The organism is Pedobacter sp. GQ55 (assembly GCF_059758925.1).
On the sequence record NZ_JCAXEI010000009.1, the window covers coordinates 57672 to 173014 of the forward strand.

Annotated in this window: 96 protein-coding genes (2 of these 96 cut by a window edge); 34 read left to right on the forward strand and 62 right to left on the reverse strand. The window is 39.4% G+C overall.

Annotation, left to right across the window (positions count from 1 at the left end):
- The 5 genes in view from AC6CH7_RS20530 to AC6CH7_RS20550 are tightly spaced (at most 40 nt apart) and all read left to right on the forward strand, a layout consistent with a single transcriptional unit that may run on beyond the window.
- On the forward strand, positions 1-3322 hold the 3' portion of the coding sequence (locus AC6CH7_RS20530) for an FtsW/RodA/SpoVE family cell cycle protein (protein WP_498264502.1). Its footprint begins 725 nt before the window's first position; the window shows 3322 of its 4047 coding nt (coding positions 726-4047); its start codon lies beyond the left edge, outside the window; the stop codon is at positions 3320-3322.
- A gap of 21 nt (positions 3323-3343) precedes the next feature.
- Positions 3344-4132, forward strand: coding sequence for an FHA domain-containing protein (locus AC6CH7_RS20535; protein WP_498264503.1), 789 nt, complete (start codon positions 3344-3346; stop codon positions 4130-4132).
- Positions 4133-4142: 10 nt separating this feature from the next.
- Complete coding sequence (locus AC6CH7_RS20540; RefSeq protein WP_498264504.1) at positions 4143-5435, forward strand: serine/threonine protein kinase; 1293 nt, start codon at positions 4143-4145, stop codon at positions 5433-5435.
- Positions 5436-5453: 18 nt separating this feature from the next.
- On the forward strand, positions 5454-6995 hold the full coding sequence (locus AC6CH7_RS20545) for a serine/threonine protein kinase (protein WP_498264505.1): 1542 nt from the start codon (positions 5454-5456) through the stop codon (positions 6993-6995).
- A gap of 40 nt (positions 6996-7035) precedes the next feature.
- Positions 7036-7593, forward strand: a complete 558-nt coding sequence (locus AC6CH7_RS20550) for a hypothetical protein (RefSeq protein ID WP_498264506.1) — start codon at positions 7036-7038, stop codon at positions 7591-7593.
- A gap of 73 nt (positions 7594-7666) precedes the next feature.
- Here the strand turns inward: AC6CH7_RS20550 and AC6CH7_RS20555 are convergent, their stop codons facing one another.
- From AC6CH7_RS20555 to eat, 17 genes are all read right to left on the reverse strand, one after another.
- On the reverse strand, positions 7667-8479 hold the full coding sequence (locus AC6CH7_RS20555) for a DUF4249 domain-containing protein (protein ID WP_498264507.1): 813 nt from the start codon (positions 8477-8479) through the stop codon (positions 7667-7669).
- A 5-nt stretch (positions 8480-8484) separates the two neighbouring features.
- Positions 8485-10812 (reverse strand): TonB-dependent receptor, encoded by a 2328-nt coding sequence (locus tag AC6CH7_RS20560; RefSeq protein ID WP_498264508.1) that lies wholly within the window; start codon positions 10810-10812, stop codon positions 8485-8487.
- Positions 10813-10976: 164 nt separating this feature from the next.
- On the reverse strand, positions 10977-11849 hold the full coding sequence (locus tag AC6CH7_RS20565; protein WP_498264509.1) for a pirin family protein: 873 nt from the start codon (positions 11847-11849) through the stop codon (positions 10977-10979).
- Between the two features lie 87 nt (positions 11850-11936).
- Complete coding sequence (locus AC6CH7_RS20570) at positions 11937-12386, reverse strand: DoxX family protein (RefSeq protein WP_498264510.1); 450 nt, start codon at positions 12384-12386, stop codon at positions 11937-11939.
- Between the two features lie 62 nt (positions 12387-12448).
- Positions 12449-13033 (reverse strand): Crp/Fnr family transcriptional regulator, encoded by a 585-nt coding sequence (locus tag AC6CH7_RS20575; RefSeq protein WP_498264511.1) that lies wholly within the window; start codon positions 13031-13033, stop codon positions 12449-12451.
- Between the two features lie 14 nt (positions 13034-13047).
- Positions 13048-13644, reverse strand: coding sequence for an RbsD/FucU domain-containing protein (locus AC6CH7_RS20580; RefSeq protein ID WP_498264512.1), 597 nt, complete (start codon positions 13642-13644; stop codon positions 13048-13050).
- An 11-nt stretch (positions 13645-13655) separates the two neighbouring features.
- On the reverse strand, positions 13656-16376 hold the full coding sequence (locus AC6CH7_RS20585; protein WP_498264513.1) for a GH116 family glycosyl hydrolase: 2721 nt from the start codon (positions 16374-16376) through the stop codon (positions 13656-13658).
- A gap of 78 nt (positions 16377-16454) precedes the next feature.
- Complete coding sequence (locus AC6CH7_RS20590) at positions 16455-16694, reverse strand: hypothetical protein (RefSeq protein ID WP_498264514.1); 240 nt, start codon at positions 16692-16694, stop codon at positions 16455-16457.
- A gap of 25 nt (positions 16695-16719) precedes the next feature.
- Positions 16720-17376, reverse strand: coding sequence for a hypothetical protein (locus AC6CH7_RS20595; RefSeq protein ID WP_498264515.1), 657 nt, complete (start codon positions 17374-17376; stop codon positions 16720-16722).
- Between the two features lie 29 nt (positions 17377-17405).
- A complete protein-coding gene (locus AC6CH7_RS20600) occupies positions 17406-19637 on the reverse strand; it encodes a TonB-dependent receptor (protein WP_498264516.1) in 2232 nt (743 codons plus the stop codon).
- A gap of 74 nt (positions 19638-19711) precedes the next feature.
- Positions 19712-20416 carry a LytR/AlgR family response regulator transcription factor gene (locus AC6CH7_RS20605; RefSeq protein ID WP_498264517.1) on the reverse strand — a complete coding sequence of 235 codons (705 nt, stop codon included), beginning with the start codon at positions 20414-20416 and terminating at the stop codon, positions 19712-19714.
- Positions 20413-21438 carry a sensor histidine kinase gene (locus tag AC6CH7_RS20610; RefSeq protein ID WP_498264518.1) on the reverse strand — a complete coding sequence of 342 codons (1026 nt, stop codon included), beginning with the start codon at positions 21436-21438 and terminating at the stop codon, positions 20413-20415. The genes AC6CH7_RS20605 and AC6CH7_RS20610 overlap by 4 nt, the downstream gene beginning before the upstream one ends.
- Positions 21439-21544: 106 nt before the next feature.
- Entirely contained in the window at positions 21545-22909 is a 1365-nt protein-coding gene (locus AC6CH7_RS20615; protein ID WP_498264519.1) for an aldehyde dehydrogenase family protein, read from the reverse strand.
- On the reverse strand, positions 22906-23622 hold the full coding sequence (locus AC6CH7_RS20620; RefSeq protein ID WP_498264520.1) for a gamma-glutamyl-gamma-aminobutyrate hydrolase family protein: 717 nt from the start codon (positions 23620-23622) through the stop codon (positions 22906-22908). Before AC6CH7_RS20620 ends, AC6CH7_RS20615 begins: the two co-directional genes overlap by 4 nt.
- Positions 23623-23632: 10 nt before the next feature.
- Positions 23633-24781 (reverse strand): iron-containing alcohol dehydrogenase, encoded by a 1149-nt coding sequence (locus AC6CH7_RS20625; RefSeq protein ID WP_498264521.1) that lies wholly within the window; start codon positions 24779-24781, stop codon positions 23633-23635.
- Between the two features lie 36 nt (positions 24782-24817).
- On the reverse strand, positions 24818-26176 hold the full coding sequence (locus AC6CH7_RS20630) for a glutamine synthetase family protein (RefSeq protein WP_498264522.1): 1359 nt from the start codon (positions 26174-26176) through the stop codon (positions 24818-24820).
- Positions 26173-27489, reverse strand: a complete 1317-nt coding sequence (eat, locus tag AC6CH7_RS20635; protein ID WP_498264523.1) for an ethanolamine permease — start codon at positions 27487-27489, stop codon at positions 26173-26175. The genes AC6CH7_RS20630 and eat overlap by 4 nt, the downstream gene beginning before the upstream one ends.
- A 354-nt stretch (positions 27490-27843) precedes the next feature.
- Here eat and AC6CH7_RS20640 point away from each other — a divergent pair, with 354 nt between their 5' ends.
- The 5 genes from AC6CH7_RS20640 to AC6CH7_RS20660 all read left to right on the forward strand — a co-directional run bounded on the left by AC6CH7_RS20640 (position 27844) and on the right by AC6CH7_RS20660 (position 34841).
- On the forward strand, positions 27844-28458 hold the full coding sequence (locus AC6CH7_RS20640; protein WP_498264524.1) for a TetR/AcrR family transcriptional regulator: 615 nt from the start codon (positions 27844-27846) through the stop codon (positions 28456-28458).
- Positions 28459-28589: 131 nt separating this feature from the next.
- Positions 28590-29939, forward strand: coding sequence for a TolC family protein (locus tag AC6CH7_RS20645; protein ID WP_498264525.1), 1350 nt, complete (start codon positions 28590-28592; stop codon positions 29937-29939).
- Positions 29940-29960: 21 nt separating this feature from the next.
- A complete protein-coding gene (locus tag AC6CH7_RS20650; RefSeq protein WP_498264526.1) occupies positions 29961-30995 on the forward strand; it encodes an efflux RND transporter periplasmic adaptor subunit in 1035 nt (344 codons plus the stop codon).
- 16 nt (positions 30996-31011) lie between these two features.
- A complete protein-coding gene (locus AC6CH7_RS20655; protein WP_498264527.1) occupies positions 31012-34062 on the forward strand; it encodes an efflux RND transporter permease subunit in 3051 nt (1016 codons plus the stop codon).
- A gap of 107 nt (positions 34063-34169) precedes the next feature.
- Entirely contained in the window at positions 34170-34841 is a 672-nt protein-coding gene (locus AC6CH7_RS20660; protein WP_498264528.1) for a hypothetical protein, read from the forward strand.
- A 127-nt stretch (positions 34842-34968) separates the two neighbouring features.
- Here AC6CH7_RS20660 and AC6CH7_RS20665 read toward each other — a convergent pair whose 3' ends face one another.
- Positions 34969-36420 carry an APC family permease gene (locus AC6CH7_RS20665; protein ID WP_498264529.1) on the reverse strand — a complete coding sequence of 484 codons (1452 nt, stop codon included), beginning with the start codon at positions 36418-36420 and terminating at the stop codon, positions 34969-34971.
- 451 nt (positions 36421-36871) lie between these two features.
- On the opposite strand from AC6CH7_RS20665, the gene AC6CH7_RS20670 reads away from it, so the two are divergent.
- From AC6CH7_RS20670 to AC6CH7_RS20680, 3 genes are all read left to right on the forward strand, one after another.
- On the forward strand, positions 36872-39238 hold the full coding sequence (locus AC6CH7_RS20670; RefSeq protein WP_498264530.1) for a sodium-translocating pyrophosphatase: 2367 nt from the start codon (positions 36872-36874) through the stop codon (positions 39236-39238).
- Positions 39239-39370: 132 nt separating this feature from the next.
- Positions 39371-41068: an amino acid permease gene (locus AC6CH7_RS20675; RefSeq protein ID WP_498264531.1), complete on the forward strand. Its 1698-nt coding sequence runs from the start codon at positions 39371-39373 to the stop codon at positions 41066-41068.
- Positions 41069-41166: 98 nt separating this feature from the next.
- On the forward strand, positions 41167-41736 hold the full coding sequence (locus tag AC6CH7_RS20680) for a MarC family protein (protein WP_048907221.1): 570 nt from the start codon (positions 41167-41169) through the stop codon (positions 41734-41736).
- A 159-nt stretch (positions 41737-41895) separates the two neighbouring features.
- Here AC6CH7_RS20680 and AC6CH7_RS20685 read toward each other — a convergent pair whose 3' ends face one another.
- From AC6CH7_RS20685 to AC6CH7_RS20705, 5 genes are all read right to left on the reverse strand, one after another.
- A complete protein-coding gene (locus AC6CH7_RS20685; RefSeq protein WP_498264532.1) occupies positions 41896-43059 on the reverse strand; it encodes an RsmB/NOP family class I SAM-dependent RNA methyltransferase in 1164 nt (387 codons plus the stop codon).
- Positions 43056-44288 carry an ABC transporter substrate-binding protein gene (locus AC6CH7_RS20690; protein ID WP_498264533.1) on the reverse strand — a complete coding sequence of 411 codons (1233 nt, stop codon included), beginning with the start codon at positions 44286-44288 and terminating at the stop codon, positions 43056-43058. The genes AC6CH7_RS20685 and AC6CH7_RS20690 overlap by 4 nt, the downstream gene beginning before the upstream one ends.
- Entirely contained in the window at positions 44245-45774 is a 1530-nt protein-coding gene (gene guaA / locus AC6CH7_RS20695) for a glutamine-hydrolyzing GMP synthase (RefSeq protein WP_048907224.1), read from the reverse strand. The genes AC6CH7_RS20690 and guaA overlap by 44 nt, the downstream gene beginning before the upstream one ends.
- Positions 45775-45782: 8 nt before the next feature.
- On the reverse strand, positions 45783-46232 hold the full coding sequence (locus tag AC6CH7_RS20700) for a deoxycytidylate deaminase (protein WP_498264534.1): 450 nt from the start codon (positions 46230-46232) through the stop codon (positions 45783-45785).
- A gap of 99 nt (positions 46233-46331) precedes the next feature.
- Entirely contained in the window at positions 46332-47765 is a 1434-nt protein-coding gene (locus AC6CH7_RS20705; protein ID WP_498264535.1) for an MFS transporter, read from the reverse strand.
- A gap of 167 nt (positions 47766-47932) precedes the next feature.
- Here AC6CH7_RS20705 and AC6CH7_RS20710 point away from each other — a divergent pair, with 167 nt between their 5' ends.
- Positions 47933-48559 (forward strand): LysE family translocator, encoded by a 627-nt coding sequence (locus AC6CH7_RS20710; protein WP_498264536.1) that lies wholly within the window; start codon positions 47933-47935, stop codon positions 48557-48559.
- 69 nt (positions 48560-48628) lie between these two features.
- On the opposite strand, the gene AC6CH7_RS20715 is transcribed toward AC6CH7_RS20710, so the two are convergent.
- From AC6CH7_RS20715 to ubiE, 14 genes are all read right to left on the reverse strand, one after another.
- Positions 48629-50530, reverse strand: coding sequence for an amidophosphoribosyltransferase (locus AC6CH7_RS20715; RefSeq protein WP_498264537.1), 1902 nt, complete (start codon positions 50528-50530; stop codon positions 48629-48631).
- 75 nt (positions 50531-50605) lie between these two features.
- Positions 50606-51445 (reverse strand): glutamate racemase, encoded by an 840-nt coding sequence (murI, locus tag AC6CH7_RS20720; RefSeq protein WP_498264538.1) that lies wholly within the window; start codon positions 51443-51445, stop codon positions 50606-50608.
- Positions 51446-51551: 106 nt separating this feature from the next.
- On the reverse strand, positions 51552-52115 hold the full coding sequence (locus AC6CH7_RS20725) for an OmpH/Skp family outer membrane protein (RefSeq protein WP_498264539.1): 564 nt from the start codon (positions 52113-52115) through the stop codon (positions 51552-51554).
- Between the two features lie 45 nt (positions 52116-52160).
- Positions 52161-52691 (reverse strand): OmpH/Skp family outer membrane protein, encoded by a 531-nt coding sequence (locus AC6CH7_RS20730; protein WP_498264540.1) that lies wholly within the window; start codon positions 52689-52691, stop codon positions 52161-52163.
- Positions 52692-52711: 20 nt separating this feature from the next.
- Positions 52712-55252 (reverse strand): outer membrane protein assembly factor BamA, encoded by a 2541-nt coding sequence (gene bamA / locus AC6CH7_RS20735; RefSeq protein ID WP_498264541.1) that lies wholly within the window; start codon positions 55250-55252, stop codon positions 52712-52714.
- A 63-nt stretch (positions 55253-55315) separates the two neighbouring features.
- Positions 55316-56056 carry an undecaprenyl pyrophosphate synthase gene (gene uppS / locus AC6CH7_RS20740; protein WP_048907231.1) on the reverse strand — a complete coding sequence of 247 codons (741 nt, stop codon included), beginning with the start codon at positions 56054-56056 and terminating at the stop codon, positions 55316-55318.
- A 19-nt stretch (positions 56057-56075) separates the two neighbouring features.
- The gene (gene porG / locus AC6CH7_RS20745; protein WP_498264542.1) at positions 56076-56894 is read right to left on the reverse strand and encodes a type IX secretion system protein PorG; all 819 of its coding nucleotides are present in this window, start codon (positions 56892-56894) and stop codon (positions 56076-56078) included.
- 1 nt (position 56895) lies between these two features.
- A complete protein-coding gene (locus AC6CH7_RS20750) occupies positions 56896-57777 on the reverse strand; it encodes an NAD kinase (protein ID WP_172661187.1) in 882 nt (293 codons plus the stop codon).
- Between the two features lie 45 nt (positions 57778-57822).
- Positions 57823-58485: a CBS domain-containing protein gene (locus tag AC6CH7_RS20755; protein ID WP_498264543.1), complete on the reverse strand. Its 663-nt coding sequence runs from the start codon at positions 58483-58485 to the stop codon at positions 57823-57825.
- Positions 58485-59249: an alpha/beta fold hydrolase gene (locus tag AC6CH7_RS20760; protein WP_498264544.1), complete on the reverse strand. Its 765-nt coding sequence runs from the start codon at positions 59247-59249 to the stop codon at positions 58485-58487. The genes AC6CH7_RS20755 and AC6CH7_RS20760 overlap by 1 nt, the downstream gene beginning before the upstream one ends.
- 110 nt (positions 59250-59359) lie before the next feature.
- A complete protein-coding gene (locus AC6CH7_RS20765; protein ID WP_498264545.1) occupies positions 59360-59806 on the reverse strand; it encodes a GatB/YqeY domain-containing protein in 447 nt (148 codons plus the stop codon).
- A 19-nt stretch (positions 59807-59825) separates the two neighbouring features.
- Positions 59826-60584 carry an SDR family NAD(P)-dependent oxidoreductase gene (locus AC6CH7_RS20770; RefSeq protein WP_498264546.1) on the reverse strand — a complete coding sequence of 253 codons (759 nt, stop codon included), beginning with the start codon at positions 60582-60584 and terminating at the stop codon, positions 59826-59828.
- Positions 60585-60635: 51 nt separating this feature from the next.
- Positions 60636-61367 (reverse strand): type IX secretion/gliding motility protein PorT/SprT, encoded by a 732-nt coding sequence (gene porT, locus AC6CH7_RS20775; protein WP_498264547.1) that lies wholly within the window; start codon positions 61365-61367, stop codon positions 60636-60638.
- Positions 61364-62095 carry a bifunctional demethylmenaquinone methyltransferase/2-methoxy-6-polyprenyl-1,4-benzoquinol methylase UbiE gene (ubiE, locus tag AC6CH7_RS20780; protein WP_498264548.1) on the reverse strand — a complete coding sequence of 244 codons (732 nt, stop codon included), beginning with the start codon at positions 62093-62095 and terminating at the stop codon, positions 61364-61366. Before ubiE ends, porT begins: the two co-directional genes overlap by 4 nt.
- Positions 62096-62147: 52 nt before the next feature.
- On the opposite strand from ubiE, the gene yihA reads away from it, so the two are divergent.
- From yihA to AC6CH7_RS20815, 7 genes are all read left to right on the forward strand, one after another.
- A complete protein-coding gene (gene yihA, locus AC6CH7_RS20785; protein ID WP_498264549.1) occupies positions 62148-62777 on the forward strand; it encodes a ribosome biogenesis GTP-binding protein YihA/YsxC in 630 nt (209 codons plus the stop codon).
- A gap of 9 nt (positions 62778-62786) precedes the next feature.
- Positions 62787-63653, forward strand: a complete 867-nt coding sequence (locus tag AC6CH7_RS20790) for a UbiA-like polyprenyltransferase (RefSeq protein WP_498264550.1) — start codon at positions 62787-62789, stop codon at positions 63651-63653.
- A gap of 2 nt (positions 63654-63655) precedes the next feature.
- Positions 63656-65371: a M3 family oligoendopeptidase gene (locus tag AC6CH7_RS20795; RefSeq protein ID WP_498264551.1), complete on the forward strand. Its 1716-nt coding sequence runs from the start codon at positions 63656-63658 to the stop codon at positions 65369-65371.
- Positions 65372-65426: 55 nt separating this feature from the next.
- Positions 65427-67382 (forward strand): amino acid permease, encoded by a 1956-nt coding sequence (locus AC6CH7_RS20800; RefSeq protein WP_498264552.1) that lies wholly within the window; start codon positions 65427-65429, stop codon positions 67380-67382.
- Positions 67383-67918: 536 nt separating this feature from the next.
- The gene (locus AC6CH7_RS20805) at positions 67919-68221 is read left to right on the forward strand and encodes a helix-turn-helix domain-containing protein (protein ID WP_498264553.1); all 303 of its coding nucleotides are present in this window, start codon (positions 67919-67921) and stop codon (positions 68219-68221) included.
- 280 nt (positions 68222-68501) lie between these two features.
- The gene (locus AC6CH7_RS20810) at positions 68502-72341 is read left to right on the forward strand and encodes an SIR2 family protein (protein ID WP_498264554.1); all 3840 of its coding nucleotides are present in this window, start codon (positions 68502-68504) and stop codon (positions 72339-72341) included.
- A 735-nt stretch (positions 72342-73076) separates the two neighbouring features.
- Complete coding sequence (locus tag AC6CH7_RS20815) at positions 73077-73964, forward strand: nucleotidyl transferase AbiEii/AbiGii toxin family protein (protein ID WP_498264555.1); 888 nt, start codon at positions 73077-73079, stop codon at positions 73962-73964.
- Positions 73965-73981: 17 nt separating this feature from the next.
- Here the strand turns inward: AC6CH7_RS20815 and AC6CH7_RS20820 are convergent, their stop codons facing one another.
- From AC6CH7_RS20820 to AC6CH7_RS20935, 24 genes are all read right to left on the reverse strand, one after another.
- Entirely contained in the window at positions 73982-74866 is an 885-nt protein-coding gene (locus AC6CH7_RS20820) for a type IV toxin-antitoxin system AbiEi family antitoxin domain-containing protein (protein WP_498264556.1), read from the reverse strand.
- A gap of 539 nt (positions 74867-75405) precedes the next feature.
- On the reverse strand, positions 75406-77148 hold the full coding sequence (locus AC6CH7_RS20825) for a hypothetical protein (RefSeq protein WP_498264557.1): 1743 nt from the start codon (positions 77146-77148) through the stop codon (positions 75406-75408).
- A gap of 190 nt (positions 77149-77338) precedes the next feature.
- Positions 77339-78193, reverse strand: coding sequence for a hypothetical protein (locus AC6CH7_RS20830; RefSeq protein ID WP_498264558.1), 855 nt, complete (start codon positions 78191-78193; stop codon positions 77339-77341).
- A gap of 10 nt (positions 78194-78203) precedes the next feature.
- Positions 78204-79199, reverse strand: a complete 996-nt coding sequence (locus AC6CH7_RS20835) for an adenylate/guanylate cyclase domain-containing protein (RefSeq protein ID WP_498264559.1) — start codon at positions 79197-79199, stop codon at positions 78204-78206.
- The gene (locus tag AC6CH7_RS20840) at positions 79199-79984 is read right to left on the reverse strand and encodes an adenylate/guanylate cyclase domain-containing protein (protein ID WP_498264560.1); all 786 of its coding nucleotides are present in this window, start codon (positions 79982-79984) and stop codon (positions 79199-79201) included. The genes AC6CH7_RS20835 and AC6CH7_RS20840 overlap by 1 nt, the downstream gene beginning before the upstream one ends.
- On the reverse strand, positions 79977-80594 hold the full coding sequence (locus AC6CH7_RS20845; protein WP_498264561.1) for a Pycsar system effector family protein: 618 nt from the start codon (positions 80592-80594) through the stop codon (positions 79977-79979). Before AC6CH7_RS20845 ends, AC6CH7_RS20840 begins: the two co-directional genes overlap by 8 nt.
- A gap of 248 nt (positions 80595-80842) precedes the next feature.
- Complete coding sequence (locus tag AC6CH7_RS20850) at positions 80843-81121, reverse strand: CHC2 zinc finger domain-containing protein (protein ID WP_498264562.1); 279 nt, start codon at positions 81119-81121, stop codon at positions 80843-80845.
- Positions 81122-81189: 68 nt separating this feature from the next.
- A complete protein-coding gene (locus AC6CH7_RS20855) occupies positions 81190-81504 on the reverse strand; it encodes a helix-turn-helix domain-containing protein (RefSeq protein WP_498264563.1) in 315 nt (104 codons plus the stop codon).
- A 153-nt stretch (positions 81505-81657) separates the two neighbouring features.
- A complete protein-coding gene (locus AC6CH7_RS20860) occupies positions 81658-82029 on the reverse strand; it encodes a hypothetical protein (protein WP_498264564.1) in 372 nt (123 codons plus the stop codon).
- Between the two features lie 15 nt (positions 82030-82044).
- The gene (locus tag AC6CH7_RS20865; protein ID WP_498264565.1) at positions 82045-82878 is read right to left on the reverse strand and encodes a hypothetical protein; all 834 of its coding nucleotides are present in this window, start codon (positions 82876-82878) and stop codon (positions 82045-82047) included.
- Positions 82879-83049: 171 nt separating this feature from the next.
- Positions 83050-84807, reverse strand: a complete 1758-nt coding sequence (locus AC6CH7_RS20870) for a TetR/AcrR family transcriptional regulator (RefSeq protein WP_498264566.1) — start codon at positions 84805-84807, stop codon at positions 83050-83052.
- Between the two features lie 6 nt (positions 84808-84813).
- The gene (locus AC6CH7_RS20875) at positions 84814-86076 is read right to left on the reverse strand and encodes an aminotransferase class I/II-fold pyridoxal phosphate-dependent enzyme (protein WP_498264567.1); all 1263 of its coding nucleotides are present in this window, start codon (positions 86074-86076) and stop codon (positions 84814-84816) included.
- 180 nt (positions 86077-86256) lie between these two features.
- On the reverse strand, positions 86257-86646 hold the full coding sequence (locus AC6CH7_RS20880) for a helix-turn-helix domain-containing protein (RefSeq protein WP_498264568.1): 390 nt from the start codon (positions 86644-86646) through the stop codon (positions 86257-86259).
- A 10-nt stretch (positions 86647-86656) separates the two neighbouring features.
- Entirely contained in the window at positions 86657-87748 is a 1092-nt protein-coding gene (locus AC6CH7_RS20885) for an aldose epimerase family protein (protein ID WP_498264569.1), read from the reverse strand.
- A 77-nt stretch (positions 87749-87825) separates the two neighbouring features.
- Positions 87826-90198 (reverse strand): glycoside hydrolase family 2 protein, encoded by a 2373-nt coding sequence (locus AC6CH7_RS20890; RefSeq protein ID WP_498264570.1) that lies wholly within the window; start codon positions 90196-90198, stop codon positions 87826-87828.
- Positions 90199-90238: 40 nt separating this feature from the next.
- On the reverse strand, positions 90239-90757 hold the full coding sequence (locus AC6CH7_RS20895; RefSeq protein ID WP_498264571.1) for a hypothetical protein: 519 nt from the start codon (positions 90755-90757) through the stop codon (positions 90239-90241).
- A gap of 20 nt (positions 90758-90777) precedes the next feature.
- A complete protein-coding gene (locus AC6CH7_RS20900) occupies positions 90778-91827 on the reverse strand; it encodes a thioredoxin family protein (RefSeq protein WP_498264572.1) in 1050 nt (349 codons plus the stop codon).
- On the reverse strand, positions 91824-94439 hold the full coding sequence (locus tag AC6CH7_RS20905; protein ID WP_498264573.1) for a glycoside hydrolase family 2 protein: 2616 nt from the start codon (positions 94437-94439) through the stop codon (positions 91824-91826). The genes AC6CH7_RS20900 and AC6CH7_RS20905 overlap by 4 nt, the downstream gene beginning before the upstream one ends.
- A 23-nt stretch (positions 94440-94462) precedes the next feature.
- Positions 94463-97105 carry an alpha/beta hydrolase family protein gene (locus AC6CH7_RS20910; protein ID WP_498264574.1) on the reverse strand — a complete coding sequence of 881 codons (2643 nt, stop codon included), beginning with the start codon at positions 97103-97105 and terminating at the stop codon, positions 94463-94465.
- Positions 97106-97174: 69 nt separating this feature from the next.
- On the reverse strand, positions 97175-98635 hold the full coding sequence (locus tag AC6CH7_RS20915; protein WP_498264575.1) for a RagB/SusD family nutrient uptake outer membrane protein: 1461 nt from the start codon (positions 98633-98635) through the stop codon (positions 97175-97177).
- A gap of 9 nt (positions 98636-98644) precedes the next feature.
- On the reverse strand, positions 98645-101983 hold the full coding sequence (locus AC6CH7_RS20920) for a SusC/RagA family TonB-linked outer membrane protein (protein ID WP_498264576.1): 3339 nt from the start codon (positions 101981-101983) through the stop codon (positions 98645-98647).
- A 219-nt stretch (positions 101984-102202) separates the two neighbouring features.
- Entirely contained in the window at positions 102203-103363 is a 1161-nt protein-coding gene (locus tag AC6CH7_RS20925; protein WP_498264577.1) for a FecR family protein, read from the reverse strand.
- Between the two features lie 101 nt (positions 103364-103464).
- Entirely contained in the window at positions 103465-104064 is a 600-nt protein-coding gene (locus tag AC6CH7_RS20930) for an RNA polymerase sigma factor (RefSeq protein ID WP_498264578.1), read from the reverse strand.
- An 88-nt stretch (positions 104065-104152) separates the two neighbouring features.
- Positions 104153-104536: a hypothetical protein gene (locus AC6CH7_RS20935; RefSeq protein WP_498264579.1), complete on the reverse strand. Its 384-nt coding sequence runs from the start codon at positions 104534-104536 to the stop codon at positions 104153-104155.
- Between the two features lie 160 nt (positions 104537-104696).
- Between AC6CH7_RS20935 and AC6CH7_RS20940 the strand changes: the two genes are divergently transcribed.
- From AC6CH7_RS20940 to AC6CH7_RS20980, 9 genes are all read left to right on the forward strand, one after another.
- The gene (locus AC6CH7_RS20940; RefSeq protein ID WP_498264580.1) at positions 104697-105059 is read left to right on the forward strand and encodes a hypothetical protein; all 363 of its coding nucleotides are present in this window, start codon (positions 104697-104699) and stop codon (positions 105057-105059) included.
- Positions 105060-105783: 724 nt separating this feature from the next.
- Positions 105784-106851: a hypothetical protein gene (locus tag AC6CH7_RS20945; protein WP_498264581.1), complete on the forward strand. Its 1068-nt coding sequence runs from the start codon at positions 105784-105786 to the stop codon at positions 106849-106851.
- Positions 106852-107125: 274 nt separating this feature from the next.
- Complete coding sequence (locus AC6CH7_RS20950; RefSeq protein WP_498264582.1) at positions 107126-108055, forward strand: DUF8464 domain-containing protein; 930 nt, start codon at positions 107126-107128, stop codon at positions 108053-108055.
- A gap of 242 nt (positions 108056-108297) precedes the next feature.
- Positions 108298-108711: a plasmid mobilization protein gene (locus AC6CH7_RS20955; RefSeq protein WP_498264583.1), complete on the forward strand. Its 414-nt coding sequence runs from the start codon at positions 108298-108300 to the stop codon at positions 108709-108711.
- 128 nt (positions 108712-108839) lie between these two features.
- Positions 108840-109139, forward strand: coding sequence for a hypothetical protein (locus AC6CH7_RS20960; protein WP_498264584.1), 300 nt, complete (start codon positions 108840-108842; stop codon positions 109137-109139).
- On the forward strand, positions 109102-110283 hold the full coding sequence (locus tag AC6CH7_RS20965; protein WP_498264585.1) for a relaxase/mobilization nuclease domain-containing protein: 1182 nt from the start codon (positions 109102-109104) through the stop codon (positions 110281-110283). The genes AC6CH7_RS20960 and AC6CH7_RS20965 overlap by 38 nt, the downstream gene beginning before the upstream one ends.
- Positions 110284-110300: 17 nt before the next feature.
- A complete protein-coding gene (locus tag AC6CH7_RS20970; RefSeq protein ID WP_498264586.1) occupies positions 110301-110978 on the forward strand; it encodes a ParA family protein in 678 nt (225 codons plus the stop codon).
- Entirely contained in the window at positions 110965-111324 is a 360-nt protein-coding gene (locus AC6CH7_RS20975; protein WP_498264587.1) for a hypothetical protein, read from the forward strand. Before AC6CH7_RS20970 ends, AC6CH7_RS20975 begins: the two co-directional genes overlap by 14 nt.
- Positions 111321-111629: a hypothetical protein gene (locus AC6CH7_RS20980; protein ID WP_498264588.1), complete on the forward strand. Its 309-nt coding sequence runs from the start codon at positions 111321-111323 to the stop codon at positions 111627-111629. The genes AC6CH7_RS20975 and AC6CH7_RS20980 overlap by 4 nt, the downstream gene beginning before the upstream one ends.
- Here the strand turns inward: AC6CH7_RS20980 and AC6CH7_RS20985 are convergent.
- Complete coding sequence (locus tag AC6CH7_RS20985) at positions 111619-112221, reverse strand: energy transducer TonB (protein WP_498264589.1); 603 nt, start codon at positions 112219-112221, stop codon at positions 111619-111621. The two genes, AC6CH7_RS20980 and AC6CH7_RS20985, sit on opposite strands and share 11 nt — an antisense overlap.
- Positions 112222-112359: 138 nt before the next feature.
- Here AC6CH7_RS20985 and AC6CH7_RS20990 point away from each other — a divergent pair, with 138 nt between their 5' ends.
- The 4 genes from AC6CH7_RS20990 to AC6CH7_RS21005 form a co-directional block, all read left to right on the forward strand.
- Positions 112360-112662, forward strand: a complete 303-nt coding sequence (locus AC6CH7_RS20990; protein WP_498264590.1) for a DUF4134 family protein — start codon at positions 112360-112362, stop codon at positions 112660-112662.
- A 63-nt stretch (positions 112663-112725) separates the two neighbouring features.
- On the forward strand, positions 112726-113031 hold the full coding sequence (locus AC6CH7_RS20995; protein WP_498264591.1) for a DUF4134 domain-containing protein: 306 nt from the start codon (positions 112726-112728) through the stop codon (positions 113029-113031).
- 1 nt (position 113032) lies between these two features.
- Complete coding sequence (locus AC6CH7_RS21000) at positions 113033-113359, forward strand: plasmid transfer protein (protein ID WP_498264592.1); 327 nt, start codon at positions 113033-113035, stop codon at positions 113357-113359.
- Positions 113316-115343, forward strand: the 5' portion of a protein-coding gene (locus AC6CH7_RS21005; RefSeq protein ID WP_498264593.1) for a TraG family conjugative transposon ATPase. 462 nt of this gene lie beyond the right edge of the window; the window shows 2028 of its 2490 coding nt (coding positions 1-2028); it begins with the start codon at positions 113316-113318; its stop codon lies beyond the right edge, outside the window. Before AC6CH7_RS21000 ends, AC6CH7_RS21005 begins: the two co-directional genes overlap by 44 nt.

A 115343-nucleotide genomic window follows, 5' to 3' on the forward strand; every position in this document is an offset into this window, starting at 1 on the left:
ATTCGGAAGATCTCAGGGCATACAGGAGCTTCAAAAAGATGCTTCATTTACCTTTAAACAAACGCAACATACCATTAGGCTTTTCTCGGCAAGAGACTTTAAAATTCTAAAGAAAGAAAAATCGTTAATAGTACGTACTCCAGATGAATTTAATAAGTGGTTCGGGATCATTACTGGAAGTTTTTTTGCAGGATTTTTCCTGTTGCATTTCCTCTTAAGTGTCAAGTTTCCGCAGGCAGACCAGCTTATTTTACCCATAATTATGCTAATGACGGGGTTCTCATTTATAGCCTTACTCAGCTTACAAGATCCACTAAGAGATCGTTTTTTAGCAAAAGATACCCTTGTTTTTTTTGGCATGGGCGTTTTTGCTATCATTATATTAATGCTCATTAAATTCCGGAAGTTTAATGTCGACTCCAGATTTTACCGGATGCTTGTACTTAATAAAAACTCAGGAAAAGCAAACGGATGGCAATGGGCCGGACTAGCACTGGGACTACTGGCCTTAACCATCGTTTTCGGAAATGGCCCCGAGGGCAGCGGTGTAAAAGTAAACCTATTTGGTGTACAACCCAGTGAGATCGTAAAATATGCCATCATTTTATTTCTTGCTGGCTTTTTTGCAAGTAACGAACGTTTTATTACCGAATACCGCAGCTGGCAAAAAAGATGGTATTTTTTCTCATTTGCACTTGTGGCAATGGGCATTGCTATCCTGATGTACCTGGTTTTGGGAGATCTGGGCCCTGCAATGGTCGTGTGTTTTACATTTATCATACTGTTTTCTTTCTCACGTGGTGATTTCATGATGATGCTCATTGCCATCATTACCTACACATTAACAGTTTGGTTTTTGAACATCTGGATAGCCAGTTTGGTTACCGTAGTATTGATGGGCTTAGCCATGCTGCTTAATAAAAAGCAAACCAGCGAATCGGCAATAATGGTGATCATGATCATAGCAGGTTTCTTATTGATAGATCAGGTTCCTTATCTCGACAAACTCATCCCCGGCCCTGTTAACCGACTTACAGAACGTAAATCTATATGGCAAGACCCATGGAATAACGAAGTTTATGGTGGAGACCAGGTAGCAAACGGCATTTGGGCTATGTCTGGTGGTGGAATAACCGGTCAAGGTGTAGGAGAAGGTTTTGCTAAAACAATACCAGAGGCACACACCGATATGATATTGCCAGCAATAGGCGAAGAATTCGGGTGGACAGGTATCGTGAGCATATTCGTGTTATTCCTCATTTTCCTCAACAGGTCAATAATTATAGGGCGGCAAACCGGTACTCCATTTCTATTTTATCTCTGCGCAGGTATTGGGATAAGTATGTTTGTGCAATTCCTGCTCATTGCAGGTGGATCCATAGGTGCCCTGCCCCTATCAGGCGTTGCTTTACCTTTTATTAGCTATGGAGGATCATCACTGGTAGCAAACATGATGGCAGCCGGCATTTTGCTTTCGGTTTCTTTAATTAGAGGAACAAATGTACAGATGGCCTTTATTACTAAGCAACAGGATAAGAATCTGGTGCCGGCACTTTTATCTGCCAGTATTGCCGTTCTTCTTTTAACTATCACCATATCAAGATATATTGCTAACAATAAGAAGTGGGTAGTACAACCATCACTTGTGGCCGATAGAAGCGGCTTACGCATGTTTAGCTACAACCCCCGCATCGCAATTTTAATGAACAAACTAGAAGCGGGCCAGTTATACGACAGAAAGGGAAGGGTTCTTGCAACAAGCAATCCTGACTTTGTCAGGAAACAGGCAGACACGTTAAGAACATCAGGCATTAGCTATAATCTCGATTCAGCTATGCATAAACGGGTCGACAGGTATTATCCTTTTGAAGAACAAACCTTTTTCTGGATAGGCGATGCAAACACGGGAGTATTTAACGGTAGCACCAATGGTTATTTTGCAGAGTATGAACACGCGGCAGAGCTTAGAGGTTTCCATACACCCGTTACCTCTTTCAATACAAAAGCGAATAAATACCGGGAAGACCGCTTTCTCCCGAGAGGTGTAAAAGAGATGACGGTAAGCAAAAGAGATTATGCGGCCTTGGCACCTTTACTACTGGCAGGAATCAACAGCAATGAAGTTGAATCTTTCAAAAAAAGAAACAGAGATGTTAAGCTCACCATAGATGCACGTTTACAATCAACCATCCAGCATTCTGTTGGTTTGGATACTTCACTGAGAAAAAGCAGAGTATCCGTCGTAATCATGGAAGATTCAACCGGAGACGTACTGGCTTCCTCAGTTTACCCCTTACCTCCTATTAAGGATTGGGAGCTTTTAACCATGACTACCAACGAACAGAACAAGTTATCTGGCTGGTATAGCAATGCAGATCTTGGCTTCACTTATGCGACGCAGCCGGGTTCTACAGCTAAGGTTTTAACGGCAATGGCCGCGTTTAATAAATTAGGCATAAATGCAGCCAAAAGATCCTTTACAGTAAGTTCTTATGAACGGATTAGAACCAAAGGTATAGAACCCGATGAAACAGGAAACATTACTCTGGAGCGTGCAATTGTAAACTCAAACAATGTTTATTTTATTAAATTAGCTAATGAAGAGCATTTACAGGAAAACATGGCAGCTTTATATATGAAAACCGGAATGTTCCTTAGAGGCGTTGGCGGATATTACTTTGATAAGGATACCAGTAATGCAAAACAAGAGAATAAGTGGATGGATCTTTGGCGCAAAACTGAGTTTAATACTAAACCGAGATATGATCCTTCAAATATCCGTCGCACCAGAGCTAAAGGTATTTCCGGTATGGCCTGGGGTCAGGGCGAGTTAATTGCTACTCCAGCATCTATTGCGAGGCTAATATCTGGAGTGGCTAATAAGGGAACATTAGTTGCTAATCGTTATGTTTTAAAGATCAGCGATTCTACAACTAAGGTTAAACCAGGTATTAAACTGGCCAACGACCCCCAATATGCCGCTTTGCTTACAGATTATATGCTTAAACAGAGCGTCAATAAGCGATATACTTTGGGCATTACTGTGGCAGGTAAGACAGGAACACCAGAAAGGATCTGGAAAAAAGAGCGGATTAATGACGGCTGGTATGTATTTTTTGCACCTAAAAAATCAGGTCCCGGTCACGTGGTCGTTTGTATTCGTATAGAATCTACCAGGGGCTCAAGTAAAGCTGTACAACTTGCTGGAAAACACGTTGTACCTGCATTATTGGATCTGGGATATATAAAAGATTTTAAACCGCCAATTGCTAGGCCCGTAATAAAAAAGGCCATAGTAGTAAAAAAAGACAGCATCAACTAGTTTAAAGAAAGGATATAAAACATGTTTAACCTATTTAGTAAAAATACCTCCGAAAAACCACAGGATGTTAAAGCCATCAGAGAGGCAATACTTGTTTTCATTAAGCAGGAACTACAAAAAATGGAGGGTGGAGAAGGAAAACACATTAAAGGTTTCCAGCTCTATATAGCTTGCACCCCTGTAGAAAAATACATGTATGAATCGGCAGTTTTTGCCGAAGAAGAGGATCATTTCAAAAATGAGGTACAAAGAATAGCTGATGATTTTGCAATAGATCTACCCAAAACATGGACAATGGAAACCGTTTTTGTTGATGAGCTCCCCCAGCTAGCTATAAGAATGTCTAATCTGGAAGTAGCCCTGTATATAAAAACACCTGAACATGCGGCAGTACAAAAATCAGGAACGGCATACATAAGAATTTTAAGTGGTGAGGCCGAGAAAGTTGAATACACCCTCACTTCTTCTGATGGCAAGATCAATATTGGCAGGGAAAAACAGGCGCAGGATAGCGACGGCTTTATCAGGGTTAATAACATAGCCTTTCCAGATTCGAGCACAAACGAGTGCAACAAATACATAAGCAGGCAACATGCCCATATAGAATGGAATAATGATGCTGCTGCTTTTATGCTTTTTGCTGATGATGGTGGTGTACCTCCACGCAATAAAGTAAAAATAAGGTCTGTTAAGGAGCATAATTCTGTAAAGCTTACCTTCACAGAATTGGGGCATGCACTTCACGAAGGAGATCAGATAATTTTAGGAGAATCAGCTGTTTTAGAATTCAGTTATCATTCTAATCAGTAATTATAAACAAATGGCAAAAGTATTCACTATAACAGAAGGATTGGAAAATATGGGTGCATTACGCACCGGCGGACAAGGATCTGTATATAAGGGTAAGAGAATGGGTGCCATTCTTTCGGCTGTAAAACTATTGCCTACACCTATCCATGCCGAAAACGCAGAGGATAAGAATTTCAGGGATTTCCAGAACGAAGTAGAAAAATTAAAGAAAGTTAACGAAGATCCAAGTCCCAATGTTGTCAAAATATTAAACTCAGGTCTTACAGAAAGCGGCTCTCTTCCCTTTATAGAAATGGAATACATAGAGGGCCCTGATCTGGAAGATCTGCTAAAACCACCACATAGTCCGATATTTACCATAAGAGAAACCATAAAACTGGCAGACCACCTGGCCAATGCCCTTGCGCATTGCCATAAAGTAGGTGTTAAACATGGTGATATTAAAAGTAACAATATCAAATTCAATATTGATACAGGTAACTACATACTGCTTGATTTTGGTTTGGCCGTAATGTCTGATGAACAGCGTCGTTCCAGTTTACGCCATGCGGGTGCCGTAGAGTTTATGGCTCCTGAACAGCATGATGGTAAAATGCTTTTCCAGTCCGATATTTATAGTTACGGTATTGTTCTTTATGAACTTTTAGCCGGCACGGTTCCCTTCCCGCTCATTAATAAAACAGAAACATCTCGAAATATGGTCATGCTTTCACATATTGAAAAGCAGATCCCTGATTTGATGGAGCTTCGTAAAAATCGCTTACCGGTAGAATGGTCTGAAGAAAAGAAAGCTCATGAAATGATGGCTCCGGCCTGGCTGCTTCAGGTTATTGAAAAATGCCTCGAGAAAGATCCAGAGAAAAGATTTCACGACGGTGTTGGTTTGTACGAGGCGGTTAGCAATAGTAACCAGGACATTCTTAACAACGAACAGGTTACAACGGTAATAAATGAACTGAAAGCCGAGAACGAACGATTAACAAATTTGGTTGAGAAGTACGAAAAAGGGGGGAAAGCAAAAGCATTTATCATTGCCGGAATTATATTATTTATTTGTTTAGCTACATTTGGAATAAATTTGATCTTGAATCACCGTAAGGGTATTGAAACAGATAGCACTAACGTTGTAACTAAACCAATACGGCCAGTAAAAAGTAGTTCAAAAACTGAACCTAAAAAGAAAGTTACACCAGCGAATCCGGATACCTTACAAACTGTTCCGGCGGCTAAAAAGGATACGATCAAACGAAAAAAGACTAAAAAAACAAAGGACGGATTGATTAATGATGTTCCTGAATTTTAATAAAATAACAAAGACACTATGAGCAAAGTATTTACCATAACAGAAGGATTAGAGAACATGGGTGCCCTGCGTACAGGTGGGCAGGGTTCTGTTTACAAGGGTAAAAGAATGGGAGCTATTATTACTGCGGTAAAGATATTGCCAACTCCTATTCACACTGAAAATACGGACGATAGAAATTTTAGGAATTTTAAGAATGAGGTTGAAAAACTAAAAAAGGTAAATGAGGTACCTAACCCAAATGTAGTTAAGATCCTTAATTCGGGCTTAACTGAAAGTGGCTCTTTTCCATTTATTGAAATGGAATACATTGAAGGGCCAGATTTGGAAGAACTGCTTAAATCACCACACAACCCAATATTTACCATAAGAGAAACCATTAAACTTGCTGAACAGCTGGCAAATGCCCTTACGCATTGCCATAGGGTTGGAGTTAAGCATGGCGACATAAAGAGCAACAATGTAAAATTCAATACGGATACGGGTAATTACATCCTGCTGGACTTTGGTTTGGCAATCATGTCAGACGAGCAGCGCCGCAGCAGTGTAAGACATGCAGGTGCAGTTGAGTTTATGGCACCAGAACAACATGATGGCGAAATGTTCTTTCAAACTGACGTGTATAGCTACGGTGTAATACTTTATGAGCTTCTGGCAGGTACAGTTCCTTTTCCATTGATCAACAAAGGAGAAACAGCGCGTAACTCGGTAATGCTTGCCCACATGGAAAAACAGGTGCCCGACATATTAGCACTGCGGAAGGCTCAATTACCAGAAAACTGGTCTGACGATGTGAAGGTACGAGAAATGAATGTACCGGCCTGGTTATTTGATGTGATCAGGAAATGTTTGGAGAAGCGCCCTGAAAACAGATTTTCTAATGGAATGGAATTGCAAGATGCCGTATTGCACCATAGCCACAGTAATATACCTGCCACTGCTCCAAAACCGGCAGTCACAGTAGCAAGCACAATTACTGCAGCACCCTCATCAGGAGTTCGTGTTGCAAAGCCCGTATTTGTTTTAATGATCATGGCCATTTTAATGTTGGGTATTCTTTCAGCATACGCTTTGTTTTTTAAAAATCTTGAACCGAAAAAAGAGTTGGCTACCGATTCTACGAGTATCGTTCATCAAGATACTGCCTATCAGGCCGAAGAAATAACTCCTGACACTACTGAGGAAATCAAACCTATTATTTTGGATACCACAGCACAACAAACCGATCAAGATAGCTTAAAAAAGGAGTTTGACCGCCAAACTGCTGCAAATACACCTAAACCTACGTCACCTCCTGTTACTCAGCCTAAAGAAGGTCCGCAGGAACCTGTCATATTTAGTGAAGGTAAAAAATACAGGATTCCTAAAGCCACAATTTATTTCCATGAATCGCCCAATAATAACGCAGTCGTACAGCCTGTCTTCGGGCTATGGGTTAAATCAAAATTCGAGGTAATTGATGAACAGGGCAACTTTATCTATGTTACACTTACCGATAGTGATGGGCAAGTTACAAAGGGTTGGTTAAAAAAATCAGACCTGAAGGAAGTTCCGCAATAAATGCTTAAATTTCATTACCAAATATTAAGCATACTGTTGTATGGCAAGAACTACACCGCTTTCCGTCAATTATATTGTACTAAAGAGTGCGCTGGATCAACGTTTCCTTATACTGAACTCATCTGTTAATAAAATAATATTTATTAGCCTGATTACCGTAATCAGCTTGCTTTTCATGTACACCTTTGTGCCTTTTAATATCAATAGATGGTATGAGGGTGTAAGCAAATTTGACTTGTTCAAAATCTTTAGCATCTTTTCATTTGCCGGAACTTTTACCCTCCTACTCACTCAGTTTGGATTACGGAAATGGTTGCACCTGGGGTACCTTACTTATGGACAGTATTTCTTCTGGTTTCTTGGCGAAATACTGATTTCGACCTTCGGCATAATGGGTTGCGATTGGTTGCTCAACAATCATCCCTACCTGTCGGTAAGCACTTACCTTGATACATTCAATTATACCATCCTTATTGCCATCCCTCCCTATGTAATTTCATTGCTGATTTTGTGTGGCGCACAGCAATACAAATTGACACACAAATTTTCACTGGAAAACGGCACCTGTTTTCCGAAGAAATCCCATCCCAGTCCTTAATCTGCCTTGATGCAGTCGAAGCCCGGGTACTAGCATGTACATATTGAGTACCATACAAAAGGAGCTAAGCTCCTTACTTCACTACCATTTCTTTTTTGCTAACCGTATGTGTACTGAAATAACCCAGGGCATTATTGCTAATATTGGAAGGTGGATTACCTGGGGTTACCCCGCCACCCGGGCCATTTTGCGATTGCTGACTTAATGTATTCCAGTAAGTAAATACATTTTTATCTATACACTGCATTTCAATTTCTACGTTATCGCCTGTTTTTAGCTCGTTATCATCATCATTCTTCCCTGTAAAAAACAGAACACTTGGAACATTGTTTCCATCGGTGAACCGGTCATTCTCGGCATAAACATTCCTCGATTGAAAACCATTAACTTTTAGCACAAACCGGTATTGATTGGCAACTCCCGCAGGGTCTTTATAATGTACCTGTGCCTGCTTCTGTTTTTCATTACCAAAATTAAACACCTTAACATCCAGCGAATCAATACCTACCGAATCTGGCATGGTTGAAGAAGCTGTGTAAAGCACATTATCTATATTTACTTTAAGGCTATATGTGCGTCCCGGTTCTCCTTTGAATGGACCAAAAGTATAACTGCCGGGTGTGCTTTCGGTAAAGATCCAGGAACTGCCCTGATCATCGGTTACATTTACTACGGCACCTTTAACCGCGGGGAAATCGTTAGGTTCTGTGTAAGCAACCGATTGGCTTATTTTAATGGTTTGCAGCCCCAATTGATTGGTAATACTACCTTCTATCACCAACTGATCTGGAGAAGTATTTAGCTCAACATCTATCACTTTTTCACATGAGCATATGCTAAAGGATACGGCAAGTAACAGACTTAAATATTTGATTTTTCTTAGCATCACTATTAAAATTTAAAGTTGTAAGTTACCGAAGGAATAATGCCAAAAAGGCTGGTTTGCACTGCTTCGGTACGTGTTGGATCATTTTCTTTATCGCGGAACTGGATAGAATAAGGGTTTTTACGGTTCAATGCATTGTATACACTAAATGTCCAGCTTGAACGGAACTTCTTAGTCTCTTTGCCTTTTAATGTAGCTCCTAAATCCAAACGAGAGGTGTATGGCATTCTGTTGGCATTTCTGTCGGTATAATAATAAGTGGTAAGACCGCCTACATTATACTTTCCGGCCGGATAGGTTACGGCATTACCTGTACTATAAACATAATTAGCCGACACCGTCCAACGGCGGCTAAGGGTGTACATTGCAACCAGGGCCAGATCATGTGTACGATCTTGCTTTGCATTAAAATATTTGCCTTTATTGATTTCGTCAAACTGCCTTTCGGTTTTTGAAAGTGTGTAACTTAACCAACCGGTAAGTTTACCCTTGGTTTTTTTACCGTAAAGCTCAAGTCCGTATGCCCTGCCATTGCCATATAGCAATTCAGATTCAACGTCTTTATTGGCAGTTAATTCCGCAGCATCTCTATAATCTATCTGGTTCTGTAACCATTTATAATACACCTCTGCAGAAAATTCGTACGCATTGCTTTCGCTATTTTTGAAAAACCCTAGAGCTACCTGATCTGCAATCTCGGGCTTAATGTTATTGCTGCTCATTACATATTGATCTGTCGGAGAGCTGGCGCCTGAATTGCTAAGGATATGAATATTTTGGGTATTGCGGTTGTATGATGCCTTTATGGAGTTTTTCTCATTTAAGGTATAACTTGCCGAAAGACGTGGTTCCAGGTTGAAGTAATTTTTAACAAATTCACCGCTTTTATAGGTCGATGAGGAACTCACTTCTCCTGAACTGTCATATGTATTTATTATGCCCGGGCCCAAAAGTGAAAACTGGCTTAACCTTAATCCATATAATAAATTAAATTTATCACCAATAGTCCATTCGTCTGATGCGTAAACAGCTAATTCCAAGCCATAGCGATTCTCTATGGAAAGTGGATTGAAGCTTGAACCGGCCGATGTAGTAATATCAGAAGGGGCAATTCTATGGTGCGTGGCGTGCAATCCGAATCTTAGAATATGATTATTACTATAATACTGCAGGTCTTCTTTAAAATTAAAATCTCTGATCAGGGATTTTACCTTAGCACTGCTATTTTCATCCAGCAGCTCGATAGCATAGTTATACTTGTTATAGATCAAAGATGTGTTTGAAAACAACCTGTTGTTAAATACATGGTTCCAACGGATAGTAGCCGTTGTATTGCCCCAATCGTTTGCGAAAAGGTCTTTGATACCAATATTATCCTGCCCAAAATAGCCCGAAAGAAACAGCGTATTCTTATCATCAAACTTGTAGTTTACTTTGGCATTAATGTCGTAAAAGTTTAACGTATTGTTCTTTAATGCCGAATCACCCGAGGCTTTAAGCAAAAGATCTATATAAGTACGTCTGGCACTGATCATAAAAGAACTTTTATTCTTAACGATTGGTCCCTCTGCTTTTATACGTGAGGCGATGAGCCCTAATCCACCTTCAAAGCCATATTCTTTATCATTACCATCCTGCATTTTAACATCAAGCACTGATGACAATCTGCCACCATATTGCGATGGCATACCACCTTTGTACAAGCTTACGTCTTTTATCGCATCTGCATTAAAGGTTGAAAAGAAACCCAACAGGTGAGATGAATTGTACACTGTGGCCTCATCTAAAAGGATCAGGTTTTGGTCGGCTGCTCCTCCGCGTACAAAAAAACCGGTATTACCTTCTCCTCCTGCCTTTACTCCCGGCAAAAGCTGTATGGTTTTCAAAACGTCCTTTTCGCCAAATAGAATAGGCACATTGTCAAGATCTGACATATTGATCTTGTTAAGTCCCATTTGGGGGCTCTTTACATTTTCATTCTTCCTTTCACTTGCACTTATTACTACTTCTTGCAAATCTGAAACAGCAGCAAGTTCTATATTTATTTTTAAGGCCTTGTTTAAGGTAATTTTTTGGGTATTGCTCTGGTAGCCACTGTAGCTTACTATAAGGCTATACTCGCCTTCATTCGCTGTTAGGGAATAAAATCCATATGCATTTGTAGCAATACCTGAATTTTGGGTAGCACTTTGCAATCTAACCGTTGCTCCAATCAAGGTTTCTCCGGTTGAAGCATCCCTTACCGTACCACTAATGGCAAAACGCTGCTGTGCAGATAAAAAGAATGGTGCTGATGTAATGGAAAATAAGAGGAAAAAGAGATATACTTTCATAGTGTTTGGGTAATTAACCGCAAAATTATCGTATTAGTATACCATCACCCCAAAAAAACTGACGAAACGGACAAAATAAGTAATGAAGTGTTCAAAAACTCCTTTGAATTGTAGAAAATAGCAATGACGGCGTGCTATCGCACGCCGTCATCTCGAATTTATTTCTAATCCTCCAATACGCCAAATTTCCCCATATTGAAATCAGCAATCGCTTCTCTGATTTCAGCTTCAGTATTCATTACAAATGGTCCGTAGCTTACAATAGGTTCATTCAAAGGCTCCCCACTTAACAACAAAACAACACTTTGCTGATTTGCTTTAATGTGAATATCTTCGCCTTTGTTTTCAAATAAAACAAAACTATGTTTTCCAACTATTTCGTCGTTCACCTGAACACTTCCATTTACAACTAATAAAGCGGTATTGTGGCCGGCGGGAATACTAGTGGTAGTTTCGGCACCTTCATTCAATTTGATATCAAATAGATTTACCGGACTGTACGTTTCAGCAGGACCTGCAACACCATTAAAGCTTCCGGCAATTACATTCACCTCTCCACCATTGTCTGCAAGCCGCACCTTACCCATGCCATCTTTGGTCAACTCCTGATAATGCGGAGCTGTTGATTTGTCCTTTTTAGGAAGATTAACCCATAACTGGACCATTTCAAAAGGTCCCCCTTTTTTAGAGAAAGCCTCTTCATGATATTCTTTATGCAAGATTCCGTTACCGGCAGTCATCCATTGTACGTCACCAGCATTGATTATTCCGCTACTTCCGGTGCTATCATGATGTGCTACACTTCCGTTATAGGCAATGGTTACGGTCTCGAAACCTTTATGTGGGTGAACACCAACACCCCTAAGGTGATCTGAAGGTCCAAAGTCATACTCAGGGTTAAAGTCCAATAGTAAAAACGGACTTATTCTTTCCTGCGAAATGCCAGCACCAGGTATATAGTTAAATACCCTGAACCCATCGCCAACCATATGCGGGCGATCAGAATTAATCACGATTTTTTCAATTAACTTTTTCATTTTTGGTTCTCCTTTTTAATAGTTTAGTACAAAGTTATACCAAATAAACAGGCTGTTAATTGATCTAGGATAAGAAGTAGGACCTGGTTATTTGGCAGAAAAGTACCACAGCCAACCTATAAAAAACAACTGAAGCGGAATGCGTTGCCACAAATAAGACATACCTTTCCCATCAAACTTTGCTGTTTCATAGTTTATGTTATGCATTGAAGCATATATGTTTGCAGGCAAAAGAAGTACGAAGAAAATGATTAGGAAGTACCCTGCATAAGGCCTAACTGCCGGGAACAACAGGGCTATTCCCAAAACAAGTTCCATAATTCCGGTTAAAAAAACAATGGAATCTTTAAATGGAATTACGGGTGGTATCATTAGCGCCATTCCTTTTGCATAAATGAAATGCCCTATTGCAGTGAAGCAGAGCATGACCAGCATTGCCAGATTGCCCCCGAATGTCAAGTTCCAGTTTCCTGTTATAAGCCTCGAGATAATCGAATACAATAAAAAAGTTGTTAATAATATAAATAAGGGCTTCATTGTTCTTTGTCTTAATGTTCAACAAAGTTGCAGAATGATAGGTACGGAAAAAATGACATATGTTAGTTTCGCACTTGAAGCTTACGGATCCGGCTAAGGCTTTCGGGCTGAATCCCTAAATAGGACGACAAATGTTTAACAGAAATATTCTGTATCAACCCAGGATTTCTACTTAAAAGTAATGCGTATCGCTCTTCAGCAGTAAAAGCAAGGAGGTCCATTTCCTTTCGCAAGCGTTTTACGTATTGAAATTCAGCCATTAGGCGGCCAACTCTTTCTCCTTCATGATCTTTTTTATAGAATTCCTGTAAGTGTCTATAAGGAATAGCAACTACTTCAGCGTCTTCTAAAAGCTCAATAAAAATAGGGCTTGGTTCTCTGCTAATTAAAGAAAGATAAGCAGTTACAAAATCGCCTTCGAATTGGAAATCTACTGTATAATCCCGGCCATCTTTCAAAAAGTAATTTCGGGTTGCACCTGCATTCAAAAAATAGATATAATTTTCGGTCTGTCCCTCCCTGATCAGATAATCGCCCTTTTTGAATGTTTTTAAAAGTAAACCGGAAGAAAAGGCAATCCACTTTTCATCAGTAAGTGTTACAAACCCAGCAATTGCCGACTTTATTTTATCGAAATTACAATTCATAACTATAAAGATAGCTATTGAGTATTTAATGCATCCCGCAACCGCTTTTCTTTATCAGCATTCCAGTACGCACAATCCAACTGTAAAAAGACCGAAGTATAAGGAATGGTCTCATTTGTTTTAATGACCAGAACTTTGAACAGTTTCGATTCCGTATCCAATTTCCTGAATACTGAATCGTGAAGCATCGTTTGAACAGTTTGATCGCCAAAGATCGTTTTTGATTCCTGTACAAACTGATTAACACCTTTGGCCTGATTTTCTGTAATAAAAACTAACTCCTTATCCTGATAGATAATTGGTTTAACATGGCCAGACAAATTGATTTGCGTAAGTACCTGCTTTAACACAGGCAACAGCCCTTCATTAACATAAATGTATTCCATTCCCGGAGCATTTTGCTCTGGGAATGCCTTATCTACAACAAGAATCCAATTCCTGTGGCCCAGCAAAGGCAATTTCTGGTTAAGCTGTTCTTTCCAGTTCTGATCTTTATCCAGAGCATCTCGATTTGTTTTGCTTGCAGGTTCCTGGCAACCAAACAAGGTTACTGAGGTAATAAACACTAAAACTGCCAGCATTTTTTTTAGCATATCAACTAATTTTCTCATGCTATATATGTTTACGAAAAGGTAATATTTAAATGCTCATTTGTTTTAACACTGATCTTCTTGTTACTAGTAATACGCAATTCGGCACCATTCTGTTTTAATTGAACAGTAATATTTTGAGTGTCAAGCATTACTGAAACCGACTTTACACTGCCTGAACCTATTTTATTAAATGCCAATTCCTGTAACTCCAACTCGCCATATTTTAAATTTATGGTGTGCAACTGTTTAGCACCCGTTTTTTTCTGTGTATAACTGCCCCATCCATTAGCTGAAGTAAAGGGAGCTTTAAAATTTTCTGCATTCCAGACCGGCGCGAATTTGATATAACCTTTGGGGCCATGGTACTCAAAACCACATGCATTAATAAAGGTTCCATAGCTTGCCATAGCTCTGGCATAATGATCGCTGCACTCAATCTCATTAAATGGATTTCTTTTGGCTGCGTGATACCTATCATGAATAAATCGGGTAAGGATCAGACTTTCTTCAACCATTCCTTCGGCCATCAGGTGCGCTGCAACCTGATGTTCAAATCCACTCATACATTCGTGAAAGTACCCAAGTTGCCAGGTTACATTCTCTCCAAATGGTTTCGGTTCGTTATGCGGATTGGTGTTCATTACCATTCCCCCCTCTCCTGGCAAAGCATATGGCCTGCCACCCACGTGGGTTTTAATGTATGGACCAACATCGGCAGTAAAGTTATATTTCCATAACGCTTTTAGGGCAGCAATGGCTTTATCTTTACTCAACACCCTTGGTAGTCCTACCTGAAATGCCCAGCTTTGACCGTATACCTGATCAATATGGCAGGTATTATAAGAGCCCAGATTTTTACGCCCCTGAACCTTATCTGGCCGATGAATAAAGTATTCGCCATTAAACAGTTTCTGTTCCATGTTCTTGCGACCATTGGTTACATAGGTTTGGCAGGTTTGGGCAAATGCAGTGTCGTTCATTTCCTCCGCCATGGCCTGACCCGCTCTTGCCGCAGCAATGCAAAGGCCTACAATCCATGCAATTTCACCTTCCCATACCGCATCCAGAGTGTTCTCCATTGGTGTATCCGTCATACCGTCGCCATTCTTATCCTGGTCCAGCATGAACTGGGTTGCCTTTTTGATTTTGGGCCAATTGGTTTGCAAAAAAGTATCGTCTCCACTCATTTGATGCTCACGGTAAAACCTAAGTATGGTACCTGCTTGTCCGTCAATGGCCGGCCTGCTTTCATTCTCTGCACGGAATATGATGGCGCCACTATCTTCCTTAAATCCAACACCTAAATCTACACGCTGTCTAAGGTCGCGCTCCAGTTCAGGAAATATTCTGGCAACCGCTTGTGCATATTGCCATACGTGCGTACAGGTTCCTGCACAGGCACCCACGCCTTCCCAGCTCCAGAAACGACCGTCAGCAAAACGATAAGTATTTGCTGTTGCCAGTGTATCAATATTAATAAAGGTACGCTCCAGGAACCAGTGTGGAAGCGTAGCGTCATTCCATGTTGTACTCCACAACTCCGTTGTGCTTGTTAGCTTTTCAAAATTTGATTGCAAGTAAGCGCTCACTGCACTGGCATCCTTAAATCTGGTGGCGTAATGGAACCCCTGTTCTGCATCCTTAACTATTTTCTTGAGGTTAACATTTGCATTGTTGAAATGCCAGCTGATTGAATAATCGGCATTAATTGATTTTCCCGGATTAAGGTCTGCAGCAACTTCAATTCCACCTACCAGTTTAGCAGGGGCATCTGCAGATGCTGAACTGGTAACCGCAGCATTAAAATGCTTGCCCGTAACCGGCCAGGGCTCAATAGCAGCATGTGTTTTGCCTTTTGCTTTATGTAGGGTAAAACACATGGTTCCACTGTCTTGTGCATTTTTTAAATCATTACTGGCAGTTTCAAACGAAGAGTAGATGCTGCTAAAGTTTTCAGAAGTTACAACCTCATTTTTCCTTTTTCCGGTATTTAGCTTCCCGCTTAACTTATTAACTCCGTTTTCCATCCACCCCAGTACTGAAACCTTTATATTACTGTTGGTGGTATTCTTTATTTCTATTCGTAAAATGGTTGCAGGCAAGGCTGAATTCTGTGCATCTAATGGAATAAATGGCGAATACACCTTAAGGTATACTGCAACAGGGAAGTCTTTACTGCTGTATTTTATGGTAGCTATTGGATAGGCCGGTTTAAATTCGATCTCATCCCAATGCTCTTCACTTAATTCTTTAATAAAGGTTTTGCCATTCACAACGGCTTTTACGGCAAAACCCTGTTCTAATACCCGTTTATTGTTGGCAATGGCCGGTTCAATGTAAGCCGAGCCGTCTCTGGCACGGATCTTTCTTACGTCTGTTCCATCATTCCAGTTCACGGTTTTAGGTTCTATCCCTTCCTGTGCACCTTCAAATGTTTCATTGTAGATTTGCCATAACCAGAGTCGCCCATCGCCACCAATATATAAGGTTCCGGCATGAAGGCCACCCACAGGCATGCCTATATATTTGAATTCATTTTTACTTTTAAAATAAGCCGTCTCTTCACCCCTGTTGTAAAGCGATTTGACCCATTGTGGGTTTAAGCCCTTACTTTCGGGTATGTTGTGAAGAGGATAGTCTAACGCAAATATACTTTTACCCCATACCGGGAACTCTACCGTTGCCAGACTAGCCGTAAGCAGGCCGGCTTTTTTAATAAAATCTCTTCTATTGGATGGTTTATTGTGCATACTGATTTATCTGGTTCAATTAATTAAAACTAAACAGTTTATACCAGATAATTTTGAAATTGCCAAAATCGCTTAATACTATGACAATTTCATTTTATGTTCCGTACACTGCCAACCACCATTGGCATGCCTGCTGAATGCAAAACGCATCAATAATCCATTTGCCGCAATGAACAATATAATTGCCAGTATGGCGGCAACTTTTGTTAGTGAAACAAGGGTTGGTTTTTTTGAAAACCCACCAAAAATATAACCGATAATAAATACCATACAAACACCAAACAGTATTCGTATGAACATGATAATTGCGAATCCCATGATCTTAAATTTTAATTGTTAATGATTATTTGTTTTTGCCTAATAATTCTTGGTTCTCTGTTTTGCCCCAGTGTGGTTGAATACCAGATTGTTCATTTTGGAGCAAAGCAAGGCTCTTGGTTGCCAACTGCTTGCCAGCCTCTTTATCGCCTCCCCACATTTTTGGGGTCTTATACATTTCCCAGGCTTTTACATAGATTGCTCTGGGGTTTTCAGGATTGAGTTCCTGTGCTTTTACCCGGTACTGCTGAGAAAGAACTCCGTATTTTCTTCCATATGTCATTGGGTTGATGAACACCTTTGTGCGGTAAACCATACTGAGCACAGTATACAGCTCTGAAAGTTCCTTTTTTTGCTGTACAGTATCGAGCAGTGACTTGGCCATTTGCACCTGCTCTTCTCCTCGGTTGCTAAATGGCTCTATACTTTCGCCATCGTCCTGATTGATGAAACCAACCTTTGCATTGCAAAATGCTGCATAATAATACTGTAGCCAGTCTTTTTGCTGTTGGGCTGCAATCTGTAAAAATTCTTTCTCGAGCAGTTCAAAATCTTCGGCTTTAGCTGCCTGATCTAATTTAGTTACCGCATTTTGTAATGCATTTGGTTTTCCTTGTTCCTGTGCTGCTGAAGTAAAATAGAATGATACCAGGGCCAGAATAGCTAATATTAACTTTTTCATACTAATTATTTTTAATGGTTAAAAAATATTTATAGATTTTTGTCGAGGAAATCGCTGGTGCGATCTATACCGAAACTCATGAATATGCCTGCATAGAAAAATCGGGTGGCAGGGAGTGTTATGGGTACTTTATTGGTACCATCCAGACTATAATTATATCCGAATACCTGCTTAGTGGCCAATATATTATTTACGCCAATACTAAACCCGGAAACAGGCCTTTGCTTCCAGCTGCTGAAGATTGAAAAAAGATGGGCAATCTGTAAATTCATTACACTGTATGCTTTTGTTTTTCCCTGATCAAAGATCTTGTATGCATTATCACCAATACTATATCTGATATCATAATATGGCCTTCCTGTAGCAATTGCATAGGATACATTCAAATAGGTATTGATGTCCTGGAAATTCTTTTTAATTGCAACTGTTGCCGTATGAGGGGTAGCAAAAGCAGGTTGCAAAGCAAATGGGTAATTGAGGTAATTGCGCTTGGTATCCAGATAGGTATAAGTAACCCAGTAATCAAGGTTTTTAATCGTTTTTTTATCCCTGAAAAACAATTCTACACCCTGTGCATATCCGCTTCCTTCACTATTAATAACAGGGTTTGTTTTTACCAGGTCATTGTACTGCTTACGATAAGCCTCTATTCTGAGGAAACGGTTGTTTGCTTTTTTGGTATAGTTTAGCACGTAATGTGTTGCCCTTGAAAATTTCAGATCAGTACTCCGGTACAAGATTTCGTTCAATGGCTCCTGGTAAAAAATGCCATAAGCCAGATTGAATTGTCCGCCCTCTTTTAAACGATATGCCAAACTTGCACGCGGTGCTATAACAGCCTTGTTTAGCAGAGAAGAGTACTCTATACGGGTTCCAATTTTTGCAGCCAGATTCTTTGCCAGATATATATCGCCTTCAACAAAAGCTGCCGATAGGTGATCGGTAATGGCTAAGGTACTGTCGTTGGAAAACCCCCTGTCCCGGTTATAAAAGTGCTCTGCTCCGAAACGCACTGCCTGGTTGTTTGAAAGTGTATTGGTAAATACTATTCTGGCCTGCGCAAAGTTAGATCGGATTAGCCGTTGGGCATTCTTATGGCTCAATGCATCATCTTCAGGATTTATCGACTGCCCGTTGGTGTTTAAAAGACCATTAATGGTATGATCTTCATTATAACTATAGGCTAAACCTGCATCAACCTGCCAATTATCTGCTAAATAATCTTTATAACTAAGGTTATTATAGATACTCTTTCCTTTTACCTGATAGCTGGATCTGAGTGTGGCACTATCAATATCAGCATTACGCATACCAACATCACTGATGTTCCAGTTGGTATAAAACTTGAACATACCGGTTTTCCCTGTTTTTATCCTAAAATTTGCATCCCCTTCAATGTATTCCGGACCACTAAAATAATCGGGTTTTTGCTTAACAATAGAATTATAAAATGTTGCATTACTATAGCGCAACGTAACGCCATAGCTACTTTTCTTATTGCGCGATAACTGTTGTATACCCGCATTGGAACTTGGTGGAAAAATAGCAAAATAGGCCGATGATTTTTCTGGGAGCTCATTGCTCTCGAGGATCAGGGCACTGCTCATTGCCTGGCCATATAATGCTGAATAACCTCCGGTACTAAAAAGTATGCCTTTAAACAGAATTGGATTAACGCGGGCATACTGCTGCACACCCGGCACCTTTGGATAGTTCGGATTCTTGAGCAGGGTACCATCTATAAACTGCCTAGTTTCGTCGCCTGTTCCACCGCGGACAAACAAGCCATCCAGATCGCCGACTTGTTGGGCGCCCGGCAAGGACCGCAGGGCTAACGATAAATCAGCCATGCTTCCTGCAACAGTAAAGGCATCCATTGCGGTAAGCGACGCCCCTTTCGCCTTATCACTTGCCTCAAAAGAACCTGCGCTAATGGTCACTTCGTTAAGCGTTCTGGTATGTGGCTTTAAAACAATGTCCAGATAAAGGGATGAATCTAAGTTGATGTCTTTTTTGAATAGTTTATAACCTATTGAGGATACAGACAGCATCTGTTTCCCTTTTAAACCTTCAATACTGAATTTACCTGTGCTATCTGTTTTAATCCCTTTATTTGAAGGGCTTAATAAAACACTTGCAAGTGGAATAGCCTTTCCTTTATCACTTTTTACCATTCCGGAAATCCGATATTGACCAAAGGCAAAAGAGGAGGCCAATACCAACAAAATTATGGTTATGTATGTTACGAAATTTGTTTTCATTGCCTGCGGGTTTTGTATAACTTACAAGCAAACTTATATTGAAAATTGATACCGTTTTTGGAGAGTAGACTACATCAGTAATTGTGTAGACGAGACCGGAGATTGTCTTTATAAAACTCACTCACTGGAATTTCTTTATTGCCAATACAGACAAAATCCCTTTTAACGGCGGTTATCTTTTGCACAACCACAAGAAAGGATTTGTGGGTTCTTACAAAGGCATTTGCCGGAAGCTTTTCTCCCATTGCCTTCATGGTCATACGAGTAAGCACGGGCTTATCGGCGGTTGACAAATGAATCTTGATGTAATCTTTTAACCCCTCTATATATTCAATATCTGCAACTACAATTTTAACCAGTGTGTATTCTACGTTTACAAAGAACTCCTGAATTTCATTTACCTCCTCATTCTGATTGTTCTGCAAACGGAATAACTCATTGGCGCGGTTACACGCCTTTAAAAACCGTTCGAAACTGAAGGGCTTTAACAGATAATCTACTACCTGCTGATTGAACCCTTCCAACGCATATTGCTCATAGGCTGTTACCAGGATCACCATTGGTGGGTGCGGTAAAGATTGCAGGAACTGCAGTCCGCTTAACCCCGGCATTTGTATGTCCAGAAAAATGAGATCTACCTGTTCGGTTTGTAAAACTTCATACGCTTCAAGCGCATTTTTACAAGTTTTAATCAACTCTAAAAATGGCAGCTGCCGGATGTTATCTTCCAAAAGATCCCGAACCAACTTTTCGTCATCAATGGCAATACATTTGATCATTTAAGCATTAAAGTTAAGGTAATATGGAATAAGTTGTTTTCCGTTTTAATTTTTAAGTTGTGCTTGCCTTTATAAAGTAAATCGAGTCGGGATTTAACATTGGCCAGTCCAATGCCTGAGTCTTCATCTTTACTGGAGTTGGGTTGATCATCAATCTGGTTTTCTACTTCAAATAGCAGCACATCATTTTTTACGGATGTACTTATTCTTATTTTAGGTTGCCCCTGATGGGCGACACCATGTTTAAAAGCATTTTCGACAAAAGGGATGAGCAGCATTGGCTCAATAGTATAATCTCCCTTTTCTATGCCAGGATCTACTTCATACTTAATTTCAACATCATTGCCAAAACGCAGTTTCTGTAACGCTATATAGTTATTAAGATAAGAAACTTCTTTGCCCAGCGCTACCTTTTTGCCTTGTGTATCGTACAACATGTAACGCATGAGCTGTGAAAGCATGATCAGAGAAGGTTCCATTTGATCTGATTTCTTTCTGGCCAGCGATACAAGGTTGGTAAGCACATTGAACAGGAAATGTGGACTGATCTGAGAGCGGAGAAACTTTAATTCGGTCGACAGCTGTTCTGCTTCGATCTTTTGCTGTTTCCTGTCGGATATGATCTTATCGACTACCTTACGGTAAACAATGCTAATTATAAATATTCCGATAGAAGGTGCAAAGACAAATTTATAAGCAGACATGTCGTTTAGCACATCGGGGAACCACCATAAAAGCAGGTGGTATTTTAACTGAAAGGAACTTATTATAAGAATTGCCGATGCAATAATGTATAACCACCACCATTGCCGGTTTAGTAGCCAGGGTATCAGATAAAAGGCATTAAAATAAAATATAAAAAGATGAATAAAACCCGCAAGGGTAAAGAAATGCCCTGGTATAGGCCCTATCTTATAATCATGTTCTGCAGAGGAAACAAAATAAGGTAATAACAGGATCATTCCCCAGACAAATACATGAAGGGCAATACCAATGTGTTGGAATTTAACAGATATTTTCATTAGCCTCAAATAACACACTACAAAGCTACTTATTCATACATGTAATGAAACAAAGAGTAGACAAAGCAGGCAATTGTAGCGACAACAGCCTGCTTTTATTGTGTTACTAGCTTCTCAAATGCCAGGCTTTAGGCTTGGTAAAAGCACGCAAACCCTGGTGGGATAAGGTAGCGCCTATACCCGAATGTTTTCTACCACTCCATGGCACGCCGGCACTTACCCTGTCGCAACAATTCCAATATCCGGTACCGGAATCAATTTGCGAAAGAATGTGTTCTGCCCTATCTCTGTTATCAGAATAAACCGAAGCCGTAAGCCCATAGGTCGTATCCTTCATCATCTCCAATGCTTTATCATCATCTGCCACTTTCATAATTCCAATGATAGGGCCAAAACTTTCCTCCTGCATCACTTTCATATCATTAGTTACATCGGTCAAAACTGTAGGTTCAAAATAATGCCCAGTATTGCCTTTGCGTTTACCGCCCTGTAATAAAGTGGCTCCCTTTTCTAATGCATCTTCAACCTGATGCTTCAGTACACCAATCTGTTCTTTTCTGGTTAAGGCACCTATATAAACCCCATCTTCTGTGGGTAGGCCTGACTTCCAGGATTTCACTTCTTTTACAAAAGCGACTACATATTCGTCGTATACATTTTCATGCACATAGATGCGCTCTACTGCACAACAACTTTGTCCGTTGTTGTAAAAGGCACCATCGGCAGTGCCCGCAGCTACTGCAACAATATCTTTTACATCATCTGCAACATATAATGGATCTTTACCGCCGAGCTCCAGATGGCAGGGAACCATCTTTTTTGCTACCCTTTCGTAAATGTGTTTTCCTGTTTTATAAGAACCGGTAAAGAAATAGCCATCGAAATCCATATCTAACAAATGTTCTCCTGTTTCTTTAGCTCCAATAGCGATCTGAAAAACATTTTCAGGTACACCAGCTTTTTTAAGTAAGCGCTCAATTTCCAATCCTGTTAAAGAAGCATATTCCGAAGGTTTATACATTACCGCATTTCCGGCAAGCAAGGCAGGTATAAATACATTTACCCCTACCAGATAAGGATAGTTCCAGGCCGATATGTTGCAAACTACACCTAGCGGATCATAAGAGATCTTCTCTTTCAGCTCATCGGTATCAGTAACCCACTCATCTGAAAGATATTTCTCTGCATTGCTAATCATCCATTGAATTCTTGTTCTGGCCCCGTTAAGTTCATTGTGCGATTGCTGTAAGGGCTTGCCTACCTCGGAAGTAAGTATTGCGGCAAGTTTTTCTTTTTCAAGATCCAACAAGTCGTAAAACCTATGGATAACAGCAATACGTCCTTTTAATGATTGTTTTGCCCAATGTTTTTGAGCAGCTTTAAGCAGGTTGTATTTATTATTTAACGACGCTCTGTCGTTTTCTATTAATATTGTAATAATTTCTTCTGTAGCCGGATTTACAACATTCATCTTTTATGATTTTTTACTGCTTCTATAAACTGTTCTTTAACTTTTTGAGAGAGTGGATTCGATTCCTTCTCTTTCATCCTTTCAGGATGCCATTGTACTCCTAGCATAAACGCTTTATCGGTTTTATCTTTAAATTCCAGGGCTTCAATGATACGGTCATCAGTATCTGAATAGGCACTAACCATTAAATTATCACCAAGATAATCCGGATTAATTCCCTGATGGTGGGCACTGTTTACTTCTCCTTTTTCTACGCTGGTTATGCTATACAGCAAGCTCTCCTTTTTAACATTTACGCCATGGATTTTGTCTTCAGCACCTTTTTTGTGGATCTGATTCACCTGTTCACCATTGTCTTCAAATACTTTCCCACCCTCAAGGATATTAACATATTGCATGCCCCGGCAGATTCCCAGAACAGGTACTTTGTGATCTTGTGAATAGGTATAAATCTGTAATTCAAACTGATCTCTTTCGGGTAAAAATATATCCGGCTTATGCGGATAATCCTGGGCACCACCATACAATTCAGGTACTACGTCTATTCCTCCGGTTAAAACAAAGCCATCACATAACTGAAAATCGTAGACGTTATCTTTTTGAAAAGAAAGCTCCATAAGTTCAATTTCATCTCCCAATTCCTGTGGGGTAAACCAATTCCAATAGTTCTGAAAATTGGTTTCGGTATAGCTTATTCCAATCTTTTTCTTCATTAGAATATCATTAAAGCGCCTTTAAATACAGTTGTTTAAAATCTTCGCGGCTAACCGGTTTAGGATTATTAGGATGTGCAAAATCCGCAAGGGCCAAATCTGCGAGTGTTTCTATATGCTCTGGTTTTACACCAATGTCTCTTAAATGATGAGGTATATTTACTTTAGTGTTCAGTTCAAAAAGGTATTTTACCACTGCTTCACCAGTTTCTTCTTCTAATTCAAGAGTCCTGGCTATCCTGCGGAATTTATCTTCAAAGCCGGCAATATTAAATTCCATTCCGTAAGGGATACTTACTGCATTGGCCAGGCCATGATGCGTATCAAGCAAGGAAGAAAGTGGATGTGCAAGTGAATGTACCACACCAAGTCCTTTTTGAAAAGCAATTGCACCCATCATAGAGGCCATCAGCATTTTACTTCTGCTTTCCAGATCAGGTTTGTTTGTTGCTTTCTCGAGTGCATCTTTTATTAACGAAATACCCTCCAGTGCTATACCATCGCATAGCGGGTGTGGATTTTTTGCCAGAAATGCCTCCATATTATGAGTAAGTGCATCCATACCTGTTGCCGCGGTAATAAATGGTGGTAAATCCATGGTAAGTGCGGGATCGGCAAATACAATTTGTGCCATTAATTTTGGAGAGAACAAAATCTTTTTCTGATGTGTTTCATCATCAGCAATAATAGCACTTCTGCCTACTTCACTTCCGGTTCCAGAGGTGGTTGGGATGGTGATAAAATGAGGAACATCGTTGGTAACGTAAACATCACCACCAATCAGGTCATCGTACTTAAAAAGATCCTCGCGATGATTTACCCTTAACACAATTGCTCTGGCTACATCCAATGCTGCACCGCCACCAATACCAATAATGCTGTCTCTGGAAGTATTATCCCACACATCACCCCCTTTGTATACATCACTTTTTACAGGGTTTTTGTGAATGTCGTTAAATACTTCTACAGAAATGTTGTGTATCTGCAGATCGGTAACAATAGCTTTAAAAAAAGGCAATGAAGCTATGGTTGGGTCTGTAACAATCATTGGCCGCTTTAATCCATTCTTTTGCAAATAGGCTGGCAATTCCTTTATAGCCCCTGCTCCAAAGCGAATGGTGGTTGGGAAATTATACTGATATACTTTATCAAATGTCATATGTATGGTTACTATTAATCAAATTAATGCCTGATGTTAAATAATTTCAAAGTAGCGCTTAAGCTCCCAATCTGTTACTGCTTTGGCGTACTGCTTCCATTCCCACTCTCTTGTTAACGTAAAATGCTCAACAAAGTGATCGCCAAACAGTTCTTTTGCCACTGCCGATTGCTTCATTTTTTGGGTAGCTTCATAAAGGTTGGCCGGCAATACTCCGTTTGAAAGATCCCTGTAACCATTTCCTTCAGTAGCCTCCTTCTTCAGTTTCATTTTGTTTTTAACTCCATACAAACCCGCAGCCAGACAAGCCGCCAGGGCCAAATACGGGTTAGTATCGGAACCTACTACCCTTGTTTCTAGACGTGTTGCTTTTGCGTTGCAAGGCAGTGCCCTTAAGGCAACCGTTCTGTTGTCGATGCCCCAGGTTAAGGTAGTAGGAGCCCAGGCTCCTTCAACCAATCGTTTATAACTGTTAATAGTTGGCGCAATCATTGGCAGTATTTGCGGCAAACAATGTAATTGCCCTGCTATATAGCTTTTCATCAGATCACTCATTTTATGCGGTTCCTTTTCGTCGTAAAACAGGTTATGCTTCGAATCCTTATCCCACAAACTTTGATGTACATGTCCACTGCAACCGGGTAGGTTCTCAGTGATCTTTGCCATAAAAGTAGCCATAACACCATGCTTATAGGCAATCTCTTTTACCGCAGTTTTAAACAACACCGCCTGATCTGCTGCCTGCAAAATCGGTGCATACTTAATGGCTGCCTCATAAACCCCCGGTCCGGTTTCTGTATGCAGCCCCTCTATAGGTATTCCGAATTTGCTGAGCAGGTCAAAAAGATCAGTCATGTATTCATTTTTCAGAGTACTGCGTAAAATGGAGTACCCAAACATTCCCGGAGTTAAGGGTGTAAGATTTTGATAGCCTTTTTGGTGTGCTGTTTCTGGTGTTTCTGCAAAATTGAACCATTCAAATTCCTGAGAGAAATAGGGCGAAAAGCCACGTTGTTCTGTATCCGCTAATACCTTGCGCAGTAACTGCCGCGGACAAGTATATCCCGGTTTTTCATTATCATCAATAAAGTCGCCCAGGAAAAAAGGAACATCATTTTCCCATGGTATTTTTCGGAACGTGCTTAAGTCAAGCTTTACCTGTGCATCCGGATAGCCGGTATGCCAGCCTGTAAATTTCACATTATCGTAAGCTACATCCCCCATATCCCACCCAAAAGTAACATCACAAAACCCTAATCTTCCTTCTGCTAAAGAAGTAAACTTTTCGGCAGAGATGTACTTACCTCTTAAAACGCCATCAATATCGGCAACGGCGAGCTTTACTTTTCCTGATGGATGCTGTTTTACATATGCTAATATTTCTTGTGTTGTCATGCATTGGATGGTTTAAAGATTCTGTACAGCAAAAAGGTTACTATCAATATGGAGAAATAAATAAGTCCAAGTTTAAAATTGAAAATGAACATTGCAATAATGGAAACTGTTGCAATGATGAGTGAGATGACTGGAAATGCCGGATAAAATGGGGCCCGGAAAGGTCTTGGCAGATCAGGTTCCCGCTTTCTCAGGATTACGATAGAGATCATGGAAATGATATACAGCGTAAGCGCTCCAAAAACGGAGACAATGATGATCTCTGATGTTTTACCGGAAAGCAATGCCAGAATACCAATTACCATATTTCCTATCAATGCATTTGCAGGCGTATGGAAACGCGGAGATATTTTGCCCAGAAATGATGGGATGTTGTGTACTCTGCCCATTTCGTATGTTGATCTTCCGGCAGCAAGTATGAGCCCATGAAAAGAAGCTACCAGTCCGAATAAACCAACAGTAATTAGCAGATGGTACATAAGATGATTACTGCCTGTTATTTTTGCAAGGGCTAAAGGAAGCGGGGAATCTGATGTTTCTCCGCTTATTCCATTTTTATAAACTATTGCTTCCCATCCGGCGATGCCGGTAGCTGCAATAAATATTAGTACGCACAGTATTGCCAGTGTAAAGATGGCCCATCCAAATCCCTTGCTGATGTCTTTCTGCGGGTTCTTGGTTTCTTCGGCCACATTGGCGATGCCCTCGATACCCAAAAAGAACCAGATGGCAAAAGGAATGGCCGCAAAAACCCCTCCCCATCCATTGGGCATTGCATTATGGATAAGATTTGCTGCCTCGAACTTCGGCAATGCAATACCTGAAAACAAAAGCAGCTCTCCTACTGCAAGTACTGTAATGATGACCTCAAAAGATGCCGCTGCCTTTACACCATACACGTTAAGCCCTGTAAACATAAAGTAAATGGCTATGGCACTGGTTAGTATGGGCACTTGCGGGAAAAATGCATTGAAATACGCACCAATTGCAAATGCAATGGCTGGTGGAGCAAGTATAAACTCTACAATTTGGGCAATACCGGCAATAAAGCCAATATTTTTGCCCATCGCTTTGTTTGCATAATCAAATACCCCCCCTGCCTTGGGGATGGCACATGCAAGCTCCGCATAGCTGAATGTAAAGGTTACATACATCACCATGATCACTATAGTAGCTATAGCCATTCCCCCTGTACCGCCTTTTTCGAGACCTAGGTTCCATCCAAAATACATACCCGAAATGACATACCCTACTCCAAGTCCCCAGATCATAAACGGGGTGAGTGTTTTTTTTAAACCTTTGTGTTCTGTCATTTGATGATTATCGGTTACATAACTATAAATATAGGAAACCTTAGGCACTGAAATTTACTAAAAATAAATTTTCTGCGCGCTAAAACCAAGGGATAACCCATTGAATAGGAATTATTTAAAATTTATTTTCAAATAAAGAAACTTTTTGACAATATCATACGTTATAGTAGTGGTTTGTTTGGTTTAGGTTGATCTGTGGTGGATCAACCATCTTAAAACAGGGATAGCTTCATTGCTCATCCCTGTTCCTATTTTAGGGGATACCCGTTTAATTCAGCGCTATCAACAATATTTTTTTCTTTTTTGCATTTACTGAACAGTGTTTATTATATTCGCATCAGTTAGAATTTTATTATGTCAATAAAAGATAGAAAAGAGAGAGATAAGCTGGATAGGAGAAAGTTGATTATTGAATCGGCTACCAAACTCTTTTTGGAACAGGGTTATGAAAAAACTTCTATCCGTAATATTGCCGACGATATTGAATACAGCCCTGCAACGATCTATCTTTATTTCAAAGAGAAAGATGAAATCTTCTACGTAATCCACGAACAGGGATTCGACCTGTTAAACAAGGAATTCATAAACCATAACCAGATAATTGATCCATTTGAAAGGCTGGCTGAGCTAGGAAAAATATATCTGAATTTTGCGCTGACAAATCCAGACTATTATGATCTCATGTTTATAATGAGAGCTCCTTTGAGTGAAATTAAATGCCATAGCAAGTGGGAAGCTGGAGAGAATAGCTTCCAATACCTGCTTAATACGGTTACAGAATGCCTGGATAAAAAGCTAATTGTTGATGGTGATCCCCTTATCGTTTCAATGTCCATATGGTCCTATGTGCATGGCCTTATTTCCTTATTTATAAGAGAGCGGCTGCAGTCGGTAAATATTGAAGGTGAACAAAATCCTAATCTTTTAGCCCAATCATTAGACTATTTTCTGAAAACACTTAAAGTGTAAAAAAAAATTTACCTCAACATAAACAGTGTTTAGTAAATAACCAACGATTATTTTTTTTTCAGAAACAATGTAACAAATCAAAAAATGTCAATTCTAATAAACAGTGTTCATTTTATAAACAACGATACGCGATGAATAGAAAAACAACCTTAAAATCGTTATTATTAATCCTGGGGTGCTGGCTCCCCTTTGGTGCCTTCTCTCAAAGTCCTCTTCAGGGTTATTTAGACGAGGCACTCAAAAACAATCTTGGCATACAAAAACAAGATTTCGCTTTACAGCGAAGCCTCTATGCATTAAAAGAAGCAAAAGGACTATTCCTTCCCGATGTGGAACTGAACACCTCCTATCTGACATCCGGAGGTGGACGCAAAATTGAAATTCCAATTGGTGACCTCCTAAATCCTGTATATAGTACCTTAAACAGCTTAACAGGTTCGGGTAAATTTCCACAGGTTGATAATGTGAGTCAGACTTTTAATCCTAACAATTATTACGATGCCAAAGTGCATACCACCTTGCCTTTATATAATGCGGAAATTATTTACAACAGTCGCATCAAAAAAGAGCAGATCACTATGCAGCAGATAGAGTTAAGGTTGTATAAACGTGAACTTATAAAGCAGGTCAAGCTTGCTTATTATGGATATGAACAATCGCTGCAGGCCATAAAAATTTTTGAAAACGGGATTGCATTGGCAAAAGAAAACCTGCGGATAAATCAATCAATGGTTAAAAATGGAAAAGCAATAAGAACTGTGGTGGCCCGTTCAGAAAATGAACTTACAGGTATTGAAACTCAACTCGAAAACGCCAAAACTGAGTCTCTGAACGCTGCAGCTTATTTCAATTTCCTGCTCAATAAGCCGCTCAACAGTACCATTGAAATTAGTGAAAACGAGAATACGATTATTGGACCAGATTCCTCTTCTCATTCCGGAAAAAGAGAAGAACTTGCTTCGCTCGAATCTTTAAATCAAATAAATACCCTCTCTGTAAAATTAACCCGAGCTGCTGTACTTCCAAAGCTATCCACGTTTGTTGATGTAGGTGCTCAGGGTGATTTTTTAAAAGTTAACAAGGATGCGCCCTATTATCTTTTCGGAGTAACACTATCATGGCAAATATTTAACGGCAACAGAAATAAAAACAAAACTCATCAGGCGCTTCTAGATTTAAAGTCAACCGAAACACAAACAGAACTCGCATCGCAGCAATTGGAACTTGAGGTTATTACCGCTCAAAATAAATTGAATGCGGCCTTACAGGCTTTTAAAGCTTCGGTTAGCCAATCATCATTATCTCTTCAATATTATAAAGACGAGCAACGCCTTTACAAAGAAGGCCAGGCACTTTACCTGGAGTTATTGGATGCACAGACAAGATTGATAAATGATCAACTAAAACAAAGTATTGCCTATTTGACATTGCTAACCAGAACAACCGAATTGGAAAGAGCAAAAGCAAGCTATATTCTTTAACCAGCGTTAATTTAAAACAAAATGAAACATATAAATACACTCCCAGTCTTCATATTTTTTGGCATTGCCATAATTGGTTGCAGTGAGCCGAAACCGGTACAAAAAACCGACAATTCAATTCCAGTAAAGGTTATTTCTTCAAATGCCCTTAATGAAAATGAACCGGTGGAAACTTCTGGTTTACTATCGTCAGAACAACAGAGTAACCTATCTTTTAAAACCAGCGGAATCATAAACCGCATTTTTGTTAAAGAAGGTGATCATGTAAACAATGGACAAGTACTTGCCTCGCTAAACATGACAGAAGTAAACGCTCAGCTTAACCAGGCCGAAGAGGGATTTAATAAAGCAAAGCGGGATGCCCAAAGGACTGCCAATTTGTTTAAGGACAGCGTAAGTACCAGAGAGCAATTGGAAAATACTCAAACTGCGTTGACAATTGCCAAAAAAAGTCTGGACATAGCTCGGTTCAACGCTGTTCAATCAACCATAAGGGCAAACACAACTGGCGTTATTCTTAAAAAACTGGCAAATGAAGGAGAGCAGGTAGCCGGAGGGACCCCCATACTTTACATAGGTGGTGTTTCAAATAAAGACTGGATAGTTAAATGTGGTATTACTGATAAAGACAGATCAAGGATTAGCGGAGATGAGAAAGTTGAGTTAAACTTTGATGTCTTCCCTCAAACGTTAACAGGAGTAGTGAAGTCTCTTGCGCAAGGCAGTGATGCAGGCTCGGGTTTATACCAGGCTGAAATAAGGCTCAATCCTACCGATGCCAAATTGATCTCAGGGCTTTTTGCCAAAGTAAAAATATATCCTTTTGGCAAAACAGATCTTTTGTCGGTTCCGGTAGATGCTTTAGTGGAAGGCAAAAACGACAGTGCTTATGTATTTACCTCTGTGAACAACAGAGCTATAAAAAAAGCGGTGAAGGTCGCTTACCTAAAAGGTGACAAGGCCTTTATCTCTTCTGGCATAGTAGCCACCGATCAGATAATAAGAGAAGGATCAGCCTATCTTACTAACGGTTCTTCAGTTAAAATAATCAGATAAGCTAAATTATTTCAAAATGAAATTACCTGAATTTGCAGTAAAAAATTATCAGTTCACACTGATCGTTTTCGTAGCAGTGCTGGCTCTGGGGATATATTCCTTATTCACCATGCCAAGAAGTGAAGATCCTGAAACCCATCCTCCCCAATTTACGGTAGTCGTGGTATATCCGGGAACTAACCCGAAGGATATGGAGCAGCTGGTTGTTGACCCAATGGAAAAAAAGATCCACGAACTTGATGATATAAAACATATAACCACAGACATAAGCGATGGTCTTGCAGTTATGCAGATCATTTATAAATATAGCTCAAACCCCGATGATAAGTATCAGGAAGTAGTAAGAGAAATTAACAGCTTAAGAAGTGAATTACCACCTGATATCGCAGATATACGGATCAATAAACAGATTCCTTCAGATGTTAGCATCTACCAGTTTGCTTTAGTGAGCGAAAACACCTCGAATGCCACGCTTAAAAAATATTCAAAAGAGCTAAAGGAAAGGCTCGAAAAAATACAGGCTCTAAAAAGAGTTACCTACGCCGGTGTTCCTGAACATCAGGTAAATGTAAAGCTTAACATCCAAAAAATAGCGCATGAAAAACTCACTCAGAACAATGTTATTACGGCATTACAAAGCGAGAATGTTAACATTCCGGGTGGTAACATTAGCATGGGAAACAGGAAGCTGAATATTAAAACCAGCGGCAATTTTTCGAGCATAGACGAGGTTAAGAATACGGTAATCTATAGCGCCCAAGGAAAAGTTGTTTACCTGAAAGACATTGCCGATGTTTCATTAGGCTATGAAGATGAAACGCATATTACCCGCTTAAACGGCTATAGAAGTAGTTTTATAAACGCGAGTTTAAAAGACGGAGAGAACATTATTTCGGTGCAGGAAAAAGTTGAACCATTGTTAATGGCTTTTAAAAAGGATTTACCACCGGGCATTGACCTCGTAAAAGTTTTTGATCAGGCTAAAAGCGTTGATGTCAGGCTTTCGCATTTTACCAGAGATTTTGGTATCGCAATTCTTTTGGTGCTGGTCACCTTACTCCCTCTGGGCACGAGGGCCTCAGTTGTTGTTATGATCTCGATTCCGCTATCTCTTGCCATCGGGCTTACCCTGATGAATGCAATGGGTTACAACATCAATCAGCTAAGCATTGTAGGGATGATTGTAGCCCTGGGTATTCTGGTTGATGATAGTATTGTAGTGGTTGAAAATATTGAGCGGTACCTGCGCATGGGTTACAGCAGAATAGAAGCCTCTATAAAGGCCACTTCTCAAATCGGCATTGCCGTTATCGGCTGTACCATACTGCTTATATTTGCCTTTTTACCAATTGTTTTCTTACCTGAAGGTGCAGGGGATTTTATTAGAAGTTTACCACTTTCTGTAATCACTACAATTTTTGCTTCTATGTTGGTGTCACTAACAGTAGTCCCTTTTTTAGCAAGTATCATTTTGAAACCGCACGCTAGTGAGGAGGGTAATTTTCTGCTCAGGGCAATGAAAAAAGGAATTCATACAACTTATGGAGCGGTACTTAACAAAGCGCTAAAGAGGCCAGTTGTTACACTTGTCGTTATTGGAGGAATCTTTATTGCCTCTCTTGGATTAGTTCCGGTTATAGGAAGCAGCCTGTTTCCAAAATCTGAGAAGCCGATGTTTCTGATAGATATAGAAACCCCAGAGGGAACCAATATAAATACCACAAATAAAGTAACAAGATATGTGGAATCTATATTGAAAAAAGTACCTGAAATAAGTTCATTTTCCAGTAATGTTGGTAAAGGAAATCCAAGGATTTATTACAATGTGATACCTCACAATGAAAGCGAAAATTATGCACAGATCTTTGTTCAGGTAGAAGGATTGGAAACCCGCGAAAAAGTTGCGGTAATTGAAAAGGTTAGAAAAGAGCTTAATGGTTATCCGGGTGCAAACATTAAGGTTAAGGACTTTGAACAAGGCCCGCCTGTTGATGCTCCCCTTGCCTATCGCATTTATGCCGATGATCTTGATGGCCTGCGCAAAACAGCATTCGATATTGCCTCATTAATCAGTAAAATAGACGGCACCATTTACGTTAACAATCCTTTGCTGGTAAAACCTACAGATCTTAAGGTTACAATAAATAAAGAAAAGGCGGCTTTACTGGGTGTTGCTTCTGCTGATATTGACCGCACAGTTCGATTGGGATCTGCCGGATTAAATGTAGCAACGTACAGGGAAGACTCGGGAAAAGCAGATAATTATAATGTGAACATTTCTATTCCGAGAAATAACGACATTCAGGATATCAGTATGTTCGACAGGCTATATGTCCCATCTTCCGCTGGGATAAATATCCCTCTGAAAAACGTGGTATCTATTGGTTTCGAGAGTTCACCAAACCAGATCAGACACTATGATAAAGACAGATACGTAACTATTTCTGCTTTTGTTAAACCAGGTTATAATGTACAGCGCCTGGACCAGGAGATCACTGATAAATTGAACAAGTTTAAATTCCCCGAAGGGTTCTCTTTTAAAGTTGCAGGTGAGAAAGAAAGTAAAGAAGAAAGCTTTGGCAACCTTGGTCTTATCCTTATTGTTACGGTTTTTGGTTTTCTGGGTGTGTTAATACTCGAGTTCAAAACCTTTAAAAGTATATTGATTGTATTGTCGGTTATTCCACTTGGAATAGTTGGAGGATTGATCATGCTGTTCTTTGCAGGTGAAACGCTCTCCTTTACAGCCACAATAGGTTTTATTGCATTAGTAGGGATAGAGGTTAAAAACTCACTATTGGTTGTAGATTTTACAAATCAGTTAAGGGCACAGGGAAAAAGTATTGAAGAGGCGATTATTGAAGCCGGGGAAATTAGATTTGTACCCATACTTTTGACGTCTTTAACAGCTATTGGCGGATTACTGCCTCTTGTGATCGAATATAGTGAATTGTATTCTCCACTTGCCTTGGTGCTTATTGGTGGTTTAATTAGCTCGACATTACTATCAAGACTAGTAACACCAGTGATGTATAAACTTCTACCACCAAAAATTGCTGTTGATTAAAATATAAGAAACGTTTACCCTTAAAAAAATACCCACTAATGGGTATTTTTTTAAGGGTTTTATAGGGTTTAATTTGTGGTGGATAATCTTCACAAATTAACTTTATTATGAAATTAAAATCTTTATTAACAGCCTCACTGTTTTTAATTGCACCTTTTGCAATTAAAGCTCAAACCGTCCAAATTTCAGCTTCAGAATCTGATGCAAAAATTGTTGTAGACGGGCAAATTTTAGGTACAGGTAATGCAAAAATCAAAGTCCCCAAAAACTCTTGCGTAAATGTAAAAGTCCAAAAAGCCGGGTTCTTAAGGTATGAGCAAACTTTCTGCAATAAGAAGGGAATGGCCGAACCGCCAAAGAAGCAGTTTTTTGACATGAAGAAGGATGATGCAGAAGAAGCTTCAATAAAAACTGACCAGGCAAACATCGACTTTTCTATTGAAATCAATAAAAAGCAAGATGTAGGTGAGGTTTGGAAACGCGCTAATCAAATCGTAACGGATTACTTTGATGCCATAGAAGTTGCCGACAAAGAAACATCTTATTTAAGAACTTCATGGAGTATTCAAAGTTTCCAGCAAAACACTATCAGAACGCGTTTAATCATTAAGCTATCTAAAAGTGACCCGCTTACCTATAAGGTTAAACTTGTAAGTGAATTTTCTGGTGCTCCTTTAACAAGCGTAAAAGCTGATGAACAGTTTCACGATTGGGATCGTGTATTGAGAAAATACCAAAATGTTATTTCTGATTTCACCACACGTTTAGGAAACCAGTAAATTAATACGCCTCGTAACACTATCTTTTGGGAGTGTCCAAAAAAGTAAGGTCGTCATTCTAATGACATCATGTTAAAGCTCACCTCGTCTCCTTTGGTTAACCAAAGGAGACGAGGTGAGCTTTTTATTACTCAGTTGCTTCAACTTTTTTAGTCAAATAGTAAACCGGTATCCCTATCAGCATAATCAACACCCCCCACCCACAGGTATCTGTTTTGTAGATTAAAAGTGCAACACTAAGTGCTGATGCCACTATGATATATAACATTGGCAGAACCGGATAACCAAAAGCCCGATATGGACGCTCTGCATCAGGCATTTTTCTTCTTAAAATGAATATTCCATAGATAGTAAGGATATAGAATATTAAAACAATGATCACTACAAAATCCAGAAGAGCTCCGTATCTACCCGTCAAACACAACGCAGACGCCCATGCTCCTTGCACCCATAAAGCCCAGCCTGGTACATCTGCTTTGTTTAAAATGGCCGCCTTTTTAAAGAACAACCCATCCTTTGCCATAGTGTAATATACCCTTGCACCCGCCATAATCAAACCATTATTACAGGCAAACGTAGAGATCATAATCATTACAGCAATAATTATAGTCCCCGCTTGTCCAAAAATATATTGCGCAGCAACAACTGCTACCCTATCAGATTTCGCTGTGGTAATCTGGTCCAGAGGTAATACTGCAACATACATCAGATTTGCAAGAATATAAATTATGCTTACAATTAAAGTTCCCAGAAACAAACTCAGACCAACATTACGCTGAGGATTTTTAATCTCTCCGGCAATAAAGGTAACCCCTGCCCAGGCATCACTCGAAAACAATGAACCAACCATCGCTGCAGAAATCCCCGAAAGCAACAGGCTTCCGCTAATAGGAGCCCAAGTCATTGTTTCTAAACTAAAAGAACGTGTTTCCCAGGCATTTGACCAGTTTGCATCCCAAACCTCAGCTTTTGCGGCAAGTGTAAATCCGAAAATGATTAAGCCAAAAAGTGATAGAATCTTTATAATTGTTAAAACAGTTTGCAGAATTTTACTATCCTTAACACCACGGCTATTTACAAACGTCAGAAAAACGATGGTTACAATAGATACCAACTGAGCTGCACTGATTGCGTAATGCTCAGGAATACCCTTATCACTAACTCCCGTTTGAATTTGCCATAGGATATTATTTTCACTAAAAGGTTCATAGAGGTAGGCAGCAAACTTAGAAAACGCTACCCCTACGGCCGCAATAGTACCTGTTTGTATTACTGCAAACAGACTCCATCCATATAAAAATGCAATCAGTTTATTATAAGCTTCCTTTAAATAAACGTATTGCCCACCGGCTTTTGGGAACATTGCACTTAACTCTCCGTAACTAACAGCGGCAATAATGGTAATTATTGCGGTAACAACCCAGATGAGAATGAGCCAACCGGCAGAACCGACTTGCCGGGCTATGTCAGCACTTACAATAAATATACCCGACCCAATCATTGAGCCTACTACGAGCATGGTACCATCTAACAGTCCTAGTTCTCTCTTAAAAGAACCGTCTTGATTTTCTTTATCCATATGGTTTGGTTGGTTGGTTTTAGCATAAATCCAATACAAGAGCTTTATAAGTTATGTATCAACTGCCCTGCTAATATATTAAAAATACAGAACGTTCACACCTCCTTCACGCCAAACACTGTTTGTGGATTTGGTGTGAAGGAGGTGTGTGGAATGTCTGAGTTATGTGAGGACTTCAACTTTCCGACTAATAAACCCAATTAAAAGCAACCAATGGCATAAATTCCCGGTTCATAAAAAAGGTTAGTAATCAATTCATTAAAAATTTGGTAATTTCAGAAACACGCTTATTTTTGTAAAGCCCGGTCTTGCTAATTAAATGACTTAAGTGCTTTAAGGTAATGGCGAAAAAGGGCAATCTGCCAGCTACAAACAAATGGCTTTGGCCTTTTTTTGGAGGCAGCTAAAGTCGACAACTAAACCAAAAATAAACTAAACAAGAGATCAAAGTATGGAGTTTTTACAGAACAATTTAATCTATTTTATTCCCGCATTGGGTTTAATTGGCATCATTGTGATGGCAATTAAAAGCGCATGGGTAAACAAACAGGATGCAGGGGATAAAAACATGCAGGAACTGGCTGGCTATATTGCTGACGGTGCAATGGCCTTTTTAAAAGCTGAATGGAAAGTACTTAGCATTTTTGTTGTGTTTACGGCTGCATTGCTTGCCTATTCAGGAACGGTACATGAAGTTAACGGCGTACAATTACACTCCAGCTGGATCATATCTATTGCTTTTATTATTGGAGCTGTGTTTTCTGCAACAGCAGGGTACATTGGCATGAAAGCGGCAACAAAAGCGAATGTTCGTACTACACAGGCTGCGAGAACTAGTTTAAAACAAGCGCTAAAGGTTTCTTTTACCGGCGGTACGGTAATGGGACTGGGTGTAGCAGGCTTAGCTATTTTAGGTTTAGGCGGTTTATTTATTGTTTTCCTTAACATTTTTAATGTTGTTCAACCAAACAGCACAGAATTAAAAACAGCAATAGAGGTACTAACCGGATTTTCATTAGGAGCCGAATCTATTGCGCTTTTTGCACGTGTGGGCGGTGGTATTTACACCAAAGCTGCCGATGTTGGTGCCGACTTAGTTGGTAAAGTTGAAGCTGGAATTCCTGAAGATGATGTGCGTAACCCGGCAACCATTGCAGATAACGTTGGCGACAATGTTGGTGATGTGGCCGGTATGGGAGCAGATTTATTCGGATCTTATGTGGCAACCATACTAGCTACAATGGTATTAGGGCAGGAAATTGTTGCCGCAGATAATTTTGGAGGTATGTCTCCGATACTATTGCCGATGGTGATCTGCGGACTGGGGATCCTCTTTTCAATAGTAGGAACCTGGTTTGTACGTATCAAGGGCGAGGATTCTAACGTACAAACAGCATTGAACCTGGGTAACTGGGGATCAATCGTAATTACTGCCATTGCATCTTATTTCATTGTGATGTGGATGCTGCCTTCAAACCTGCATTTGCGCGGTGTTGATTTTACCAGCATTGATGTATTTTTTGCAATCATAGTAGGTCTGGTTGTGGGTACTTTAATGAGTATCATAACTGAATATTATACTGCGATGGGAAAAGGCCCTGTTAATTCAATTATCCAGCAATCTGGCACAGGTCACGCAACAAACATTATCGGTGGTTTATCGGTAGGTATGAAATCTACTGTTGCTCCTATCCTGGTTTTAGCCGGAGGCATCATTTTCTCTTATGCTTTTGCAGGATTATACGGTGTAGCGATTGCCGCCGCAGGTATGATGGCTACTACAGCAATGCAGTTAGCAATTGATGCATTCGGTCCTATTGCTGATAATGCCGGTGGTATCGCTGAAATGAGTCAACTACCACCTGAAGTACGTGAACGTACCGACAATCTGGATGCTGTTGGTAATACAACTGCAGCTACCGGTAAAGGATTTGCAATTGCATCGGCAGCATTAACTTCTCTTGCTTTATTTGCGGCATTTGTTGGTGTAGCGGGTATATCGGCCATCGACATTTATAAAGCTCCTGTTTTGGCTGGGCTGTTTGTAGGTGCGATGATTCCTTTTATATTTTCTGCATTATGTATTGCAGCAGTTGGTAAGGCCGCAATGGATATGGTACAGGAAGTTCGTCGCCAGTTTCGCGAAATTCCAGGAATTATGGATTACAAAGCAAAGCCGGAATACGAAAAATGTGTTGCCATTTCAACCAAGGCTTCGATCCGCGAAATGATGTTGCCAGGTGCTATCGCACTTTTAGTTCCAATTATAGTGGGTTTTGGTTTCAAAGGTGTTTTCCCATCGGTAAGTTCTGCTGAAATATTAGGCGGTCTGTTGGCCGGTGTTACGGTATCAGGAGTACTTATGGGAATTTTTCAGAGTAATGCAGGCGGTGCCTGGGATAATGCTAAAAAATCATTTGAAAAAGGTGTAGAGATCAATGGCGAGATGCATTACAAAAAATCTGAGCCTCATAAAGCATCTGTTACAGGTGATACCGTTGGCGATCCTTTTAAAGATACTTCGGGTCCATCAATGAACATCCTTATTAAACTAATGTCTATTGTTTCTTTGGTTATTGCCCCTTATATCGCTGTTAGTCCAGGCGAGAATACCGCCTCAAAAACAGAAATCACGAATTCAATTCAGGTTTCTGCTAAAATTTCAGCATTAACACAAGAAAAAGCTAAAAACGTAAAATCTTTACCTGAGGAAAGACCTGAAAGCATCCAATTAGCTCAAAACAAAATGAGCAGTACACTAAAAACAGAGGAGAAACAGCCAAGAAGATCGATTGACAACGCTAAAGCTCAACCTTAAACTTCATTAGGATAAAAATAAAAGGGATTTCGTAAAAGAATCCCTTTTATTTTTAGATATATTTTATTTAGGTTTGGCACATATAATATAAACTAGACGAGTTATAGATACACTTTAACTAAACTTTAAACTATGAATTTTAGAAAGTCAATTGACTTACTTACACAAGAAGCTGCTGAAAGTGGTGAAGGAACCCTGAAACGGACCCTTGGCCCCGTCAATTTGGTGGCTTTGGGTATTGGTGCAATTATCGGTGCCGGGCTGTTTTCCATAACAGGATCTGCAGCTGCCAATAACGCAGGGCCAGCCATTACCATCTCATTTGTCATTGCAGCTCTCGGTTGCGCTTTTGCAGGCTTATGTTATGCCGAATTTGCTTCAATGATCCCGGTAGCAGGTAGTGCTTATACCTATTCTTATGCTACAATGGGCGAATTTATAGCCTGGATAATCGGTTGGGATCTGGTATTGGAATATGCTTTAGGTGCCGCAACGGTATCCATTAGCTGGAGTAGGTATCTGGTCAAGTTTCTAGCGTATTACGATGTCCATCTGCCCGCGCAGGTAACCATGTCGCCTTTTGAAACGGCGACCCTCTTAGATGGCACCGTAGTTTCTGGTATGTTTAACCTACCTGCCGTATTTATTATCGTCTTAATGTCCTTTGTATTGATCAGAGGAACCAGCGAATCCGCATTTATTAATGGGCTTATTGTAGCTATTAAAGTGGTAATTGTATTCATTTTTATCCTTTTAGGATGGAAATATATTAACGCCGACAACTATTCACCTTATTTTATTCCTGCTGATAAGCCAGGTCACGAAAGTATGTTTACGCACGGATGGGGAGGTGTAATACGAGCCGCCGGAATTGTTTTCTTTGCCTATATCGGTTTTGATGCGGTTTCTACAGCTGCTCAGGAGGCAAAAAATCCCAAGAAAGATATGCCTATCGGTATCCTTGTTTCTTTGTTTATTTGTACAATTCTATATATTCTATTTGCACACGTAATGACCGGGGTAGCTAATTTTGACATGTTTAAAGGTCAGGATGGTATTGCTCCCGTTGCGGTTGCTATTGACAATATGGGTGTTAAAAATGCCGCAGGTGTTGTTGTTCCGTCTTATCCATGGTTAAATAAATTGATTATACTTGCCATTCTGGGTGGTTATGCCTCAGTTATCCTGGTGATGCTATTAGGCCAATCGCGGGTATTCTTCTCGATGAGTAAAGATGGTTTATTACCAAAGGTATTCTCGAAAGTTCATCCTAAATATAGTACTCCTGCAAAAAGCAACTTATTATTTATGTTTTTTGTAAGCTTATTCGCGGCATTTGTTCCGGCCACTGTAGTGGGCGAAATGACAAGCATAGGTACTCTTTTGGCATTTATTCTTGTTTGCATCGGAATAGTTATCCTAAGAAATAGAATGCCTGATTTGCCTCGCGCATTTAAAGTGCCTTTGGTACCGCTTATTCCGATACTGGGCGTAGCGGTTTGCTTAGGTATGATGGTGTTCCTGCCTCTTGATACATGGGTTCGTTTAATAGTGTGGATGATTATTGGTATTAACGTGTACCTTTTCTATGGTATGAAAAACAGTTTATTATCTGATAATTTGCAAGCTACATTGGCGAAAAGCACTAAAACAGTTTCTTACGTAGGTTTTGGCCTTGCCATATTGTTGATTATAGTGGCATTAATTCACCACAATATTACTGACGGCAAAGACACAGGATTATACTACTTCTCTCTAATATTTGCTGTTGCTCATATGGTTTTATATTTATATCGCGCTTCAACATCTAGTCGAGTTCAACCAAAGTAATCAAGTATACAAGTATAATTAGCAATAAAAAAGCCACTCAAAACTGAGTGGCTTTTTTATTGCTAATTAATTTACCTTTGTACCATAAATTAACTGCTATGGAATTCAATTTTCGACAAATTCTATCCACTTCAATGGTACTATTCGCTATCATTGATATTCTTGGAGCTATACCTGTAGTAATTGAGCTTAGAAAGAAGGCTGGACACATTCAATCTGAAAAGGCAGCAATAGTTGCAACCGTACTCATGGTTATCTTTTTGTTTGCCGGTGAGACCTTATTAAAGGTTATTGGACTAGATGTTGAATCATTTGCCATTGCAGGTTCATTCGTAATCTTCTTTATTGCCATGGAAATGGTACTTGGTCTGACCATTTTTAAAGAAGGTGATGCCCCTGAAACGGTATCAATTGTGCCTCTTGCATTTCCATTAATAGCAGGCGCAGGAACCATGACTACTTTACTTTCCCTAAAAACTGAATATGCAACTCAAAACATCATTATTGGCATCATCATCAATATGCTGTTTGTTTACTTCGTATTAAAAAATACAGAGCGCCTAGAGAAGCTTTTTGGTAAATCCGGCTTAAATGTTTTAAGAAAAGCTTTTGGAATCATTCTTCTTGCTATTGCCATCAAATTATTCAGAAACAATACCGGCCTGTAACAAAAGTGTTCTTTGATGGTCTAAAATAAAAAAGGCTATGAACAGCTTCGAGCAATTCACGTTGATTATTGGTGTGCTGGCCATATTGTTTGAGACCATAAGTCACATTAAGAGTAAGATTAAGCAGTGGTTTGGCACCCATGGGCACTAAAAGAGTGACTATTTTTTAATAAAGCGAGCAATGAACATGGTATCTGCTTTATCTTTATAGCCTTTAATCACTTCCATTTTTTCGAGTTGTAGAGGTAGGTTTTCTACTATCCACGCTACAACATCTTCATTTTCCTGTTTAAATACAGAACAGGTGATGTATACCAAAGGCTTTCCTGTTTTCAGATATTTAACAACATTACCTGCGATTGCGGTTTGAAGTTTCGAAAAGTAACTGATTTTATGAGCGTCAAAATAATAAAGCATTTCTGGAGTACGCCCCCAGGTACCCGATCCTGAACAAGGTGCATCCAGAATAATCCCGTCAAATTCATAATGATGAAGATCCTGATCGTTGTTCTGAAGCAGATCTAATACTTTCTTCTGATACTTTTTCAATCCCGCTTCACGGAAACGCTCTTCCAGATTGTTTAAGCTATTTTCTCTTACGTCACTAACCAACAACTGTACGCTAGGCTCAAGATCGTGCAGAAGCAGGGATTTACCTCCTGATGCGGCACAACAATCCCACCAGTAGTCCCAGGTCTGAGGTTCAAAAAAATCTCCTGTTTTTTGTGAGGATAAATCCTGTACCTGATAATACTGCTGTGAGGGAACAATTTTTTCCAGCTTAGTTCCATTTGGCAAAGCCAAAGTAGTTTTGCTAATCTCTTCAATCGCTATTTCTGCTTCTTTTAACGTTTCAATAAGTTGGTTTATATAGCTCGGTTTAACTCGCAAAAATAAATCCGGCTGTATAAAAAATGACTCGTAAAAGTCTTGCTTTTCAATATCCTTACTCAGGTTTTCATTGAATATGAATATCTCAGAAAGTTTAAAGGAAGGATACTTGTCTGTTATTAAAGCTATTTTTTTCTGAACGGAAAGATTGATCTGCTCCTTAAACTGAGGCAACTTAGTTTCAATTACCAGGCTTAGTGTTTGATTGCAAAGGAAATCGGCAATAGCCAAACGAAGTAAGGCATCTTCTTTTATGAGTGCCTTGCCTAATCTGAAAAAACTATAAATGTATCTGGTAGCCCAACGTCGGTCAGACGAGCCCATTTGTTTATGTTGCTTAAAATAAGTAAACAAAAAACGATGTAGCGGCTGTGTGCCATCATAACTTTTAAAGACCTGTTCAAATGCCCTGATCTGGTGCTCTACCTTCATTCAATAAGATTTAAAGAAAAATCCTGGTAACGTAACAACATTAAACTGGTATTAATATAACCTAATTTTTCATCATGAAAGAATGAAAAACTATTATGCAGCCCTTTATATTTTTCTTCTGTAATGTATTTCAGATAATCTTTTCCATGTTTAGAAATAAGCTGACCAAAATAAAAGCCGATATCGAATCCCTTAAACGAATATTCACCAGGTTCGAAACTATACGCGGCCCTGTATTTCTTAATAAATGAGATCACATGGCTATTCTTATAGTCGACCTTATAAGATGACGTTACAGCAGTGTTCAGCGCCTGAAGCTTATCAATATTATAATTTTGTTTTATCCAGTCTGGATGACCATACAAATCTATATCCAAACCGGCATTTTTTAATTTCACTAGCTTATCAAGTGTTGGTATTACAAACTTTCTATCTGGAGAAGTTACAATAACGACATATTTTTTATTCTTGATCAGGTTTAGCTCCATAGTAAAAACGGAAGCAAATTCCTGAAAAGTGAACTTTTTCTTGTTGGTTTCAAAATATGCTTTTAAAGGTACTGACAGTAATTTACTGCCTGCATCTTTTGAATCTATGAGCACTAAAACTGTGTTTTCGGGATTGTAATGTTTAGTAATATAAAGCCCTAATTTTTCTACATGTAAGTCTATATTATTTACAATAGAGATCAAATTTGGGTTATTAAATTCCTGCGGATGTGTAGCCGCGAGTGGATTAACAACAGGAATGCCTTTGGCTATGGAGTAATCTTTAATGTATTTTAATCCAGCGGGGTAAACCGGTCCAACAATTAAATTACTGTTGTTTAATCCTCCGTTTTTAATCAATCCTTCAATTTGACTGTTATTGTCGCGGGAATCATAAACATTCAATTTAAAATTGAGGCCTTGTTCTGCTGCGGAATCTATACCAAGCTTAAATCCCTGATAAAAATCGATAGCCATAGCTGATTTTTCGACTTCTGCTTTAGTAGCAGTTTTAAGTCTTAAATCATTTAATCTAAATGGAACAAGCAGAGAAATATCAGCCTGCGTAAATTTAGCCGCGGGCCTTTCTTTTTTCTCTTCTATCTTTTTAGGAACATCGGGCTTTTTAGTAGTGGTCTTTTGAATTTTAGGTGAACATGCAGCTAAAAAAAGTCCAATAAAAGCTATTACCCAATATTTACTCCCACTCAATTGTGGCTGGTGGTTTTGAGCTGATATCATATACGACGCGATTAATTCCTTTTACTTTGTTAATTATTTCGTTAGAAATTTTTGCGAGTACGTTATATGGCAGGTGGCACCAATCGGCAGTCATACCATCAACTGATTCAACTGCGCGAAGGCAAATTACGTTTTCGTAAGTACGCTCATCGCCCATTACCCCAACAGATTGAACCGGAAGGAATATGGCTCCCGCCTGCCAAACTTTATCGTAAAGGCCGGCTTCTTTTAAGTTATCAATGTAGATGGCATCTGCTTCTTGTAAAATGGCAACTTTCTCTGCAGTTACTTCACCAAGAATTCTGATAGCCAATCCGGGACCAGGAAAAGGGTGACGACCAATAATAAAGTGCTCAAGACCTAATGATCTCCCCACTCTTCTTACCTCGTCCTTAAATAAGGTATTAAGAGGTTCTACCACCTTTAACTTCATGAAATCGGGTAATCCACCAACATTATGGTGCGATTTGATTGTTGCTGACGGTCCTTTAACAGACACCGATTCAATAACATCAGGATAAATAGTTCCTTGCGCTAACCATTTCACATCCTGAACCTCATGTGCTTCATCATCAAATACCTCTATGAATACGCGGCCAATTGCCTTGCGCTTTAATTCAGGGTCCTTAACTTTTGCAAGCTGGCTAAGGAAACGTTCTTTAGCATCGACTCCTTTGATGTTTAAACCAAGGTGTTTGTACTGTTCTAAAACTGATTCGTACTCTCCTTTGCGTAACAAACCATTATCAACAAAAATGCAGTGGAGGTTTTTGCCAATTGCTTTATGCAATAAGATTGCTGCAACGCTTGAATCAACACCACCTGAAAGGGCAAGAACAACTTTATCGTTACCTAATTTAGCCTGAAGCTCAGCAATGGTGGTCTCAACAAATGCATCTGGAGTCCACTCTTGTTTACATCCGCAGATGTCTACAAGGAAGTTTTCTAACAATTGTTTGCCGTCAGTACTATGTGTTACCTCTGGATGAAACTGAATTGCATAAGTTTCTGAATCTTTAACCTGATAAGCGGCAACTTTTACACTATCTGTACTGGCTATAAGTTCCGCATTTGCAGGCATTGCAGTAATGGTATCGCCATGTGACATCCACACTTGTGAACCTGTACTTATATTTTTAAATAACTTATTATTATCTGCTACAAAGTTTAGGTTGGCTCTGCCATATTCGCGTGTTGATGAAGCTTTAACCTCTCCACCTGTGTGCTGGGCAATATACTGAGCACCATAACAAACTGCTAAAACAGGATAATGTTTATGGAATTTTTCAAGATCTATTTGAGGTGCGTCTTCCTGACGAACTGAGTATGGACTACCTGAAAATATGATGCCTTTAACGTCAGATGAGATTTCAGGAATATGATTGAAGGGATGAATTTCGCAATAAACATTTAACTCGCGTACCCTACGGGCAATTAATTGTGTGTATTGGGAACCAAAATCGAGAATTATGATTTTTTCTAGCATGGCCAAAGTTAAGAATATTTAATTACCTCCACACCAAATCTTCGCAGAAAATCAACACCTTCATCGCTCGTCAAGCCCTTGTACTCTGCATAGGAGTCTTTATAGTAAACTAATTTAATACCTGACGATAATATTAACCGGGCGCAAGCGATGCATGGCGATAGAGTGGTATATAAAGTTGATCCTGATATTTTAGAACCATTTTTTACCGCATACAATATGGCATTCTCTTCTGCATGTAATGCAAGTGAACAACTACCGCGCGAATCTCTGTCGCATCCTGTTTCCGGCCACTCTTCATCACAGTTATGTGTACCAGAAGGTGGCCCGTTATAACCTATAGAGATAATTCGGGTATCTTTTGTTAGTACAGCTCCTACCTGAGCACGCACACAATGCGAGCGGGCCGACAAATCGCTAGCCAAATTCATAAATATATCTTTAAATCCTTTCTTCATCTGATGCGTTTTAATTCAAAAAAACAGGATGGCAAATATAGGGTAAAAAAAAACTTCCCTCCTTTAAGCAAAGAGGGAAGTTTTTATCCGAGGGTTATTTTAGTGACCTCCGGCTATCTTTTTATCGAAATCAATTCCTTGTTTTCTTAGGATGCCGCTTACTTTCCAAGCATAATATGCCAGATAAGCAAAGCATAGTACACCTACTATATAACTGTATTGGATGCCCGTGAACTCAGATACATATCCTTGTATCCAACTAATAATTCCTCCACCCATGATCATCATGATTAAGAAGCTACTTCCCTGACTTGTGTTTTTACCTAAACCACTAACTGCCAATGTAAAGATACAAGGCCACAATGTACTGCAGAATAGACCAACACTTGTAAGTGCATAAACACTTACCATGCCTTTTGTAAACATACCGATCAAGAGTGCACTAATACCTATGACAGAGAATATCAGCAACATTCTGGCTGGATTTCCTTTACTCGCCATATCAGCAATGATCAATACTAAGATAATTAGACCATAAACATAAAACGGAGCTAAATCATGGTGAAATATTGCATTAACACCTAAGAAGATCCCAAACGCTAAATATGGAGCAACAAATCTTAATATTTTCTGTGCACTCACATTGTCGGTGAAAGCCTCAACAGCTCCAGTCCATCTACCAATCATCATACTAGCCCAGTATAAAGATACATATGGTGCAATATCCTTAATTGCAAAGCCCAAATCTTTTTCCATGTAAGCAGGCAGGTTACTTGCAGTAGATACTTCAACGCCTACATAAACAAATATGGCAATCATACCCAAGACCAACTGAGGATATTTTAAAGCAGAACCCTTATGGCTTGGATCATCAATTACTGACTCAACCAAGGTTGGTCTATCTGGCAAAGAAGATAGCTTTAAAAATACGGCAACCACAATAAACGCAACGCCTAAAATTAAGTATGGTATTTTAACACTCTCAATACTTACATCTTCACTTGCTGTAGACAATGAACCAAAAATGGCAAAACTAACAATTAGGGGTCCTATTGTAGTACCAAAGTTATTAATACCACCTGCTAAGGTTAAACGTTGCGATCCCGTTTTGATAGGCCCCAACGCAATGGCTAATGGATTTGCTACTGTTTGTTGCAATGAAAATCCTAATGCCACTATAAACAAGCCTGATAACATTAATGGGAATGAGCCCAGATTTGCAGCTGGATAAAACAACAGTGTTCCTACAGCAGAAATAACCAAACCTAAAGCTAGTGAATTCTTGTAACCTAGCTTATTTACAAGATCCTGTTTCATTAAAACTGAAATGGCATTATAAATTAGTGCCCCAACCGTATAAGCGATATAAAATGCAAGTGATACCCATTGGCTTTGGCTTTGAGTTAAGTCAAATGCTTTTTTAAATACCGGTATTAATATGTCATTACTGGCAGCTACAAAGCCCCAAAAAAAGAATACTGTGACTAAGGGAATAAATTGTCCCCACTTGGTTTGAGAATTTTCTGAACTCATTTTAAACTTGGTTTTTTAGAACGCTAAACATAAATAAAAAAAACTATAAGCTAAAGTGTAATGTTTACACATTGCAGGGACTTACATTTCTGCACGAAAACAAGTAAAAAAATAAGGTCACTTTATGTTTAAAATCGCATATTAGCGTATTATATATGTTTAGCTGAATGTTTGAAGCAATATTACAAGGGGTAGGTGCGGGGATTTTATTTTCGTTTTTAACGGGTCCCGTATTTTTTTCCATGATAAAAACCAGCATAGAAAAGGGCTTTAAAGCTGGGTTCTCTTTAGCTATAGGTGTAGTTTTCAGCGACATAATCTTTATCTCGCTTACTATATTCAGTTCCCAATTTGTTGACTATAATTCTGAGTACAATCAATACATTGGTATTATTGGTGGGTTATTCCTTTTTGGAATTGGCCTCTACTATCTTTTCAATAAAGTAAAAGTAAGCTACGATATTTCAGAAACCGTAAAAATCAAAAAAAGAGGTTACATATTAAAAGGCTTTTTAATGTGCCTCTTGTCTCCCTCTACTTTGATGTTTTGGATTATGGTTGGGGGTATTATTTCGGTGCAACTTCATTATGACATGGCCGAAAAGGTAGTATTCTTTGTAATTGCGATGGCAACGCAGCTATCAGTTGATTGCGTTAAAACGTATTATGCGGCCAAATTAAGATACCGGATTAAGGAAAAAAGCATTCAGAACCTCAATAAAATAGCGGGCGCAGTGATCTTAATCTTTGCAATCAGGTTGTTTATTCAGGTATTTATAAAGTATCACATGTAAACAAAAGCGATAAAAAAGTCCCGTTGCATTTACATGTAACGGGACTTTTTATATCTGCTAATTGCGCTTCTAGTAAGCTCTTTGATTGTTTCCTTCTTTCCAGTTTACAAAGGCTTTATTAACAACTTTATTTCCTCCTGGGGTTGGGTAATTACCCGAGAAGTACCAATCGCCGGTATGATTTGGACAAGCCACATGTAAATTATCTAATGTCTGATAAATTACCTCTACCTCTGCATTGATATTATCAGGAGTAATAATTTTGGTGATTTGTGCAGAGATTTCCTCTTGCTTAAATGGTCTGTAAATGTCTTTTACATGGTTTACAATCTCCTCTTTTGGAAGCAACAATGAAGCTTTACATTTTTGGTATACCTCTTCAATAATATGCTCCATTCCACGAGCTTTCAAAAGTTGAATTGCTGCTTCAAAAGCGACAAACTGTCCCATCTTCGACATATCAATGCCATAGCAGTCAGGATAACGTATCTGTGGTGCTGATGAAACGATAATGATCTTTTTAGGGTGCAGTCTATCAATAATTTTGATAATACTCTGCTTAAGAGTTGTACCCCTAACAATTGAATCATCAACCGCCACTAAAGTATCTGTATGATTTTTTATTACACCGTATGTGGTATCGTAGACATGGGCAACCATATCACCTCTGTCTGCATCCTGGGTAATAAATGTTCTTAACTTAACGTCTTTAATCGCTAATTTCTCTACCCTTGGAGACATGGACAATAACTCATCCAATTGTTCATCATTCAAGGAATCTTTGCGATGCAATAAAGTATCTTTTTGTACAGTTCTGATGTAACTATGTAACCCTTCAACCATTCCATAAAATGAAACTTCAGCAGTATTAGGGATAAAAGAGAATACTGTGTTTTTTAAATCCGATTTTACAGCACTAAGTATTTGCTTACAAAGTAAAGCTCCTAAATGCTTTCTTTCTTTATAAATCTCGGCGTCACTACCTCTTGAAAAGTATATACGTTCAAAAGAGCATGCTCTTTTTTCTTCAGGTTCTCTAAAAATCTCCTGGGTTACAGTGCCGTTTTTCTTAACGATTAGCGCATGACCCGGTTCAATTTCTTTAACGTCTTTGAATGGGATATTAAATGCAGTTTGAATTGCCGGTCTCTCTGAAGCGGCTACAACAATTTCATCATCCTGATAATAATAAGCCGGGCGGATACCTGAAGGATCACGAAGGATAAATGCATCTCCATTTCCTACAATACCAGAGATTGCATAACCGCCATCCCAGTTTTTCGCGGAGCGTTTTAATATTTTTGCAATATCTAAATTCTCTGAAATCTTATGAGTGATCTGAACATTATCAAGCCCTTCTTTTTTGTACTCATCAAAAAGCTCCTGATTTTCATCATCAAGGAAATGGCCTATTTTTTCTAAAACGGTAACGGTATCAGCTTGTTCTTTTGGATGCTGACCAAGCTCATAAAGTTGTTCCAGTAATTCATCTACATTGGTCATGTTAAAATTACCGGCAATAACAAGATTACGGGTCATCCAGTTATTCTGACGTAAAAATGGATGACAGTTTTCTATGCTATTTTTACCGTGTGTACCATAACGTAAATGTCCCAGTAAAACTTCCCCAATAAAACTTACATTATTTTTTAGCCACTCAGCATCCTGCATCAATTCAGGAGTTTCGTTTTGAATGTCAACAAATTTGTTCTGAACGTAACCAAAGATATCCGCAACAGCATTCTGCGCCATTGAACGGTATCTGCTAATGTAGCGATGACCTGGTTTTACATCTAGTTTAATTGTTGCAATCCCTGCTCCATCCTGCCCACGGTTGTGCTGCTTTTCCATTAAGAGGTAAAGCTTATTAAGTCCGTAAAGTGCAGTCCCGTATTTTTGCTGGTAGTATGAGAGAGGTTTTAAAAGGCGAATAAAGGCTATTCCGCATTCATGTTTTATCGAGTCACTCATTATGTGTTATTTGAGCGGCAAATTTACCGTTAATAATAATTAGAACCTAGAAAGAAATACAATCTTTCGGTCAGATTATAATGACTGGGTTTTCAGGCTTATACGGTGCGAAATAACATCAGATCCAAAAAAAATGGAGGCGTGCCTGTTAAACACCTCTTCATCTCCGGAAGTGAAAAATGATTTCTTACCCTCTGTTGCAATCTTTGATGCGATCTCAGGATGATTTTTTAGATACAACACAAGGCTGTCTCCTACAATATCACCCTGCCCCAATAAACTTACGTTTGCTGGAAGCTTTTCTTTTATTTTAGGAATAAGCAAGGGATAATGTGTGCAGGCTAAAAGAATACAATCTATTTTGTGGTCCTTCTCCAGCAATTCATTAATGTATTTTTCTACAAAATAATCAGCCCCGCGATCCAAATGCTCGTTGTTCTCCACTAATGGCACCCACATCGGGCAACTTTGTTGAAGAACCTCTACTTCAGGAAAAAACTTATTAATCTCTATCAGATAAGACTCGGAATTGATTGTTCCGCGGGTCCCCATGACTCCAATAGTTTTCGATGAGGTAAACTCCCCTACTATTTCTGCCGTTGGCCTGATTACTCCAAGGACTCTGTTATTAGGATATTTAAAAGGTAATACGTTCTGCTGTATTGAGCGAAGAGCCTTTGCCGAGGCCGTGTTGCAAGCCAGGATGACCAATTGGCATCCCTGGGCAAATAACCATTCCACACACTCTAAGGTATACTGATATACGGTATCAAATGAGTGATCTCCATAAGGCGAACGGGCATTGTCACCAAAATAGATATAGTTGTATTGAGGTAGTTTTTGGGCTATTGATTTAAAAACTGTTAAACCGCCATAACCTGAGTCGAAAACACCAATGGAATGCTTAATATTCATTGCAAAAAAAACGGGATTGAGTTTTATCACTCAATCCCGCAATTTAAATATTTTTTCCTCTACTAACTGTTTTCTTTCGAATGTTGTGACAGAGGTTTGATTTTTACTATTTTTTAGGAGCAGGAGTTGTTGCAGTAGCAGCAATACCTAACTTAGTTTTAACAAGAGGTGTGATGTCTTCGCCGCCATCCCAGTAAACTAGTCCCTGGTTTGCAGTATCAAATACATAAGTGTAACCTTTCTCTTTTGAAACCGCTTTGATTGCAGCATCAGCTTTTACCTGAATAGGGTTAAACAGTTCTGCATTTTTTGCTTCTAATTCTTGCTGAGCTTTTGTTCTTGCTTCAGTGATGCGTTTCTCTAAGTCTTGCAATTCAGCTCCCATTGTTTGTAATTCTTTACCAACAGTTTCCTTGTTTGCTTCGCTCATCGTTTTTTCTTTATCCTGGGCACTTTTAAGTTTAATCTGGTACTCAGAAATCATTTTATCAATATCAGCAGTTTTCGTTTTTTGAAAGGCCTCCAATGTGGTCCTGGCAGTTTTAACTTCAGGCATTGCTTCAATAATAGCTGCTGAATTCAAGTGTGCCAATTTTTGTTGTGCATTTGCGATGTTGACAGTGAACAATAAGCCAGCTGTTACAAAAAATGCGTTCATTAACTTTCTCATCTTTATTTTTCTTAATAATTGTTTTTAATTTATCTATTTGTGTGTTTATTTCAGCATCGTTCCAGGCTTGAAACCCAATCTTACAATAACGTCGTTACTAACATCATAAGTACTACTTGCGTATATCATCATTGTGGCTTCACTGCTCTTATCAAATATGAAATCAAGGAGCTTAACTTTCGCGACCTCAGAAATGGCCTTTGTAACCTTGTCTTGAATTGGATTTAACAATTTTGAACGGGTCTGAAAAAGATCTCCCTCAGGGCCAAATATTTTACGTTGAAAATCTTTAGCCGCTTTTTCCTTTTCAATGATTTCATTCTCTCTCCTTTTGCGCATGTCTTCAGTTAACAATACCTGATCCGCCTGATAAGCTTTATACATCTTATCTATTTCGGTAAAGTTAGCATCAACCTTCTCCTGCCATTGCTGAGACAGTACATTCATTTGATCCAGCGCAGACTTATACTCAGGCAAATGTTTAAGTATATATTCAGTATCTACGTAAGCAAACTTTTGTGCAAATGCTCCAAACCCGGTGAAGAGCAAAAAGCATATTAAAAAGTATTTTTTCATTTCTAAAAGCAATTAATTAATTAAAGTCCTCCCAATTGTTGTGCAATACTGAAAGTGAAGTTTTGTTTTCCACCATCAGCAATTCCTGGAATTTTATCAAAGGCATGCCCATAATCAATTCCCAACATTCCAAATATCGGTAAAAATATTCTAGCACCAACACCTGCAGTCCTTCTAATGTTAAAAGGATTAAAATCGCCAAACTTGTTCCAGGTATTACCACCTTCAGCAAATGCTACAATAAATGCAGTTGCTTGTTGACTTGCAATCACTGGGTATCTTAATTCCATAACATACTTGGTAAATATAGGACTTCCTGAATTCTGCGCGATATTCGCATCAGATCCTTGTGGAATTACTGCGTTATTTGCATATCCACGCATTTTAATTACTTCTGAACCTTGTAAGAAATCAAATCCCTGCATACCATCACCCCCTAATTTAAAACGTTCAAATGCCGATTCTCCAACTGCCGAGTTATACGTTCCTAAGAATCCAAACTGAGCTTGTGCCATCACAACAAATTTGCCGGCCAATCTTTGGAACCACTGAGATTCAAACTTCCATTTGTGATACTCTGTAAACTTATAACGTTGTTTATCAGATGCTGTTGCATAATTAATGTTATTCAAAAGAGAGTATGGAGGCGTTGCCTGAATAGTGAACTTAAAGTACGAACCCTCTGTTGGGAAAATCTGATGATTTCTTGAGTCCCTGCTTAGCTCTTGAGTTAAGTTAAGGTTGTAAGAAGTTCCTGTGCTGAACAAATACCCTGGATAGTTATTTAAGATATATTGTTGAACATTAATAGCATGTGTTAACTGAAAATAGTTGTCAGGAAAATTCAATCTTCTACCCAAACTAACAGTCACACCATTTAAACGAATCTTTTGGAAGTTGCGATCACCAGCTTTCAAACCATTTGACTGTAATGATGTAAATGCACTAACACCAAAACTGATTGGTTTCTTACCACCAAGCCAAGGCTCAGAGAAAGAGAAACTGTAAGATTGATAATACTTACCGTTTGTTTGTCCGCGAAGACTTAATTTCTGACCATCACCTTTAGGCAAAGGTTTGTAAGCATCCAGGTTAAATATGTTTTTTAATGAGAAGTTGTTAAAGGTAAGTCCTAATGTTCCAATGATGTTACCACCACCAAAACCACCAGACAATTCGATCTGATCAGAAGGTTTCTCTTCGACCGCATACTCAATATCTACTGTACCATCAGCCGGATTCGGTTTAGGAGTTGGAACCGTTTTAGATTCATCAAAGTTACCAAGTTGTCCGATCTCACGAACAGTACGGATCAATAAATCCTTTGAGAATTTTTCTCCTGGCTTTGTACGAATCTCCCTTAATACTACCCTGTCATTTGTTATGGTATTTCCTTTTAAGGTAATACGATTATTGGTATACTGAGGTCCTTCATAAATACGCATTTCCACATCTACAGTATCACCATGAATTTTGGTCTGCACAGGATCAACGTTGAAAGTCAAATAACCATCATTAAGATAAATACTTGAAACATCATCACCATTTGCACTACCTCTTAATTTCTTTTCAAGCTTTTCTTCACTAAACACTTCTCCTTTTTCAATACCAAAGGTCTTTTCTAAGATCTCAGTTGTATACTTAGCATTACCTGCCCAGGTAATATCGCCAAAGTAATATTTGGGACCTTCATACACATCTATATTGATACCAATTGCTTTATCACTATACTGGAAAATGCTATCTTTAAGGATAACCGCATCACGATAACCTTTATCCTGCATCTTGGCAATAAGCGTTACTTTATCTTCATCGTATTTTTCCTTGTTGAATTTTCCGGAGCCAAATACTTTATAGAATGCCTGTTGCTTTGTTTTCTTTAAAAACTTACGCAGTTTAGCAGATGAAAAATCCTTATTTCCGGTAAAGTTTATCTCATGAACCTTTACTTTTCGGCCCTTATCAACAAACACTTGCAGAATCATCCCATTCTCCAAACTTGGATCAGGTTTAGTTTTATACTCTACTGTAGTAAAGAAATAGCCCTTACCTAAAAGGAACTTCTTTATTGTTGCAGTTGTTGAATTGTATAAATTATCATTGATAATAGATTTCCCGCTTTTCTCATTTAATTTCTCCATGATGTCAGTCTTTTGCGACTTACTCACGCCATTAATTTCAAATGAACTTAAACGCGGTCGTTCAACCACCTCAATGTCAAAATAAACAGTATCCTCTACAATTTTAGCGATATCTAACTGCACATCATCAAATAAGCCTTGAGCCCATAAGGTCTTAATTGCATTGGCTGTTGCCTCACCTGGCAATACAATACGTTCTCCCTTTATCAATTTAGATAAAGTAATGATTACATCCTTGTCAATGAAATGAGTTCCGGTAAGGGTAGTACCTCCAATGATGTACTCTTTTGGATTAAAATAATCCAAGTCCAGGCCCTTAACTTTAAGGGTAGGTGGTGCAGTATTGGACGGTCGGGTAATCTGTGCCATTGTTGGTAAACCAATCAATAACAATAATATGAGTTGATATATTCTTTTCATTTACAATCTAAAAATCGATGCTAAGTTAATTTAAACACATGTTAAAAAGTGTTAAAAGTAAAATTAGTTCAATTGTTCACTAATTTTACCAAAGCGGCGTTCGCGTTTTTGATAGTCTACAATAGCCTCAAAAAGGTCTTCTCGCCTGAAGTCGGGCCATAGTGTTTCAGTAAAATAAAGTTCTGTATAGGCCATTTGCCATAACAGGAAATTACTCACTCTATGTTCACCGCTTGTTCTGATCATGAGTTCAGGATCAGGGATGTTTACTGTTGTTAACTCAGCTGCAAAATTTTCTTCATTAATGTCTTCAATATTTAATTTCTGGTCTTTAACCTTCTGTGCCAGTTTCTTAGCGGCATCAATGATCTCCCATTTAGCGCTATAGCTTAATGCCAATGTTAAAGTACAGCGGGTATTCTTTGCTGTCTTTTCCATAGCACTGTGTAAGTCATCAATACATTTTTGGGGTAACGACGCAATGTCACCAATTGCATTTAACCGGATGTTATTTTTGTTAAGAGTAGCCGTTTCCTGATTGATTGTTGATATCAACAACTCCATCAAGGCATTAACTTCTTCAATAGGTCTGTTCCAGTTTTCTGTCGAAAAGGCGTAAACAGTTAAATATTTTATTCCTATATCAGCGCAACCCTCTACAATATCTTTTACAGACAACACACCACTTTCATGACCGAAGTGTCTGAATTTACCCTGATTTTTTGCCCATCGCCCATTTCCATCCATGATGATGGCAATGTGCTCTGGCAAGCGTGTTACGTCGATTTGTTCTTTAAATCCCATTAATTTCCTGCAAATATGCCTAAAATGTATAACATTTTTGGGACACAAAGGTATAAGATATGCCAATACCTACAAACATATATGTATCTCTTTTTCTAAAATCACCTCTTTGAGTGTACTGAAGCACAGCGGATGTAGCAGAATTTGAAGGATTTGATAGCAGTTTACTTATAGCCCCATTTGGCTCGTTAGCCCAATGTGTCATGTTTGGATATAAGCCACTTACATCATCAAGATAATCAGTATATGCTGTTCTATAACCAATCTGACTAAATAACCCCCAGTTTTCTTTCAATTTTACCTTTACTCCTACCCCATAAGGAACCGTTAGTGCATAATTTCTGTAAGATACATTTTGTCCTTCTGTATGGTAATCTCTCAATTTATATTTTTTATCTTCCAATCCCACAACACCTGAATATCTGGCGGTAGGATTATACAATACCCCACCTATTCCTGTAAAAATATAAGGCGAGAATCTTTTTGTGCCTCCTCCCGCAAAGTATTCAAAAAAATTGAAATCTACCTGCAGGCTCACTTCATTTAATGCCGTGCTAAAATTTAGCCCTCTATTTCTGAAGTGTTCATTGTCCGATTTTGTATCATCTGCCTTTATCTTTCCATATGTATAATGAAGCCCAACGGCCCAATATGGATCTATATTTACTTTAACAAAAGCCCCGGCCGAGATCCCACTTATTTTTAGCGGTTTGTTTTGATTCAAATCTCCTAAATAACCTGCTCCACCAGCCACTGCACCCACCTCAAAAACCTGGGCTTTTGCACTGATTCCACAAAGAAACATTGCAAGAAAATAAACAAGTTGTTTCTTATCCATTTTAATAATTTCGGGTATCTATCCCCCAAAGCAATTTATTCCTTAAAGTAGTTAAGTAGGTCTCGTTATTAAGCCTGATTAAATTTACATGAAAGCTAGCCTTATTCAGTATTATTTTGACAGACTTGTCCACTGTTTCTGTTCTTGAATCGCAGGAAACTAAAAATTTGGAGCTTCTTGCCTCAATTTCAAAAGTTAACGACACATCGTCAGGAATAATCACCGGCCTTACATTCAAATTATGTGGCGCAATTGGCGTAATAACAAAGTTTTGTGAACTTGGATAAATAATCGGGCCACCGCAGCTCAGTGAATAAGCTGTAGAACCAGTCGGTGTGGCAATAATTAATCCATCTGCCCAATAGGAGTTAACGAACTCATTGTTCATATAAGCATGAATAATCATCATGGCCGAGTTATCTCTTCTATGAATCGTAATGTCGTTCAGGGCAAAGTTTTCATCACCAAACAACCCATGTTTAGAAGTTAAGCTCAACAAACTCCTTTTATCCAAGGTAAATTCCCGGTTGTGCAGTGCTTCAAAGGCTTTCTTTATTTCATCTTTATTAATACTTGCCAGAAAACCCAAACGTCCAAAATTAATCCCTATTACAGGAATTCCTGAGTCGCGGATTAATGATAAAGTATCCAGCAAAGTTCCATCACCACCTAAGCTCAATAATACATCTGTTTCTCCCAGAAGATCGTCGTGACAGGTAAAAACCTGCATATTGGCTGGCAATTTGATTTTGTCTTTTACAAAATCGAGGTATTTATCGTAAACCAGAATTGGGCTTTTATAACTATCGAGAACATTAAATACTTCCTGCACATAAGGCAATACACTATTATTGAACTCTCTACCGTAAATTGCAATCTTCATTAATGTATTTTCATTTTGCGGTTATGGAATCTGTATAAACCCTGGTTATACATTTAAATAATTCATAAATGAATTAAATCTATCTTCGGTACCATTGTCTGATATGGTACTGTTAAATACTGCCTTAACCTGGTAATCGTAGCGTTCAAAAGAAGCTATTATTCCTGAAAGATCAGTTTTATTAATTTTTAAAGTGACTTCTAATCTGGTAGAATCTGGAAAAGATTGCACGTACGATGAGAGGATCTGAGCATTATCTGCTTCAACAATCTGCGCCATATGCGACAATGAGTTGTTCCTATTACTTATTTCCAAAACGATTATGCCACCGTACTCCTTTACCGCAAAGATATTTGAGGTGTACTCTAAAAGATTGTTTATTGATATCAGACCTAAATAATTCTTTTTATAGTCCAATACCGGAACTACCGATAAGTGTAGCTGATTAAATAACCTTATGATGTCATAAACATGAACATCTTCAAATACAAATGGATTTAAGATGGAAAGTGATAAACTACCGATAGGTTGTTCAACATCTCTAACTTCAATTAACTCTTCCTCAGCAACTAATCCAAGAAACTGGGTTTCGTTAACAATTGGTAGATGGTACAATTTGAACTCAGCCATTCTATCCAAAGCTTTCTGAACCGAGTCAGACGTCTTTAGCGGTGGTATTGAATTAGATATGAGTTCAGATGCAAACATTATTTAAGTAAAATTCTATTTAAAAACTTATCCAGATAATCATTAAAAACCTGTGGTCGCTCCATCATTGGTGCATGGCCACATAAATCTACCCAATTCAATTCTGAATTCGGCAAAAGTTGATGAAATTCTTCTGCAACTTCTGGTGGTGTTACTTTATCTTGCTTACCCCAGATTAAAGAAACGGGTATAGTTATACGAGAAAGGTCTTTAGACATGTTATGGCGAATAGCAGATTTTGCCAATGCCAGAATTCTAATTACTCTTGAACGATCGTTAACACTTTTATACACTTCATCAACCAGTTCTTTTGTTGCAGTTGCCGGATCGTAGAAAGTAAATTCTACTTTTTCCTTAATGTAATCATAGCTCTCTCTTCTTGGGAATGACCCTCCAAAAGCATTTTCATATAGTCCAGAGCTACCGGTTAATACAAGAGCCTTTACATGTTCCTGATGAGAAACTGTAAACACAAGACCAACATGACCACCAAGTGAATTCCCTATCAAAACAACCTGTCCCAGTTTTTTGAATTTTATAAATCTGTGAATGTATTTAGATAAACTTTTTACCCCGAGTGTGAGTATTGGTAGCTCATAGATGGGCAAAATTGGCACCATGACATGATAATTTTCTTTAAAATGATCAATCACATCCTCCCAATTGCTTAGTTCTCCCATCAAACCATGAAGTAATACCAGGGTCTCACCTTTTCCAGCTTCTATATATTTAAACCCATCTTCTTCTATTACTTCGTATCTCATATTGAATATTTTGTAAGGTATGCTACTAAGTTAGTAGACTAAAATTAAATTAATGTAATTTTAAAACATTATTTTAAGAAAAAGGCTTAATGTGCTTAATCCAGCATAATTTATGCCAATTGTGTTTTTACAATCTCTGCAATTAATTTACCGTCGGCTTTACCTGCCAGTTCCTTATTGGCTAGCCCCATTACCTTACCCATTTCCTTTACAGAATTTGCACCAGAATCCTTAATAATTTGTGAAATCACCGCTTCAACTTCAGCTCTGTCTAGTTGTTTAGGCATAAAATTGCTGATTACCTCAATTTCTTCTTCTTCTACAGTACTCAGATCTTCTCTGCCCTGCTGTTTATAAATGTCTGCCGACTCTTTGCGCTGCTTAATTAATCTTTGTAAAATCTTAAGCTCAGCTTCTTCGGTAATTTCCTCTGATGATCCCTTTTCAGTTTTCGCCAATAACAAGGCTGCCTTTATTGCTCTTAAGCCCCTAAGCCTTGCCTGGTTTTTCGCAAGCATTGCCTGTTTTATTTCCTGATCTATCGTATTAGCTATCATATGATTTTCTGTTAGTATTCTATTTTCTATTAATTATAGTACCTGTTGCCTGCGCTGTTGGCATTATCAACATGTCATTTATATTTACATGAGCAGGTCTGCTTACTGCAAACCATATTGCTTCAGCAATATCATTTGCAACAAGGGGTTCTAATCCATCATAAACCTTTTTTGCTCTACCCTCATCTCCTTTAAACCGAACCTTAGAGAATTCCGTTTCAACCATTCCGGGATTTATAGCGGTAACTTTTATGCCATGGGGCAACAAGTCAATTCTCATACTTTTATTTAAAGCATCTACTGCATGCTTAGTGGCACAATATACATTTCCGTTAGGATAAACCTCTTTACCTGCAATTGATCCAATATTTACGATATGACCAGATTTCCGGGCAATCATCCAGTTAGAAACTATGCGTGTAGTATACAGCAAACCTTTAACATTCGTATCAATCATAGTGTCCCAATCATCAATATTACCTTTATCTATAGGATCAAGCCCCTGACTTAAGCCGGCATTATTAATTAAAACATCTACTTTCTTCCATTGTTGTGGTAAAGTTTCTAAACGATAAGATAAATCTTCATTATCTCTTACATCCGCAACTATCTTTTTAACTTCAACGGCATATTTATCTTCCAGATGTTTAGATACCTCTGCTAAAAGCTGTTCTCTTCTGCCTAGTAAAACTAAGTTATAACCTTGAGCCGCAAACAAATGCGCACAAGCAGCCCCAATACCTGAAGTTGCTCCTGTAATTAATGCAATTTTTGACATCCCTGATTTTATTGATTATTAAGCAAAGCTATAATTTTTTTAGCAGTAGCATTACTCAAAAAATAAACTGAATGTCACATGACGCAGCATTAATTTATCAATTGGATAAGAATAGCGATTAGGTTCATCCTTTAAAACACTATTGAAGGAGTAGGATAACTTAATCTCTGGCGACATTTTAAAATATTCGAAATAGAGGTCAAAACCCAATCCGGCTTCATATGAGAGATAGTTGCGCACATTATTCAGCATCTTTTCTCCCGGGTCAGTTATATTCGCATTATTTGTCTTTTTCTTTGATGAAATATCCATTGAATATTTAGCTCCTCCGATCATGTAAGCTCTAAAATTATTCCTCCTATCCGATTTCAGCTTTATCCCAAGTGGGAACTCCACCAGTGTTGAGGATATTTTCCTTTCAACATTATCCTTAAGTTCGTCATGGTGATATGTTAGTATCCTATCATTAAATACCAATATTGGTGTAAATCGTAGATCAGCATTTTCGATCAGCCGTTTATTTACAACAAAGCCAATTCCGAAACCAGGTGAAGAATCTGATGATATTCCTGTTAACCCGGGAGCTACCAGACCAGATTCCATATCCTTATTATAAGGTTCTCTCCAATCCCCCTTCTTTAAAATCTTATACTCTGATGAAAGGTACTGAAATGTAAATCCGAAATGGAGATTGGAATCATCTACCCCACCTCCCCAATTTTGGGCCCTGGCCGACACACATGCAAATAAGCATAAAATAAGTAAGCCTGATTTTATTTTCATTTGGTCCCAATATAAATTGCACTTATACCAAACGTAAGGCGCCTGTCCTTGGTGTTTGTAAAACCAACCTTATTCATTAAACAGGTAAACTCTTCGCCATCCGGAAATGCGGCTACAGATTCCGGCAAATAGCAGTAAGCTCTGTTATCTTTAGAAAACAGCTTACCGAGGATCGGTGTAACATGTTTAAAGTAAAAATTATACCCCTGTTTAATCGGAAATTTTCTGGGTTTAGAAAACTCAAGTATCACAATTTTACCTCCTGGTTTCAAAACCCTGTACATATCTGCAAGTCCTTTCTCCAGATTTTCGTAATTCCTTACACCAAAGGCTACCGTTATTGCATCAAAATGATCATTACTAAACTGTAATCCTTCCGAATCTCCCGTCTGAACAGAAAAAACATGCTGCAAATTCCTATCCTGAATTTTCTTACGCGCAACATCAAGCATGCCTTCAGAAATATCTACTCCAATAATTTTCTCAGGTGCTAAAATTTTTATTGCCTCAAAGGCAAAGTCACCTGTACCAGTTGCCACATCAAGCATGATGCGTGGTTTGATAGATTTAAGTTCCCTTATTGCCTTTTTACGCCATATAATATCAATACCTAAGGACATAAAATGATTTAAAAAATCATAAGTTCCTGATATATTATTAAACATGCTGGCAACTTGTTCCTTCTTTGTTGCCGTTTCAGATTGGTATGGTGTGATGTTTTCGTTCATGGTACGCAGCAAAGATAAGTATTGTTGAAAACTAATTTTCTACCTTTGTCAAATGATTATAAAATCAGCAACATTTATTTGTAGTAATACAAAGGTTTCAGCACTGCCTGTTGCCAATATGCCCGAGTATGCATTTATTGGACGTTCAAACGTTGGAAAATCCTCGTTAATCAACATGCTTGTTAATCAGCATGGATTAGCAAAAACCTCACAAAGGCCAGGTAAAACCCAATTAATTAACCATTTCCTGATTAATGAGAAGTGGTATATTGTCGATTTACCCGGTTATGGCTACGCTAAAGTATCAAAAAGCAGTCGCGAGAATTGGGAAAAGTTTATACGAAATTACATCACAAAGCGTGAGAGCCTACAATGTGTTTTTGTATTAATAGATAGCAGGCTTGAACCACAAAAAATAGATCTTGAATTTTGCTGCTGGATGGGAGAGATTCAAATTCCTTTTGCACTTGTGTTTACCAAAGCAGATAAACAAAGTGCAGTAAAGACTGATCAGAATGTTTCGGCATTTAAAAAAGCACTAAAAGGATGGTTTGAAGAAATCCCCCCATACTTTGTAACTTCTGCAGAGAAAAGCACCGGTAGAGATCAGATTTTGGATTTTATCGATCAGGTTAACCTGGATTTTGTAATGCCCATTTTAACCCCTAAAGAAGATTTTTAATAAAAGTTAATGAAAAAGTATTTTTCACTGGTATTGTTTGCCCACTCTATTTTTGCTTTACCATTTGCACTAATAGGCTTTTTTCTTGGGGTAACTACTACCCCAAATCCATTTAACTGGCTACTGTTGGCATTGGTATTACTGTGCATGGTTTTTGCTCGAAATGCCGCCATGGCATTTAATAGGTATCTCGACAGAAACATAGATGCAAAAAATCCCCGCACTCAAATGAGGGACATTCCTGCAGGTAAAATATCTGCTAACGAAGCATTAATATTTGTAATTATTAACTGTGTTCTTTTCATTACCACTACTGCCTTCATTAACAGCCTTTGCTTTTATCTTTCGCCTGTGGCCCTCTTTGTAGTACTATTTTACAGTTACACAAAAAGATTTACAGCATTGTGCCATATGGTACTCGGCCTGGGGCTTTCACTTGCTCCTATTGGCGCCTACATTGCAGTAACCGGAGCATTCAACATCGTTCCTGTTCTTTATTCATTTGCCGTATTGTTCTGGGTTAGTGGATTCGATATCATATATGCTTTACAGGATGAAGATTTTGACAGAAATGAAAAACTACATTCTATCCCCGCAGCAATGGGAATCAAAAATGCCCTAAACCTTTCGGTAATATTGCATGTTTTTTCTGCACTTTGCGTAATCCTGCCGGTAATGTTTACTACATTCAGCTGGGTTTATTATGTAGGTGTGGCATTCTTTTGCTTTATGCTAACTTATCAGCACTTACTTGTAAAACCTAACGACATCAGTAAAGTAAATAAAGCATTCGCCACAACAAATGGTTTTGCTTCAGTAATATTTGCCATTTGCTTTTTAATTGACGCCTTCTTAAGAACCAATTTTAATTTCTAACTATGATTAACCTTACCATACCTAAAAAGAAAAGAATCTATATCCCTCAAAATCTGGAAATGAAATGGGACAATCTTGAACCCATACTTAATGAGCTATTGGCTCGTCCCATAGATAATGTAAATGATTTAGAACAATGGTTAAAGGACAAAAGCGAATTAGAAGCTGCTCTTGAAGAGGATTTTGCATGGCGATATATTAAAATGAGCTGTGATACTGCTAATGAAACCTTAGTAAAAGATTTTCAATATTTTGCTACCGAAATTGAACCTAAAATTTCGCCAATTGCAAATCAGCTTAACCAGAAATTTAACGATAGCCCGTTTATTGATGAACTGGACCATGATAAATATTTTGTCTACATCAGAGCAATCAGAAAAGCATTAGAGATTTATCGCGAAGAAAATGTAGAGCTCTTAACTAAACTTCAGGTAACTCAGCAAAAGTATCAGGCCATTACCGGAGCAATGAGCGTGATGATCAACGACAAGGAATATACATTGGAACAAGCAGCCAACTTTGTTAAAGATACAGATAGAAGTGTAAGACAACAGGCATGGGGAACCATACAACAACGTCGCCTCGTAAATAAAGATGAGTTAAACATTTTGTTTGATGAGCTGATTGTTATGCGCCACCAGGTAGCAGTAAATGCTGGTTTCGAGAACTACCGCGATTATATGTTCCAGGCGCTTGGTCGTTTTGATTATACCCCGCAGGATTGTTACCATTTTCATGAAGCTATAGAAAAGCAAATTGTTCCCATTCTAAAGGAACAGGCAGAAAAAAGAGCTAAGCTACTTGGAATTGATGAATTAAAGCCATGGGACATGGAGGTAAGTACCACTGGAAAACAAGCTTTAAAGCCATTTAAAAATGGAAAAGAGTTGATTGATAAAAGTATCGACTGCTTTAATGCCATTAACCCTAAATTAGGCCAGATGCTTTCTATTATGAAAGCTAACAACCTTTTTGATGTAGAAAGCAGAAAAGGAAAAGCACCGGGTGGTTATAACTACCCTCTTGCAGAAACTGGTGCACCTTTTATTTTCATGAACTCTGCCAATTCATTAAGAGACCTAACTACTATGGTTCATGAAGGTGGCCATGCCATACATACCTTCCTTACTGCAAATCTGGAATTAAATGACTTTAAACACTGCCCTTCGGAAGTTGCAGAACTTGCTTCAATGAGCATGGAACTCATTTCAATGGACAACTGGGGCATCTATTTTGATAATGAAGAGGATCTCATCAGGGCAAAAAAAGAACAGCTTGCTGATGTGCTTAAAACCTTGCCATGGGTTGCTGTTATAGATCAGTTCCAACATTGGATTTATACCAACTCTGGCCATAATGCAGCTGATAGAGAGGAAGCCTTTAAGCAAATATATACCCGTTTTGGTAGCGGATTTGCTAACTGGGACGGCTTAGAACATGAGTTCGGCAATGTTTGGCAAAAACAATTGCATCTTTTTGAAGTCCCTTTTTATTATATTGAATATGCTATTGCACAATTAGGAGCAATAGCGATCTGGAAAAATTATAAAGAAAATCCTGAACAAGCATTGGAACAATACCTTGCAGCACTATCATTAGGATATACTAAACCCATCAATGAAATTTACGAAACTGCAGGAATTAAATTTGATTTCAGCTTAAACTACATTGAAGAGCTGGCATCATTTGTAAAGGATGAATTGCATAAATTAGGCTAAGTTTACAACATAATATCTAAGTTTGAATATCAAAACCGAACCTAACCACTAATGTATGTTTGAAAAACTTTTCAGAAAAAAGTCAATAGCCAAAATATTGGAAGATGCAGAAAAAGGCTATGGTGATCACGGGGCTTCGCTCCATAAAACGCTTGGTGTACGGGATTTAACGGCTTTCGGTATTGCCGCTATAATTGGGGCAGGCATTTTCAGTACAATTGGCAAAGCCAGTGCTGATGGTGGTCCTGCGGTAATATTCCTTTTTATATTTACTGCCATTGCTTGTAGTTTTGCTGCGTTTGCGTATGCAGAATTTGCCTCAATGGTCCCTGTATCCGGAAGTGCATATACCTATTCATATGTTGCTTTTGGCGAACTGGTGGCCTGGATCATTGGATGGTCGCTCATTATGGAATATGCTATTGGAAATATAACTGTAGCAATATCCTGGTCCGATTATTTTACAGGACTCCTCTCCTCCATACGAATACCTGCATTTGGCATAAATGGCATTCATTTGCCAGATTGGACCACAATGGATTATCTGACCGCATATAATGGTCATGCGCATGCAGAAGCGCTTGTTAACGCAGGAAAAAACTACGCAAATCTGGATGAAGCAACAAGAATAGCAAACAACGCCTGGATAACATCCCCACAAATTGCAGGCTTTCATCTTGTAGCAGACTTACCCGCTCTTGGCATTATCATTTTCATTACCTGGCTGGTATACAGAGGTATGAAAGAATCCAGAAATGCAAGTAACGCAATGGTTATTGTAAAACTAGCCGTTATATTGCTGGTACTTGCAGTAGGTGTTTTTTATGTTGACACTGCCAATTGGGATCCCTTTGCCCCCAATGGAGTATCAGGAGTATTAAAGGGAGTATCAGCTGTTTTTTTTGCTTACATAGGCTTTGACGCCATTTCTACGACTGCCGAAGAATGCAGAAACCCACAAAGAGACTTACCAAGGGGAATGATGTGGGCAATTATCATTTGTACAATTCTATATGTGGCAATTGCACTTGTGCTTACAGGAATCGTTAACTTCAAATTACTTGCTGTTGGCGACCCACTGGCATTTGTTTTTGATCAGATCGATTTGAAGCTAATGAGCGGAATAATAGCCGTAAGTGCGGTGTTTGCTATGGCAAGTGTGCTTTTAGTATTTCAAATGGGCCAGCCAAGAATATGGATGAGCATGAGCCGAGACGGCCTGCTTCCAAAATCATTTTCAAAAATCCACCCTAAATACCACACCCCATCTTTTGCTACCATCGTAGTGGGCTTTGTGGTGGCGATTCCTTCGCTTTTCATGAACCTTACCATTGTAACAGACCTATGTTCTATTGGTACACTGTTTGCGTTTGTACTGGTCTGTGCGGGAGTTCTTGTTTTACAAAACAAGCCGGATATTCAAAGAGGAAAATTTAGAATTCCATACATGAATTCTAAATTCATTGTCCCTCTTTTATTCATAGGCACATTATTTTTTGGTTTTAGCTTTTACAAAAAAGAAACTACGGCTTTTATTTTCAATACACAAAGAATATATGATCCTGTTAGTTTCATTACCGCTTTAAATGAAGATGAGCTCGACATAGTAAAAAAAGAAATAGCAATAGCTCAAACTAAAGTTAATCTTATTGAAAAGAACACAGATTCAGAAGCATATTTAAATCAGTTATCCTCCGAACAGTATGAGCAGTTCATAAACAATTCAGAGCTAGCAAAAGAAAAGAAATATGAAAGTGGATGGAAACTCTTTAAACATAAAATCCCTATGTGGATTTTCTTTTTTATCTGCCTCGTAATTATTTACTACTGCATCACTAAAAATCTTTCTCTTATCCCAGTTTTGGGCTTAATAAGCTGCCTCTATATGATGTGTGAATTGGGCATATCCAATTGGATAGGATTTGGGATCTGGTTGATTGTTGGTTTATTTGTCTATTTCCTATATGGCTTTAAGCACAGCAAACTCAGACTTAAAGAAAACAACGTATAAATAAAAAAAGCTGCAATTGCAGCCTTTTTTATGCCCCGACTTTCTTAAACTGTAGAAAATATTGCCCAACGACACAATGTTTTCAAAATAAAAAAATATTTATTAAAAATAATTCCACAATTTGAGAATATATCTCTACATTTATAATTATAAAAAACAAATGGTACTCAAGGACTTGATTACCATTTAAATTGCCCTCCTAATTATCCCTATAATTGTCTGGTTGGAAGGCCGACAATAGAGGCTCCTCCCCGGAGCCTTTTTTATGTACCTAAATACCATTTGAAGGCGGTTTTAAAAGAATTCTGACAGAATCACTGACACTTTTTTATAAATAATTGAAATTTCTATACTAAACGTCTTTTGCGGAATTCACTATCCAAAATTAAACTTAGTGGCAAATTGAATTTTGAATTTAATTGCATGTCGCTTATTTTTGCGTCAATAAATGGTATTCTTCTAAACATTTATTTATCACCTACTCGCCAAAAAGAATGCGCGGACATGTGCAATCGGCGATGAATCCTAATATACTTATGGAAAACCCATTCCTTGTAATCGAACAAAGGCTGATAGTAATCGAACAAAATCTAAATCAACTGCTCTCAACAGTTAAAACTAGTTCGGAGGTTCAGCACGAACCGCTGGTCGAAAGGAAAAAGCTGTCTATTTCTGACCTGTCTGCATATTTGAATGTGTCTAAGTCAACAATTCATCGATACAAAAACAATAGAATCTTTCCATTCTATCAAGCAGGAAGGACAGTATTCTTCAAGAAAAATGAAGTCGACAAGGCAATGCTAGCATTAAAATCTATGAGAATCGAAAATCATCGATAGTTGATAAAAGATTAGGAGGTCTGGACTGTCCCAGACCTCCAGATGTTGACATCAGTAGCTTGCTAGTTGTATATAACGAATAATGAGGCTGGGTACTTCGCCTAAAGTGGCCACTCATTCTATTAGTTTATTTGCTATTATAAATGTAAATAAACAAACGCCAACTGAATAGAATTCACCAGAGGAGCCAATCAATTTCCCTATAGTTGGTTGGTAGGCTGTCAGCTCAGTTTGTTTTGGTCACCAATTTTGCATACACTCGTGTTGGCAAATCAATGACATGGAATCAAAAACTTCAGACCAAATTGAAAATTTAAGAAAAGCGCTTTACCAAGATCAAATGTCCCTACTAGTGGGTTCAGGTTTTAGCAAAAATGTAAGCAAGCTGTTCCCTGACTGGAATGAAATGCTTTTTGACCTTACTGTTGAACTGTATGACCAACAAATTTCAACTAGCTATGAAAAATATTTGAGCCTGAGCGATCTGGAAGTTAAATTGACAAAAGATAAATTCTATTCAATGGAGGCTAAAAAAATTTTGAAACGAGATAAGTATCTAGAGGTAGTTTCAAAATATATCGAATTTAAAGAAATGCCTGAATCGATAATAACATATATTGAAGATCGTGTTCCCACGGTTACTGTCAGAAAGGATAACATTATTGAACTCACAACAAAAAAGCAGTCAGAGCAAGTCCCGATCGATAAATTAAGTCTGCACAAGACAGTGGTATCGCTCCCATGGATTAACTTGTTTACCACTAACTATGATGATTTGCTTGATTTGTGCGTAGATCATACCCGTTATGAAACACTTACTTTAGAAATTTCTGATTTAGAGACAGAATATAAAGATTTCGAACACACTCTGATAGAAAAGGATAGCGAGTTACAAAAGTTAAAAGATGATGTCAGTCGATATGAGGAAGAAGTTAAAGATCTTGAATTTCTGGAAACTGGCAAAGAAGATTCGATCCCTGGAGATGATAACGCCCTTGCCTATCATACCAACTTAAAGAAAATTCATGAAATGCGTCAAGAAATTTATGGAATATCAAACAAGCAGTCTGTAACAAAGAAACGACTTAACGAAACTATTTTGGCTCGCAAATCCGTATACAAACTGGTATTGAAAGGCGCCGATCTTGCTCAAAATAACTATAAACGTAATCTAATCAAGTTGCATGGTACACTTAGGAATGAAAATCAGCGCAAATCTTTTAAGATAGGGTTTGATGGTGATCATAAGACACAATATATCATATCACGTGAGCATTATAATGAGTATGCAACAAAACATTCCGCCTTCAGACAAGTAATGAACGTTTCCATATTAAGAGAGTCATTCTGTTTGCTAGGATTTTCTGGGTCTGATCCAAATTTTATGGAATGGGTCGATTGGGTATCAGATGTTTTTCGCAGTAATGAGGATGGCAAAAACCATATCTATTTAATAGATATGGATCTCAAAGAGCTGGATGAAACCACCCAATTACATTATGCTCGAAATCGCATAATAAGAATACCGATCCGTTCACCGGAAGCGATTATTTTTCTGCAAAGTAAGACGCATACAACTATTGACGCGGATGATTATTTTGATGTTTTAGCTTGTTTTCTAAAATATCTATCGCAAGATGTCAAAACTGATGTGACCGTAACAAAAAAAGATGTACAGGCTTCAGATAGAAGGAGAGCAGCATGGAAAACGGCAGCATTCTATGATACCAGAAAATCAATCGACCCACAGCAGCTTTCTGCAATTGTAGAAAAATTGGACGCCCTCGAAGTGAATCTAATCCTTCCCAGTCTGGACGATTATGAAACAAATACTCAGCACACACTGATTTCTTTTGCTAGCATGCATCTCAAAAAGAATTTCAAAGATGAACCGTTAAATCGGGCTAAGTTGCTTAAGTTAATGCTTTATGCGATAAAAGATTATCATCTACCAATTGGAAATGTATTGGATTCAGAAACCTTAATAGAATGTCTGGATAACCCGGTGACAGCTGAAATGACGAAACCAATGATCGAACGGCATTATTTACTTTCCGACAGGCCAATTCCGGGTATTGTCCCAATTCCATATTCTCCATACCACCAAGCGTTGAGCCTCGCTTACACCTATAAATTTGATGATCTAAAGGCATTTCTTACTGCGTGGATTCCTAAAGGGACAGAAATTTTGCTAAAATCGGGATTATTAAGCTTGGTTGACCGGCAAGGGGCTGAAGACCTGTTAAAGAACGGAATCTCTCAAAGACAAGATTTTGCCGCTGATTATGCACTATACTTATACCAGATGCTTAATTATATAGGTACCGCTGATTTAGGGCATGTCGATAAACAGGTATTGGATATTATCGACAACTACAAGAAAGCAGGGATAAATATGGTCTTTGACAATTTCGACAACCTGTTTACACATATCGCGAAAAGTCCACTGTCACTGCAAAGGGCGCGACTATCACCTGAAGAACCGGATCTGTGGACGATGGGCCCCACAGAAGGTAGTTCAATACAATACCTGATGCTACTTATTGATTCCGGGTTCCAATTATGCATACCTCATCGGGTTTTTACTCCAAATAAAAAATGGTTGTCCGTTTTGGAGGCCGGTTTTAAATTTTATCCTGAACCATTTCTTTTCTACAGTTTACAATATTCCGAAGAAAAATTTTTAAAAAATGTAGGGAAGTTATATGCATCTGCCAATGGTATTGCGCACGAACTTCCAAGAATTTGCACAAACTTAATAAAGAATTCCAGACAACTGACTCACCAATTTCGTGAAAATTCCTACACCTTCCTTTCTGAAGCATTAATTGCGGTAGAACCAGCGATTTGGCAAAAGGACTTGTTGGTGATCTGGAAGGATCTCTTACTTGAAAAAAATGCATTTTCTGATCGCAGGTCACCTACCTCAGATTTATTTGCTCGGACGATCACATATATGGATGATCCGGAAGTTTTGCTGTCGATTATTGCTGACTGCCTTAATATTGATGTTTTTACTGAAACTACGCAAGCTATTAGTTTTATGTACCACCTAAATCAAAACCGGTATTATAAAACTAAAATGAAAGGCATTAAATTACCGCCAGAATTTTCGGCAAGATTTGATTTGCTGATAGAGAATCTCACGGAAAACTTCGATACAAATATGTTCGTGCTGGCTAATTTAGCAAATCTTTTAACACCTGAACAACACAACCTCTTTACCTCCAAGCTAATAGATGTTAATTATGTCAAAGTAATGAATATAAGGGTCTGGCGTTTGGTAATTTACTACAGTAATCAAAATAAAGATGTCTTCAAAGTGGTCAAAAAAGCACTTCTGAAGCATCCTAGGCTTTGGTATACGGGTATAGATGGAAATTCGATCCAAGGTATGTTTGACAATCTAAGTTTGATGAATTTGACTAAAACCAAGTTTCAAACACGTGGACTAACCTGGACCAAAAATGAAGTATTAAAATTATATGAAAAGATGAAATTTCCGCTCTTAGAGATTGCGAGAATGGACACCTCAGATGACTTCATGCAAACATTCACGCCGATACTCGAGGAAATGGTCACTTTTATGGAGGAATATCAAACGATCCTCCGAGGGCAGCCTAATTTTGATGCTAATCTGGCTTTAGGGAGAAAACTTTATTATAATAAACGAAAATATGAAGATATCCATCTTGGACTTTTAAGCAAAGATCAGGATGTAGTCAATAATGTATTAGCTGAACTTAATCTTGCCATAGTCGAGAAAAGAGCGCCCTCCGAAGCATTGAATATATTAATTTATAGGATCATGCTTCAAGTTGAACCTGAATTCATTAATTCTTTTGCCTATCTGGGGAACTGGCTAGCAGATCCAGAGCATTTTAAGAATTTCAAGGATTTTATTCCGCAAATCCTACTTATTTTAGACCGATATAAAAACTACGAAGAACTTGATGCCGCACCCTCTTCATTACAACATAAATTGGTTAGGCTTGCACAAACTTTGAGTAAGGTTGGAATTGAAAACCAAGTGATTGACTATTGGCTTGAAATGGGCTTAACGTCTAGGTTCAATAACGTAAAACAGCTCATGTTAAAAACTTATGCTGAGAAGAAGTAACTAATTTTATCGCATTAACCTGTGATTCTGTTGGTAGATATTAGCCGTTGGAACCAAAAGCAGTTCGTAAAATTGATTTAGTATTTCGATACTTTCATGGGCTTCTAAAAAGGCAACTAAGCTATGAAAATCCTGCAAAAGGTAACGAACACAAGCAAACTTGTGAATGACTGCAAACACACGAAAGTATAAACATTGAGAAACATAAGCAAACTTGTGAACGATTGCGAACATAAGAAAAGAAAATTAACCGTAAGTACAAAAGACAGATTAAGCGCACAGTGACATCAGAGTGAGGTTTTAACATAAATTCGCGACATAAAAAAACAAGATCGTTTTAACATTTCGCGAACGATCGCGAACGATTAAGCATCTCCAAGTCCATCGTTTAAAACATACCTGGTTTGGGGTGTATATTTCACCAAAAGTGTTTCTTCACTTTTGGTGAAGGATTCAACACCCATCTTTTATAATAATGGTTCCGGCGTTACAAAGAGCTATTTGTAGCTAGGGATTTAATGTTAGTGATTTTATAGGGTTTTCGCCAATAGTGACGAACAACCAATTTCACTGTAATACGCCGTAATAACGAAATCGGGGTTTCGCTGGATACTCTCCGAAGTTGAGGCTTTGAATTTCCTCGGATGACATATAAATACCGTTCTCAATAACGAACACCGAGAACCCCCTTCATAATAAGCGGTGATTTTTGATTAAATTTGCTATATAAAATTTATGGTAGACTTAGAATTAATAAACAACATCAAAAAACTCACCATCACCTCTCTGGTACAGGATGATGAGCTCATGGAATCATTGGTTTTAAAAGGAGGGAATGCGATTAGTCTGGGTTATGGATTGTCAGACCGTGCATCCTATGATCTTGATTTCTCTCTGGAAGAAGATTTTAAAGACATACAGGAAATACAGGTTAAACTGGAGAAAGCGATGGTATCAGGATTTGCGGATCACGGCTTAGTAGTATTTGACCTGACGATTGTTGAGAAGCCGAAGACCGGCGACCCGGATCTCCAGGCATTCTGGGGCGGCTACATGATCGTGTTTAAAATCATCAGCCGGGAAAAATATGACAAGTTCAAAGGAGATCTGGAACTGATACGTAGAAATGCTATGGCATTAAACCCGGATAATTCCACAAAATTCAAAGTAGACATTAGTAAATTTGAATATGTTGGTGACCATAAAAAAATGATCGAAATTGATGGCATTTACTTTTATATCTATGCGCCCGAGCTTATAATTTTTGAGAAAATAAGGGCATTAGCCCAAAAGCTACCCGAGTATTACCGTGATGTGCTTAAACAGGACACCTTACGCGGAGAAGACGACCGTGCTAGGGCAAGAGACTTTTATGATATCTATCAAATCATGGAACACTGTGCCCTGGACCCCACGACTGCTGAGTCAAAAAAAACTTTAGAGGCAGTTTTTGATGCCAAAAGGGTACCCACAACATATTTAAGAAAAATCCGGACCATGGAAGAAATCCACAGACAAGGTTATCAAGCAGTTAGAGATACAATAAGCGACAAAGCTAAAGACTTAGGATTTGATTTTTATTTTGAGTATTTCCTGAAAAACTTCGAGCATTTGCTTGATTAACCAGCCACTAACTAATTTCAGATCAGACCTTTGGGATACCAGATATGCCATTTTTCAGAATAATCCATATCTCGCATATCATAGGTAAGATAAAAATCATAGTGTTTTTCTCTTCCCGCAAAAAGATCTACCTGCGACTTTTTAAATCCAGCAGCCTCCAAGTAAAAGCCGATCGCCTGATGGTAAGGATATATGAAATTCATTTTATTCAGATAGCCCGATAACCTATTTATAGAAATCTTATGCAATTCATTGGCATTACGAAAAGCCTTCAGAACTTCTGACACACCTCCAGAATAAGCAGGCCGTACAACAATATCAATTAGTGTTCTTTCAAGATCTGTGACCTTAGCCTCCGAATGCGGCGCGGTCCCTACCCCAAGGTTTTTTGTATTTTTACCGCGAAGCAAAATGACGATAAAATCACCAAGTTGCGAAGCCGTTAAAGATTCTCGTTGAGGCTTGCTGAAGGCAGCATCAATATTTTCCTGCTCTAGTATTCTAGGTGCCGACTTTGCAGGACTGTTGGATTGTTCTAGGGTTACATAAATGGATTTGGGAATTTGTTCGGTCAGTCCCCATAAACTCACTGCTGAATAATGAGAAAGATACCCTTTAGGAAAGATACCCGAAGCGATCTCATACACAGAAGCTGTATCAAAATAGAACAGCCTTCCTGCTGAAACTTCTCCGAAGTCCAAAACCGCTTCCTTAATAAAATCTTGCCCGGCAAGCTGATCCATAAATACATTCAGGTCCATATAAAGAGGCAGTCGCCATTTATCCTTATATTCCTCAAAAATCTCAGCAATATCCTTTTTGCCAAACACTGTCCTATCAGTTTTGGTAAAGGTTCTGATAATCTCAGGAAGGACAGAAATGAACCTAGGTTTATTTGCCATAATTATAATTCGAGACAGAAAGTATATATACTTTCTGTATAGCAAAGTTAAAGGTTTTTTCTGACATATGCAAATCGTGATAACAACAAGATATTTGCTTGAAATCAACAAATCCTGAAAAGAATTTAATGAGATAAAGTATTAAAGTATATATACTTTAATACAAAGTTACAATATAAAAATGACAAATACAAACACTCCAAAAACAAGGACTTTTATCGTCTTGAATGAGATGGGAAGTGCGATAAGAAAAAGGGAAATTTGAGGATAGAGAATCATTACTCTACAGGAATAAAAAGTAGATCTACTTTTTATTCCTGTAGATGCTATTGCGAAGTTACGGGTTTTTTCTGACATTTCAAACATCTGACTCGCAAACAGATTAGAATGTAACTAGCATTAAATGACAAATGACTAAAGTATATATACTTTAGTCAAAGCTACATAAATTTCACCACATAATCCAAATAATCATACATAATTTACACAGACAAAGCAAAGTCTCCTTCATCTATATTCACCAAGTTTTAGCAGCATTACTAGACAAGTTCACCTGGAGGTAAACCTCGCGTAAGTTCTAGTACATCAATTACCTTTTTCACATACCCCTCCCCGCGATACATTTCCTTTGAATTGTTCTTGAAAACGGAGTTCTCGAATGTTTTATAACAATCAAAAAACGCAGAAATAGCATCCGTTCGCTTTACTTTTTTCAGTGCACGTCTTTGTTCTTTGTAGAATTGCTCAAATAATATGAGCAAATTGGTTTCATTTTGGCCGAGCAAATCAATATGATTGATTAGGAAACGAATATTGATAAACACAAGCGGCTTGATGGATTTAAACTTATCTTCCAGATTCGCCGCTTTTACCCGCTTTTCGAATTCCAGTTGTAGGTAATTATTGATTCCAGGCATACTGAAGAAATAATCAGTATAGACCATGACGGGATAGACCGTTAAATTTTTTGCATACTTATATCCCGGTTTATCTTCGAAAGAAGAAACCGACATCCTTGAAAGCTGACTGACGAGTTGACCTGTCCCCTTATGGTTCTGGTTATATTTTTCGTCAATGGCATCCCTGATTTGAGTGTAAGCAATGGTGTCGATCGCCCTGGACGGAAAAAAAGCATCTTTTATCTCAAACAAGATCACATCGTTTCCCTCCCTATAATAACCGTCAGGAAAACCATTTTGGACTCTATCATCAAAAAGCAAAACACTATATGGTTTTTTAAGCGCTTCGCGAACTAGCTTCTTAAATAAAAAGCCTTCCGTAATCTCTTCGCCTACGAATTGCTTAAAATTCGCAAAAGTTTTAAAAGGACTGACATCCTTAATCCCCGAGTGAGTGTAAAAGTCAAACATCAATCCTTCATACAGTTTACTGGAAAAAAAATTCCAGTTCAAAACGATATAGCTTTCCTGATCAAATTTCATTAAAGGCTTATCTTTAATTCCGGCGTAATTTTTATGATCAGCTGCGTACTTCTCTTTATAAATAGAAACGTCCATTGTAAACGCATTGAACATAGTCTCAAATTCCGGTTGTATTCCTATTGAGTACCGAGCACTAGTTTTGCCATTGTATTCCACCGGAACCCAAGAGCTCTGTATAATGTTAGTCATGGTAAAAACATAGTGCCAGGAACTGGTATATCCGCGCTGCAAAAGAAAAAACTTTACCTGTTCCCCATATGGAGCAGAGAACTGCAAAAAATTCAATAATACAATTCCCCTGACCATTTCTGGAAAGGGATTGACAAGGTGTCCCGCCTCATACTGACCGCTTAACATAGGCAGGGTATTCTTAAAAAAGAAATCGTCAGTCAGGTCACGGTTGTGATCAAAAATCAAAGCATCTTTTACATTGCGCCTTTCTATGAACACAACATAGGCTTTCAGAAGCCGAAAATCCTGTTCCGGAGTGGTATCGTCCCCTTGCATACTGAAAACGCGATAATTTATCAATGCATAATGCATGAATTCCAGAACGTAAGACATCACAAACAAGCCAAACTCTTCGTCCAGCTCGTTGCGATTGCTCTTGTTCAAATTGTATAGGAATCTTTGCTGCATCTCCAACGGCTGCCTGCGCAAAAGAAGTTCAAGTATCCTACCCTGGCTGTTAAAATCGTTCGCAGACAAATGAATTTCCGCATGGATCATAGTCAACAGCCCGATGATCAGCTCAGAAGAAATTTCATCTAGCAAATCATCTAACTCCGGAATAGGTTCTTCAAATAAATCAATGTAACGAGGGACAATTCCGAATTTCATGATATAAAGATATTGAATCAGACCCACCGCACAGACATGTGAAACGATTTTAACTCTGCAATAAACTGTTATATATTTTTGAATCTGATACAGTAATCAGACTTCTCCAACAATCTAAACTTGAACAGGACACCATTCAAGCTTAATATATTCACAGCAGCGTCTAATAACCACCGGAATTTTTGATATCCTATTTGCCTACTAGGCCATTCTTTTTATCATAGTCCTCCTTCATCCGTGCTAAGTTGTCAATACCTTTTTGGACGATCTTAACCGCCTCTGGGCTATGTTCACTTTCAGATTTCATTTTACTCAGAATGGCTTTATGTTCAACAAAAGCATCTTGGACTGATTGAACAATTACTTTCAAGTACCCATCAGTCATTTTAAAATTAAACTCCATCATCCGCTTAAGTATTTCCAGGAAAGGAATAGTTTTTTGAGTAACCTCTTCAATATGTACAGACAGGAGCTCGTCAAATGCACGGCAGGGTTTAGGGTCATAATGCACAAAAATATTTCTTGGAGCTTGCATGGCTTTTAGATCAGCATCATCAAAACGTTCCAAATCTCCGGTGATGTCAAGATATTCATCTAAAAGATGGGGTAACCTTTCTCGGACGATTTTACCCATATCTTTTTTCCAAATCGACCGATCTCGATTCCTTGTGACAAGATGCCCCTGATCATTTATGCTGATAAAATGAAATACCTGCTTAAAGCCTTCAGTTAGGATCACTACAATTTGTTTTGAAGCATACTGGACTTCATAAGGGTCTTCAGCACGAAGATAAACCCGATAGACCACTGAGAGATCATTAGAAATCATCCCAATTAACATAGTATATTCGCAGACTCTTCTCAGCTGTTTGATCTCACTGGAAGCTTGTAGTTGACTCTTGTTTCGCTGTTCAGCCATTTCGTCCAGCATCCTTATTTGAGCCCTTAGGAAATCCAATTGCTCATTAATCACCTGTAAGTTTAATAACGTGTAATTACACAGTTTTTTTTTAGTCTGCTCCGAAACTGGTTGTTTAATGCCCATCAATTATATATTAAGAAATCTTCCAAATAAAACCACAACCATAGACTTTACCATTAACATCCCTGATTTCACCAGGTTGCGCAACCCAATCAGATGCCAGATGAGATTTTTCATCTTTTAATCCCGTATATACTGCTTGAGTTATGAGTATTTCCGGATAATTGATCTTTGTGACTTTTCGTTCCACTTTATTAAGCTTACCTTCTTTAAATTTCAATTCTCCTGACGCGTTCAATTCAATTGACCCAGCAAACTTAGCTTCGTCCCATTCTGAGTCTGTATCGACTAGATTATATGGGGTGTTATTAATTTTGCCCAAATAGTTCAGCCCACTCAATAACCCTATACCATGTGATGCTGCAAAATATGATTCGGCGAGAGGATTGCGGTTGGCAGTATAATTCACTTTGTAGGTTACTTTTTCTACTGTTTTATTCGCCAAATCCGTTAATCGAGAGGCTATATTTGCAGGGTAACCTGTCCATACCAGGCCTTTATTTTCAGACTGCTCTGTTCCATTACGCTGAATACCAACTTTAATCACCTTGAGTTTCCCATAATCTATCCCTATTCCACATTTGAATTCAACATCAGGAAATTGCTTCGCGATAATTTCTCGAGCGATATGATTGATACTGATTGCACAGGCAACTGCGTTATGGAAACAATTCTCTGAGGGAAAAACCAACATTACCCTGTCACCAATTATATTCCTGGTGGAAGCTTTATGATAGCGTCCCGCTTTTATTACCGCTTTTATAAAAGCCGTATAAATTTTTGCCATCGTAATGGAATGATGTTTAGCGGTCAGAGCGACTGAATTCCGAATATCCACATATAAGACGCAGGTCTCCATTTCCTTACCAACTTTTTGCATTCCTCTTTCAAAGGTGAGTCCCTGTGTTTGGCTGTTTGGCACGTATACGGTCCCCGTATAGGAAAATTCTGTTTTATAAACGTCTGCCACATCAGCGGTGATTTCCGTCAATATATCTTTTATCGCCATTATCTTTTACGCATTTGATAGTAAGTTTTAAAATCAACTCCTTTGAGATTTTTAACATTGTTCTTTGTATATACCCATTCCTGCTGTGATTTCATTTTAGCTAGCTCATAGAGGTCCTGCACAAGAATATCCATTTGATGATGTTTTGAAACATCAGTCTCATCATAGAAGTTAATCGTGTTATCTTCACTGATGCTTTCCAGTCTATAAAGCTCGGTGAGTGGCTTTCCAATCATTGTATATTCATTATAAAATCCAGATTTATTCTTAAAGTAATTGATAGTACCTGAGTGAAATGCAACTTTTGATTCGAATTTGGTGCCAGCAGTTGCTTCGATAATTTCAATAGCACAGTTATTTGCAGCTATTGTAGACATATAAATCCCGTATTCATAGAATGGTTGTCCGAAAGTACAAATAATACCGTCTCCCATGATCTTGTCAATTTCCCCATTATGAGTGTATATTATCGGAATGACTATATCGTAATATTCATCAAAAAATTTGCCGATCTCTTTGCCAGTCAGATTAGAATAACGTGTGGAGAAAGAACAAATATCAATATACAACAATGCAACTTCTGCCGGTAAACCCTGATCAAAATATTTGACATAGTTGGTGCCCATTAGGGCAAATTCGCTCGAATACGCCTTTTCAATCCGATCACCATTAAACCTTTCATGCAAACTTAAATTTTCGACAGCACTTTTCGTTGCTAATTTTACAATGGGTGACTTTTTATCGTATTTTAAATTTAGCGCCTTAATGGTCTGCATGTTAGCCATGATTCGTTGGATTTAATGATGTGATCAAATAAGCGAACAAGGCAATCATAAGCACGACAAGGCTCAACACAAATAGTCTTAACGCCCAACTGACACGCTTATATTTTTTCCAGGCTAAAGTTGAATTTACGAAGATCTGCTCTGTGATCTGGTCAGTGAATTTATCCTCATTATCCAATATCGATTGAGCATAAGTTTTATATTCTTTATACTTTTTATGTGTTTTGGAAATGTGTCCAAAATAAATGATGGAACTTGCTTCCTCTTCATTTTTGAGATTTGGGTTCAGACAGGCGAAACAGAAGCCGATAGATATCAGACTGATTAATCCGTACAAGAAAACTAGAAATATTAGGAAAATTGACTGTTCCATTGACTTAAAGACGGCGGTTGCATTGGTGTAACCTAACGTGAAGATGACTCCATAAACTGTGAGAATGATGCCTGCTTTGCTTTCCGAAAATCGCAACCAGTCAATATTGATCTGGAGTATTTCCCAATATCTAGCGCTGGGATTCTCAACACGCACTATCTGTGGAATTTGAATTTCGGTTTCTGAATTATCGCTTTCTGAAAATTCAGGATCGGAGGGCGTCTGGTCTGTATTCATTGTTGTTGTATATTTCGACTAATTTAATGAAATAGAATGAATTAGACACAAGCTCCACCCAGCAGTTAATTCGAACATTTCTTCTATAATAATATACCCTCGTCAATAGAAAATATTCAATACACTACCTATTGGCTGAGGTTTCGGACATATATATTTTGTCTTGTAAATTCGTTTACTTGTCGATTACAGCTAGTAATAGTTACAAGCTAAAACCGGAAAAGTCAGTTTCTACGGTTCATCCATTCTCACCCCACCCTCTCAGCCAACACACCTACCGCCTCCACAAACCCCTTCTTTTCAATCATCATCACAAACCTAACCGGGTCACCACCCTTACCACATATAAAACACTTAAAAATCTTCATACCTGGCGAAACAACAAAAGTTCCGGAATAATCTCTATGAAAAGGACAAAGACCCTTCCAGGTATTCTCATCACGTGATTCCAACCTTATATAGCTACTGACCAATTGAACCATATCAGTTTTAGCAATAACCAGATCTTTAAACTCTTTAGATATCATAGCCATTACTTTAACAAATCCAACACCCCACCATTTTCCTTACATTTTTCCTTAAACTGCTCCATCATCTAATAATAGGCAATCAACTTCCTTTGCAATAAAATACAATACTCACCCAAATCATTCAACTTAACTTTTAGATCTGCATTTTCTTCAACCAAAGCATGTCTAACTTCTTCACCGACAATTAACATCTCCGGCAAAACACCGAAATAATCCGCAATTTGTTTTAACCTGGTAAGATTGATATCAGTAATTCCGTTTTCGATCTTACTATAAGCAGCAACAGATATTCCCAATGACTCTGCGATCTTTTTTTGGCCTTTGACCTGATTAAGCCTTAATTGTCTCATGCGTTCACCAACGCTAACGATCCTATTCATTTGAATACAACATTAAAATTTGACTAACTTATATAATCCTATTAACAGGAACCAAATAACAACCATTAAATATTCCCAACCCTTCCTGAGTACCCTGCAAAATCAAAGATTCTTACCTAAACATTTAAGGTAAAAAACTGGCAAAATAAAAACTCACACCTCCACCAAAACCTCATCCATCTTACCCATCATATACTCCAGCAACCTCGCCGGATCCTTTTCCTTCACATCAGCCATAAAATACGGTTTGATCTCCGAAAGGTCTAACAATCCACCACAACCAGCCTCAGTAAATAAATCACTTAACCTTTCATCCTGGGCAATATTAAAACTCAAAAACCCCTCAAGCGTATCGATACCCAAATATTCCTTATCCAGCAACTGCAGCCTGGTAAGTCTCGACAGCTTCCTACCTTCAGGCGTACCATCATTGGTCAAAAACAAAAATGTTCTGATTACAATCTTTTCATCTACTAATTCACATACCAGGTAACCAAGCTTTACATCATACAGCCGAAAAGCCAACAAAATTTGATCGCCCTAATGGTAATAATCAAATTCGTCATTATCAAACAGTTCGTAAATAGCATGATGTATAACTCCAGGTATAATTCCCAACCTCTCTTCCAGCCGATGTAAGGCGTGTCTTTGTATGTAGACGAAACACTCATAAGTATGTGCCAGTCCAATACATTTTGGATCTATACTTCTATAGCTAAAAGTCCCATCAAGATCTGTCCAGCCAATCCTCATCACCTCCCTGCTAATATTATCAAACCTTACGGTACCAGTCTCCAGCTTTTTAATTTCTGCCGACACATGGTTCGTGTCACCGTTCTCAGTATATAACACTAGCGTTTTGACCGAATAGAGAAACAACTTCTTAGACCAGTCACTAACTATAATACTAAACCTGTGAAGTAAGAAGATCAATTTTGCAAGCGGAGCGGTAATTAAATCACCATTAATATCATATGGCTCAAATGCTGGAACAAGCTGATTAATATGGTACATTCCTTCGTTTCTCAACGCTTCCACATAATAAATCAAACCCAAACCTTCACGTAAATACAAAGTCAAAGGCATCTCTTCACCAATAGCTGTTGTGCAGGTCATCTTATTCAACTGCTCCGTAAAAATCTCTTGGTACAACAGGCCCGTCTCATCTTTTAATCCGGCACCGTTTATTTTCAGTTTCACCGCAGCATACCGTGTTCTAAGTAATCTTTTATGGCATAAAGGAGTAAACTTTTCAAAATGTCCAGGCCCAACCATCAAATCACAAGCCTGCTGAAAACGCAACAAAGCGTTACGTTCTACCTGCGCCCGTGTTTGTTTCATCGCCTGTGTACTGCTCTTTTTCTTTTTACTCATGACAAAAGATTATCTAAAAAATCCCACATAACATTAAATTCACTCAAAAAAAAACACGCATTAAACACAAAAGTGGCACCGGGAAATCCAACCCAGCACCACCATTCAAACGGCTTTAGCCCTCTTGAGGACAAATGAAGCCAACTCATAAACCGAAAAAACCAAAAGCAATTAATTACCATACAACCTAACTTCATCCAGCATCTTCTCTAACTTCTCCTCCAGGGGTTTGTAATTAACTTCAATCTTCGCATACAGCTTCGATTTAACACTCGAAACCGAAGGTCTCGCACCACCACGCAACTTAAAATTATGCGATATCTTCTCCGAAAACAGATCCAGGGTGGTCTCATCATAAATCCCATGATCATATTGTAACTTCTGCCAAAACGAAAGCTGCCCGGCAGTTAAATTCGTCACTAAACTCAAGGGGTTCTCCTCCTCAAAACCATCAGGTAAATTCAGGCTTCTTTTCAATTCCATATCAATCCAGCGATTAAGGTCTTCAACAATGGGATTTCTACTCGGATCAAAACTCAGGTTAGTTCGGCTGCAAGTCTGGCCAACTGTCGTCTGCGCTTTTAGCAACACTTTCGACCGGTTTAACATAGTCATGTGCTCGCACGATTTCATTATCAGCTTCGTATAATGAAATACAAATCGCGAATGATTCATTCCAATGCCAATTAACAGATCCAGAACCGTCCCATCATTCACTAACCGGTCAGACAATTCCGATTCCAGATGCGACGCATAAATCTTCAAGTACTTATAATCGCACCACCTGATGTCATGGTCCGGGTTACTAAAATTCTGAAAGGGCAAATAAACGATATCAATGATAAAAGGGTCAATTTTTGATTTCTCCAGCACCTTTTTAATCAGCTGCCATTTATCATAAATAATCCGGTTAAACTCCCGCTTACAAAATAACTTAGGTAAAATAATCCCATCCGGTACACTATCACCAAACATCTTAAACAACGACATCATCAGATCAACTACCAGATCGGCGTCAGGATTAAATTTCCGCTCGTGGATGAACAGGATATCTGAAACCTCAGTAAGCTTTGTCATACACATTTTCATGTACGAATTAATCTGAGTATCATTACTCAGACCTGTCACATGGTTAGGTATGTTCCGGCTTAGTTTTTTGGTTTCATTGATCATCATGGCATCGGGAGCGTTAGCCTCTGCCACATCTGTTCTCGCTGATATTTGCGCTGCATATACTTCAAGCAACTCAAATTGGTAATTCATCATATATCTGGCTTGATTAAGTTTTTCGTTAGGATCGGCCCTTTCACAGGCCCATGTAATCACTTGTTCAATAGTTTTTAAGATCTCAAGCTTATCGCATTCCATATTCAAATCAATCCCGCACACCTTACTCTTATTGCTTTCCGCATGGAGTACCATGTAATAAATACCACCAAGCAGCAGACCAATCACAGCCCTGAAGTTCACGTCTGAACCCTCAAAAGTCGGATCTGTTAGCCGGAATAACCGTTCACCGTGTTCCTCTCTAGCATTAGAGATCTCGGTCATCAGTTCATTTTCCTCGCTGATCTGCCACAAGATGATATTTTGCATCTCGGAATTGCTGCTGAAGAAATCAAAATTCTCCTGCATCAACGTCACAAAAGTCTCTTTGATCTCGGCTACGCCATCCACGTCGGTAAGCACAAAACGCTCAAAGATGGGGATCCAGTAATCCTTCTCCTCGATGTAAGCACGCTGCAGGCCAGCAAGGTCAGTAAAGTAACGGGCGATCAAAGTCTTGTCTTTCCCCGTATGCCGGGCAATCCTGTTTACTTTTAACCCGTTATAACCTTCCTCCCTGAGGATTTCGCCAACAGCATCAATAAACTGCTTTATGGTAGCATCCTTATTTCTGTTCCTGATCCTCAGTCGTGGTGTAGCCATAATTATCTATTCAAAATTTTTAATATTCGCTTTTGTCTTCACCCATTCCCAGGCGTTCAATATCCTGTCCATATGTTCAATGGTATGCGCGGCCGTTATACTCATGCGGATCCGGGCCTGTTTAAGGCTCACTGCAGGATAACCAATCTGATTCGCATATATACCCGCATCCAGCAACCACTTACACACCTCCGCATTCTGACCCGGTCTGCCTATAATTACCGGTACTATTGCACTTGCACTGTTTTCAGTATTCAACCGCAGATCATGTAATCCCTTTTTCAGATAATTGATGTTGTCCCAAAGCTTTACTTTACGCCATGGCTCTTCGTCAATTAGTTCAATACTTCTCACTACGCAAATCGAAGCTGGTGTAGGTGCCACAGAAAATATATGTTGCGCTGCCTGGAATTTCAGGTATTCTATAATTTCAGGCTCCGCTACTACATAGCCGCCTAAATGGCCGAAGGTTTTGCTAAATGTTCCGGTAATGATATCCACATCTTTATAGGCATCGTGCAGTTCAATTACACCTCGACCTGTTTCACCAATCACTCCTATACCATGCGCATCGTCCATGGCTAAAAATGCGCCGTATTGTTTGCACAGCTTAACGATCTGATCCAATGGTGCCAGATCTGCCGGTTGACTATAAACCCCGTCTATCACCACTACAATACTCCTGTACTTTCCCTGATTGGTCTTCAGCATCCGTTCCAGGTGTTCCATGTTGTTGTGCAGAAAGGTCTTAACATTTGTGGTGTACTTTACCCCTTCAATCATACTTGAGTGTACGCCGGCATCAACCAATGCCAAATCTTCCTTTTTAAATAAAGCCTGCATGGTAGCACTATTAGCGGTATAACCAGTTGTAAACAGCATAGCCGCTTTACGGTTAAAAAAGCCAGCAATCGTCTCTTCAATTTCCCTGTGGAAATCCATATGGCCACCAATAGCCGGACTTGCTGTTGATCCTACACCGTATTTTTGCATTCCGGCAATCGCCGCAGCAATAACTTCAGCGTGCTGGCTGAGTCCCAGGTAATCGTTAAACACAGTGGCAACAAAAGTTTTGTTAGGGTTACCCGGCAACTCCAGTTCAACTTCTGGTAATGCACCGTTCAAACATACCTGCCTGTAGTTCCAATGTCCCCGGCTACTCCAGTTGTCAATGTACTCGCCGAATTGTTTAGCTTTTTGGTAAATGTGCTGCCCGATCGGATTCTCAAAATCTTTAAATGAGGCATTTTGTAAAAAATTACTGTCCATAGAAATAATAAGTTTTTGTTAATGAGGCGAAATTAAAGCGCCTTAACTCCCTGAACGGGGACTTATCGGGCAATAGTTTTTCACATTTGGCCTTTTTGAAAACCGCCAGCCTATCCGGGCATGGCGGAATTACTAACCTAATATTCGAACCTCTACTTATAGCAAAGCTTTTCATAACCGTCACCTATCTGTTTTCTCGAAATATTCTATTCCTAAACCAGATAGCCTGTATTTCTTTGGTGAATACCCTGTTTTCTTTTTAAAGCAGCGGTTAAAATATCCTGGGTCGCTACAACCAATCTCATACGAAATTCGTTTGATCGGCCAGTCAGTATATACCAGTAATAGTATCGCTTCCTTATGAACCTTATCCTGAACAAGTTCATAAACCGACTTCCGTAAAATCCGCATGCAATGCTTATTTAAAACCTCTGTCTTCATTGACAGGGCATTTGCATAAAATTTAGGGCTTCGTTGTTTATGATAATGTTTATCCACTAGACCCACCAGCTCTTTTAAAACCTGCACGTAATCCGGAACATTCTGTACCTGCACTAATTCCTTTTCCATATCAATGTGTCTATCTGTCAACGGAAAAAGCATAAACAGTTTTTGAGGTATAAATTTCACCAGGTCTCAAAACAGTCGATGGAAAATTTGGATGGTTTGGTGAATCAGGGAAATGCTGTGTTTCCAGGCAAAATGCTGTCCTGAATTTATCCGGGCCATTTCGAAGCTGATTCTTACCCTGCATAAAATTTCCGGAGTAGAATTGTAATCCAGGTTCGGTAGTATAAACACTCAATACAATTCCAGACCTGTCCCCATACACCATTGCGGCTGGCATGATCTTACTTTGATTCAAAACATAGTTGTGGTCATAACCTTTTCCATATCGCAGTTGATCATTTTTCGTATTGATCCTGTTTCCAATCCGATCTGAAATTCTGAAATCAAACGGCGTTCCTTTTACTAGTGCCAGTTCTCCTGTCGGAATGAGGGTAGAATCTACTGGTGTATATTGGTTCGCATTGATCATTAATGAATGGTCCAAAATGCTGCCAGATCCGTTCAGGTTAAAAAACGCATGATTGGTCAGGTTTACAATTGTTGGCCTGTTGGTAATGGCTTCGTACTCAATGATCAGCGCGTTACCATTTGTGAGGGTATATGTAACCTTACTGCACAATTCACCTGGAAAACCATTGTCTCCATCTTTTGAATTTAGATTACAAACCAATGTGGAATCATTGACTTTATCCAAACTCCATTTTTGATATTGAAATCCTGTTTTACCACCATGAAGCGTATTTAGACCATTGTTGATGGTTAGCTGATAAGGCTTGCCATCCAATTCAAAATTTCCTTTCGCAATGCGGTTCCCATATCTTCCAATAGTGGCACCAAAATAGGGTTCTGTAGCTTCATCGTAGTCTCCAGGTTTTTCAAATCCAATTACAACATCAATAAATTGCCCTCTCTTATCAGGTACTTTAAGGCTCATTAGCCTGGCACCATTTGAGCAAAAGCTAGCTGATGAGCCGTTTATATTTTTGAGCTCAATAATTTCATAGGTAGCATCAAGATCTTTGTTATTTTGGCTACAACTGGTGCATACACCCACAATTACAAATAACAGCAAAAGGAGGCAGTAATGTTTTAGGGATTTCATAATGTTCAACTGAGTTTGCGTTTAAAAAGTGTGGCTGGATTACCCAACACACACCCCATTCATAAAAACTGGTTAAATTATTTGTGCTCTTCAATGGCCTTTTGGAACATCATCTTTTCGTTTTCCGGGATAAAAGCTCCATACTTTTCCAGGTAAGTTTTTGCCGTTGGCACAAATGCCAGCCAGTCCTGCTGGTTTATCGTATGGATGGCTTTAGCCCGCAAAAAGATTTCCTCACCCGGCCCACCAAAAACCTTCACTTTACTTTCAATCTCACTCCAATCCGGCTTTGCTTGCGGCGTCGGCACAAAAGGCTGAATCACATCCCCAAAAATCACATTCATCGCTTTTACATGCGCTGCTCGATCAGTCTTTGAGCGCTCCAGTAAAACTGCAAATCCCTTGTCAGTTACTTTCTTGGTCATGCTTTCCATAAAGGCGATATCCTCTGAACTATAAGGTTCTTTTAAAGCACCCATATATTCCGCTCCAAACCTCGCGACTCCTGATTTATCTCCGGTCTGTCCAGCCATCATCATCAATTGCTTTAAAAATGACTTGTCTTTTTTTCCTTCTATATACTCTTGCAATAATTTACTGTAAATCTGTCCAGGCTCCGTCAAATCAGCATCCCTGGCGGTAACATCCTTTACAGCAGCCAGCCATGCAGGAAGATTGACATCCGGGTTTAGCTGGCTATGAATTTTCCTTAATTCCGCAAAAGGGATTTTCACAACCTCTCTGTCATAAGTCATCAGGCCATTCTGCTCACTTTCTACGTCAAATGGCTGAGTATAGATAGACCCGCTCATTCCTTCAGCCTCAAACAATTTCAGATGCTGGTTCATAATTGTATACTTAGCTTTCAAACCAGCAGGCTTTTCCTGCACGTATCCCCATTGTGATCCCGGATTCCACTGATGGTTCGGAATAAACACACCAATCCCGCCAAACTCGCCCACCACTTGGGCTTTACCCGGCACCTTCAAACTGTTCATCGGGTCCGGATATGCATGTACATCGGTCATATCAGCACCTAAATAAGGATTAGCCCTTGGCGCCCGCAATTGCTCATTCACATACAGCAGCTCACCGGAATGCCCGTTTACAATTCTCGATGGATCCGTCTGTTTCATCCATTTAGTCAAACGCTCCTGATCATATTGTCCCCAGGCCTCGTTAAACAGCACCCAGGTGGTGATTGAAGGATAATTGTGCAGTTGGGCCATTGTTTCTTTCGCACCTTTTTCAAAAGCCTCTTTAGCACCTTCAGGCAAGCCTTGATTAGGATTCACCATATCTTGCCATACCAGCATACCGATTTTATCCGCATGATAATACCATCTGGCTGGCTCTACCTTAATGTGTTTACGGATGGTATTAAAACCCATGGCTTTAATGGCCTTGATGTCAAATGCCAATGCTTCATCTGTTGGAGCGGTATATAAACCCTCCGGCCAGAAACCCTGATCTAAGGTACCTAGATTAAAATAAGGTTTGTTATTCAACATGATGCGCTCTACACCTTTACTATCTTTGGCAACGGAAATTTTCCGCATTCCGAAATAGGACTTTACTTTATCTGACCCCAGGGTTACCTCCAAATCATACAAATACGGATTAGAAGGCGACCACAGTTTTACATTTTTTACAGGCACAGTTATAAATGTGTTGGTATTACCTTTTACCACTTTCCCCTCAACTACCAATGATACCGTACTTTTAGCAGCTGAATTTACGGTTACATTGACGATACCCTTGTCAATATCAGGCGTGATCACCAAACCCTCAATATGTGTCGCAGGCACTACCTCCATCCACACCGTTTGCCAGATACCGGATGTAGGTGTATAATAAATATTCTCAGGCTTCAGCACCTGCTTGCCGTGCGGGCCAACTCCATCACCTGAAGGGTCAAATACCTTAACCACGATTTCATTATTACCTTCTTTTAATTGCGGTGTAATATCAAATGAAAACTCAGTATAACCGCCTTCATGACGACCAACCTGAATACCGTTTATAAAGACTATTGCTTCATAATCTACCGCTCCAAAGTTTAATTTAATTTTCTCCCCGGACTTTATTGCAGGTTTAATGAATGACTGCTTATACCATAAGTTCTGCGGGGGGAGAAGTGCCTTCTTTACACCGCTTAATGCTGACTCCAAGGGATATGGCACTAGAATCTGACCTTCCCAGGCAGACGGTTGTGCAGCGCCTTTTGTTGTGATAGCATAATCCCACAAACCATTTAGGTTTATCCAACTATCACGAACCAATTGGGGACGGGGATATTCTATTAACGCGTTACTTGGTGAAACTTCCTTAGCCCACCGGGTCTCTATCGTCACCGGCTTCATTTGCCAGTTTTGTTGTGCATTGACCCATGTTGTCCAAAATCCGGACAAGGCAGTAGCTATAAGTAAGGTATTTCTTACTGTTTTCATTAGAGTTTTTTTATGGTGTTGTTAGCTTTTCTATTGATTTTTAATCAACCCTATTATAAACCAGTGTCGACTTCTCTGTCCTGTCTGGCAATACCGATTCCGTATTAATCGTCAGCATCTTACCGCCATCATTAACAGACCATGCCTCTGTACCTGTAAATTCTAGAGGCTCCCCGTTGTTGTCTACCGTGAACTTAGAAATGATCTTCATCACCTGCTGATCAGCAGACCATTCCCTAACCGATGATCTGTTAATCACCGATCCTGTTCGGCTAGTTATTTTTCTCACTTTACCATCGAAAACCACAGTATCCATACGCAGCTGGACCTTACCCATACTGTCCGTCTTCGACTTTTCAATCACAATCATGGGATCTTGTTGAACAATCCGTATAAAACAATTCGACGGTTTAGGAGCAGGTGTATTCCCAAACTCACTTTTGCTGATATCCAGTACCCATTTCCCTTTGAAATCAACCGGCGCTGCCTGATACGTAAAAGCCATAAATGTCATTCCTGATAACACTATCGCGGCTAATAATTGCGTTTTTATTCTCATTTTTTAAATTTTATATGTTCCTATATCTTGTCATAAACTAGTTTCAGCGTCGCTGAACCCGTATTCAGCCGGATTAGCCGTTCCACCGTTAACCGTTTCCCTGCTTCTGTCAGTTTCCAGATCTCCAGCGTCGTATACTCTATTTCATATTTGTTATCCGGGTAAGTCATTTCGGTAAACTCCGTCAGGTCATTTCCCTGCACATCCAGCAGCATAGCTTTCTTCAACCGGTTACTGCTCTGGGTAGGAATGTCAGTTTGTTTACCATTAAAAGGCAATACCTCATCGGACGTATAAGCTTTCTTTTCCTGGTCAATACCCGACCTGGTGATGCTGATCTCGGCAACATCTTGTTTAACAACCAGTTCTTTTGCAGCCGAGCTGAGCGGCTGCTTTCCAAACTCACACAGCGAATAATTGATCGCCCACGTACCGCTTAAATTAGAATGCAACCTAACAGGCTTCAACTTACCCAGCTTGCTCAGAAAATCTACCCCCTTCAGTTTCTCCGCCATGACCGTTCTTCCAAGACCTTCAGTCACCGTAACCAGCTTATTTACAAAGTCAGTATCCCGCTTGCCTTTGAAATACTGCCCCAGCAACACAACGTACTGCCCCGCAGGATCAAGCGTCTTTTTAGCCTCAGCAATCAGCTTTTCTGCATCCAGAAAGCCACTGACCTGGTGTGCAAGCGAACCGTCCGGAGTTAGAAAAACCATAGTAGGCAAAGTTTTGATTGCATAAGCCTGGGAGATTTCCTTAGCCGCAGCATACCATTGTTTTACCATTACGTCATCTGAAGCTGTCTGATCCGTCTGCACCTTCACCGATAAAAACTGACTATTGAAAAACTCTCCCACTTTAGCCTCAGTGTATACCTCGCGTTCCATTTCCTTGCATGGCCCGCACCAAGTGGCCATCACATCCAGAAATATATATTTATTTTCAGTTTTAGCTTTGGACTTAAGCTGCTGCCAGCTTAAGTCCATTTCAAATTTGATTCCCTGCCCAAACGCTGCAACAGACCAAATCATCATAACCAAAACGAGAGCTTCTCGTTTAACCATCATTCCTTCCAGGTGGGAGCCCCCGCCTCCATTTTCTCTAAAGCATCCTTATACTCTTGCACACCCGGATCAATCTCCAGTGCCTTCCTTTCCCACTCAATCGCTTCCTGTGTACGCCCAGACTTGTGCAACAAGTTCGCATAAGTATCCATTCTCCAGTGAACCCCCGGTTCCAGGTCAATGCTTTTTTTACTCAGCATCAATGCAAAATTCAGCAGGTCTTTATTCGAAGTCCCTTCAAATACCGACCAGGCAATATCATTCAATGGATTGGCATTTATCCACGCCCTGTTTTTACCATATCCGTTGTACCATTCCGGCAGTTTGGTAACCAAGACATCCCATTTACTTTTTGCGATATGATCAAATACTTCAGACTGAAAAGCGATCTCAGTACCCAAATCACCATATTTTGCAGTCAGGTCTTTAGTAATAGCTTTCCAATCTGCATCTCCTTGTTTTGGTACTTTTGGCCTGATCAGCTCACGTTCCATAACCGCGGTTACAAGCCGTTCCGCCTCATCTTTACCGAGAATGCCGTTGACCTTTTCATTGTTATCAAGTAGAATTTTAAGGCCCGGATCATTTAAATTTGTGGTGAACATCTTGATGAAGTTCAGGTCACACTCTGTAAAAGGATCTTTTAAACCATTGATGTAGTCCGCAGCAATCAACTTTGCATTTTTATTGTCTTTTTCAGCATTAGCAGCAATGGCTAATTTCCGTAAGGCCACCGGATTTCGCTTTCCTGATATATAATCAGCTAGGCCTTTTTTGTAATTAAACAAGGTAGTATCAGCCGATTTAAACTGAAGTTGTTTTCCAAACCGTTCATAACCCTTTGTAGCTGGCCACAAGCGGCTATTGATTTCGGCAATGGTAGCAACCGGCAATTTGATCACTTCACGATCATAGGTCATAAAACCATTCTGTTCCGATTCCACATCATAAGGCTGGGTATAGATAGAAGCACTTAAACCCTTCTTTTCAAACTTGACCAGTGAATCGGTCATAGTAGAATATTGAACCTGCATCACAGGAATGCTTACGGTCTTTCCATAGCCCCAGCCCATGCTCAGGTCATTCCATATATGTCCATCTACCGAAACGCCAATACCCCCGAACTCTCCGAGTACTCTAACTTTGCCAGGAATGGAATTTGGTATTGCAGGTGGCGGGTAAGAATGCACGTCGGTCATATCACTGTTGATGGACTTTTTGATCACTTCTTCCGCACTTTTTGCATCGACTACCCCGCCAACAATTTTAGAACCCGAATGCCCGTTCACTAACCTGGTCGGATCATAATCTTTCATCCATTTGGTCAAACGTTCCTGATCGTATGCACCCCAACCCTCATTGAAAAGTACCCAGGTAGTGATACATGGATAATTGTACAGTTGGTCCATATTCTTTGCATTTTCTTTTTCAAACTGTTCAATGCTTTTTTCCCGGTGTACCATGTCCTGCCATACTAACATCCCAAGCTTATCACAGTGATAATACCATCTGGCCGGCTCTATTTTGATGTGTTTCCTGATTGTGTTAAATCCCATGGCCTTTGCAGCTTTCACATCGAAAGCCAAAGCCTCATCAGTTGGTGCAGTGTATAAACCTTCCGGCCAGAAACCCTGATCCAATACTCCCAGGTTATAGATATACTTGCCATTCAAGAAAATCCTTTCTATGCCTTTCTCATCCTCCTTCACCTCGACCTTCCGCATCCCGAAGTATGACTTCACCTTATCCTTACCCAAAATAACCTCCAAGTCATACAAAACAGGATCATCCGGTGACCACAGTTTTGCATTTTTTATCGGAAGCACTATTGGTTTATTGGAAACACCAGTCACAATGTGTCCATCAGCTTTCAATGTAATTGGCGCATCGGATTTAGAATGCACAACTATGGTTACACTCGATTGATCAACATTCGGCGTAATTTTAAGGCGTTCAACATATTGCTCGGGTACGACTTCCATCCACACCGTCTGCCAGATTCCGCTACTAGCCGTGTACCATATCGCCCCTGGTGTAAGTGATTGCTTCCCCTTCGGATTCGGGCCATTTTCCGTAGGGTCCCAAACCTTCACCACCAGCTCATTCTTGCCCGGCTTCAACAAATCCGTCGCATCAATAGAAAAATTCTGATACCCACCCGTGTGCTTACCTGCTTCCTTTCCATTGATAAACACAGTAGCTTCAAAATCTACAGCGCCAAAATTCAGCAGTACTTTTTCTCCTGCCTTGATTACCGGTTTTGTTACACTCCTTTTGTACCACAACAACTCAAAAGGGCTTTGTTTCTTTTTTACACCCGAAAGGGCAGATTCGATCGGAAAAGGCACCAGAATTTTTCCTTCAAATTTGTCTGGCGTTGTTCCATCCATAGGAGTCGTAGAATACTCCCATAATCCATTCAGGTTTTCCCATTTGCTGCGTTCCATTTGTGGCCTTGGATAATCGTTAAGAGGCTGGTCCACTTTCACGTCTTTCGCCCATCGTGTATTGATTTCTACAGGCCTCATCTTCCAGCTTGTACCCTGCGCTTCTGCTTCCGGAGCAAAAAATTGAGACATAGCAGTGGCTACAAGCAGTATTCTAATTGCTTTCATGTTCGTTTTTTTATGTGTTTATGTTATTTCGAAGTTTGTGTGGTATCTAGTTCTAATCCGGACTTAATTCCTCGTTCCCATGAGGGCACACCACGAGACATCCAGACCGGCATGGGCTTTCCTCTCAAATAATGATCAAAAAACTGCTGTTGCCGGATAGCAAAATCCTGTATGTTTTTTTCATTCTCCAGGTAATGTGCTTCATCTTCATATTCCAATAACCAGACAGGTTTGTTTAACCTGCGAAGCGCAAAATACATTTCCAGTGACTGTGTTATCGGAACTTGGCCGTCCTTGGTTCCATGCATTAACAAAAGAGGTGTAGCTACTTGATTGGCATGAAAAACCGGAGAATTATTGATATACAAATCTAAATTTGTCCACGGCGTGCCCGGCATATTTATTTGACCATTTTCAATCATATAATATCCTGGTTTTCCACCAAAATGAAGTGTCCCATATTGACTGAGATAGTTAGAGTATCCTGCTGATGATTGTGCCGCTGCAAACAGATTCGACCTGGTAATCATCAAATTAGTCTCATAGCCCCCATAACTATGTCCCTGCAAGCCCATATGTTTAGCGTCCACATAAGGAATTGTACTCACATGTTTTGCTGCAGAGCTAATGCAATCATAAATCCTGTCTCCAGGATTGGGACGCTGATGAGTCACATCAGGAACAAATACTAGGTATCCATTACTAACATACCACGGAATCGTCAGCTCACATTGAGATTGAATAGGTTCTATGAATTTGTTTAACGTATAACTCATTATTTCATAGTAATAAAATATAACTGGGTATTTTTTTGCCGGATCGAAATTTTCTGGTTTATATAAAATACCCTGATTATTGGTTCCATTGGCTAACTTGTAGTTGTGGAGTTCTGTAGTATACCAGTAATAATTATCTTCCGGATGGATATTAGAAACCTTGATTTTGTCGGATTTATTATGAATATAGAGATTGGGTGATTTACTGGCATTTTGATGAACTATCAAATAGGAATCTGTACTCTTAGCCTTTTGTGGGAGAAAACTCATTGCTCCTGCTCCATAAAATAGACTTGCCTGCATAGGGAGAATAGTTTTAATTCGCTTCTTGTTCGTTAAATTCAGAGAGAAAATTCCATTTTCTTTCGTAGCTAAATTAAATCCAGCAACCAAAATCACATTCGAGCTTATTTTTTTGCCCTTTCTATCATAAAATGATGGTGTTACTCGGTACCTTATACCTAGCGATCTACCGACCTTATTTGTCAAACATATCGGCTCAATTTTACCGCTAGGATCAACTTCCCAAATATCATATTCATCAGATAGAATCAATTTATTTGTCTGTTTCCCTATCTTTATCAAATGACTTCCATAAACTAATAAGTCTGTATTCGGACGCATCCGTCCAACGTCCTTAAAATCATCCATATCATAGGGAATATTGCCACTCAGATCTCTTTTTAAACCACTTGCTATATCATACGACCAATACTTATGAACAATATCGTCATACCAGACCACATATTTTTCATCTTCTGTTATTTCAATGGGTTGCTTTCTTGAGGGATTGATAGCAATTTGTATTCTATTACCAGTTTTGATATCTAACAGAACCAATTTTCTGTCGACATTTCTATAATTAGCCTCGTCTATATTGACTTTATTTACTAATAACATATACCTGTCATTGTATTGTCCCTCATATAACAATGTTAAGCTATCATTAGTTACTGGAATTGTTTTCAGGGTGGTGATATCCAAAGCAAAGACTGGTTTAGCATCCAATAACTCATATTTTGGCAAAAACTGTGCTGACTGTGGGTATTCATCCTTATAATTCCACACATTAAGGTGATCGGTTATTGCGTTAATTTTTGAGTATTTGAACTGATTGTGAATATTAAAATATAATACTTTGCCATTAGGACTGAAATTTAGGAGGTCATTAGGACTCTTTATATCACTATCGAAACCTTCAAATGATAACATTTTATTGGTATCGTTCTTTATGTTAAACAACCATAGTTTATTCCCTAAACTGTCTTTTGTAAGATAAATAAGTGAATTACCGGAAAAGTCGAAACGCCACGATGTCAAAACAACCATATTTATAATTTTGCTTTCAAGAGTACCGCTATTGACTCTTATTAAAAGATTTTGTTTGCCATGTGTCTTTACGAGCATCAACGCAGAACCGTCTGGCGAAAACTCGAATTTTCGTATGCCGTGATAAATACGCTGTACACCTGTCGTCAAATTCATAAACGTCAATTTTCTATCACTCTGACAAGCAATTAAGACACCGGATTTTGAGTCAGCAACAGCATAATTCCTTCCCAATAAACTAAATTCTTGCATGGTATTGAGCTCAATTATCTGGATAGTATCGCTAGAAACATTGTATATAAAGTATTCTCCACGATTAGTAAAAATGGGATTTCCCCCTCCCTCAATTTTTTTTTTGAGTTTGCCATTAGATGAAGTCAAAACAACCTCAATCCCTTTAGTTGTTGAACGCTGTGTATACCAAACAAATTTTCCGTTATCACTAATTTGGTACTTTTCCAGCTTTTCCCAAGTCTCTGGAGTATTGTTGTCAATCAACTTTTTTTGGGCAAAACCGGGCATTGCAATTGCTAGCAGTAACAGTTTTATAATCAGTTTCATTATCTATATTTAATATGATTAATTCAGTTTTAACATGGAGATCAATATCGACTTCCATGTTAAATTCGATTAAGGTGCGACTTCAGGATATCCCGAATTCTGCTGGCCTTTCAATCCAGAATTATATTTGAACTCATCGATGGGGATAGGTAGCAGGGCTTGGAACGAAGACCAACTAGCTGATACACCGCCGATAATTTTTAAAGGGTTTCTAACTCTCATTACCTCATCAATTTTTCCGGTTCGTTTCAAATCAAACCATCGATGCCCCCATTCACCAAACAATTCACTTTGGCGTTCCTTGGCTACAAATTCCAGCGCGATCGATTGAGTAACATCAGTAGGTAATTCAGCTAAATTATTCGGACTTAGACGACTTGCCCTAGTTCTGAGTGAATTCAGATCAGCTATACCTTCCGAGATTTTGTTGTTTCGAATTCTGGCTTCACCACGCACTAAATATTGCTCTGCAAGCCTTAATACCATCACATACTCCGTTTGTATGTTACTTTGCCTCACTTTGTATTTAAATGGAATAGTGTATGACGAGTTACCTGATGTTACTGTTTTGGTCCATGCCGATTTCCGAAGATCATTTTCCTCAAATGTCTCTAAGGTGAAGGAGCTGAGGAATATCCTAGGAATAGTATTTGGTAGGGGAATAATTGTATTTCCTTCTAATGTGTTAACATTGCTAGCATTAGATATATTCGGTTGTAAAGCAAAAATAGTCTCCTTACTATTCTTTAGAAAAACATCATTAAGTGGCACAAGCTGGTAAACACCTTGATTTGAAATTAATTTAGTTGCTTCGTCTTCTGCTTTCTGCCATTGCCCGGTGTAAAGGTATACTCGCGCTAGCAAAGCCGTGGCAGCAGCCTTATTTGGCCGTACGCGTTCCTGTAGTGGATCAATATTTAAATTTGCGCCCAAATATTGATCGCTTAACAGTAGTTGAGCTTCCAAAAGATCGGAAATAATCTGTTCATATACAAAGTTATTTGGACTTCTAGAGATATTGGAATTGATTTTAAAATCTGTGGTAAGTACTAACGGAACATCTCCGTAGATATTTACAAGATAAAAAAATAAGAAAGCTCGGGTAAATTTCGCTTCCCCGGAAAGTTTATCCTTCGCCGTTTGATTCAATTCTTTTGATTTAGATAACCCTTCTATAATTGAATTTATGGTGAACAAATGTTTGCCATAAATGGTATTCCAGAAAGCATTGCCTTTACTAAAGGACGTTGGAGTGTTCAAATACATAACCAAATTATGGGACAGTGTAACTAAGTCGTCCGCTATAAGACCAAATCCGATAGATATTCCGTTTGGACCCGCAAGCCCACCCGAACTCATTTGCCCCATATCTTGAAAAACACCCGTCATCACTAGTGATGCAGTTTCTGGATTACTGTACACTGTTTCGGCTGACTGTCTATCTTTTGGCAATTCTATTTCCACAAGTTTTTTACAGCCTAGGAATGATACCATAACATTTATTCCAAAGAAAATTACAACTTTTTTCATGTTGAATATTTAAAAATTTACATTAAGACCTACAGTAAAAACCCTCAATTGAGGAATGCCTGAACCTACTAATCCCCCTACTGTTTCAGGGTCAAGTCCATTATATCTCGTGATTGTCCAGAGATTCTGTCCCTGTAAATAAAGACGAAGATTTTCCAACTTGGCCTTTGTCAAGATTGACTTAGGAAATGTATAAGATAAACTTGCATTCTTCAATCTGATAAAAGATGCATCTCCGTAGGCAAGATCACTATTTCGTGCATTCTGATAAGCTAAATCACCATCACTTCCTCCAACCGAACTAAACTTCTGAATATTACCATCATCACCAAGTTGCCTCCATCTTTTCATTACCTCGACAGATTGATTACCTCCTGTTTCTGAAAAAATACCTGGTGTTGTTGAATAACTAAATAAATCAACTAGCCCCAACTGCTTAGTAAATTGAAAAGTAAAGTCCAAACTTAGTCCACCCAATGAAAAAGAATTTGTAATGCCTCCAAAACGATTTGGATTTATATAAATAGTCTTAACTGAGTTTGGAACAGTTGAAGAATTTTCAGGGATTCCATCCCCATTTTCATCAGACCCCTCGAATTCGTAATAGCCTGTATTTTGGTTGATACCCCTGTATGAGAAAAGGTTTGTCAAACCAACAAATGGCTTACCAATTGGTTCATTTTCATACGATTGAATAAAGAATCCTGTTGTTGGCAATGCCAAAAGCTTATTTTTTAGATAACTAAAGTTTATCGAAGTAGACCATTTGAAATTTTTACCCTCAACATTAATTGTGTTAAAAGCAAATTCCCATCCCGAATTCTCAATATTCGCGGTTTGATTGGCAATAAAGGAGTTTGCAGAATTCCCAGCTGTTTGGGGAAGATATTGTCGGCCAAGTTGGTTTGACGTGCGATTACGAAAATATCCAAAATTAAAAAGTATTCGGTCTTTAAAAAATCCAAGATCTAACCCGAATTCTGCTTTATTTACATTTTCCCAACTGTAAAAAGGATTGGCTACACCTTGGATCTGCAACGATTTCACTCCTTGATAACTTTGATTAGAATTCTGAATTATATAATTTTCCAGAAACTTATAGTCACCAATTCGATCACTACCTGTTGTTCCATAACTGGATCTAAGTTTCCCAAAACTCAAAATGTGGGTAATCTTTTTAAAGAACTCTTCACTTGTAAATAGCCAAGCACCTGCCACCGACCAAAAAGTACCAAACTGCCGATTAGGGCCAAATCGACTGCTACCATCGCGACGTATATTAAAGCTTGTTAAATACTTATCATTCCAATTGTAGCTCAATCGTCCAAAAATTGCGTTATATTTATATTCGTTTTCAGTGTGACCATTACTATAAATATCATTTGCAGCAGTTAAGTTGCCGACTAACGCATCACTCGCAAAATTTGAGGCAATCAAACCGACAAAATCACTTTTTTGATATTGAAGAGTACTTCCTATTAATGCTGTAAAACGTCCCTTTAACAGGATGCCGTTGTACTGAAGTTGAGGTTCAATGCTTCGAGAAAGTGAAGAATTAGTATTGTAATCATATCGCCTTAATACATTTCCCTCTATTTCTACCCGCTTCGGATCAAATGACGTTAACATACTTTTGCTATAAAAATTACCTTTGAGTTCGCTTAGTCCAGTTAGAGTTGTTAAAATTAAATTTGATGTAATTTTATATTGTAGGTCAACACTAAAATTTAAAACGGTAGTATTTGCATTTTGTGGATTTTGTGTAGCAGCAAATGGATTCTCCCAAGTAGCTAATCCAGTAACAGGATTAGACTGCCAGTTCAACTGTCCGTTTTCATTATAAATAGAAGGAGCATTTGGAGGTAATAGTATGGACGGCAGAACATTTAAAATCTTATTCTGGTTATTGGTATAACCCGTATTGAGTGCTATCCTGAATTTTTGATTTGGTGTACTGGCTGTCAAATTTAAGCGTCCGGTTGCATTATCAAAATTTGTAGAACCTGGCAAAACATATCCCTGGCGGTTGTATCCCAAATTGAACAAATATTGAAAGTTTGTTAAACCGCCTGATACAGATGCCTGAAGTTGATCTGATTTAGCCTTTCCTCCCCAGAATACCTCCTGCCAATCTGTATAACGATTCTGGTCCCACACAAAAAGGTCGGGTGCAAGCTCATTTCTCCGTGCAGGATCATCATAAGGCGCAACATCGAAATCAATTCCGTCATTTTTATAAGCCTCCTTTCTCATTTCCAGGTATTGTTGAGTATTAAGCAAATTCATTTTCTTCGCTACCTCTCCAAAACCAGATGAAGCATTTATCGAGATTCTGGAATCTCCCACCTTACCTTTTTTCGTAGTGATGAGGATTACCCCATTGGCGCCCCTAGAACCATAAATAGAAGTGGCATCCGCGTCTTTCAGCACATCTATTGAAGCAATGTCACTGGGATTGAGAAAGCTTAAAGCAGACGAGGCAGTCGTGTTCCCCATGCTTCGATTAGCGGTAAAAATATTATTTTCATAAGGAATGCCATCGATAATGATCAGTGGCTCCGTAGTAATTGTACCGTCATCACGCCTGCCAACAATACTGTTTTGTCCCCTAATCCGGATATTAACAGCCGCATTGGGCGTTCCATTGGATGGCATAATGTTCATGCCTGGTATCCTAGCCTGAAGTGCCAGCAATGGATTGTTGATGTTCTGTTTTTCTATATCCTTTGCAGAAATCCCATCAATAGTACCGGTACTTAATCTTCGGTTAGTAACGCCATATGCCATGACCTGAACCTCGTCCAATTTCGAATCACTAAGCTCCAACTTCACAAATCCAATATCATCCACAGCCTTCACCTCTTTCAGCTTATACCCAATATAAGTGAACTCCAAAACCGCTCCCTCGTCTACATTCTTGATGTAAAACTCACCTTTAGCGTTCGTCAGTGCGGTACCCTTACCACCCTTTACCCGCACCGTAGCACCCGCTAAATACTGATTGTTCTCATCAATCACCACACCATGGACATCAATAGCTTGAAGTCTTGCTATTACTGTTTCCAGATATGATTTCTCATCTTTGCGTTTAATCATTACAGTCTTATCTGAAACTTCGTAGATCAATGGTTGGCCTGCAAATGCACCTTGTAATGCCGTTTCAATGGTCGCGTTATTAATTTTTAGATCAACCGGATTGGCTTTATTTATAGTTTGGTCACTATAGACAAAATCATAACCGCTTTGTCTGCTGATTTTTTCAAGCACCTTGCGTAGTGATTCCTGTTTTGCATTTAAAGTGATTTGAGCATTGCTAGATGCACTTACCTGCAAAAGGAAAATTGTCATTATGAGTATGGTTAGCTTCATAATTCGCAAAATTTGTCGGGTTTGCCGATAGGCATATACCCCAATTTTTTGATTAATTTTCATTAACTTTGGTTGTTTGGTTCTTGTTGATGTTGATTGTCTCGCAAGGATGATTTTTAACTGAACCAGGCGCAAAGGGCGGGAGTAGGTCGAATCATTCCCGCTTCTTTACATTCTAGCCAGTCGTTTTGTAGAAGTCTATGGCATAACTGTAATTTTCCTCCCTTCTATTTTAAAGTGAACATCTTGTGTATAGGTAATCTTTTCCAATATTTTTGATATGTTATCAAATCGGCTGATCGAACCAGTAAATGTTTTACTTGAGAAGTCGCCTTGATATATTATTTCTGCATCATACCAACGTGATAATTTTCGCATTACGCCTTCAATTGGTTCGTATTCAAACACAAACTTTCCATTTTTCCAGGCGATTGCTTTGTCGCCGTCAAATGCCGCAATTGTAGTTTTCTTTTCTTTGTTTGTTGTTGCTTGTTCTCCTGGCCTCAATAAAGAATTTTCATTAATTTTTACCGACCCCTCTAACAAGCTTGTTTTAGTTAAAGGTTCGTCAACATATCCGTTTACATTAAAATGAGTGCCTAGAACTTCAACATCTTGTTTTGTGGTGCTCACAATAAAGGGATGAGCTTTATCTTTTGCAATTTCGAAGTAACCTTCACCATCAAGTTTTACCCTGCGCACCCCGTTCTCAATTAGGGTGGCAGAGTAAGTTAAACTTGAAGCGGCATTTAGCCAAACCAAAGATCCATCCGGCAAACGCACTTGGTATGTTTCTCCTTTAGCTGTAGATAAAGTATTTAGTTTATTTGGCTCAGTTTTCGATCCTTTAATTTCATATACCAATTGGCCATTTGCTGATTTAGTAATGGTTACACCAGCCTCCTTAGCCAACTCACCGTTAGCGGCATCAGTTAATCTGATATTCTTACCACTGGCAAGGGTCAAGGTAGCGCCTTGTTTGCCGGGAGCAATGTCATTTATTTTAACGATTTGATCCGTGGCGACTTCATTTTTATTATTGAAAAACCATATTCCTGCAGAAGCAATCATAGTAGCAACGGCCGCAGCGATTAAGATTTTTGGCCAAAGTTTTTTAGTTATTCTATTTGCATCAGAGGGATGGTTGATAATATGGCGATAAATCTCTTCTGAGCGGTTTCCGTCTAAGTGCTGTAAGTCTTTCTCTAATATTTGGTAATAGCTATTATCAATGATATTTCCTAATGCATCTTTTAGTGAAGGGTCATGTATAATTTTTTGCCACTCATCGAGTTCTTCAGAGCTCGCTTTACCTTGCAGATATTGTTGATATAAATATGTTAGTCGTTCTCTTTCCATTTTTTGTGATGATTTAGCAATTTGATCACATTTAGTTAACATCTCTTTGGTATAAGACGAATCTCATATGGCCTTCGGAGTAATGGAAATGAAAATAAATTTTAAAGTATTTTTAAAAGAAGGATAGTAACCGCGATATCGCTGTTTTTAAGGATGTGTGCGCGTAAAAAACGCAGCGCATGTTGCATGTGTGTTTTAACGGTCAGTGGAGACAGGTTAAGTTTTTCAGCGGCTTCCTCATATTTTAAACCTTCCTGATGACAGAGTTGATATACTAATTTTTGCTGAGGCGGCAACAATTCGATACCTGCTTGTAGAAGCTCTTTGGTGTCATTTAAAATGATCGATTCTTCTGTCTCGTTATGTTCTTCTGTCCAAAGTTTTGTATTAGTTAGACCAGATTTGATTTCCCTCTGTTGTTTGCGCAATGCATCTAATGAGCGGTTCCTGGCAAGTGTAACCAGGTAAGCTTCAACATTGCTGATTTTGTTTAGCGCATCACCCATCAGCCAGAGCTTTAAAAAACTTTCCTGTACCACTTCCTCAGCCATTTGTTTTGACTTTAGCAATCGCAAAGAAAATGTGTAGATCTTTTTGTGGTATTGATAATAGATTGTACCGAATGCAAGCTCGTCCCTTACTGCTATTTTTTCAAGCAGTTCCCTTTCTAAGGCTAAGCTATTTGTATCGTGCATGCGCATGATCATTCAGTTTTTTTATGCCGTGAATCTATATGGGGATGTACATTAAATTTACGCAATTATTCTTTTAAAATCAATCATTTTGCTTTTACACTAGGCGTGGATCTATCAAACTCCCAAACCCTGCTGATTCCATAAAATTAACATACTCATGGATCAGCAGTATATTAAAGCCGGGCTTCCTTTCCAGGTCAGCTGTCCGTATATGTACCAGGTCTTTTAAACTTTTATATCCTTGCATCTTTGCAGCTTGTTTAAATTCCAAACTCAAACTGAGATTATCTATATTCTCAGTTAGTACAGTTACATTACAATCCCTCATTGGTATTTCATATTTATACTGCCTGTCCCTCAACAGTCCTGTAAAACGAAATAGCGTGGGACACAACCATAATCCGTCTTGGAGGCTCTGGTAAGCCCGAAGTACAGAAAACAGCTGCGCCCACGCTATTGCGCAGGCGAGCAGCATCATTTTCCTTGTACTTCTTTAAAATTTACCAGATTTCCAAGACAAGTTCAAATAGCCGTCGCTATAAAATATTTTATAATTACAAACATAAATATTTCTTAGCATAGTAGGTAAATACATCAGTTAAAAACGCTGGTGGTTGTATGCGCCGCTATAACGCTGTATGTCAATTACCTTAAGTCTCCTAATGGCGGATACGCCGCGTATAGACCATTCGCTTTCAAATCCACATCATTTCTTTGCTGCCATGAAACTGAAAGAATTTAGTTTTCTGTTGAAAGATGCAGTGATCGGCGGGACCGACAAAGCTTTGATCGCATCCGGCCAGTTACCGGACACGTTAACCAAGGCACAGGCATTTCGCCTGTATGGTCAGTCCAACGTCGAACGCTGGATCTCAGAAGGTCTGATCAACCCGGTTAAGCACCGTGGCAATAGCTCCAAAAAGTTTATTGACCGCTTAAAGCTTGAAGCGGTGGCCAGGGCCCGCAACAGAACAACATATCTGCCAGTCTCTGAAAGATAGGGGTTTCTTAGATCGTTATCTCCTATCTGTTCTTTCTCCTGCTGGGTAGAAGCGTTATTCTGGCAATGCCAGAAAACTAAAGTGCAGTTGCCATCCATTCCCAACTGATTTTGAAGAATCTATTGGCAGGATGTTAGTGAACCATAGGCAGCCGGTTTCGGCAAGGAAGGTAAATTCCTACGTGTGTACACCTCAGAAGGCAAAGGGAGACTTGGACTTACATCCAGTCTCCCTTTTGTATTTCTACAGCTTTTCATCCTGACCTCGGATTAGCTGCAAAGTATATCTATCTCAGGATCTTCCACTGTACAATGGGCTTTCCCCATCCCAACTTTGGTGGGATCTCTTGATCTTGCTAATCATCAAGCCATCCTTTCAATTATTCAACACCTCATCAATTCAACTCACCGCAAAGCAAGCCTCACCGTACATACAACTTATGTATCAACTGTCAAATCATACACTCATCCTTTTATTGCAAAAAGCCGCCGAACTCGGCGCTAAACAAACCCTTTGCCGTACAGGTAAATTCAAACCGTACTTAACCAAATCCCAAGCTTTCCGTGAATACGGCCGTCACAACATTGAGTCCTGGATCGAGCAAGGTTTGATCACACCCCGGAAAGATGGTGATCATTCAGCCTGTTGGCGGATCGACCGCATCGAAGCTGAGGCAATCAAATACGCCAGGGATTTAGTAATGTACTTCTGATAGGGTTAGTAAATGGACATAAACTCATTAAGCCGGATAGACCGGGCAGTTGCAGATAATATCAAAGATATTCAGCGATCCTTTGGTTCGCAGGCTGGACTGGTACAAGATTTCATTGTCTTTATCTCTCGGCGGTTGAAAACAGACTTGTTCGGTTATACCAGGTTTACCCTTCAGGATTTTTGCAAACAAACCGGGCGTCGTAGACAGGAACTTGCGCTCATTCATCCTGACATTGCCTCCGGCAAAATCCTGGCTCCGGTAATTCGTGGCTATGCGTTCAATACGATCATTGACTACGCCTTATACAGTATGATGGAACGAAACATCATCTTTTCTACCCGGTATGATGTAAAAGAAAAAGATTCAGTCATCGAAATGCACAATTTCCCGATACTGAAAGACCTTAAACTGAATTTCAATCGAAAAGACAAAGAGCAGAAAATCTACGAGATCAGGCTTTCTGATGAATTGTTGCAAGGGTTCCTCAGCAGGTATTATACCTTAGATGTTGAAAGTTATCGCCTCGTAGGTAAAGGACGTAGCGGTGAGGGACGCAAAAAGCTACTGCTCTATCTATCCAAACTGAGTCATGTGCTGACCACAACTGGTCAGACTGAAACTATTTTACCAATAGACCGGCTTTGTCATTTTGCTGATATCACCGATCCCAAACCATCGCATAAAAAGCAGAGCTTATTTAGAATGCTCAATATCATATGTGGTATCGGACAATTCCCTATGCACTTTGAGTTTTTGAGTAGTGCCTCATTTATGGTTCGATTGAGTTTCTTTACTCCGGTTACCAAAAGGTCATTTCAGCTGGAGCATAATTTCTATTTCAGGCTAATGTCCGGCCTTCGTAGCATCCATGCAGCAAAAAAAACATCCCAGCTAATTATAGATGAAGATCCCTTTCAGGCATGGTTGGTATCGTCACATATCGATACTGAGGCAAAGGCCCAGGTTCTCGCCCAGGCTTATTATATAACCCTGAATCTGACCATTACGCATACTTATGCAATCCTACTGATCAAGAGTAACGAATTTCTGAAACCCTTCCGGGAGCTTGTCCGCTAGTGCGCCTCAGATGTCCGTTTCTGCGGATGCTTGTCCACTATTGCGGTAAAGTATAGACTAGATGTCCAGCATTGCGGCTTTAAAGTCCGGTATTGCGCCGGTTCAGCCATTTGATGTCCGCTTTTGCGCCGGTTTAAATTCAATTTGGTTCGTACCCTACACAATGTCCGGTATTGCGCTGTGAAAATTGGCCCTAATCTCTATCCCACCCTGATTGATGTCCGGTATTGCGGCCAATATAATAGATTAATAAACTTAATAATTCTTTGAAATCATGATTTCCCTGACAGAAAAAGCAAAGCACATTAAAAGCAATGTTTCATTAACTGACTTCTTAAACCGCCTCGGATTTTCACCACACGGCAAACCCGCCAAAGAAACCATGTACATCAGCATGCTCCGCGATTCCGATACCAACGCTTCTTTTGCCGTAAATGAAAAATTAGGAGTTTGGTTTGACCACGGCATGGGCAAAGGCGGCAATATCCTCGACTTCGCACAACTATACTGGAAAAACATTTCCTTCAAAGAAGCCATCGAAAAGGTTGAAGGCATCTGCAATCTCACCATTGGCAATTCTGAAATCAAAAACTCACAAACTCAGCGCCCACGCATCCGCACAGCTATAAAACTACCTAACTACCAAATCCAGGAAATCAAACCATTTGGCACATCAGAAGGAATCAACGCATATCTCAATTACCGCGGTGTTTTCGAAGCCGCCAGTACTACCATAAAAGAAGTCCATTATTTCGTCGAGGACGAAAAGAAACTCCGCAAAAACTATTTCGCTGCAGGATGGCAAAACGAACTCGGTGGCTGGGAAGTACGAAACAAATACTTTAAAGGATGTCTGGGCAAGAAAGCCATCACTTTACTACCCGGTGATTCGCGACAGCTTGCAGTATTCGAAGGGTATTTCAACTATCTCAGCTGGAAAACTGAATACCCACATTCTACAAAAAGCGTGTTGGTACTCAACTCACTGGCAATGCTGGAATCAGGAATCCAAAAAGCAAAGCAGTTTTCCGATATTGAAATTTACATGGATCATGATCCCGCAGGGCATAAAGCCATGCGTGATTGGAAAGTAGCGCTACCCTATTCCGTCGACAAATCCGCCCTCTACCAAAACCACAACGATTACAACGACAAACTGGTCGCAGATCTCAAATCAGAAAGGATGAAAAACATTGGCCGGTAAACCGGAAATTCATTTCATGAATTTATCCCAGATGAATGCTTTCACCCGTGACCTGCAAAGCAAAAACAAACCGTTTGCATACTCGCACCCTGCTTTGACTTTTACTTTGCAAGATGTCTTTTCGTCCGACAGAAATTGCTCCGCAACACCTGACAGTCGAAAAGTGATCTTGCCTTAAATACCTGCGTCTCTGCGTTCCTGGGTAATTAAGGAGTTAAGTCTGCTCGCAACTCACAGACTTTATGGAAGAAAAATATATACGGCTCAAAGGAAGGCCGTTAATGAAAAGCGGCAAACGGACGAAAAAAGTCGATGTCCGTTTTACTGACGAGGAGTATATGTTGATCATGGATTTGGAGAAAACCCTGGGTATCAGTAAAACGGACATCATCCGAATGCGTTTACTTAGTGGCACTCCCAATATCGTCGTCAACGCCAAAACAATGATCAACCAGCTTGATTTGGTCGGCGCTGAACTTGGCAGAACCGGAAACAACATCAATCAATTAGCCCGGTATGCGAATACTTTGCAAAAACGCGGATTGATGTCCGTGCAGATCATGGAACGTTTTGAGATCTTATTTCAAAAACATATTGAGGTCCAAATGTTGCTTGAAGTGTCCCTTCGAAAAGTCATCCGGCAGATGGGTAAATGAAATCATAAGTTCAAGATCTCATCAACTCATGAACTCAGCTACTCAATGTTGAACTCAGCAAATCAAAGGTTCAACAAATCAATCGCTCAACTAATCAACTTTCAATTACCATAAACTCAATAACCGTTATGAAAACACAATTTATCATCGATCTGCCAACGCTGGCATTAATCCTATGGCTGTACTTTTCCCTGAAGTGGTTTTATTATGTGCTTCGCTATTTCTATCCTAATCCAAATTTATACTGGCGTTTTGGATATTTCGCTGGACATTGTGCACTTGCCGATGCCATACGACCGCAGGTAAAGGAATTGGTCAAAAACTGGGACAAAATCAAAACCCAGCTTGAAAAACTTAACCACTCTGAGACAACAGCCGCGGATAAAGCTCATGATTGTAAAGTTTCTGGCCAAGAGCAAAACGTTTAAAGGGGTACGGTATAACACCAATAAAGTTGATAAAAACAAGGGTGAGCTAACGAAGGTCTCCGGTTTCGGTCCACTGCAAGGCCTTTCTCAGCTCATGCCTCAGGACTACATCAATTACCTGAAGCTAATTTCTGGCAGAAATAAAAGAATCCAATATCCCCAGCTCCATTGCATTATTTCTGCAAAGGGGAAAGAAAAAAGCAAAGAAGAACTGACCGATATCGCAGGCAAATGGATGAAACAAATGGGATATGCTGACCAGCCTTACCTTGTCATTTTCCATAAGGATACCCGAAACCATCATGTGCACATTGTCTCAACCAGAGTTGACATAGTTACTGGTAAAAAGATTAATAGTGCTTATGAAAGGATTCGTGCACAAACGGCAATCAATAATATTTTGAAGCTCGATCCAGTTCAAAAAGCTAAAGATGACCTGGAAAAAGCATTGAAATATAACTTCCAGACTAAAGTACAATTCATGATGATCCTGGAATCTGTGGGCTACGCCCTGAGCGACGAACAAGGAAAACTCGAAATGTTCAAATTTGGTCAGAACTTACTTGAAGTGGATCTTGCCTTCCTTTCTCAACGAAAAGCTAACTATCAAGTTAACCAGGAAAGGGCAAGCCAAATCACGGCATTCCTTCATAAATTCCGCCGAATGCATTCCGCTCAGCTTCGCCCGGAAACCGTTCCATTGCCAGGTGGTTTGCAAATAGAAACGATTAAATACACCTCTGATCTTGCTGTTTTCTTGAAGGATAAATTGGGTATTCAGCTGATCTTTCATAGTAAGTCCGGCAAAGCCCCATATGGATATTCCATATTGGATCATGCTAAGGGCAATGTTTTTAAAGGAGGGGAAATTATGGACTTACAAATTTTAACTGAAGACTTGGGTATTGCAACCAGCAGAACAGCTCCGTACCGATCCGATTTGACAGGTAATATTCCATACCTGCCTCACGAAATGGTTATAGAACATTTGCCATTTTCTCCAGATGGCTCGCTTTGTCCTGAAAGGACGTTCACGCCCTATGAGCCACCAATAGATATCAACATCTCAGATGATGTTGATGACGAAGCGATACATGGCCGTAACCGCCGCCGATCAAAACAAGCCAGAACCAATACCAGGTAAAACTTAATCCTTAATTTATGATCATACTAATTGGAAACCAGAAAGGTGGTGCAGGGAAAAGTACGCTCACTTTATTGCTGGCAAACTTTCTGACTTCGCGGAAAAACTGTAATGTCACCGTGCTCGATATGGACTACCAACAGTCCCTCGCTCAAAAATTTGAGCGGGCTAAACTCTTGGAAAATCAGGAAGCTTATCAGGTGATTGCAGCCAGTCTGGAAAAGTATACTGAGCTACAACCTGTGCTCAGTGAGAATCCGAACGACTTGGTACTCATCGATCTGCCAGGTAAACTTGATGATGATGGATTGATTCCGGTGTTTCAGGGAGCGGATCTTGTAATCTGTCCGTTTTCTTATGACGAATTCAGCTTCAAATCGACAATCCTGTTTGCTGTTGTGCTCAATAAAATTAACCCGGAGCTGGACATAGTGTTTGTGCCAAACCGCATTAAAGCTAACGTCCGCTATGAAACTCAAACTGATGTCGAAGAGCAACTTCGAAAATTTGGTTCTGTCATGACAGCACTTCCGGACCGGATCGACTTCCAGCGGGTGAGCACTTTTGCAACTCCTGAATTGATTTTACCAGTAGTGGAACCTGTGCTCGAACAATTGTTCGTAACCCACTTTGCTTTTCTCCTCGATGACCTTACCGCAGCAATGCTAAACGACGATTACGATGAGCAAAATTAAATCCCTTGCCGACCAGCTTCGCGACCGCATGGCAACACCAGAGGTGGTCTGGCCAGCAACAAAATCAAAAGTTCTTGTTGCCAGGAACTTAAAATCTTCAAAAAAGTTACCTGACGATTCCAGTTCAAATTTGCTGCATTTGATTCAAAATTACGACAGCTCAACAAACCGGGCAATGGTACATGTCAAGCTGGATGATGCTACAGCCAAACTGGTCAGTCATTTCAAAATGGCAACGGGGGTAGACAACATCCGATTGGTTGCTTTCTCTGTTAAACATCTGTTCGACACCAATCCCGAACTCAAAGACATCATTAAACAATACACTCAAAACTTAAAACTATGAATTTAAACTGGGTCACTTTCATGACCATCACCGGTGCCGGATACGTGTGTTACTACCTGGCGCTAATTATAACCGATACCTTGTTCGCTAAAAAGTTTACTGCTGAAAAGGATGAGATTCCTGTGCTAACTTTTACTGAGGCCCGGCCTCCCGAAAAGGTAAGTCTGGAAGATGTCGGAAGTAAATCTGTTGCTGCTAATAATACCGGACAAGCGTCAGTTGGCATAGGAGGTGTCTCCCTCCAGGATCTGTTCATACTTGCCCGTCAAGACGCCGTGGAATTCACAAAATCTGTTAGCTTTTAAGCGGAGGCAAATGGGAAAGCTGGAAAGCCATTTTAAGCTGAACCCTGACGTCCACGGGCTTGCCCTCCACTTGAACCGGAAGCCAGTCTGAAGGGAGTAATTTGAAAACCCGCAGGCCTTCTTCTTCCAGTCCATGACCATTGGTGCTGATGGCTTTTTCCTCGGTCAACTTGCCCTCCTTGTCAATCTTAGCTTCAATTACCACCCAACCCTGTACGTTGTTCTGCTGCGCATCTGCTGGATACCGGACACTGCGTACCAGTACTGATACAATCTTCGCATCACCACCAAGGTATACGCCAATGCTCCCCAGCTCTTTAACCACCTGTCCCTGTTCATCTAGCTGCTGGACAGAAGTGATCATTTTATGCACATCGTCCTGCAAGAAAGTCTGTGTTTTGAAGTCATATTTCTGAACCACTTTACCGCCGGCATAGGCTTCCCATACACCAGCTTTGACACCTTGCTCAAACTGTCCTTTTTCTGAATAAGAAGAAATACTTGCAGCATATGGCCCGTGCTTAATGTTTGGATCAGTTTTAAGCACAGCATACTTTTCACTGACGGTAAAGTAATCATTCTTACGCTTCACAGAAACGGTTTTTGTTTCCTGGGACTGGGCCGTGGAAAAGATCAACGGCAGTAGAGCTACAAGGCTGAGCGTTTTAAAATTGAGCATATCAGATGGATTTGAGTGTGAAAGTTAATCACAAAAAATGAATTTCAAAACATGCCAAAAACAGCTTTTATTTTTCTGATCATACCGCTGTGTTTGCTCATCATTCCGGCGTATGGTCAGCCCGGAATCGCCGAAATGAACCAGGCCACCGGTAATCTGCGCCAAAGCTTCTTTTCCGCCAGGGATGCCAGCATGGTACTGGCTGGCATTTTTGGCATCACAGGTGCTGTTAAAATTTATTACAACTGGCAAATGGGTAAAGAACGCATCACGCCGGAAGTTGCCGGCTGGTTCTTTGCCTCATTATTCATGATCCTTGCAAGTCCATTTCTCCAAGCTTTACTGGGCATCTAAACCTGCCTCACTTCCATGCCCAGCCTTTTTAGGCTGCTTAATACCGCTTTACCATACTTTACTTTGCAAACAAAAAAACACTTGCTCGTAATGGCCGTTCTTATGGCCATTACCCAAACCGCTGCTTTTGCCCAAAGCGGCGTCACCGGTCTCAACACCGCAACAACTACCCTTAAAACCTATGTCGGCCCCGTAACCAACACCACTCTGGTGATCGGCGGCATTGTGGGCCTCGTCGGTGCCCTGCGTGTCTATTCCAAATGGAACTCCGGCGATCAGGACATCAACAAAGAGCTGATGGGCTGGGGCGGTTCCTGCATTTTCCTGGTGCTCTCTTCTCTGATCGTAAAAGCATTCTTTGCACTGTAAAATGGAAAGATCGTTCAATGTTTACAAGGGGCTGCAAAAGCCCCTTGTTTACCGGGGTTTCGCTGGAAAATTCATTTACTGGGGCATCGCATCGCTACTAGCCGGACTGGTACTAGGTTCATTGGCCATTGCTCTGATCAATATGCTTTTCGGCGTATTCGTCCTGGCCACATGTATCGGCGGAGGGCTGTGGTACACCGCATCCCAGCAAAAGAAAGGCCTGCACCAAAAAACCCGTGCCACCGGCATCTATCATTTCAAATCTAAAATCAACCCAAAAGTTTATGGCAAAGCACAACGAATTCCGGATGCCTTATATCGGCATTGACCGGTATCAGGATATGGACCTGCTATACGGACTGAACGGCGAATTTTCAGTAGTCATTCGGATGGTCAACCCGGTCGTACAATACTCAGGCTCCCCCGAGGCTTATTATGAATTTCACAGTTTGTTCAATAACATCCTGAAAATCCTGGGCAGTGGTTATTTATTGCAAAAGCAGGATGTGATCTGTAAGTCTGTTTACCCTTACAAACCGGCAGCCGAATATTTGCAGGACAAATACAACCAGCATTTTTCTGGCCGTCAGGCTATACAGATCCAGACCTATCTGACAATCACCAGGTTGGTAAAGAAAGGTTCATTTTACACCCATGACCCTAAATTGCTGGTTGATTTTAAACAAGATGTGGCCAAGGTGATGGCGGTTTTGGGAGCCGCTGGCGCTGACCCACGGCTGCTAAAAGAGAAGCAGGTCAGCGACCTGATTAAGCGTATACTCGGAATGACCTTCACAGATCCCACAATTTCTCTCAACAACATTTCTGTTACGGATACCCACCTGAATTTCGGAAAACTTTCCCTTCGCAGTATCAGCCTGATTGACATCGATAGCATTGATTTGCCTGCGCTTGTAAGTAACAATACGCATTTGAACGATAACGATACCATTCGGGGGTTTCCTGTTGACCTGCTTTCCTTCCTGATGCGTTCGCCCGATTACCATAGTATCCTATACAACCAGCTTATCGAAATTCCTGTCCAGCCAGCAACACTGCGCAAACTGACCTTAAAGCGCAAAAGGCACTCTGGCATTCCTGATCCCGCAAACAACCTCTGCGTAACTGACATCGATGCTCTGCTTAATGATGTTGCTAAAGATAACCAGTTACTGGTCAATGCGCATTTCAACATCTTGATTACTGCTGAAGACACCAAACTACAGGCCGCCTGTAATTTTATCGAAAGTGAGTTGTTTCAACTCGGCATTACCCCCGGCAAAAACGCCTACAACCAGCTTGAACTGTTCCGAACCGCTATTCCGGGCAATGGTGTAGAACTAAAATCTTACGACTGGTTTTTAACTACCAGTGACGCAGCGCTGTGTTTTCTTTATAAGGAATCCTTACCTATTGATGATCCTTCTGATTTCCTGATCCGCTTTACAGACCGCCAGGGTATTCCTATAGGTATAGATATCTCCGATCTGATGATGGAAACGGGTAGGATAGTGAACCGGAATAAGTTCGTCTGTGGGCCTTCGGGTTCGGGTAAGTCCTACTTTGTCAATAATCTGGTCGAGCAGTACATGTTGGTCAATATGGATGTGGTGATTGTCGATGTTGGACATTCCTACTCCGGACTGTGTAAATATTATGGCGGCAAGTACATCACCTATAGTGAGCAGAAGCCTATTACCATGAATCCTTTTTCCATTGCCAGGGAAGAGTACAACATCGAAAAGAAAGATTTCCTGATTACACTGATCTGTTTGTTATGGAGGGGAACAGAGGGAACCGTCAGCCAGATTGAGCGCGACGTTATTTCGTTGGTAATTTCTTCTTACTTTTCGCAGTACTTCAGTTCAGCTGCATCTGAAGCGGCAGAAAAAATTGAGGCTTTAAATTTCAATACTTTTTATGAATATGCACTGCTGCGTATTCCGGAGATCAAAGCTGAAGAACAGATTCCTTTTGATCTGGAAGAATTCCGGTTCGTACTGAAAAAATTCTATTTGGGCGGAGAATATCAGATGCTTTTGAATGAAGCGGCTGATCAATCATTACTTTCAGAACGCTTGATTATTTATGAAATTGATTCGATCCAGGACAATAAAATCTTGTTCCCAATAATTACGGTGATCATAATTGATCTGTTCATACAAAAGATGCGACTTCGTAAATCCCAGCGTAAAGCCCTTATCCTGGAAGAAGCCTGGAAAGCAATTACCTCACCGATAATGGCTGGTTTCCTGCTGTATTTAAACAAAACTGTGCGTAAATTCTGGGGTGAAATTATCGAGGTTACACAG

Coding starts and splice junctions, on each gene's coding strand:
- AC6CH7_RS20535 (WP_498264503.1), top strand. CDS start 3,344: ATGTTTAACCTATTTAGTAAAAATACCTCCGAAAAACCACAGGATGTT.
- AC6CH7_RS20540 (WP_498264504.1), top strand. CDS start 4,143: ATGGCAAAAGTATTCACTATAACAGAAGGATTGGAAAATATGGGTGCA.
- AC6CH7_RS20545 (WP_498264505.1), top strand. CDS start 5,454: ATGAGCAAAGTATTTACCATAACAGAAGGATTAGAGAACATGGGTGCC.
- AC6CH7_RS20550 (WP_498264506.1), top strand. CDS start 7,036: ATGGCAAGAACTACACCGCTTTCCGTCAATTATATTGTACTAAAGAGT.
- AC6CH7_RS20555 (WP_498264507.1), bottom strand. CDS start 8,479: ATGCTAAGAAAAATCAAATATTTAAGTCTGTTACTTGCCGTATCCTTT.
- AC6CH7_RS20560 (WP_498264508.1), bottom strand. CDS start 10,812: ATGAAAGTATATCTCTTTTTCCTCTTATTTTCCATTACATCAGCACCA.
- AC6CH7_RS20565 (WP_498264509.1), bottom strand. CDS start 11,849: ATGAAAAAGTTAATTGAAAAAATCGTGATTAATTCTGATCGCCCGCAT.
- AC6CH7_RS20570 (WP_498264510.1), bottom strand. CDS start 12,386: ATGAAGCCCTTATTTATATTATTAACAACTTTTTTATTGTATTCGATT.
- AC6CH7_RS20575 (WP_498264511.1), bottom strand. CDS start 13,033: ATGAATTGTAATTTCGATAAAATAAAGTCGGCAATTGCTGGGTTTGTA.
- AC6CH7_RS20580 (WP_498264512.1), bottom strand. CDS start 13,644: ATGAGAAAATTAGTTGATATGCTAAAAAAAATGCTGGCAGTTTTAGTG.
- AC6CH7_RS20585 (WP_498264513.1), bottom strand. CDS start 16,376: ATGCACAATAAACCATCCAATAGAAGAGATTTTATTAAAAAAGCCGGC.
- AC6CH7_RS20590 (WP_498264514.1), bottom strand. CDS start 16,694: ATGGGATTCGCAATTATCATGTTCATACGAATACTGTTTGGTGTTTGT.
- AC6CH7_RS20595 (WP_498264515.1), bottom strand. CDS start 17,376: ATGAAAAAGTTAATATTAGCTATTCTGGCCCTGGTATCATTCTATTTT.
- AC6CH7_RS20600 (WP_498264516.1), bottom strand. CDS start 19,637: ATGAAAACAAATTTCGTAACATACATAACCATAATTTTGTTGGTATTG.
- AC6CH7_RS20605 (WP_498264517.1), bottom strand. CDS start 20,416: ATGATCAAATGTATTGCCATTGATGACGAAAAGTTGGTTCGGGATCTT.
- AC6CH7_RS20610 (WP_498264518.1), bottom strand. CDS start 21,438: ATGAAAATATCTGTTAAATTCCAACACATTGGTATTGCCCTTCATGTA.
- AC6CH7_RS20615 (WP_498264519.1), bottom strand. CDS start 22,909: ATGAATGTTGTAAATCCGGCTACAGAAGAAATTATTACAATATTAATA.
- AC6CH7_RS20620 (WP_498264520.1), bottom strand. CDS start 23,622: ATGAAGAAAAAGATTGGAATAAGCTATACCGAAACCAATTTTCAGAAC.
- AC6CH7_RS20625 (WP_498264521.1), bottom strand. CDS start 24,781: ATGACATTTGATAAAGTATATCAGTATAATTTCCCAACCACCATTCGC.
- AC6CH7_RS20630 (WP_498264522.1), bottom strand. CDS start 26,176: ATGACAACACAAGAAATATTAGCATATGTAAAACAGCATCCATCAGGA.
- eat (WP_498264523.1), bottom strand. CDS start 27,489: ATGACAGAACACAAAGGTTTAAAAAAAACACTCACCCCGTTTATGATC.
- AC6CH7_RS20640 (WP_498264524.1), top strand. CDS start 27,844: ATGTCAATAAAAGATAGAAAAGAGAGAGATAAGCTGGATAGGAGAAAG.
- AC6CH7_RS20645 (WP_498264525.1), top strand. CDS start 28,590: ATGAATAGAAAAACAACCTTAAAATCGTTATTATTAATCCTGGGGTGC.
- AC6CH7_RS20650 (WP_498264526.1), top strand. CDS start 29,961: ATGAAACATATAAATACACTCCCAGTCTTCATATTTTTTGGCATTGCC.
- AC6CH7_RS20655 (WP_498264527.1), top strand. CDS start 31,012: ATGAAATTACCTGAATTTGCAGTAAAAAATTATCAGTTCACACTGATC.
- AC6CH7_RS20660 (WP_498264528.1), top strand. CDS start 34,170: ATGAAATTAAAATCTTTATTAACAGCCTCACTGTTTTTAATTGCACCT.
- AC6CH7_RS20665 (WP_498264529.1), bottom strand. CDS start 36,420: ATGGATAAAGAAAATCAAGACGGTTCTTTTAAGAGAGAACTAGGACTG.
- AC6CH7_RS20670 (WP_498264530.1), top strand. CDS start 36,872: ATGGAGTTTTTACAGAACAATTTAATCTATTTTATTCCCGCATTGGGT.
- AC6CH7_RS20675 (WP_498264531.1), top strand. CDS start 39,371: ATGAATTTTAGAAAGTCAATTGACTTACTTACACAAGAAGCTGCTGAA.
- AC6CH7_RS20680 (WP_048907221.1), top strand. CDS start 41,167: ATGGAATTCAATTTTCGACAAATTCTATCCACTTCAATGGTACTATTC.
- AC6CH7_RS20685 (WP_498264532.1), bottom strand. CDS start 43,059: ATGAAGGTAGAGCACCAGATCAGGGCATTTGAACAGGTCTTTAAAAGT.
- AC6CH7_RS20690 (WP_498264533.1), bottom strand. CDS start 44,288: ATGATATCAGCTCAAAACCACCAGCCACAATTGAGTGGGAGTAAATAT.
- guaA (WP_048907224.1), bottom strand. CDS start 45,774: ATGCTAGAAAAAATCATAATTCTCGATTTTGGTTCCCAATACACACAA.
- AC6CH7_RS20700 (WP_498264534.1), bottom strand. CDS start 46,232: ATGAAGAAAGGATTTAAAGATATATTTATGAATTTGGCTAGCGATTTG.
- AC6CH7_RS20705 (WP_498264535.1), bottom strand. CDS start 47,765: ATGAGTTCAGAAAATTCTCAAACCAAGTGGGGACAATTTATTCCCTTA.
- AC6CH7_RS20710 (WP_498264536.1), top strand. CDS start 47,933: ATGTTTGAAGCAATATTACAAGGGGTAGGTGCGGGGATTTTATTTTCG.
- AC6CH7_RS20715 (WP_498264537.1), bottom strand. CDS start 50,530: ATGAGTGACTCGATAAAACATGAATGCGGAATAGCCTTTATTCGCCTT.
- murI (WP_498264538.1), bottom strand. CDS start 51,445: ATGAATATTAAGCATTCCATTGGTGTTTTCGACTCAGGTTATGGCGGT.
- AC6CH7_RS20725 (WP_498264539.1), bottom strand. CDS start 52,115: ATGAGAAAGTTAATGAACGCATTTTTTGTAACAGCTGGCTTATTGTTC.
- AC6CH7_RS20730 (WP_498264540.1), bottom strand. CDS start 52,691: ATGAAAAAATACTTTTTAATATGCTTTTTGCTCTTCACCGGGTTTGGA.
- bamA (WP_498264541.1), bottom strand. CDS start 55,252: ATGAAAAGAATATATCAACTCATATTATTGTTATTGATTGGTTTACCA.
- uppS (WP_048907231.1), bottom strand. CDS start 56,056: ATGGGATTTAAAGAACAAATCGACGTAACACGCTTGCCAGAGCACATT.
- porG (WP_498264542.1), bottom strand. CDS start 56,894: ATGGATAAGAAACAACTTGTTTATTTTCTTGCAATGTTTCTTTGTGGA.
- AC6CH7_RS20750 (WP_172661187.1), bottom strand. CDS start 57,777: ATGAAGATTGCAATTTACGGTAGAGAGTTCAATAATAGTGTATTGCCT.
- AC6CH7_RS20755 (WP_498264543.1), bottom strand. CDS start 58,485: ATGTTTGCATCTGAACTCATATCTAATTCAATACCACCGCTAAAGACG.
- AC6CH7_RS20760 (WP_498264544.1), bottom strand. CDS start 59,249: ATGAGATACGAAGTAATAGAAGAAGATGGGTTTAAATATATAGAAGCT.
- AC6CH7_RS20765 (WP_498264545.1), bottom strand. CDS start 59,806: ATGATAGCTAATACGATAGATCAGGAAATAAAACAGGCAATGCTTGCG.
- AC6CH7_RS20770 (WP_498264546.1), bottom strand. CDS start 60,584: ATGTCAAAAATTGCATTAATTACAGGAGCAACTTCAGGTATTGGGGCT.
- porT (WP_498264547.1), bottom strand. CDS start 61,367: ATGAAAATAAAATCAGGCTTACTTATTTTATGCTTATTTGCATGTGTG.
- ubiE (WP_498264548.1), bottom strand. CDS start 62,095: ATGAACGAAAACATCACACCATACCAATCTGAAACGGCAACAAAGAAG.
- yihA (WP_498264549.1), top strand. CDS start 62,148: ATGATTATAAAATCAGCAACATTTATTTGTAGTAATACAAAGGTTTCA.
- AC6CH7_RS20790 (WP_498264550.1), top strand. CDS start 62,787: ATGAAAAAGTATTTTTCACTGGTATTGTTTGCCCACTCTATTTTTGCT.
- AC6CH7_RS20795 (WP_498264551.1), top strand. CDS start 63,656: ATGATTAACCTTACCATACCTAAAAAGAAAAGAATCTATATCCCTCAA.
- AC6CH7_RS20800 (WP_498264552.1), top strand. CDS start 65,427: ATGTTTGAAAAACTTTTCAGAAAAAAGTCAATAGCCAAAATATTGGAA.
- AC6CH7_RS20805 (WP_498264553.1), top strand. CDS start 67,919: ATGGAAAACCCATTCCTTGTAATCGAACAAAGGCTGATAGTAATCGAA.
- AC6CH7_RS20810 (WP_498264554.1), top strand. CDS start 68,502: ATGGAATCAAAAACTTCAGACCAAATTGAAAATTTAAGAAAAGCGCTT.
- AC6CH7_RS20815 (WP_498264555.1), top strand. CDS start 73,077: ATGGTAGACTTAGAATTAATAAACAACATCAAAAAACTCACCATCACC.
- AC6CH7_RS20820 (WP_498264556.1), bottom strand. CDS start 74,866: ATGGCAAATAAACCTAGGTTCATTTCTGTCCTTCCTGAGATTATCAGA.
- AC6CH7_RS20825 (WP_498264557.1), bottom strand. CDS start 77,148: ATGAAATTCGGAATTGTCCCTCGTTACATTGATTTATTTGAAGAACCT.
- AC6CH7_RS20830 (WP_498264558.1), bottom strand. CDS start 78,193: ATGGGCATTAAACAACCAGTTTCGGAGCAGACTAAAAAAAAACTGTGT.
- AC6CH7_RS20835 (WP_498264559.1), bottom strand. CDS start 79,199: ATGGCGATAAAAGATATATTGACGGAAATCACCGCTGATGTGGCAGAC.
- AC6CH7_RS20840 (WP_498264560.1), bottom strand. CDS start 79,984: ATGGCTAACATGCAGACCATTAAGGCGCTAAATTTAAAATACGATAAA.
- AC6CH7_RS20845 (WP_498264561.1), bottom strand. CDS start 80,594: ATGAATACAGACCAGACGCCCTCCGATCCTGAATTTTCAGAAAGCGAT.
- AC6CH7_RS20850 (WP_498264562.1), bottom strand. CDS start 81,121: ATGATATCTAAAGAGTTTAAAGATCTGGTTATTGCTAAAACTGATATG.
- AC6CH7_RS20855 (WP_498264563.1), bottom strand. CDS start 81,504: ATGAATAGGATCGTTAGCGTTGGTGAACGCATGAGACAATTAAGGCTT.
- AC6CH7_RS20865 (WP_498264565.1), bottom strand. CDS start 82,878: ATGAGTAAAAAGAAAAAGAGCAGTACACAGGCGATGAAACAAACACGG.
- AC6CH7_RS20870 (WP_498264566.1), bottom strand. CDS start 84,807: ATGGCTACACCACGACTGAGGATCAGGAACAGAAATAAGGATGCTACC.
- AC6CH7_RS20875 (WP_498264567.1), bottom strand. CDS start 86,076: ATGGACAGTAATTTTTTACAAAATGCCTCATTTAAAGATTTTGAGAAT.
- AC6CH7_RS20880 (WP_498264568.1), bottom strand. CDS start 86,646: ATGGAAAAGGAATTAGTGCAGGTACAGAATGTTCCGGATTACGTGCAG.
- AC6CH7_RS20885 (WP_498264569.1), bottom strand. CDS start 87,748: ATGAAATCCCTAAAACATTACTGCCTCCTTTTGCTGTTATTTGTAATT.
- AC6CH7_RS20890 (WP_498264570.1), bottom strand. CDS start 90,198: ATGAAAACAGTAAGAAATACCTTACTTATAGCTACTGCCTTGTCCGGA.
- AC6CH7_RS20895 (WP_498264571.1), bottom strand. CDS start 90,757: ATGAGAATAAAAACGCAATTATTAGCCGCGATAGTGTTATCAGGAATG.
- AC6CH7_RS20900 (WP_498264572.1), bottom strand. CDS start 91,827: ATGATGGTTAAACGAGAAGCTCTCGTTTTGGTTATGATGATTTGGTCT.
- AC6CH7_RS20905 (WP_498264573.1), bottom strand. CDS start 94,439: ATGAAAGCAATTAGAATACTGCTTGTAGCCACTGCTATGTCTCAATTT.
- AC6CH7_RS20910 (WP_498264574.1), bottom strand. CDS start 97,105: ATGAAACTGATTATAAAACTGTTACTGCTAGCAATTGCAATGCCCGGT.
- AC6CH7_RS20915 (WP_498264575.1), bottom strand. CDS start 98,635: ATGAAAAAAGTTGTAATTTTCTTTGGAATAAATGTTATGGTATCATTC.
- AC6CH7_RS20920 (WP_498264576.1), bottom strand. CDS start 101,983: ATGACAATTTTCCTTTTGCAGGTAAGTGCATCTAGCAATGCTCAAATC.
- AC6CH7_RS20925 (WP_498264577.1), bottom strand. CDS start 103,363: ATGGAAAGAGAACGACTAACATATTTATATCAACAATATCTGCAAGGT.
- AC6CH7_RS20930 (WP_498264578.1), bottom strand. CDS start 104,064: ATGCGCATGCACGATACAAATAGCTTAGCCTTAGAAAGGGAACTGCTT.
- AC6CH7_RS20935 (WP_498264579.1), bottom strand. CDS start 104,536: ATGATGCTGCTCGCCTGCGCAATAGCGTGGGCGCAGCTGTTTTCTGTA.
- AC6CH7_RS20940 (WP_498264580.1), top strand. CDS start 104,697: ATGTCAATTACCTTAAGTCTCCTAATGGCGGATACGCCGCGTATAGAC.
- AC6CH7_RS20945 (WP_498264581.1), top strand. CDS start 105,784: ATGGACATAAACTCATTAAGCCGGATAGACCGGGCAGTTGCAGATAAT.
- AC6CH7_RS20950 (WP_498264582.1), top strand. CDS start 107,126: ATGATTTCCCTGACAGAAAAAGCAAAGCACATTAAAAGCAATGTTTCA.
- AC6CH7_RS20955 (WP_498264583.1), top strand. CDS start 108,298: ATGGAAGAAAAATATATACGGCTCAAAGGAAGGCCGTTAATGAAAAGC.
- AC6CH7_RS20960 (WP_498264584.1), top strand. CDS start 108,840: ATGAAAACACAATTTATCATCGATCTGCCAACGCTGGCATTAATCCTA.
- AC6CH7_RS20965 (WP_498264585.1), top strand. CDS start 109,102: ATGATTGTAAAGTTTCTGGCCAAGAGCAAAACGTTTAAAGGGGTACGG.
- AC6CH7_RS20970 (WP_498264586.1), top strand. CDS start 110,301: ATGATCATACTAATTGGAAACCAGAAAGGTGGTGCAGGGAAAAGTACG.
- AC6CH7_RS20975 (WP_498264587.1), top strand. CDS start 110,965: ATGAGCAAAATTAAATCCCTTGCCGACCAGCTTCGCGACCGCATGGCA.
- AC6CH7_RS20980 (WP_498264588.1), top strand. CDS start 111,321: ATGAATTTAAACTGGGTCACTTTCATGACCATCACCGGTGCCGGATAC.
- AC6CH7_RS20990 (WP_498264590.1), top strand. CDS start 112,360: ATGCCAAAAACAGCTTTTATTTTTCTGATCATACCGCTGTGTTTGCTC.
- AC6CH7_RS21000 (WP_498264592.1), top strand. CDS start 113,033: ATGGAAAGATCGTTCAATGTTTACAAGGGGCTGCAAAAGCCCCTTGTT.